At 63.2% G+C, this 115,343-nt stretch carries 101 protein-coding genes and 2 pseudogenes (2 of these 103 only partly in view); 53 read left to right on the top strand and 50 right to left on the bottom strand.

Features of this window, described 5'->3' with window-relative positions:
- The 5 genes from ASE60_RS26710 to ASE60_RS26690 all read right to left on the bottom strand — a co-directional run.
- A protein-coding gene (locus tag ASE60_RS26710; protein WP_057254827.1) for an adenylate/guanylate cyclase domain-containing protein crosses the window boundary here: on the bottom strand, positions 1-386 show its start. Its footprint begins 2,875 nt before the window's first position; the window shows 386 of its 3,261 coding nt (coding positions 1-386); its start codon is at positions 384-386; the stop codon falls past the left edge of the window.
- A 218-nt stretch (positions 387-604) separates the two neighbouring features.
- Positions 605-865 carry a hypothetical protein gene (locus ASE60_RS26705; RefSeq protein ID WP_057254619.1) on the bottom strand — a complete coding sequence of 87 codons (261 nt, stop codon included), beginning with the start codon at positions 863-865 and terminating at the stop codon, positions 605-607.
- A 32-nt stretch (positions 866-897) separates the two neighbouring features.
- Positions 898-1,083, bottom strand: coding sequence for a hypothetical protein (locus ASE60_RS26700; RefSeq protein ID WP_057254618.1), 186 nt, complete (start codon positions 1,081-1,083; stop codon positions 898-900).
- 86 nt (positions 1,084-1,169) lie between these two features.
- Entirely contained in the window at positions 1,170-2,108 is a 939-nt protein-coding gene (dapA, locus tag ASE60_RS26695) for a 4-hydroxy-tetrahydrodipicolinate synthase (RefSeq protein ID WP_057254617.1), read from the bottom strand.
- Positions 2,109-2,119: 11 nt separating this feature from the next.
- Positions 2,120-2,614: a hypothetical protein gene (locus ASE60_RS26690; RefSeq protein ID WP_156414728.1), complete on the bottom strand. Its 495-nt coding sequence runs from the start codon at positions 2,612-2,614 to the stop codon at positions 2,120-2,122.
- 301 nt (positions 2,615-2,915) lie between these two features.
- Here ASE60_RS26690 and ilvD point away from each other — a divergent pair, with 301 nt between their 5' ends.
- Entirely contained in the window at positions 2,916-4,754 is a 1,839-nt protein-coding gene (gene ilvD / locus ASE60_RS26685; protein ID WP_057254615.1) for a dihydroxy-acid dehydratase, read from the top strand.
- A gap of 160 nt (positions 4,755-4,914) precedes the next feature.
- Positions 4,915-5,343, top strand: coding sequence for a lipocalin-like domain-containing protein (locus tag ASE60_RS26680; protein ID WP_057254614.1), 429 nt, complete (start codon positions 4,915-4,917; stop codon positions 5,341-5,343).
- Between the two features lie 20 nt (positions 5,344-5,363).
- On the opposite strand, the gene ASE60_RS26675 is transcribed toward ASE60_RS26680, so the two are convergent.
- Both ASE60_RS26675 and ASE60_RS34165 read right to left on the bottom strand, forming a co-directional pair.
- Positions 5,364-5,768, bottom strand: coding sequence for a GFA family protein (locus tag ASE60_RS26675; protein ID WP_057254613.1), 405 nt, complete (start codon positions 5,766-5,768; stop codon positions 5,364-5,366).
- A 145-nt stretch (positions 5,769-5,913) separates the two neighbouring features.
- Positions 5,914-6,137: pseudogene (locus ASE60_RS34165) on the bottom strand (hypothetical protein).
- Between the two features lie 98 nt (positions 6,138-6,235).
- Between ASE60_RS34165 and ASE60_RS26665 the strand changes: the two are divergent.
- A complete protein-coding gene (locus ASE60_RS26665; RefSeq protein WP_057254611.1) occupies positions 6,236-6,709 on the top strand; it encodes a MarR family transcriptional regulator in 474 nt (157 codons plus the stop codon).
- 113 nt (positions 6,710-6,822) lie between these two features.
- Here ASE60_RS26665 and ASE60_RS26660 read toward each other — a convergent pair whose 3' ends face one another.
- On the bottom strand, positions 6,823-7,269 hold the full coding sequence (locus ASE60_RS26660; RefSeq protein WP_057254610.1) for a MarR family transcriptional regulator: 447 nt from the start codon (positions 7,267-7,269) through the stop codon (positions 6,823-6,825).
- Between the two features lie 61 nt (positions 7,270-7,330).
- Here ASE60_RS26660 and ASE60_RS26655 point away from each other — a divergent pair, with 61 nt between their 5' ends.
- The 4 genes from ASE60_RS26655 to ASE60_RS26640 all read left to right on the top strand — a co-directional run bounded on the left by ASE60_RS26655 (position 7,331) and on the right by ASE60_RS26640 (position 11,653).
- Positions 7,331-8,059, top strand: coding sequence for a thioredoxin family protein (locus tag ASE60_RS26655; protein ID WP_057254609.1), 729 nt, complete (start codon positions 7,331-7,333; stop codon positions 8,057-8,059).
- A gap of 103 nt (positions 8,060-8,162) precedes the next feature.
- Positions 8,163-8,639 carry a DUF1579 domain-containing protein gene (locus tag ASE60_RS26650; RefSeq protein ID WP_057254608.1) on the top strand — a complete coding sequence of 159 codons (477 nt, stop codon included), beginning with the start codon at positions 8,163-8,165 and terminating at the stop codon, positions 8,637-8,639.
- Positions 8,640-8,766: 127 nt separating this feature from the next.
- Positions 8,767-9,534, top strand: a complete 768-nt coding sequence (locus ASE60_RS26645; protein ID WP_057254607.1) for a VOC family protein — start codon at positions 8,767-8,769, stop codon at positions 9,532-9,534.
- Positions 9,535-9,835: 301 nt separating this feature from the next.
- Positions 9,836-11,653 (top strand): GGDEF domain-containing protein, encoded by a 1,818-nt coding sequence (locus ASE60_RS26640; protein ID WP_057254606.1) that lies wholly within the window; start codon positions 9,836-9,838, stop codon positions 11,651-11,653.
- Here ASE60_RS26640 and ASE60_RS26635 read toward each other — a convergent pair.
- Positions 11,625-12,536: a LysR family transcriptional regulator gene (locus tag ASE60_RS26635; RefSeq protein WP_057254605.1), complete on the bottom strand. Its 912-nt coding sequence runs from the start codon at positions 12,534-12,536 to the stop codon at positions 11,625-11,627. The genes ASE60_RS26640 and ASE60_RS26635 overlap by 29 nt on opposite strands.
- A gap of 132 nt (positions 12,537-12,668) precedes the next feature.
- Between ASE60_RS26635 and ASE60_RS26630 the strand changes: the two genes are divergently transcribed.
- The 12 genes from ASE60_RS26630 to ASE60_RS26575 all read left to right on the top strand — a co-directional run bounded on the left by ASE60_RS26630 (position 12,669) and on the right by ASE60_RS26575 (position 33,912).
- Positions 12,669-13,703 (top strand): aldo/keto reductase, encoded by a 1,035-nt coding sequence (locus ASE60_RS26630; RefSeq protein WP_057254604.1) that lies wholly within the window; start codon positions 12,669-12,671, stop codon positions 13,701-13,703.
- Between the two features lie 162 nt (positions 13,704-13,865).
- A complete protein-coding gene (locus tag ASE60_RS26625) occupies positions 13,866-17,192 on the top strand; it encodes a transglutaminase family protein (RefSeq protein WP_057254603.1) in 3,327 nt (1,108 codons plus the stop codon).
- Complete coding sequence (locus ASE60_RS26620) at positions 17,193-19,601, top strand: circularly permuted type 2 ATP-grasp protein (RefSeq protein WP_057254602.1); 2,409 nt, start codon at positions 17,193-17,195, stop codon at positions 19,599-19,601. It begins immediately after the preceding gene.
- A 17-nt stretch (positions 19,602-19,618) separates the two neighbouring features.
- Positions 19,619-20,497, top strand: coding sequence for a transglutaminase family protein (locus ASE60_RS26615; RefSeq protein ID WP_057254601.1), 879 nt, complete (start codon positions 19,619-19,621; stop codon positions 20,495-20,497).
- A 178-nt stretch (positions 20,498-20,675) separates the two neighbouring features.
- Complete coding sequence (locus ASE60_RS26610; RefSeq protein WP_057254600.1) at positions 20,676-21,917, top strand: VWA domain-containing protein; 1,242 nt, start codon at positions 20,676-20,678, stop codon at positions 21,915-21,917.
- A 219-nt stretch (positions 21,918-22,136) separates the two neighbouring features.
- A complete protein-coding gene (locus ASE60_RS26605) occupies positions 22,137-24,602 on the top strand; it encodes a glycogen/starch/alpha-glucan phosphorylase (protein WP_113513263.1) in 2,466 nt (821 codons plus the stop codon).
- Complete coding sequence (gene glgB, locus ASE60_RS26600) at positions 24,599-26,809, top strand: 1,4-alpha-glucan branching protein GlgB (RefSeq protein ID WP_057254599.1); 2,211 nt, start codon at positions 24,599-24,601, stop codon at positions 26,807-26,809. The genes ASE60_RS26605 and glgB overlap by 4 nt, the downstream gene beginning before the upstream one ends.
- Before the next feature lie 120 nt (positions 26,810-26,929).
- Positions 26,930-28,192 carry a glucose-1-phosphate adenylyltransferase gene (glgC, locus tag ASE60_RS26595; protein ID WP_057254598.1) on the top strand — a complete coding sequence of 421 codons (1,263 nt, stop codon included), beginning with the start codon at positions 26,930-26,932 and terminating at the stop codon, positions 28,190-28,192.
- A 7-nt stretch (positions 28,193-28,199) separates the two neighbouring features.
- The gene (glgA, locus tag ASE60_RS26590) at positions 28,200-29,642 is read left to right on the top strand and encodes a glycogen synthase GlgA (protein WP_057254597.1); all 1,443 of its coding nucleotides are present in this window, start codon (positions 28,200-28,202) and stop codon (positions 29,640-29,642) included.
- Between the two features lie 6 nt (positions 29,643-29,648).
- Positions 29,649-31,277: an alpha-D-glucose phosphate-specific phosphoglucomutase gene (locus ASE60_RS26585; protein WP_057254596.1), complete on the top strand. Its 1,629-nt coding sequence runs from the start codon at positions 29,649-29,651 to the stop codon at positions 31,275-31,277.
- Between the two features lie 107 nt (positions 31,278-31,384).
- Entirely contained in the window at positions 31,385-33,349 is a 1,965-nt protein-coding gene (gene glgX / locus ASE60_RS26580) for a glycogen debranching protein GlgX (protein ID WP_057254825.1), read from the top strand.
- 74 nt (positions 33,350-33,423) lie between these two features.
- Positions 33,424-33,912: a MaoC family dehydratase gene (locus ASE60_RS26575; protein WP_057254595.1), complete on the top strand. Its 489-nt coding sequence runs from the start codon at positions 33,424-33,426 to the stop codon at positions 33,910-33,912.
- 102 nt (positions 33,913-34,014) lie between these two features.
- On the opposite strand, the gene ASE60_RS26570 is transcribed toward ASE60_RS26575, so the two are convergent.
- The 4 genes from ASE60_RS26570 to ASE60_RS26555 are packed head-to-tail and all read right to left on the bottom strand — an operon-like array spanning position 34,015 to position 39,133.
- Positions 34,015-34,566 carry a sarcosine oxidase subunit gamma gene (locus ASE60_RS26570; protein WP_057254594.1) on the bottom strand — a complete coding sequence of 184 codons (552 nt, stop codon included), beginning with the start codon at positions 34,564-34,566 and terminating at the stop codon, positions 34,015-34,017.
- On the bottom strand, positions 34,559-37,552 hold the full coding sequence (locus ASE60_RS26565) for a sarcosine oxidase subunit alpha (protein WP_057254593.1): 2,994 nt from the start codon (positions 37,550-37,552) through the stop codon (positions 34,559-34,561). Before ASE60_RS26565 ends, ASE60_RS26570 begins: the two co-directional genes overlap by 8 nt.
- On the bottom strand, positions 37,549-37,869 hold the full coding sequence (locus ASE60_RS26560) for a sarcosine oxidase subunit delta (RefSeq protein ID WP_057254592.1): 321 nt from the start codon (positions 37,867-37,869) through the stop codon (positions 37,549-37,551). Before ASE60_RS26560 ends, ASE60_RS26565 begins: the two co-directional genes overlap by 4 nt.
- A gap of 10 nt (positions 37,870-37,879) precedes the next feature.
- The gene (locus tag ASE60_RS26555; RefSeq protein WP_057254591.1) at positions 37,880-39,133 is read right to left on the bottom strand and encodes a sarcosine oxidase subunit beta family protein; all 1,254 of its coding nucleotides are present in this window, start codon (positions 39,131-39,133) and stop codon (positions 37,880-37,882) included.
- Positions 39,134-39,457: 324 nt separating this feature from the next.
- Between ASE60_RS26555 and rpsU the strand changes: the two genes are divergently transcribed.
- The 3 genes from rpsU (at position 39,458) to ASE60_RS26540 (ending at position 41,645) form a co-directional block, all read left to right on the top strand.
- Positions 39,458-39,670 (top strand): 30S ribosomal protein S21, encoded by a 213-nt coding sequence (gene rpsU, locus ASE60_RS26550; protein ID WP_012709405.1) that lies wholly within the window; start codon positions 39,458-39,460, stop codon positions 39,668-39,670.
- Positions 39,671-40,034: 364 nt separating this feature from the next.
- The gene (locus ASE60_RS26545; RefSeq protein WP_057254590.1) at positions 40,035-40,922 is read left to right on the top strand and encodes a tetratricopeptide repeat protein; all 888 of its coding nucleotides are present in this window, start codon (positions 40,035-40,037) and stop codon (positions 40,920-40,922) included.
- Between the two features lie 246 nt (positions 40,923-41,168).
- On the top strand, positions 41,169-41,645 hold the full coding sequence (locus tag ASE60_RS26540; protein ID WP_057254589.1) for a DUF992 domain-containing protein: 477 nt from the start codon (positions 41,169-41,171) through the stop codon (positions 41,643-41,645).
- 119 nt (positions 41,646-41,764) lie between these two features.
- On the opposite strand, the gene ASE60_RS26535 is transcribed toward ASE60_RS26540, so the two are convergent.
- The 6 genes from ASE60_RS26535 to ASE60_RS26510 form a co-directional block, all read right to left on the bottom strand.
- Positions 41,765-43,165 (bottom strand): NAD(P)(+) transhydrogenase (Re/Si-specific) subunit beta, encoded by a 1,401-nt coding sequence (locus tag ASE60_RS26535; RefSeq protein WP_057254588.1) that lies wholly within the window; start codon positions 43,163-43,165, stop codon positions 41,765-41,767.
- 10 nt (positions 43,166-43,175) lie between these two features.
- The gene (locus ASE60_RS26530) at positions 43,176-43,586 is read right to left on the bottom strand and encodes an NAD(P) transhydrogenase subunit alpha (RefSeq protein ID WP_057254587.1); all 411 of its coding nucleotides are present in this window, start codon (positions 43,584-43,586) and stop codon (positions 43,176-43,178) included.
- Positions 43,586-44,731 (bottom strand): Re/Si-specific NAD(P)(+) transhydrogenase subunit alpha, encoded by a 1,146-nt coding sequence (locus ASE60_RS26525; protein ID WP_057254586.1) that lies wholly within the window; start codon positions 44,729-44,731, stop codon positions 43,586-43,588. The genes ASE60_RS26530 and ASE60_RS26525 overlap by 1 nt, the downstream gene beginning before the upstream one ends.
- 451 nt (positions 44,732-45,182) lie before the next feature.
- The gene (locus ASE60_RS26520; RefSeq protein ID WP_057254585.1) at positions 45,183-45,407 is read right to left on the bottom strand and encodes an aa3-type cytochrome c oxidase subunit IV; all 225 of its coding nucleotides are present in this window, start codon (positions 45,405-45,407) and stop codon (positions 45,183-45,185) included.
- Between the two features lie 236 nt (positions 45,408-45,643).
- The gene (locus ASE60_RS26515; protein ID WP_057254584.1) at positions 45,644-46,417 is read right to left on the bottom strand and encodes a hypothetical protein; all 774 of its coding nucleotides are present in this window, start codon (positions 46,415-46,417) and stop codon (positions 45,644-45,646) included.
- 229 nt (positions 46,418-46,646) lie between these two features.
- Positions 46,647-48,956 carry an EAL domain-containing protein gene (locus ASE60_RS26510; RefSeq protein ID WP_057254583.1) on the bottom strand — a complete coding sequence of 770 codons (2,310 nt, stop codon included), beginning with the start codon at positions 48,954-48,956 and terminating at the stop codon, positions 46,647-46,649.
- Between the two features lie 429 nt (positions 48,957-49,385).
- On the opposite strand from ASE60_RS26510, the gene ASE60_RS26505 reads away from it, so the two are divergent.
- Complete coding sequence (locus tag ASE60_RS26505) at positions 49,386-50,144, top strand: gamma-glutamyl-gamma-aminobutyrate hydrolase family protein (RefSeq protein WP_057254824.1); 759 nt, start codon at positions 49,386-49,388, stop codon at positions 50,142-50,144.
- Between the two features lie 44 nt (positions 50,145-50,188).
- On the opposite strand, the gene ASE60_RS26500 is transcribed toward ASE60_RS26505, so the two are convergent.
- The 3 genes from ASE60_RS26500 to ASE60_RS26490 form a co-directional block, all read right to left on the bottom strand.
- Entirely contained in the window at positions 50,189-51,151 is a 963-nt protein-coding gene (locus ASE60_RS26500) for a 2-hydroxyacid dehydrogenase (RefSeq protein ID WP_057254823.1), read from the bottom strand.
- Positions 51,152-51,183: 32 nt separating this feature from the next.
- Complete coding sequence (locus tag ASE60_RS26495) at positions 51,184-52,206, bottom strand: LacI family DNA-binding transcriptional regulator (protein ID WP_057254582.1); 1,023 nt, start codon at positions 52,204-52,206, stop codon at positions 51,184-51,186.
- A 177-nt stretch (positions 52,207-52,383) separates the two neighbouring features.
- A complete protein-coding gene (locus ASE60_RS26490) occupies positions 52,384-52,881 on the bottom strand; it encodes a MarR family transcriptional regulator (protein WP_057254581.1) in 498 nt (165 codons plus the stop codon).
- Between the two features lie 114 nt (positions 52,882-52,995).
- Between ASE60_RS26490 and ASE60_RS26485 the strand changes: the two genes are divergently transcribed.
- The 3 genes from ASE60_RS26485 to ASE60_RS26475 all read left to right on the top strand — a co-directional run bounded on the left by ASE60_RS26485 (position 52,996) and on the right by ASE60_RS26475 (position 56,209).
- The gene (locus ASE60_RS26485; protein ID WP_057254580.1) at positions 52,996-53,787 is read left to right on the top strand and encodes a creatininase family protein; all 792 of its coding nucleotides are present in this window, start codon (positions 52,996-52,998) and stop codon (positions 53,785-53,787) included.
- Positions 53,788-53,865: 78 nt separating this feature from the next.
- Positions 53,866-55,269, top strand: a complete 1,404-nt coding sequence (locus ASE60_RS26480; RefSeq protein ID WP_057254579.1) for a hypothetical protein — start codon at positions 53,866-53,868, stop codon at positions 55,267-55,269.
- Between the two features lie 61 nt (positions 55,270-55,330).
- The gene (locus tag ASE60_RS26475; RefSeq protein WP_057254578.1) at positions 55,331-56,209 is read left to right on the top strand and encodes a glycosyltransferase; all 879 of its coding nucleotides are present in this window, start codon (positions 55,331-55,333) and stop codon (positions 56,207-56,209) included.
- Positions 56,210-56,233: 24 nt separating this feature from the next.
- Here the strand turns inward: ASE60_RS26475 and ASE60_RS26470 are convergent, their stop codons facing one another.
- Positions 56,234-57,325, bottom strand: a complete 1,092-nt coding sequence (locus tag ASE60_RS26470; RefSeq protein ID WP_057254577.1) for a glycosyltransferase family 1 protein — start codon at positions 57,323-57,325, stop codon at positions 56,234-56,236.
- A gap of 189 nt (positions 57,326-57,514) precedes the next feature.
- On the opposite strand from ASE60_RS26470, the gene ASE60_RS26465 reads away from it, so the two are divergent.
- Genes ASE60_RS26465 through cysE form a run of 3 tightly spaced genes read left to right on the top strand, consistent with a single transcriptional unit; the run spans position 57,515 to position 60,445 of the window.
- Positions 57,515-58,618 carry a GTP-binding protein gene (locus tag ASE60_RS26465; protein ID WP_057254576.1) on the top strand — a complete coding sequence of 368 codons (1,104 nt, stop codon included), beginning with the start codon at positions 57,515-57,517 and terminating at the stop codon, positions 58,616-58,618.
- Positions 58,618-59,607, top strand: a complete 990-nt coding sequence (locus ASE60_RS26460) for a WD40 repeat domain-containing protein (RefSeq protein ID WP_057254575.1) — start codon at positions 58,618-58,620, stop codon at positions 59,605-59,607. The genes ASE60_RS26465 and ASE60_RS26460 overlap by 1 nt, the downstream gene beginning before the upstream one ends.
- 10 nt (positions 59,608-59,617) lie before the next feature.
- Positions 59,618-60,445, top strand: a complete 828-nt coding sequence (gene cysE, locus ASE60_RS26455) for a serine O-acetyltransferase (RefSeq protein WP_057254574.1) — start codon at positions 59,618-59,620, stop codon at positions 60,443-60,445.
- Positions 60,446-60,478: 33 nt separating this feature from the next.
- On the opposite strand, the gene ASE60_RS26450 is transcribed toward cysE, so the two are convergent.
- From ASE60_RS26450 to ASE60_RS26440, 3 genes are all read right to left on the bottom strand, one after another.
- Positions 60,479-61,666: a metal transporter gene (locus ASE60_RS26450; RefSeq protein WP_057254573.1), complete on the bottom strand. Its 1,188-nt coding sequence runs from the start codon at positions 61,664-61,666 to the stop codon at positions 60,479-60,481.
- Positions 61,663-62,790 (bottom strand): multicopper oxidase domain-containing protein, encoded by a 1,128-nt coding sequence (locus tag ASE60_RS26445; RefSeq protein WP_057254572.1) that lies wholly within the window; start codon positions 62,788-62,790, stop codon positions 61,663-61,665. Before ASE60_RS26445 ends, ASE60_RS26450 begins: the two co-directional genes overlap by 4 nt.
- Positions 62,791-63,098: 308 nt before the next feature.
- Positions 63,099-63,545 (bottom strand): glyoxalase superfamily protein, encoded by a 447-nt coding sequence (locus ASE60_RS26440; protein ID WP_057254571.1) that lies wholly within the window; start codon positions 63,543-63,545, stop codon positions 63,099-63,101.
- A 281-nt stretch (positions 63,546-63,826) separates the two neighbouring features.
- Here ASE60_RS26440 and ASE60_RS26435 point away from each other — a divergent pair, with 281 nt between their 5' ends.
- The 3 genes from ASE60_RS26435 (at position 63,827) to ASE60_RS26425 (ending at position 65,639) form a co-directional block, all read left to right on the top strand.
- Complete coding sequence (locus tag ASE60_RS26435; RefSeq protein WP_057254570.1) at positions 63,827-64,462, top strand: LysE family translocator; 636 nt, start codon at positions 63,827-63,829, stop codon at positions 64,460-64,462.
- Between the two features lies 1 nt (position 64,463).
- Complete coding sequence (locus ASE60_RS26430; protein WP_057254569.1) at positions 64,464-65,087, top strand: hypothetical protein; 624 nt, start codon at positions 64,464-64,466, stop codon at positions 65,085-65,087.
- Between the two features lie 144 nt (positions 65,088-65,231).
- Positions 65,232-65,639, top strand: a complete 408-nt coding sequence (locus tag ASE60_RS26425) for a VOC family protein (RefSeq protein WP_057254568.1) — start codon at positions 65,232-65,234, stop codon at positions 65,637-65,639.
- Between the two features lie 20 nt (positions 65,640-65,659).
- Here ASE60_RS26425 and ASE60_RS26420 read toward each other — a convergent pair whose 3' ends face one another.
- The 3 genes from ASE60_RS26420 to odc2 form a co-directional block, all read right to left on the bottom strand.
- Positions 65,660-66,286, bottom strand: coding sequence for a LysE family translocator (locus ASE60_RS26420; protein WP_057254567.1), 627 nt, complete (start codon positions 66,284-66,286; stop codon positions 65,660-65,662).
- A gap of 198 nt (positions 66,287-66,484) precedes the next feature.
- Entirely contained in the window at positions 66,485-67,075 is a 591-nt protein-coding gene (locus ASE60_RS26415) for an N-acetyltransferase (RefSeq protein ID WP_057254566.1), read from the bottom strand.
- 88 nt (positions 67,076-67,163) lie between these two features.
- Positions 67,164-68,303 carry an ornithine/lysine decarboxylase gene (odc2, locus tag ASE60_RS26410; protein ID WP_218373492.1) on the bottom strand — a complete coding sequence of 380 codons (1,140 nt, stop codon included), beginning with the start codon at positions 68,301-68,303 and terminating at the stop codon, positions 67,164-67,166.
- A gap of 694 nt (positions 68,304-68,997) precedes the next feature.
- Here odc2 and ASE60_RS26405 point away from each other — a divergent pair.
- The 3 genes from ASE60_RS26405 (at position 68,998) to ASE60_RS26395 (ending at position 71,708) form a co-directional block, all read left to right on the top strand.
- Positions 68,998-69,891 (top strand): LysR family transcriptional regulator, encoded by an 894-nt coding sequence (locus ASE60_RS26405; RefSeq protein WP_057254565.1) that lies wholly within the window; start codon positions 68,998-69,000, stop codon positions 69,889-69,891.
- Positions 69,892-70,017: 126 nt separating this feature from the next.
- The gene (locus tag ASE60_RS26400) at positions 70,018-70,662 is read left to right on the top strand and encodes a DUF1007 family protein (RefSeq protein ID WP_057254564.1); all 645 of its coding nucleotides are present in this window, start codon (positions 70,018-70,020) and stop codon (positions 70,660-70,662) included.
- Positions 70,656-71,708 (top strand): nickel/cobalt transporter, encoded by a 1,053-nt coding sequence (locus ASE60_RS26395; protein WP_057254563.1) that lies wholly within the window; start codon positions 70,656-70,658, stop codon positions 71,706-71,708. Before ASE60_RS26400 ends, ASE60_RS26395 begins: the two co-directional genes overlap by 7 nt.
- Before the next feature lie 28 nt (positions 71,709-71,736).
- On the opposite strand, the gene ASE60_RS26390 is transcribed toward ASE60_RS26395, so the two are convergent.
- The 4 genes from ASE60_RS26390 to ASE60_RS26375 all read right to left on the bottom strand — a co-directional run bounded on the left by ASE60_RS26390 (position 71,737) and on the right by ASE60_RS26375 (position 74,385).
- A complete protein-coding gene (locus ASE60_RS26390) occupies positions 71,737-71,943 on the bottom strand; it encodes a hypothetical protein (protein WP_034786975.1) in 207 nt (68 codons plus the stop codon).
- Positions 71,944-71,984: 41 nt separating this feature from the next.
- Positions 71,985-72,680: a GNAT family protein gene (locus ASE60_RS26385; RefSeq protein ID WP_057254562.1), complete on the bottom strand. Its 696-nt coding sequence runs from the start codon at positions 72,678-72,680 to the stop codon at positions 71,985-71,987.
- 144 nt (positions 72,681-72,824) lie between these two features.
- Entirely contained in the window at positions 72,825-73,538 is a 714-nt protein-coding gene (locus ASE60_RS26380; RefSeq protein WP_057254561.1) for a tellurite resistance TerB family protein, read from the bottom strand.
- Positions 73,539-73,746: 208 nt separating this feature from the next.
- Positions 73,747-74,385, bottom strand: coding sequence for a 2-dehydro-3-deoxy-phosphogluconate aldolase (locus ASE60_RS26375; RefSeq protein ID WP_057254560.1), 639 nt, complete (start codon positions 74,383-74,385; stop codon positions 73,747-73,749).
- Between the two features lie 202 nt (positions 74,386-74,587).
- On the opposite strand from ASE60_RS26375, the gene ASE60_RS26370 reads away from it, so the two are divergent.
- From ASE60_RS26370 to ASE60_RS26360, 3 genes are all read left to right on the top strand, one after another.
- Positions 74,588-75,061, top strand: coding sequence for a CYTH domain-containing protein (locus ASE60_RS26370; RefSeq protein WP_057254559.1), 474 nt, complete (start codon positions 74,588-74,590; stop codon positions 75,059-75,061).
- Entirely contained in the window at positions 75,058-75,966 is a 909-nt protein-coding gene (locus ASE60_RS26365) for a CHAD domain-containing protein (protein WP_057254558.1), read from the top strand. Before ASE60_RS26370 ends, ASE60_RS26365 begins: the two co-directional genes overlap by 4 nt.
- An 836-nt stretch (positions 75,967-76,802) precedes the next feature.
- On the top strand, positions 76,803-77,759 hold the full coding sequence (locus ASE60_RS26360; protein WP_057254557.1) for a rhodanese-related sulfurtransferase: 957 nt from the start codon (positions 76,803-76,805) through the stop codon (positions 77,757-77,759).
- Positions 77,760-78,011: 252 nt separating this feature from the next.
- On the opposite strand, the gene ASE60_RS26355 is transcribed toward ASE60_RS26360, so the two are convergent.
- The 4 genes from ASE60_RS26355 to ASE60_RS26340 form a co-directional block, all read right to left on the bottom strand.
- The gene (locus tag ASE60_RS26355) at positions 78,012-78,419 is read right to left on the bottom strand and encodes a GFA family protein (protein WP_244495715.1); all 408 of its coding nucleotides are present in this window, start codon (positions 78,417-78,419) and stop codon (positions 78,012-78,014) included.
- Positions 78,420-78,530: 111 nt separating this feature from the next.
- Positions 78,531-79,307: a MetQ/NlpA family ABC transporter substrate-binding protein gene (locus ASE60_RS26350; RefSeq protein WP_057254556.1), complete on the bottom strand. Its 777-nt coding sequence runs from the start codon at positions 79,305-79,307 to the stop codon at positions 78,531-78,533.
- Between the two features lie 38 nt (positions 79,308-79,345).
- On the bottom strand, positions 79,346-80,011 hold the full coding sequence (locus ASE60_RS26345) for a methionine ABC transporter permease (RefSeq protein ID WP_057254555.1): 666 nt from the start codon (positions 80,009-80,011) through the stop codon (positions 79,346-79,348).
- On the bottom strand, positions 80,001-81,083 hold the full coding sequence (locus tag ASE60_RS26340) for a methionine ABC transporter ATP-binding protein (RefSeq protein ID WP_057254554.1): 1,083 nt from the start codon (positions 81,081-81,083) through the stop codon (positions 80,001-80,003). The genes ASE60_RS26345 and ASE60_RS26340 overlap by 11 nt, the downstream gene beginning before the upstream one ends.
- 413 nt (positions 81,084-81,496) lie before the next feature.
- Between ASE60_RS26340 and ASE60_RS26335 the strand changes: the two genes are divergently transcribed.
- Entirely contained in the window at positions 81,497-82,366 is an 870-nt protein-coding gene (locus tag ASE60_RS26335; protein WP_057254553.1) for an NAD(P)-dependent oxidoreductase, read from the top strand.
- A 90-nt stretch (positions 82,367-82,456) separates the two neighbouring features.
- Here ASE60_RS26335 and ASE60_RS26330 read toward each other — a convergent pair whose 3' ends face one another.
- From ASE60_RS26330 to xylA, 5 genes and pseudogenes are all read right to left on the bottom strand, one after another.
- A complete protein-coding gene (locus ASE60_RS26330) occupies positions 82,457-83,824 on the bottom strand; it encodes a GH1 family beta-glucosidase (RefSeq protein ID WP_057254552.1) in 1,368 nt (455 codons plus the stop codon).
- 148 nt (positions 83,825-83,972) lie between these two features.
- Positions 83,973-85,154 (bottom strand): Gfo/Idh/MocA family oxidoreductase, encoded by a 1,182-nt coding sequence (locus tag ASE60_RS26325; RefSeq protein WP_057254551.1) that lies wholly within the window; start codon positions 85,152-85,154, stop codon positions 83,973-83,975.
- 254 nt (positions 85,155-85,408) lie between these two features.
- Positions 85,409-85,710, bottom strand: a pseudogene (locus ASE60_RS34900) (TIM barrel protein); the annotation flags it as partial.
- A gap of 1 nt (position 85,711) precedes the next feature.
- Positions 85,712-86,602, bottom strand: an 891-nt coding sequence (locus ASE60_RS26320) for a sugar phosphate isomerase/epimerase (protein ID WP_082616153.1), incomplete at its 3' end; no start/stop codon positions are given.
- A gap of 291 nt (positions 86,603-86,893) precedes the next feature.
- Positions 86,894-88,204 (bottom strand): xylose isomerase, encoded by a 1,311-nt coding sequence (gene xylA / locus ASE60_RS26315; RefSeq protein ID WP_057254549.1) that lies wholly within the window; start codon positions 88,202-88,204, stop codon positions 86,894-86,896.
- Between the two features lie 155 nt (positions 88,205-88,359).
- On the opposite strand from xylA, the gene ASE60_RS26310 reads away from it, so the two are divergent.
- Positions 88,360-88,722 (top strand): nuclear transport factor 2 family protein, encoded by a 363-nt coding sequence (locus ASE60_RS26310; protein WP_057254820.1) that lies wholly within the window; start codon positions 88,360-88,362, stop codon positions 88,720-88,722.
- 38 nt (positions 88,723-88,760) lie between these two features.
- Here the strand turns inward: ASE60_RS26310 and xylB are convergent, their stop codons facing one another.
- From xylB to ASE60_RS26285, 5 genes are all read right to left on the bottom strand, one after another.
- Complete coding sequence (xylB, locus tag ASE60_RS26305; RefSeq protein ID WP_057254548.1) at positions 88,761-90,215, bottom strand: xylulokinase; 1,455 nt, start codon at positions 90,213-90,215, stop codon at positions 88,761-88,763.
- 62 nt (positions 90,216-90,277) lie between these two features.
- Positions 90,278-91,315: a LacI family DNA-binding transcriptional regulator gene (locus ASE60_RS26300; RefSeq protein WP_057254547.1), complete on the bottom strand. Its 1,038-nt coding sequence runs from the start codon at positions 91,313-91,315 to the stop codon at positions 90,278-90,280.
- Positions 91,316-91,479: 164 nt separating this feature from the next.
- Complete coding sequence (locus ASE60_RS26295; RefSeq protein WP_057254819.1) at positions 91,480-92,553, bottom strand: metallophosphoesterase; 1,074 nt, start codon at positions 92,551-92,553, stop codon at positions 91,480-91,482.
- Positions 92,554-92,761: 208 nt separating this feature from the next.
- Positions 92,762-94,351: a DHA2 family efflux MFS transporter permease subunit gene (locus tag ASE60_RS26290; RefSeq protein WP_057254546.1), complete on the bottom strand. Its 1,590-nt coding sequence runs from the start codon at positions 94,349-94,351 to the stop codon at positions 92,762-92,764.
- A gap of 55 nt (positions 94,352-94,406) precedes the next feature.
- Positions 94,407-95,615, bottom strand: coding sequence for an HlyD family secretion protein (locus tag ASE60_RS26285; RefSeq protein WP_057254545.1), 1,209 nt, complete (start codon positions 95,613-95,615; stop codon positions 94,407-94,409).
- 157 nt (positions 95,616-95,772) lie between these two features.
- Between ASE60_RS26285 and ASE60_RS26280 the strand changes: the two genes are divergently transcribed.
- From ASE60_RS26280 to ASE60_RS26270, 3 genes are all read left to right on the top strand, one after another.
- Entirely contained in the window at positions 95,773-96,471 is a 699-nt protein-coding gene (locus ASE60_RS26280) for a TetR/AcrR family transcriptional regulator (protein WP_057254544.1), read from the top strand.
- A gap of 111 nt (positions 96,472-96,582) precedes the next feature.
- The gene (locus ASE60_RS26275) at positions 96,583-97,422 is read left to right on the top strand and encodes an AraC family transcriptional regulator (protein WP_057254818.1); all 840 of its coding nucleotides are present in this window, start codon (positions 96,583-96,585) and stop codon (positions 97,420-97,422) included.
- Between the two features lie 112 nt (positions 97,423-97,534).
- Positions 97,535-98,284 carry a TerC family protein gene (locus ASE60_RS26270; protein ID WP_057254543.1) on the top strand — a complete coding sequence of 250 codons (750 nt, stop codon included), beginning with the start codon at positions 97,535-97,537 and terminating at the stop codon, positions 98,282-98,284.
- Between the two features lie 236 nt (positions 98,285-98,520).
- Here ASE60_RS26270 and ASE60_RS26265 read toward each other — a convergent pair whose 3' ends face one another.
- Positions 98,521-98,901, bottom strand: coding sequence for a VOC family protein (locus ASE60_RS26265; RefSeq protein WP_057254542.1), 381 nt, complete (start codon positions 98,899-98,901; stop codon positions 98,521-98,523).
- 224 nt (positions 98,902-99,125) lie between these two features.
- Positions 99,126-99,473, bottom strand: coding sequence for a metalloregulator ArsR/SmtB family transcription factor (locus tag ASE60_RS26260; RefSeq protein ID WP_057254541.1), 348 nt, complete (start codon positions 99,471-99,473; stop codon positions 99,126-99,128).
- A 259-nt stretch (positions 99,474-99,732) separates the two neighbouring features.
- Between ASE60_RS26260 and gltX the strand changes: the two genes are divergently transcribed.
- Both gltX and lysS read left to right on the top strand, forming a co-directional pair.
- Positions 99,733-101,190 carry a glutamate--tRNA ligase gene (gene gltX / locus ASE60_RS26255; RefSeq protein WP_057254540.1) on the top strand — a complete coding sequence of 486 codons (1,458 nt, stop codon included), beginning with the start codon at positions 99,733-99,735 and terminating at the stop codon, positions 101,188-101,190.
- Between the two features lie 10 nt (positions 101,191-101,200).
- Positions 101,201-102,697, top strand: coding sequence for a lysine--tRNA ligase (gene lysS / locus ASE60_RS26250; RefSeq protein WP_057254539.1), 1,497 nt, complete (start codon positions 101,201-101,203; stop codon positions 102,695-102,697).
- A 96-nt stretch (positions 102,698-102,793) separates the two neighbouring features.
- On the opposite strand, the gene ASE60_RS26245 is transcribed toward lysS, so the two are convergent.
- On the bottom strand, positions 102,794-103,453 hold the full coding sequence (locus tag ASE60_RS26245; RefSeq protein ID WP_057254817.1) for a hypothetical protein: 660 nt from the start codon (positions 103,451-103,453) through the stop codon (positions 102,794-102,796).
- 261 nt (positions 103,454-103,714) lie between these two features.
- On the opposite strand from ASE60_RS26245, the gene ASE60_RS26240 reads away from it, so the two are divergent.
- The 8 genes from ASE60_RS26240 to ASE60_RS26205 form a co-directional block, all read left to right on the top strand.
- Positions 103,715-104,668, top strand: a complete 954-nt coding sequence (locus ASE60_RS26240; protein WP_057254538.1) for a nucleoside hydrolase — start codon at positions 103,715-103,717, stop codon at positions 104,666-104,668.
- Positions 104,669-104,756: 88 nt separating this feature from the next.
- Positions 104,757-105,767 (top strand): ligase-associated DNA damage response exonuclease, encoded by a 1,011-nt coding sequence (locus ASE60_RS26235; protein WP_057254816.1) that lies wholly within the window; start codon positions 104,757-104,759, stop codon positions 105,765-105,767.
- A gap of 4 nt (positions 105,768-105,771) precedes the next feature.
- Positions 105,772-107,391, top strand: a complete 1,620-nt coding sequence (locus ASE60_RS26230) for a cisplatin damage response ATP-dependent DNA ligase (RefSeq protein WP_057254537.1) — start codon at positions 105,772-105,774, stop codon at positions 107,389-107,391.
- An 83-nt stretch (positions 107,392-107,474) separates the two neighbouring features.
- On the top strand, positions 107,475-107,660 hold the full coding sequence (locus ASE60_RS26225) for a DUF3008 family protein (protein ID WP_057254536.1): 186 nt from the start codon (positions 107,475-107,477) through the stop codon (positions 107,658-107,660).
- A 135-nt stretch (positions 107,661-107,795) separates the two neighbouring features.
- Positions 107,796-110,435, top strand: a complete 2,640-nt coding sequence (locus tag ASE60_RS26220; protein WP_057254535.1) for an EAL domain-containing protein — start codon at positions 107,796-107,798, stop codon at positions 110,433-110,435.
- Between the two features lie 311 nt (positions 110,436-110,746).
- Positions 110,747-113,671 carry a monovalent cation/H+ antiporter subunit A gene (locus ASE60_RS26215; protein WP_348272238.1) on the top strand — a complete coding sequence of 975 codons (2,925 nt, stop codon included), beginning with the start codon at positions 110,747-110,749 and terminating at the stop codon, positions 113,669-113,671.
- Positions 113,671-114,018, top strand: coding sequence for a Na+/H+ antiporter subunit C (locus ASE60_RS26210; RefSeq protein WP_057254533.1), 348 nt, complete (start codon positions 113,671-113,673; stop codon positions 114,016-114,018). The genes ASE60_RS26215 and ASE60_RS26210 overlap by 1 nt, the downstream gene beginning before the upstream one ends.
- Positions 114,011-115,343, top strand: partial view of a monovalent cation/H+ antiporter subunit D gene (locus ASE60_RS26205; protein ID WP_057254532.1) — the 5' portion only. It continues 284 nt past the right edge of the window; 1,333 of the gene's 1,617 nt are visible here — the first part of the coding sequence; it begins with the start codon at positions 114,011-114,013; its stop codon lies beyond the right edge, outside the window. Before ASE60_RS26210 ends, ASE60_RS26205 begins: the two co-directional genes overlap by 8 nt.

The raw sequence follows: 115,343 nt of genomic DNA, 5'->3' as shown, positions 1-115,343 counted from the left end.
ACGAAGCCACCGTAAGCCTCGACCGCCTCGGTCAGTTCTTCGAAGAGTTCGTTCTGGAAAGCCCTGAGGACTTCCGGATCCACCTGCTCGCTGAGACCAGTAAAGCCGCAGAGGTCGGCAAAGAGAATGGTGGCTGTGCGGCGGTCGGCGCCCGCCTCCTCTCCGCCAGAAGGTCGCGCCCGAGGCGTCTGTGCCGTCGCAGGTGGCGAAACCGTCGGCTTTATTGGTGCCGGGCTTCCAAGCCGGGTGCCGCAGGTGGGACAAAAGGAGAAGTGTGGCGGGCAGAGTGCGCCGCAACCGGGACACGGGCTATGCTGCTTGGCACCGCAATTCGGGCAAAACGCAAACCCGCCTTGGATCTCGCAACCGCACTCGTGGCAGTTCATCGACGACGAACCTTCGAACGAACCAGGCTGGCACGGCGAATGCGGAGCCAGCCGGGACATGATGGCTTCGCAAGAATGGACCCGCGTCACCTGCTTTGCAAGCAACAGCAACAATCTCGATGGGAGACCGCGAATGCGGCCTCCTCCAGGGCCTCCCGACGGTTTCCCGATCGAACAGTCCGGCAATGGTTCGTCGGCAATGTCGGCCTCAAGCGCTGTCAGGAGTGGGCACGGCGCGGCTTCGGTGGACGGGAAAACGTATCGAGATCGATGGCTGCACCTTCCGGCGCGCGGCACACCTCCTCCGGATGCCGATCGCTGGCCTCGACGGCGAAGTGGATCGCCGCCGTCTCGTTGGTGAAGAGGCCGCCAACGACGCCCTTGCGGTCGGAAACGACCCACCAGCCGTGCCTATCGCGGCCAACGACGAAACGTGCGCGCGCGCGAAAACCACGCCGAATCTGCTGCGTACTGCCCATGATGGAATGATCCTCGTTGATCGGAAAAAGGCTTAACCGGCAATCCACGGAATGGCGGCCTGGATGCCATAGGCAAGGCCGAGAACGATACCGAGGCGGACGCCGATGCCGAGAAAGGCGTCGCGAACCGCGCTGTCGTTATCGTGGCGGTTCTCGATGTTGCCCTGGGCGCGTCGGCGCTGTTCGGCTTGAGCGGCAAGATGCGGCAAGCGTGACATGATCTGTCTCCTTTTTGGCATAAGGTCCCGCGCGCCGAGCTCAACGAATGAGGGGATGCTGGCAGGACGGGAATTGTTGAGGGAACTCAGCTCGCGAGCGCGATGCGGACGCCGCGGCCGATATGGGTGGAGGACGGAAGTTCGGTGAGCGGCTCGAGTGCCGCACGAATCTCGGCCGCCGTTTCCGCCGCAACCGGCGTCAATGGCAAGCGCAGTTCGGGGCTGAGGGCGCGCGCCAGATGCAGCGCATATTTGATCGGTCCCGGATTGGTCTCGCGCTCGAGCGCCACCAGCAACGGCCTTATCCGTTCATGGATGGCAAGCGCCGCCCCTGTATTGCCGGTCGTGATTGCCTGATGCATCGCCACCACCAGCCGCGGAACGACATTGGACGCCACCGATATGGTGCCGTGTCCACCGCAAAGATTGAACGGCAGCGCCGTCTGGTCATGGCCGGAAAACGGACGAAGGCGGTTCTTCAGCGCAGCCGACATCGAAAGAAGCCGGCCGATGTCGCCGGTCGCATCCTTGATGCCGACGATGCCGGGAAGCTCCGCCAGCCGCTCGAGCGTTCGCGGTGTCAGATCGACGCCGGTGCGGGCGGGCACGTTGTAGAGGATGACCGGCAAATCGACCGCCCTGGTGACCGCCTCGAAGTGCCGATAAAGCCCCTCCTGCGACGGCTTGCTGTAATAGGGCGCGACAATGAGCACCGCATCGGCGCCGAGCGCCTTGGCTTCCGCCGTCAGCTCGATCGTCGTCTCGGTACTGTTGGTGCCGGTTCCGGCGATAACGGGGATCTTCCGCTCGGCGACCTCGACGCAGCGCTCGATCACCATTGTCCGCTCGGTACGCGACAGCGTCGGCGCCTCGCCGGTGGTACCGCAAGCGACGATGCCGGAGATGCCGTGGCGTATCTGCCATTCGACCAGCGACATCAGACCGACGACATCGACCTTGCCGTCGCGAAACGGTGTGACGAGCGCCGTGATCGCCCCGTCGAGGCGCAGCGAGTGCATGTTCATGGAAATATCCTTCAGGTGGGAAACTGGCCGCGGTCGGTGGCCGCGATGGCAAGCTGATAGCCGCGGCAGGAGCGCAGGAAGGCGCCGAGGATCGCGGCGGCCAGATCGGCATGCCGCGCCTTGAACGTGAGCCGACCCGCACCTGGCGGCTGATAGCGCAGCGCACAGGTCCAAAGCCCGAGTTCGTGGCTGAGTGTTCTGAGACAGAGCTTTGCCTCAGTCGTAGACGTCAGGTGGATGACCGCATCGACCAGGGCATCGGCCGCCATCAGATCGCGGAACCGACGCGACGGCCACTCGTCCACGGCGAGACCGGGCAGTTCCCGGATCACGCGGACAGCCTCCCAGACATGATGCTCACGCAGGCGGCGAACCGCGCTCAGCCGAAGCAGTAGCACATCCAGGGGATCTGCATTCGCCTCGACAGTAACGGGCCGCTGGCGCAAACCCATATCGGGCAGAAGGCTCCGGACATGATGACGCAAGCTGAAATCGTGAAGAGACATGGAACTGATCCGTATTCGATGAGGGGAACCTAGCTCCATCAGGCGTCCGGATTCGATTCCGACTTCGCGCGCCCGGCATAAGATTTCCGTAAAGCCTCCCGATTGGTGCTGTCCAAGGCATTCATGCGCGGCTAGATTGACACTCGAAGGGACAGAAAACCCCGCGAAATGCAGGCGCGCGGCGTCGAAATAATCTGACGCAAAAGATGACGTGCACGCAATTTTGCGCTAGGTAGCCCCTTCTGTGGCGATAAGGATCGCCATATTTCGCGCAATGCCCTGTCCGTGAAGGAACATGCCCATGCCTGCCTATCGCTCACGTACCACCACCCATGGCCGTAACATGGCCGGTGCCCGCGGCCTCTGGCGCGCGACGGGCATGAAGGACAGCGATTTTGGCAAGCCGATTATTGCAGTGGTGAACTCATTCACCCAGTTCGTGCCGGGCCACGTGCACCTCAAGGATCTCGGCCAGCTCGTCGCCCGCGAGATCGAGGCGGCCGGCGGCGTCGCCAAGGAATTCAACACCATCGCCGTCGACGACGGCATCGCCATGGGCCATGACGGCATGCTCTATTCGCTGCCGTCGCGCGAGATCATCGCCGACTCGGTCGAGTACATGGTCAATGCCCACTGCGCCGACGCCATGGTCTGCATCTCGAACTGCGACAAGATCACGCCCGGCATGCTGATGGCGGCGCTCCGCCTCAATATCCCCGCCGTCTTCGTCTCCGGCGGCCCGATGGAAGCCGGCAAGGTCGTGCTGCACGGCAAGACGCATGCGCTCGATCTGGTCGACGCCATGGTCGCAGCCGCCGACGACAATGTTTCCGACGAGGACGTCAAGGTCATCGAGCGCTCCGCCTGCCCGACCTGCGGTTCCTGCTCCGGCATGTTCACCGCCAATTCGATGAACTGTCTGACCGAGGCCCTCGGCCTGTCGCTGCCCGGCAACGGCTCGACGCTCGCGACCCACGCCGACCGCAAGCGCCTCTTCGTCGAGGCCGGCCATCTGGTCGTCGATATTGCCCGCCGCTACTACGAGCAGGAGGACGAAAGCGTCCTGCCGCGCAACGTCGCCTCCAAGCAGGCTTTCGAAAACGCCATGGCGCTCGACATCGCCATGGGCGGTTCGACCAACACCGTGCTGCACATTCTCGCCGCCGCCCATGAGGGTGAAGTCGATTTCACCATGGCCGACATCGACCGGCTGTCGCGCAAGGTTCCGTGCCTGTCAAAGGTGGCGCCTGCGAAAAGCGACGTGCACATGGAAGACGTGCACCGCGCCGGCGGTATCATGTCGATCCTCGGCGAACTCGAGAAAGGCGGCCTCATCAACCGCGATTGCCCGACCGTCCACAGCGCCACGATCGGCGACGCCATCGACCGATGGGACATCACTCGCACATCGAGCGAAACGGTGCGCAACTTCTTCCGCGCGGCGCCGGGCGGCATCCCGACGCAAGTTGCCTTCAGCCAGGAGTCGCGCTGGGACGAGCTCGACACCGACCGCGAAAAGGGCGTCATCCGCTCGGTCGAACACCCCTTCTCCAAGGACGGCGGCCTCGCTGTGCTTAAGGGCAACATCGCCATCGACGGCTGCATCGTGAAGACCGCCGGCGTCGACGAGAGCATCCTGAAGTTCTCCGGCCCGGCCCGCGTGTTCGAAAGCCAGGATGCATCGGTCAAGGCGATCCTCGGCAACGAGATCAAGGCCGGCGACGTGGTCGTCATCCGCTATGAAGGCCCGAAGGGCGGCCCGGGCATGCAGGAAATGCTCTATCCGACGAGCTACCTGAAGTCGAAGGGACTCGGCAAAGCTTGCGCGCTGATCACCGACGGCCGCTTCTCCGGCGGCACCTCCGGCCTCTCGATCGGCCACGTTTCTCCAGAAGCGGCCAATGGCGGCACGATCGGTCTCGTGCGCGAAGGCGACATGATCGACATCGACATCCCGAACCGCACGATCAGCCTGCGCGTCGACGAGGCGGAGCTTGCGAGCCGCCGCGCCGAGCAGGACGCCAAGGGCTGGAAGCCGGCCGAGCAGCGCAAGCGCAAGGTGACGACGGCGCTCAAGGCCTATGCCGCATTCGCCACCTCGGCCGACCGCGGAGCAGTGCGCGACCTCGGCGACCGCTGAGACGAAAAAAAACAGAGATAGTCCGAAGGCTCCCGATGTTCGGGGGCCTTTTTTTCTTTGGCCGGATGTCAGGCTCTGGCCCGTTCCGCACCGCTGCCTTCTTTGCCCGGCCGCGTGCATCTGTTATTTTAGGCTACCCTAAGATTAAAACAGGTGGGTCATGGCGAACGCTTCCGAACTGCTCGGCACCTGGAAGATGCTCTCCTGGAAACGCAAGGTTGTCGCCACCGGCGAAACCAGCGATGCCATGGGGGCCGATCCTATCGGCTACCTCTCCTACTATCCCGATGGCCGCGTCAGCGCCGTCGTGGTGAGGCGTGATCGCCCCGCATTGAAAGGCGCCGTACCGACGAGCGACGAAAAGGCGGCGCTCTTCGATTCGATGCTCGCCTATGCCGGATCCTACAGGCTTGAGGATGGCCGGGTAATCCACCAGCTGGATGCGAGCTGGAACCCGGCCTGGGGCATGTCCGATCTGATCCGCCCGTTCTACGTGGAAGGCGACAGGCTGGTGATCTACGGCGCACCAGCCATCGACCCCCGGACTGGAGAAGAGGTCACATACAATCTCGAGTTTCGTCGGATGTGACCAGCCGCCATTTCCAGACGTCAGAGATGACGCGTCTCGGCCGGCGCGTGGAACCAGTTGTTGTTGCGTCCGTCCATATATTGCACCGGCGCGTCGGCGAGCACCGCCGGATCGAGATCGTCGAGGCAGGCGACGTTGACCGAATAATAGGCACCGCCGATCTCCTCGATGTAGCCGTGGCCGAAGGCCGCGACGCCACAGATCTTGCAGAAACGGTGATGCACGCTGTTGCTGCTAAACTGGTAGTCGGCGATGTTGGCTTCGTCACACTGCAAGCGGAAACCGTCGGGCTTTACGATTGCCCCCCAATAGCGCCGCTTCCAGCAGATCGAGCAATTGCACTTGCCGGTGCCGGCATCGAGGTCGACATCGGCCTCATAGCGGATATTTCCGCAATGGCAGCTTCCCTTATAGGTCAGTTTCATAACCGTCACTCCTGCTTTCCGGGCCCAGGCAGACCCCGCTTTGCCGCCCACCAATTTGACAACACGCTGTCAGATTACGGCCCATACAGTTCATTTGCACATTGACAACATATTGTCAACTGAAAGCAGTTACGCGGTGCGTCCGTCAGAGATGACGAACCTCGGCAGGTCTTTCATCCCATCGGTCGTTGCGGCCATCCAGATATTCCACCGACACCTGGGCGAGGACGGACGGATCGACATCATCCAAGCGGCAACATTGATACAGAAGGCGCAATTGCACTTGGCCGTCCCGGCATCGAGATCGAAAGTCGCCTCGTATCGCACCTTGCCGCAATGGCAGCTGCCCTTGTAAGTCCTCTTCGCCATGCTCTCCTCTCCCTTGCTGAAAGGGCTTGCTGAAACGAGAGCATCATGACAACATGATGTCATGCAAAAATTTTCACACAACGGGTGGCACTGTCAACATGAAAGACCCTGAACGCACGCACGCCGGCGACGCCTTTGCGGAATTTGCGATAACCGCGTTGCGGCTTGCCGGTCCGCTGACGCAGGCCGGCGACGCACTCGCCAAACCTTCCGGACAGACGAGCGCCCGCTGGCAGGTACTGGCAGCGGCAAACCACGCCCCCATGTCGGTCGCCGATGCCGCGCGCGCCCTCGGCCTCGCGCGCCAGGGCGTGCAGCGCATCGCCGACCTGTTGGAAGCGGAAGGCCTGATCGCCTACAGAGACAATCCGACCCACCAAAGGGCAAAACTCATGGTCCTGACGGCGGCCGGCGAAACGGCGCTGCACGAAATCAAAGAGCGGCAGGCGGCTTGGGCCGACAGGCTCGGTGCCGAATTGGGTGAAAGACGCCTGCGACAGGCCTCGGCCTTGATGGCGGAGATCATCGAAGTCCTCAAGGAACGATCCTCACCGGAAGATCCCGCCCCCTAGAGCATCCCGCTCTCAAGTGGAATCACTGGAGGCGGAAAGATGCTCTAGATTCAAAGTGCTAGAGCGTCCTTTGTGCGTTCACTTGAACGCACGGCGCTCTAAGCAACCGCCGTTCAAGCCAGTGTCAGGAGATCCGCGCGCAGGCGGTCCGGTCCACCTTCGCCAAGTACCGGATCGAGCGCCTCATGCAATGCCTTCCAGATGGGTATGGCACGCGCCAGCAGCGCTGCGCCCTCCTGCGTCAGCCGCAGCCGCCGCGACCTTCGGTCCTCCGGGTCGGGAAAGCTCTCGATCAGGCCGCGCCGTTCCAAGGGCTTCAGCGCCGCAGTCAGCGTCGTCCGGTCCATGGCGAGCAGCGACGCAACCGATCCCATGTTCGGAGGCGCAGGACGATTGAGCGACATCAGCAGGGAGAACTGCCCATTGGTGATATCGAGGGACCGCAGCGCCTCATCGAACCGGCGGGCTATGGCACGCGCGGCACGCTGCACATGCAGGCAGAGGCAGGTATCCTTCACATGCAGGGTGGTCTCGAACGGAATTAAAGGCATCTTTGACATGGCTGATTAATGTTGATATCAACGTAATTAGTCAAGTGCAACGTTGGAAGGAGGAACGGGCATGAGACAGGACCACGCAGTCGTATCGCCTCAGGAGTGGTTGGAAGCGCGCAAAACTCTGCTCGCGCTGGAAAAGGAACACACCCACGCACGCGACAAGGTCAATGCCGCCCGGCTGGCTCTGCCCTGGGTGAAGATGGAAAAGACCTACGTTTTCGACACGGTGACCGGACGCAAGTCGCTGTCCGAACTGTTCGACGGTCGCAGTCAGCTCATTGTCTACCATTTCATGTTCGGCCCCACCTGGGAGGCCGGCTGCCCCGGCTGCTCCTTCCTGGTCGACCACTTCGCCGGCATGCTGCCACACCTCAACCACCACGACGTGACGCTGATCGCCGCATCGAATGCGCCGCTGGCGAAGATCGAAGCCTACAGGAAGCGCATGGATTGGCACTTCCCCTGGGTCTCTGCGGAGGGCAACGGCTTCAACCATGATTACCACGTCGCCTTTTCTCCTGACGAACTGGCAAGCGGCAAGGTCGCCTACAATTTCACCGAGATCGAAAGCGCCAACGCGCATGAGGAACTGCCAGGACTGAGCGCCTTCCAGAAAGGCGAGGACGGCGCGATCTATCACACCTATTCGTCCTATGCCCGCGGTCTTGAGGAACTGGTCGGCACGCTGATGCTGCTCGACCGCGCGCCGAAGGGCCGCAACAAAGACCACACCATGAGCTTCGTCCGCCGCCACGACGAGTACGAAAAGGTGCGCGGGCGCAAGGCAGGCTGATCCTCCTCGTCCTTCGCGGGCGGAACCTTTCGCCTGCGAAATCGTTTCCAGAACGCTCGCGTGCCGGGTCGATAACCTGCGCCCGGACCAAGAAGGAAATCCCGTGAAAGCAGAACCGGAAGAAGCGCACCGCTGGCTCGAACAAATGCTGGGCGACTGGCACGTTCGCACGACCGGATCCGATGGCGAGGCCGACGGGAGCGGCCCCTGGACCGAACACGTTCGCTCGCTCCAGGGCCTTTGGATCGTCTGCGAAGGTCAGGGAACGATGCCGGGCGGCAGCTTCGGCGAAACGCTCATGACGCTCGGCTACAATCCCGAGACGAAACGCTACATCGGTACCTGGGTCGGCTCCATGCTGACCCATATGTGGGTCTATGACGGCGAACTGGATGCGGAAGGCAGATCCCTATCTCTCTACTGCGATGGACCGGATTTCGAAAACCCCGGCAGAACCGCGCGGTACCGGGACGTCATAACGCTCCTCGATCACTCCCGGCGCTTGCTGACGGCGCAAGTGCAGGCGCCGGACGGAAGCTGGAAAGACATGATGACGGCGGAATACCGGCGCCGGGATTGACCGCGGGATCGGCGATGATGCCCGGTTCCCGGCCGCGTCCCGCTTCAACCCGCTCCGACGTCGGCCCATTCGAACATGCAACCAAGCGGCACGAAATGCGCCGCGCCAAGCAAACTGGAGGAAGGCAATGGCAGATCACGGCAAATTTGTTTGGTATGAACTGATGACGACGGACATGGCCGCGGCGGAGACCTTCTATAAGGACGTCGTCGGCTGGAATGCCCGCGATTCCGGCATGCCCGGCATGAGCTACACGCTGTTCAGTATCGGCGAGCTGCCGGTTGCCGGACTGATGACGATGCCGGAAGGTGCGCTCGAAATGAAGGTACCACCCGCCTGGCTCGGCTATGTCGGCGTCGACGATGTCGATGCGACCGCCGCCAAGATCGCCGCCAAGGGCGGCAAGGTTCATCGGGCGCCGGACGATATTCCGGGCATCGGGCGCTTTGCCGTTGTCACCGACCCGCACGGCGCCGTGTTCGCGATCTTCAAGGGTACGGGCGATCCGCCGCCGGTCACCGATCCGATGTCGCCCGGTCTTGTCGGCTGGCACGAACTCGCGTCCGGCGACCTCGACATCGCCTTCCCCTTCTACGCCGAGCTCTTCGGCTGGACGAAGGACCAGGGCATGGACATGGGCGAGATGGGCACCTACCAGATCTTTGCCCATGGCGGCGCTCCGATCGGCGGGATGATGACCAAGCCGAAGGAAGTGCCCGCGCCCTACTGGCTCTACTACATCAACGTGCCTGCGCTCGACGCATCGATCGAGCGTATCAAGGCCGGTGGCGGCAAGGTCGTGCTCGAGCCGATGGAGGTGCCCGGCGGCGCCTGGATCGTCCAGGCGCTCGACCCGCAAGGCGCCCTTTTCGCGCTGGTCGCGCCGAAGCGCTGAACGGTCGCGTCAACCGACAAGCACGCGCATGAGACAGGGCCCGCCATCAGGAGGCGGGCCTCTTTTCTATCCGATGGGCGCTGTGCGGTGACGGAATGCAAGCCGCTGCCCTGCACCATGCGCATCCCTCGGTTGCGGCGCGACCCCTAGTATTTCAGGGTATTTCAAGGCTATTTAACACCTTATACGATAACAGGGGCAACGAGCACACTGATTTCGGATGGGTTTCTTGTCACACGACAAGAATTGTCGCGACAGCCCAAGCGATGAGCGGCGACATGAGTGGAGCAACTTCGCGTAAATGAAGAACAAAGGCGGCAGCTATACGCCCCCGGAAACGGGCGTTGCAGAAGCGCGCACGGCGAAGGCGCTGCGCCGCAAGCTCCAATGGCTGCTCGCCATCGTCGTTGCCTGCACCGGCGTGCTCGCCACCGAGATCATCGCCGCCTCCTATAGCGATTTCGTCATCGCTCGCCGCAACCTGACCGAAGTCATGGCCTTCTGCCGCGTGCTCGACGCTGCAAACTACCTCTCGGCCGAGCGCGGCCCGTCCAATGGCGTGCTCGGCATCGGCGTGGCACCCGGTTCGCCGGTCCAGGCCCGGCTTGCCGAGTTTCGTACCCGCAGCGACGCGGCGCTCGCCAAGCTCACCGAGGACATCGACGGTGCCAGCCGCACCGAACCTGCCGGCGCCCTCTCCCCCATTCTCGTCGAAGTTCGCCGCCGCCTGATGCTGGCGCGCGCCGAGATCGACCGCATTGCCGCGCTTCCGCCCGAACAGCGGGACCTGACGGAGATCCAGGCTACGATCGAGGCAATGTTCGGCGTCATCGACGCGCTTCGCCCGGCGATCGACTGGAACATCCAACGCCTGACCAACACCGACGCGAACCTTGCCGGCATCGCACTTGCGGCACAGATGCTCGCCAATCTGCGCGAGGACGGCGGTCGCCTCGGCTCGCAGGTCATGGCCCCGGTTGCTGTCGGCCAGCCGCTCGAAGCAAAGAACATCGCCGATAGCGAGCGCACACGCGGCAGGCTGCAGGAAATCTGGTCCATCGTCGGCAAGCCCGGCGCCCTTCCCGGTCTGAAACCGGCCAATATCGCAGATCTCGCCAGGATCGACCGCGAATTCTTCGGCGAAGGATTTGCGATCATCGACAGCATCGTCGCCATCGGCAGACAATCGGGCGCCTATCCAATGACCGCCGAGCAATTGACCGACCGCTTCGTCCCGAAGATGAAGCCGCTCGAGGATCTTCGCCGCGCCTTCATGGATGCGACCGTCGAGCGGCTTGCGGCAAACAAGACGAGGGCCTCGGTCAAGCTAGCGGTCGCCAGCCTTGCGACCTTCGCCCTGTTCCTGGTCTTGCTGGTTTTGATGCGCCGCGCCCGCTCGCTGGTCTTCGAACCGCTGCTCATCGCACGCCACAGCATCATCGAGCTCGCCAACGACCGGCCGATCGCCCGCCTTCAGGGCAAGGGCGGTGAAGGCGAGATGGGGCGCCTGTTCGACGCGATCGACGTGCTGCGCAAACGCCTCGACGAACGCGCGCTGTTGATGCAGCACCTTGAACATCAGGCTGAAACCGATGAGCTGACCGGCCTGCTCAACCGCCGGGCGCTGGAGCTCATCGGCGGCGCGGAAGACACGGCCGACAGCAGCCAGGACGCCTGCCTGATCCTGATGGACATCGACCATTTCAAGCAGATCAACGATACCCACGGCCATCTGGTCGGCGACATCGTGATCAAGGAAATCGCCCGCGTCATCCGCAACTCCGTGCGCAACTCCGATCTCGTCGCCCGTTTCGGCGGCGAGGAGTTCGCGGTCATCACGCCCGGCGACAACATCGAGTCGGCCCTTGCGCTGGCGGAGCGGATCCGGGCCAACCTTGCGCGCGAGCCGATCGTCGTTGCGGATGGACAGCAACTGAAGGTCACCGCCAGCTTCGGCGTGGCGGAGGGCCGAACCGCAAACGGCGGCTGGAAGCACCTGATCGAGTGCGCCGACACGGAGCTCTATCGCGCCAAATCCGAAGGCCGCAACCGCGTCTGCGGCCACCCGGCAGAGGCGACCCTTTCCCGCTTCACAAAGACGAAATCCGCGCGCGCGTAGCCAGAAAATCGAGCACGACCCGCACACGCGACGGCAAGGCTCCGCCTTGGCCGAGAAACACGGCATGAAAAGTCTCGATATCACCGGGATTGAGATGCTCGACCAGCGGCAGCAGCCGGCCGGCCTGGATATCTTCCCTGACCGTGAAGGTCGGAAGCCGGGCAAGGCCCACACCCGCAAGCGCAAGCTGGCGCAAGCCCTCGCCATCGCTGACCCGCACCCGTTCCGTCGGCGGCAGAACGATCTGCTTTTCATTCGACAGCAACGGCCAGCCATCGAACGCCCGTGTGTAGCTATGGCTCAGCCGGTTGTGCACCTCGATATCCTCGATGGTCTGAGGCACGCCAAAACGATCGAGATAGGATGGGGCACCGACGATCGTCATCGATGTGGTGCCGAGCTTGCGTGCGATCAGGCTCGATGTCTTGAGCGGTCCGGCGCGCACGGCGATATCGACCCGCTCCGCCATCAGGTCGACCACGGCATCCGTCTGCAGGATATCGAGGGAGACCGACGGAAACGCCGCCAGGAATTCGGGCAGCACCGGCATCAACGCATGCGTCGCATAGGACGCGCTGACATTGAGGCGCACCCGGCCCTCCGGCGTTTCGCCGGCGCCGGCCAAGCGCTCCGCTTCATCAATGTCGGCGAGGATGCGTACGACCCGCTCATAGAAGACGCAGCCTTCCGCCGTCAGTTGCAGCCGCCGCGTCGACCGGTTGACGAGCCGGACACCAAGCCTTTCCTCCAGTCGCTGGACGAGTTTGCTGACAGCCGAGGGCGTCATGCAGCAGACTTTTGCCGCAGCCGAGAAGCCGCCAAGCTCCACCACCTTGGCAAAAACCGCCATCTCCCCAGAACGATTGATCGTCAAGCGCGACATGTGACTTCAACTCACAAATGATGTTCCTTCATGAGGTCTACATCGCAAATGACCCCAACACCACCTTCTCCTTGAAGCGAGCATCGACGGCCGGTGTCTCGCGCGAACAAAGCCAACGAGGAGATTGAAGACATGGAATACAGACGGCTTGGATCATCGGGACTGAAGGTGCCGGCCTTGAGCTTCGGCGCTGGGACCTTCGGCGGCAAGGGGCCGCTTTTCAGCGCCTGGGGCAACAGCGACGCAGCCGAAGCGCGACGACTGATCGACATTTCGCTGGAAGCCGGCGTCAACCTCTTCGACACGGCCGACGTCTACTCGGACGGCGCCTCCGAGAGCGTGCTCGGCGCCGCGATCAAGGGACGGCGCGATGCCGTGCTGATTTCGACCAAGATCGCGCTGCCGATGGGCGACGGGCCGAATGATGCCGGCACGTCGCGAGCGCGCCTGATCAAAGGCGTCGACGACGCCCTCAAGCGGCTCGGCACCGATTACATCGACCTCCTGCAACTGCACGCCTTCGACGCCGGCACGCCGGTCGATGAGGTGCTATCGACTCTCGATAACCTCGTTACCGCCGGCAAGCTACGCTACATCGGCGCCTCCAACTTCGCCGGCTGGCAGTTGATGAAATCTCTGGCCGTCTCGGAGAAGCACGGCCTCGTGCGCCATGTCGCCCACCAGGTCTACTATTCGCTCGTCGGCCGCGACTACGAATGGGAACTGATGCCGCTCGGCGCCGACCAGGGCGTCGGCGCGCTGGTCTGGAGCCCGCTCGGCTGGGGCCGCCTCACCGGCAAGATCCGCCGCGGCCAGCCCTGGCCGGAAGGAAGCCGCTTGCACGATACGGCCGCTTACGGCCCGCCCGTCGACGACGACAAGCTCTACGATGTCATCGACGTGCTCGACCAGTTGACCGAGGAGACCGGCAAGACGGTTCCGCAGATCGCCATCAACTGGCTCCTGCGGCGCCCGACCGTTTCGAGCGTCATCATCGGCGCCCGCAACGAGGAGCAGCTCCGCCAGAACCTTGGTGCCGTCGGCTGGTCGCTGTCGCCGGAACAGATCGCCCGACTCGATGAAGCGAGCAAGACGACGCCGGCCTATCCCTACTTCCCCTATTACCGCCAGGAAGGATTTGCGCGGATCAACCCGCCGCTCGTCTAACCGCAATGGAGCCAGTCTTTCGCACGCCTGAACGGGCGTGCGAAAGCGCTGCAGCGCCTTGATTTTCCTCAGCCACTTTCGCGCTTGCTTTCTTACTTTGCATTGCACAAACTTCCCGGAGATGGGGGCGCAAGACCTACCACAAAGGGGATCAAATTCGGCATGTCGATCAAGGCCAGTATCTATCACCTGACCCACTACACCTATGACCGTCCCATAAGGCTGTCGCCGCAGATCATTCGCCTAAAGCCCGCGGCGCATTCCAAGACGAAGGTCATCAGCCACTCGCTGAAGGTTTCGCCCGCCAATCATTTCGTCAACCTGCAGCAGGATCCCTACGGCAACTACCTTGCCCGTTTCGTCTTTCCCGATCCGGTCAGCGAGTTGAAGATCGAGGTCGATCTCGTCGCCGACATGACCGTCTACAATCCCTTCGACTTCTTCGTCGAAGAAGAGGCCGAGCACTGGCCCTTCCCCTATCCTGCAGATCTCAGCGATGATCTTGAGATCTATATGACGCCGGAACCGGTCGGCCCGGCGCTTGGTGCTTTCCTCGCGACAGTCGACCGCTCGCGGCAACGCACCATCGACATGGTCGTCGGGCTCAATGCGCGCCTGCAAAACGAAATCGGCTACGTCATCCGCATGGAGCCCGGGGTCCAGACGCCGGAGGACACCTTGACGTCGGCCCGCGGTTCCTGTCGCGATTCGAGCTGGCTGCTGGTCCAGATCCTGCGCAATCTCGGCTTCGCCGCCCGTTTCGTCTCTGGCTATCTCATCCAGCTCACGCCGGATCTCAAGGCGCTCGACGGCCCCTCGGGCACCGACCACGACTTTACCGACCTGCATGCCTGGGCCGAGGTCTACCTGCCCGGCGCCGGCTGGGTCGGGCTCGACCCCACCTCGGGCCTCTTGACCGGCGAAAGCCACATTCCGCTTGCCGCAACGCCCCATTATCGCAACGCCGCGCCGATCTCCGGCGGCTTCTTCGGCGATCCCGACACCCGAACCGATTTCGCCTTCGACATGAAGGTGACACGTGTCGCGGAACATCCGCGCATCACCAAGCCGTTCTCCGACGAAAGCTGGGAAGCCTTGAACGCGCTCGGTGAACAGGTCGATCGCGTGCTCCAGGAAAACGACATACGGCTGACGATGGGCGGCGAGCCGACCTTCGTTTCGATCGACGACTTCGAGTCCGAGGAGTGGAACACTGACGCGGTCGGCCCGACCAAGCGCGAGAAGGCGGACGCGTTGATCCGCCGCCTGCGCGAACGCTTCGCGCCCGGCGGTTTCCTGCACTATGGCCAGGGCAAGTGGTATCCCGGCGAAAGCCTGCCGCGCTGGACCTTCTCGCTCTACTGGCGCAAGGACGGCGTGCCGATCTGGCGCCGCCCCGACCTCATCGCCGAGGAGGCAGGCCATCACGACGTCACCGCGAAGGACGCCGAACGTCTGTTGCATCTGATGGCAGGCGAATTGAGCGTGCCGACCGAGATGGTCCAACCGGCCTTCGAAGATCCCGCCGACTGGCTGCTGAAGGAGGCAAACCTCCCCGAGAACGTCGATCCCTCCAATTCCAAGCTGAAGGACCCCGAAGAGCGCAGCCGCATGGCCCGCGTCTTCGAACGCGGCCTGACGGCACCGACCGGCTACGTGCTGCCTGTGCAGGCCTGGAATGCGCGTGCCACTGGCGTGCGGTGGATGAGCGAGAAATGGCAGACGCGCCGCGGCCGCATCTTCCTCGTTCCCGGCGACAGCCCCGTCGGTTATCGCCTGCCGCTCGGCGCCTTGCCCTATGTCGCGCCCTCCGCCTATCCCTATATCCATCCGGTCGACCCGACCGTTCCCCGGAACGATCTGCCTGATTTCGCCGAAAGCAGCGCCCGCCCGCAGCATTCCCGCTTTCAAGCCGCGGAAGTACCGGAAACCCCGCAGGCACAGCCACGCGACGAAATAGCCGGGCTGGTGCGCACCGCCATCAGCGTCGAGCCGCGCGACGGCAGGCTCTGCGTCTTCATGCCGCCGATGGCCAGCGTCGAGGAATATCTCGACCTGATCGCGTCCGCGGAACGCGCTGCAGCCGCGATCGGACTGCCCGTGCACATCGAGGGCTACGCCCCGCCGCAGGACGAGCGCATCAACGTCATCCGCGTTGCGCCGGATCCGGGCGTGATCGAGGTCAATATCCATCCGGCTGCCAGCTGGCAGGATTGCGTCGATATCACCACGGCGGTCTACGAAGAGGCGCGGCAGAGCCGGCTTGGCGCCGACAAGTTCATGATCGACGGGCGCCACACCGGTACCGGCGGCGGCAACCATGTGGTCGTCGGCGGCGCCAATCCCAATGACAGCCCGTTCCTGCGTCGTCCGGACCTCCTGAAGAGCGTCGTCCTGCACTGGCAGCGCCACCCGTCGCTTTCCTATCTGTTCTCCGGCCTCTTCATCGGCCCGACGTCGCAGGCGCCGCGCATCGACGAGGCCCGGCACGATCAGCTCTATGAGCTTGAAATCGCGCTCGCTCAGGTGCCGATGCCGGGTTCGGCGACTCCGCCACCCCTGCCCTGGCTGATCGACCGGCTGTTCCGCAATCTGCTCGTCGATGTCACCGGCAACACCCACCGTGCCGAGATCTGCATCGACAAGCTGTTCTCGCCGGATGGTCCGACCGGGCGTCTCGGCCTCGTCGAGTTCCGCGGCTTCGAGATGCCGCCGAACGCCCGCATGTCGCTTGCCCAGCAATTGCTGGTGCGCGCGCTCATCGCCCGCTTCTGGAAGCACCCTGTTGATGGCCGCTTCGTGCGCTGGGGGACGACGCTGCATGATCGCTTCATGCTGCCGCATCATGTCTGGCAGGATTTTCTCGAAGTGCTCGCCGATCTTCGCGCCCACGGCTTCGACTTGAAGCCCGAATGGTTCGAGGCCCAGCTCGAGTTCCGTTTCCCCTTCTGCGGCGAGGTCGAATACCAGGACGCCAGGCTCGAAATCCGTCAGGCGCTCGAACCCTGGCACGTGATGGGCGAACAGGGCGCGATCGGCGGCACAGTGCGCTATGTCGACAGCTCGGTCGAGCGCCTCCAGGTCAAGCTCGATACCGCCAACCCCGAGCGTTACGCGGTCGCCTGCAACGGCCGGCCCGTGCCGCTGACGCGCACCGGCTCCAACGGCTCGGCTGTTGCCGGCGTCCGCTACAAGGCCTGGCAGCCGGCCTCGGGCCTGCACCCGGTCCTGCCGGTCAACACTCCCCTTACATTCGATATCTATGATACATGGTCGAATCGGGCGATTGGCGGATGCATCTACCACGTCGCCCATCCGGGTGGGCGCAGCTACGACACGTTTCCGGTCAACGGCAACGAGGCGGAGGCGCGGCGCCTGTCGCGGTTCGAGCCCTGGGGTCATACGCCAGGAGGATATCCGCTACGCCCGGAAAGCCCGTCGATGGAATTCCCGATGACGCTTGATCTCAGGCGTCCGCCAGGAGCGTAAATGGCGAAAAAGCAAACAGCCGCCGAGAGCCATCGGGGCACCGAGGACGATCCGGTCTTCGGTTACCGCGCCCTTCCTGATATCGCCGACGAGATGCTCGACCGGGAAGGCAATGTCCGCCCCGTCTGGCAGCGGCTACTCGCGACCCTGGGGCGGCTCGACGAAACGGAACTTGCCAACCGCTTCGCCCGCGCCGACCGCTACCTGCGCGATGCTGGCGTCTTCTATCGTGTCTACGGTGCCAAGGAGGCTTCTGACCGGAACTGGCCGCTGTCGCATATCCCCGTCCTGATAGACGAGAAGGAATGGGCAACGGTTTCGCAAGGGCTCGTGCAGCGTGCCGAACTCCTGGAGAAGGTGGTCGCCGATGTCTACGGCGAGAACCGGCTGGTGCGCGAGGGCCTCCTGCCGCCGGCACTGGTCGCCTCAAACCCGGAGTTCCTGCGGCCGCTCGTCGGCGTGAAGCCGGCCGATGGTCATTTCCTGCATTTCGTATCCTTCGAGATCGGCCGCGGCCCCGACGGCAATTGGTGGGTGCTTTCGGACCGCACGGAAGCGCCCTCCGGCGCCGGCTTCGCATTGGAGAACCGGGTCGCGACCACGCGCGCCTTCTCCAATCTCTACGCCGAATCCCATGTCCACCGACTGGCGGGCTTCTTCGGTGAGTTCCGAGACGCGCTTCAGAGCCGCAAGCTGCATCCGGATGACCGCATCGCCGTGCTTTCGCCCGGCATCGCCAACGAGACCTATTTCGAACACGCCTATATCGCCCGCTACCTGGGCTTCATGCTGCTTGAAGGTGAAGACCTGACGGTCCTGGGCGGCCGGGTGATGGTGCGAACCGTCGCAGGCCTCAAGCCGGTGGGCGTGCTCTGGCGCCGCCTTGATGCCGCCTTTGCAGATCCCCTCGAGCTCAACCAGTCCTCGCATATCGGCACACCCGGCATCGTCGAGGCGCTTCGCGCCGGCTCCGTCTCGATCGTCAACGCACTCGGCACCGGCATCGTCGAGACACGCGCCTTCCTCGCCTTCCTGCCGGCGATCTGCCACCATTTGCTCGGCGAAGAGCAGAAGCTGCCCTCGATCGCCACCTGGTGGTGCGGACAGCCGGCCGAGCGCGAACAGGTCGCTGCCAACCTCGATCGCATGGTCATCGGCCCGGCCTATGCGACGCGCCCCTTTTTTGATGACAACGGCCAGTCGGTGCTCGGCGCCACGCTCGACGAGAATGCCCGCGCCTCGATCGCCGATTGGCTCGGCGCCGAGGGCGGCAATCTCGTCGGCCAGGAGGTCGTCACGCTCTCGACCACCCCCGCCTGGGTTCGCGGCCGGCTGACGCCACGGCCCATGAGCCTGCGCGTCTTTGCAGCACGCACCCGTGACGGCTGGCAGATCATGCCCGGCGGTTTCGCCCGCATCGGCTCCGGCGACGATGTCGCGGCAATCGCCATGCAGGCAGGCGGCACCGCCGCCGACGTCTGGATCGTCAGCGACCGGCCGGTGGAACGCACTACGCTGCTTCCGGCCGAAGAGAGCTTCACCCGCAACATGCCGGGGAGCCTGCCGAGCCGGGCAGCCGACAATCTCTTCTGGCTCGGCCGCTACATCGAGCGTTCGGAAGGGGCGCTGCGCATCCTGCGCGCCTGGCATGGCCGCTTCGCCGAAACTGCGGACCCGGACCTGCCGCTCCTGAGGGATGTCAGCGACTATCTCGGCGCGCTGGACATCGACACGCGCCAGGCGGTGCCCGACAGCCTGCTTGCCAACATCTCCAGCGCCCTTTTCAGCGCCGGCAACATTCGCGACCGGTTCTCCCCGGACGGGTGGTTGGCGCTCAACGACCTGTCGCAGACGGCGCGCAAGTTTCACGCGACGGTGCAGGCCGGCGACGATGCGACCCGCGCGATGACGGTGCTGCTCCGCAAGCTCGCCGGCTTTGCCGGTCTCGTGCATGAAAACATGTACCGTTTCACCGGGTGGCGCTTTCTGTCGATCGGCCGATACCTGGAGCGCGGCCTTCACATGACGCGGCTGCTCGGCCATATGTCGGGCCCGGATGCGCCCGACGGCGCCTATGACATGCTGCTCGAGATCGGCGACAGCGTCATGACCCACCGCCGGCGCTACAATGTCAGCACCGCCGCCTTGACCGTGACCGACCTTTTGGCGCTCGACCCGCTCAACCCGCGCTCGGTGCTCTACCAGTTGAACGAGATCAAGACCGAGGTGGAACTGCTGCCGAACGCCTTCGTCAACGGGCAAATGTCATCCTTCTACCGCGAGGCGATGCGCCTGCATTCGGGCCTCGCGGTGATGACGCCGGAAGCGATGAACCTCGGTGTCTACAATCGCCTGGAGCGGGATCTCGAAAGCCTGTCCGATCTGCTCGCGCGAACCTATCTCGGCTAGCGGGCGAAGGGACGGACATGCTCTACGATATCAGCCTGAAGATCACCTATGACTATGAAGTACCGGTTTCCGGCGGGCGCCATCTCGTGCGCGTGATGCCTGCAACGCTCCCTGGTCGCCAACGGCTCATCGTCGGTTCGCTGAGCTGCCAGCCAATGCCGGCCGAGCGCGCCGAAAGCATCGACTTCTTCGCCAACCCGTTCACCTCGATCCTGTTTCGGTCCTCTCACGACGACCTGACGATCCGCATGCAAGCGCGGGTACAAGTGGAGTCGCAGCTTTTGACCGCGGATTTTTCGCCTGACCTCGCCGGCCTGCCGGCCGAGCTCTCCGCTTGCTGGTCCGTCGACGCCGACGCACCGCACCACTTCACGGGACCAAGCCCGCTCCTGCCGGAAGCACCTGACATTGCCGCCTATGCGCGGGCAATCGTCACGGACACCATGACGGTCCGACAGATCGCCGCGGCAGTTTGCGAGCGCATCCACCACGATTTCACCTATGACGGCGAGGCCACGACGGTGAACACGACACCGGCCGAGGCGTTCAAACTGAAGCGCGGCGTCTGCCAGGATTTCACCCATGTAATGATCGTGGCGCTGCGAAGCCTCGGCATCCCCGCCGGCTATGTCAGCGGCTTCCTGCGGACAATCCCTCCGCCCGGCAAGGAACGCCTCGAGGGTGCCGACGCCATGCACGCCTGGGTGCGGATCTGGTGCGGCACCACAGGCGGCTGGCTCGAACTCGACCCGACCAACAATATTCCGGCAGGAACCGACCATATCGTCGTCGGTCACGGGCGGGACTATGGCGACGTTGCGCCCGTCATCGGGGTCCTGAAGAGCTATGGCAGCCAGACGACGAAACAGGCCGTCGACGTCATTCCCGTGCCCTGACCCGAATTGACACACCACAATTCTCATTTTCATACACGGCATATGCCGCGGAACCCGCTGTAAGCACTGGTTTTCCTGCATTCCGTTAAAATTGCAGCGATCGCCGGAACGAAATCGTAAGCCATCGACGCTATTGATGCCCGCAAGCTTGCAACGTGTTCCTTTGGGGTGTGCAAAGATGGGAAGACGATACACTGTAGGCCGGTCCTTCGTAGCGATGCTCAAGGACCGGGGTGGCAATTTCGGCATTATGGCCGCACTCGCAGCGCCATTGATATTGGCAGCCGGCGGCGTCGCCATAGATATGGCCGGCATGATGACGGCCAAGAACCAAATGCAGGATGCAGCGGATGCCGCAGCGCTTGCGGCGGCCTCTTCTCTGGTTGCGAAGGATCCACCGACGATTGCGAAAGCAAAGGAAATAGCTGCGGCCTTCCTCAAGAACCAGTCGGGCGGCACCGCCGTCGACGTTCCTGGCGGGCAGGATCCAGGCGGCACGGGATCGCTGGCCAAAACCGCTTCGGCGGAAGCGTCGACGGCCGGCCAGCCGGTCATCGAGATCATTGAAAACAGCAATGGCCCTACCGGTAAGGCCTACAACGTCACGGTCCTGAACAAGCAGACGTTCCAGTTCAACGCGATGACACGCCTGCTCGGGAAGACATCAATCAACATCGAAACCCGTGCCACCGCCGAAAGCGCGACAGAGAGCAAGAATGCGCTCTCGATGTATCTGGTGCTCGACCGCTCCGGCTCCATGGCCTGGAAGACCAATACCAAGGACACGACCAAGACGTCGTGCCCGAACTACACGGAATCGAACTGGAGCAAGTATCCGAACCTGAAGGCAAGCAACCCCTGCTATGTGACGAAGATCGACGCGCTGAAAAGCGCTGTCGGCGATTTGGTCAAGCAGCTGAACACCGCCGACCCGAACACTCTGTATGTCCGCACGGCGGCCGTCTCCTACAATTCCGCGCAGGACACGGCAGGGAACCTCGCATGGGGTACAACGGGCACCTCGACTTATGTGAACGCCCTTGTCGCAACAGGTGGCACGGCATCGGGCAACGCGTTCAAGACAGCCTACAACCGCGTTGCCGCGACGACCGAGGATGACGCCCACAAGGCTAAGAACGGCCAGGTTCCCACAAAGTACATCGTCTTCATGACCGACGGCGACAACAACAACACGAGCGACGACACGACAACCCTGACGTGGTGCGACACCGCACGAAAGAACAAAGTTCAGGTCTATACCGTCGCATTCATGGCGCCGGATCGCGGCAAGGCGTTGCTCAAGGCCTGCGCTACGACCGAAGCGAATTACTTCCAGGCGGAAGAAGCCGCCGATCTGATCGCAGCCTTCAAGGCGATCGGCGAAAAAGCCTCGGCCATGGCTACGCGCCTGACGAAATAAAACACCAAAACTGTGCCCTTCTTGCCGCCCGGTCCTGCCGGGCGGCATTTGCTTTCGGTATCGCCGGCCTGCTCCACCAACGACTTCCCACCGTTTGAGACAGTTCTAATCCATTTAAAAACATCTGTTGCAAGCGCTTCGGATCGATGCATAAATTGCCTTTATCCCCGGTCGGGTCCGGCCTGCGACCTCCCAACGCAAAAGGGTAAAGACAGTTTCATGATGAACAGGCTCTCCACCAACGACGTGCCGCAGCCCGCCCTGAGGTCGTCCGAACCCGGCCAGCTCGCCGTCGAAATCCTCGAACGCCTGAAGTATCGCATCGGCAAGGATCCGAAGGTTGCCAAGCCGCACGACTGGCTGACGGCCGCGATCCTGGTCGCCCGCGACCGCATCACCGACAAGTGGATGGATTCCACCCGCAAGACCTATGCGACCGGTGCCAAGCGCGTTTACTACCTCTCGCTCGAATTTCTCATCGGCCGGCTGATGCGCGACGCCATGACCAATATCGGCCTGATGGACGAGATGCGTGATGCGCTCGCTTCGCTCGGTGTCGATATCGATGTCGTTGCCGAACTCGAGCCGGATGCGGCGCTCGGCAATGGCGGTCTCGGCCGTCTCGCCGCCTGTTTCATGGAATCGATGGCGACCGTCGACGTGCCCGCCTACGGCTACGGCATCCGCTACATGCACGGCCTCTTCCGCCAGCAGATGGCCGATGGCTGGCAGGTGGAACTGCCGGAAACCTGGCTTGCCCACGGCAATCCCTGGGAGTTCGAGCGGCGCGAAAGCTCCTACGAAATCGGCTTCGGCGGCGTCGTCGAAACCGCCAATGTCGATGAGGAAATCCAACGTTTCGTCTGGAAGCCGGCCGAACGCGTCATCGCCACGGCCTTCGATACGCCCGCCGTCGGCTGGCGGGCAAAGCGTGTCAACACGCTTCGCCTCTGGACGGCGCAGCCGATCGACCCGATCCTGCTTGCCGCCTTCAACGCCGGCGACCACATCGGCGCGCTGCGGGAGAGCAACAAGGCGGAAAGCCTGACCCGCGTTCTCTACCCCGCCGACGCGACGCCTGCCGGCCAGGAACTGCGGCTGCGCCAGGAATATTTCTTCTCCTCCGCCTCTCTGCAGGACATCCTGCGCCGGCATCTGCAGCAATATCCGGACTTCACCTCGCTGCCGGACGCCGTCGCCATTCAGTTGAACGACACCCACCCGGCCATCTCCGTTGCCGAACTGGTGCGCCTCCTGACGGATCTGCACGGCCTCGATTTCGAGCAGGCCTGGGACATCACCCGCCGCACGATCTCCTACACCAACCACACGCTTCTGCCGGAGGCGCTCGAAAGCTGGCCGGTGCCGCTCATCGAGCGGCTGCTGCCACGCCACATGCAGATCGTCTACGCGATCAACGCCAAGATCCTGATCGAGGCTCGCCGGCAGAAGGGCGCAACGGACGACGAGATCCGCAACATCTCGCTGATCGACGAGAGCGGCGAACGTCGCGTGCGCATGGGCAACCTTGCCTTCGTCGGTTCGCATTCGATCAATGGCGTTTCGGCACTGCATACGGAGCTGATGAAGGAAACGGTCTTTGCCAACCTGCACAGGCTCTATCCCGATCGCATCAACAACAAGACCAACGGCATCACCCCGCGCCGCTGGCTTATGCAGTGCAATCCCGGTCTTTTCGGCCTGATCCGCGACGCGATCGGCGACGAGTTCATGGACAATACCGAGGCGCTGCAGGCACTCGATGCCTTTGCGGACAAGGCGGATTTCCAGGAGCATTTCGCCGCCGTCAAGCGCGCCAACAAGGTCCGCCTCGCCCAGCTCGTTCAGAGCCGGCTCGGCATCAGGCTCGATCCGTCGGCGATGTTCGACATCCAGATCAAGCGCATCCACGAATACAAGCGCCAGCTTCTGAATATCATCGAGGCGGTGGCGCTCTACGACCAGATCCGCTCGCATCCGGAACTCGATTGGGTCCCGCGCGTCAAGCTCTTCGCCGGCAAGGCGGCGCCCAGCTATCACAATGCCAAGCTGATCATCAAACTCGCCAACGACGTCGCTCGCGTCGTCAACAACGACCCGGCGGTGCGCGGCCTCCTGAAGATCGTCTTCGTGCCGAACTACAACGTCTCGCTCGCCGAGATCATGGTTCCGGCCGCCGACCTCTCCGAGCAGATCTCGACCGCCGGCATGGAAGCGTCCGGCACTGGCAACATGAAGTTCGCGCTGAACGGCGCGCTGACGATCGGCACGCTTGACGGCGCCAATGTCGAGATGCGCGACTGGATCGGCGAGGAAAACATCAAGATCTTCGGCATGACCGCCGAAGAGGTGACGAAGGCCCGCGCCGAGGGCCACAATCCGCGCGCCATCATCGAAGGATCGCGCGAGCTGTCGCAGGCACTGCAGGCGATCGCCTCCGGCGTCTTCTCGCCGGACGACCGCAACCGCTTCTCCGGTCTTATCGACGGCATCTACAATCACGACTGGTTCATGGTTGCGGCCGATTTCGAGGCCTATGCCAAGGCGCAGCGCGAGATCGACCAGCTCTGGACGACACCGTCCGACTGGTATGCGCAAGCGATCCGCAACACCGCACGGATGGGCTGGTTCTCATCCGATCGCACCATCCGGCAATATGCCGGGGAAATCTGGAGAGCTGGATGACGCCTTCGGCCGGCAAGGACCCGGAACCCGCAGCTTCAGGTCTGCTGTCAGCGCCGGATATCGCGGCCATTCTTTCGGGCACGCACGAAGACCCCTTCGCAGTCCTCGGCGTGCACCCCGCCGGCAAGGCCGTCCTTGCCCGCTGCTTCATCCCCGATGCCGAGACCGTGACGGTTGAAACGCTCTCGGGCAAGGAACTCGGAGCGCTCGAGCGGCGTCACGACTCCGGCTTCTTCGAAGGGTCCGTGTCGCTGAAGAAACCCCAGCCGGTGCGCTACCGCGCCCGCAATGAGGGCGGCGAATGGATCGTCGTCGATCCCTATAGCTTCGGTCCGGTGCTCGGCCCGATGGACGACTACTACATCCGCGAAGGTTCGCACCTCCGGCTCTTTGACAAGATGGGCGCGCACCCGATCCACCATGACGGCGCCGACGGCTACCACTTCGCCGTCTGGGCACCCAATGCCAAGCGCGTTTCCGTCGTCGGCCAGTTCAACGACTGGGACGGCCGGCGACACGTCATGCGGCTGCGCACCGACACCGGCATCTGGGAAATCTTCATTCCCGGCGTCGAGAGCGGCCTTGCCTATAAATACGAGATCCTCGATCGCAACGGCACGCGGCTGCCGCTGAAAGCCGATCCCTTTGCCCGGCGCTCCGAGCTTCGCCCCAATACCGCTTCCGTGACGACGCCGGAGATTGCGCAAACCTGGGACGACGAGGCACATCGCAAGCATTGGGCAACGGTCGATGCCCGTCGCCAGCCGATCTCGATCTACGAGGTCCATGCCGGATCCTGGCAGCGCCGCGACAATGGCGAGATGCTCTCCTGGGACGAACTGGCGGACCGGCTGATTCCCTATTGCGTCGACATGGGCTTCACCCATATCGAGTTCCTGCCGATCTCCGAATTTCCCTTCGATCCGTCCTGGGGCTACCAGACGACCGGGCTCTATGCGCCCACCGCCCGCTTCGGCGAGCCGGAAGGTTTTGCCCGTTTCGTCAACGGCTGCCACAAGGTGGGCATCGGCGTCATCCTCGATTGGGTGCCGGCACATTTCCCGACCGACGAGCACGGGCTGCGCTGGTTCGACGGCACGGCACTTTACGAGCACGAGGACCCGCGCCAGGGCTTTCACCCGGACTGGAACACAGCAATCTACAATTTCGGCCGCCAGGAAGTCCTGTCGTTCCTCGTCAACAACGCGCTCTATTGGGCGGAGAAGTTCCACGTCGACGGCTTGCGCGTCGATGCGGTCGCCTCGATGCTCTACCTCGACTACTCGCGCAAGCACGGCGAGTGGGTGCCGAACGAGTATGGCGGCAACGAGAACCTCGAGGCGGTTCGCTTCCTGCAGACGCTGAACACGGAAATCTACGGATCCCATAAGGGCATCCTGACGATCGCCGAGGAATCGACCTCCTGGCCGAATGTATCGCATCCGGTCCATGCCGGGGGTCTCGGCTTCGGCTTCAAGTGGAACATGGGCTTCATGCACGACACGCTGCAATATCTGTCGCGCGAGCCGGTGCACCGCAAGTTCCACCACAATGACCTGACCTTCGGCCTGCTCTACGCCTTCAGCGAAAACTTCGTTTTGCCGCTGTCCCATGACGAAGTCGTGCACGGCAAGGGATCGCTGATCGCCAAGATGGCCGGCGACGACTGGCAGAAGTTTGCCAATCTCAGGGCCTATTACGCCTTCATGTGGGGTTATCCCGGCAAGAAGCTCCTGTTCATGGGACAGGAATTCGCGCAATGGCGCGAATGGTCCGAGGAGCGCGCGCTCGACTGGAACCTGCTCGAATATCACCTGCACGAGGGCATGCGGCGCCTCGTGCGTGACCTCAACGGCACCTACCGCGCCAAGCCCGCCCTTCATGCCCGCGACTGCGAAGGCGACGGCTTTGAGTGGCTGCTTGCCGACGACCGCGACAATTCGGTCTTTGCCTGGCTGCGCAAGGCGCCCGGTGAAAAACTCGTCGCCGTCATCACCAATTTCACGCCCGTGTACCGGGAGAGCTACGCCATCCCGCTGCCGGTTGAAGGTCGCTGGAAGGAGATCCTCAACTCTGACGCGGAAATCTACGGAGGAAGCGGCAAGGGCAACGGCGGCGCCGTCTATGCCGGGAAGAGCACCACGGGAGCGATCATGGCCAACATCACGCTGCCGCCGCTGGCGACACTGATGCTGGAGCAGGAGTAAACTTCATCCGGTCCGCCCGCCGAAATCGGCAGGCGGAACGAGACTGTAAAATTCGAGGGCCGCAAGGCGTCGCCAAAAGCCGCCGTGACGACCCCGGAAGTCAATGATTGGGGAGGACAAATGGTGGAAAAGCGTTCGCAACCTCTGGCACGTGATGCCATGGCCTATGTTCTCGCTGGCGGTCGCGGCAGTCGTCTGAAAGAACTGACGGACCGACGGGCGAAGCCGGCGGTCTATTTCGGCGGCAAGGCCCGCATCATCGACTTCGCGCTATCGAATGCGCTGAACTCCGGTATCCGCCGCATCGGCGTCGCCACCCAGTACAAGGCGCATTCCCTGATCCGACACCTGCAGCGCGGCTGGAACTTCTTCCGCCCCGAGCGAAACGAAAGCTTCGACATCCTGCCCGCCAGCCAACGCGTTTCCGAAACGCAGTGGTACGAGGGCACCGCCGATGCCGTCTATCAGAACATTGACATCATCGAGGACCACGGCGTCGAGTACATGGTGATCCTTGCCGGCGACCATATTTACAAGATGGACTACGAATTGATGCTGCAGCAGCACGTCGATTCCGGCGCCGACGTCACCATCGGCTGCCTCGAAGTGCCACGCATGGAAGCGACCGGCTTCGGCGTCATGCATGTCGACGACAAGGACCGCATCATCGCCTTCGTCGAGAAGCCGGCCGATCCGCCGGGAATCCCCGGCAATCCGGACATGGCGCTTGCCTCGATGGGCATCTATGTTTTCCACACGAAGTTCCTGATGGATCTTCTGCGCCGCGACGCCGCCGATCCGAAATCGAGCCGCGACTTCGGCAAGGACATCATTCCCTACATCGTCGACAACGGCAAAGCCGTCGCCCACCGCTTTGCTCAGTCCTGCGTGCGGTCCGATTTCGAGCGCGAGGCCTATTGGCGCGACGTCGGCACGATCGATGCCTACTGGCAGGCCAATATCGACCTGACCCATGTGACGCCCGAGCTCGACATCTACGACAGCACCTGGCCGATCTGGACTTTTGCCGAGATCAAGCCGCCGGCGAAATTCGTGCATGACGACGAGAACCGGCGCGGCTCGGCGACGTCGTCGCTTATATCAGGCGACTGCATCATCTCCGGTGCTGCGCTCAACCGCAGCCTGTTATTCACAGGCGTCAGAGTTAATTCATATTCCCGTCTGGAGAATGCCGTAGTTCTTCCCGATGTGAAGATCGGTCGCCATGCGCTCTTGAGCAACGTGGTCATCGACAGCCGTGTCGTGATCCCGGAGGGGCTCGTTGTCGGTGACGATCCGGAGCTCGATGCCAAGCGTTTCCGGCGTTCGGAGAACGGCGTCTGCCTGATCACGCAAACGATGATCGACAAGCTGGGAATGTAGGCACTCCATGAACGTCCTGTCCGTTGCGTCCGAAGTCTATCCGCTGATCAAGACCGGGGGGCTCGCCGATGTCGTCGGCGCGCTCCCGGCAGCGCTTGTGCCGCACGGCGTCAAGACCCGCACCCTGGTGCCCGGCTATCCTGCCGTGCTGCAGAAGCTGAAGAAGAAAAAGAAGGTCGGCAGTTTCGCCAACCTGTTCGGCAATCCGGCGACAATTCTCGCCGCCGAGGTCGACGGGCTCGACCTGCTGGTCCTTGATCAGGCCGCACTCTACGCGCGCGACGGCGGGCCTTACGTCGATGCGACCGGCCGCGACTATGTCGATAATTTCCGCCGCTTCGCAGCACTCTCGCTTGCGGCGGCCGAGATCGCCGGCGGCGATGTCGCTTCCGGCTGGAAGCCCGATATCGTCCACGCTCATGACTGGCAGACGGCGTTGACGCCGGTTTACATGCATTTCGGCTCCGCTGCCGCGACCCCGACGGTCATGACGATCCACAACATCGCCTTCCAGGGCCAGTTCGGCGCCTCGGTCTTCCCCGAGCTTGCGCTGCCGCCGGAAGCCTTCTCGATGCAGTTCGTCGAATACTACGGCGATGTCGGCTTCCTGAAGGGCGGTCTGCAGACCGCAAACGCGGTCACCACGGTCAGCCCGTCCTATGCACAGGAGATCCTGACGCCGGAATTCGGCATGGGCCTCGAAGGCCTGTTGAAGAGCCGCGTCGCCGATCTCTCGGGCATCGTCAACGGCATCGACGCCGATATCTGGGATCCGCAGACCGACCCGCACATCGCCCAGCATTTCAGCGCGACGACCTTGAAGCAGCGCGCCGGCAACCGCCGAGCGCTCGAAGAACGCTTCGGCCTCGAAAAGGGCAACGGTCCGATCTTCTGCGTCGTCAGCCGGCTCACCTGGCAGAAAGGCATGGACCTCGTCGCGGAAGTCGCGGACGAAATCGTCGCCATGGGTGGAAAGCTCATCGTGCTCGGTTCCGGCGATGCGGCGCTCGAAGGCGCGCTGCTGGCCGCCGCCTCCCGCCATCGTGGCCATATCGGCATGGTCACCGGCTACAACGAGCCGCTGTCGCATCTGATGCAGGCGGGGTCCGACGCGATCCTCATCCCGTCGCGATTTGAGCCCTGCGGGCTGACCCAACTCTATGGCCTGCGCTACGGTTGCGTGCCGGTTGTCGCCCGGACCGGCGGGCTTGCCGATACCATCATCGACGCGAACGAAGCCGGGCTTGCGGCCAAGGTCGCCACAGGCTTCCAGTTCACGCCAGTGAACGCCGACGGGCTGCGTCTTGCGATCCGGCGCGTACTGCGTGCATACAGCGAACCCAAGGTCTGGGCGAAAATTCAGACCCAGGGCATGAAATCGGACGTTTCCTGGGCCACAAGTGCCGATCGTTACGTCTCTCTATATTCCGGTCTTCTCGGGAAAGGTTAAGTCAGCATGATAAGAACGGTTACCACAACCCCCTATGGCGACCAGAAGCCTGGCACGTCGGGGCTGCGCAAGAAGGTCCCGGTCTTCCAGCAGAAGAACTATGCCGAGAACTTCATCCAGTCGATCTTCGATTCGCTCGAGGGCTTTCAGGGCGAAACACTGGTGATCGGCGGCGACGGCCGCTACTACAACCGCGAAGTCATCCAGATCGCCATCAAGATGGCGGCGGCGAACGGCTTCGGCCGCGTACTCGTCGGCCGTGGCGGCATTCTGTCGACGCCGGCCGCCTCCAACGTCATCCGCAAATACAAGGCCTTTGGCGGTATTGTGCTCTCGGCCAGCCACAATCCCGGCGGCCCAACGGAAGATTTCGGCATCAAATACAATATCGGCAATGGCGGCCCGGCACCGGAAAAGGTCACCGACGCGATCTATGCCCGCAGCAAGGTGATCGACAGCTACAAGACGTCTGACGTCGCCGACATCAACCTCGATGCCGAAGGTACGCAAGAGATCGACGGCATGACGGTGACCGTCATCGATCCGGTGGCCGACTACGCCGAGCTGATGGAAAGCCTGTTCGACTTCGCAGCCATCCGCAAGCTGATCTCGGGCGGCTTCCGCGTCGTCTTCGACGCCATGAGCGCCGTCACCGGGCCTTACGCCAAGGAGATCATCGAGAAACGCTTGGGCGCACCCAAGGGCTCGGTGATGAACTTCATTCCGCTGCCGGACTTCGGCGGCCACCACCCGGACCCGAACCTGGTGCACGCCCGCGCGCTCTACGAGACGATGATGGCGCCCGACGCGCCGGATTTCGGCGCCGCCTCCGACGGTGACGGCGACCGCAACCTCGTCATCGGCCGCGGCATCTTTATCACGCCCTCCGACAGCCTCGCGATGCTTGCCGCCAACGCGCATCTGGCGCCCGGCTACGCCAAGGGCCTTGCCGGCATTGCCCGTTCGATGCCGACCAGCGGCGCGGCCGACCGCGTCGCCGAGAAGCTCGGCATCGGCATCTACGAGACGCCGACCGGCTGGAAGTTCTTCGGCAACCTGCTCGACGAGGGCATGGCGACGATCTGCGGCGAGGAAAGCGCCGGCACCGGCTCAAACCATGTGCGCGAAAAGGACGGCCTCTGGGCCGTCTTGCTCTGGCTCAACATTCTCGCCGTGCGCAAGGAAAGTGCCCTCGACATCGCTCAGAAGCACTGGGCGACCTACGGCCGCAACTACTACTCGCGCCACGACTACGAGGAAGTGGATAGCGACGCCGCCAACGGCCTGATCGCCAACCTGCGCGACCAGCTTGCCACGCTTCCCGGCATGTCCTTCGGCGCGCTCAAGGTGGCGACATCAGACGACTTCGCCTACAACGACCCAGTCGATCATTCCATCAGCAAGAACCAGGGCATCCGCATCCTGTTCGAGGGCGGCTCGCGCGTCGTCTTCCGCCTGTCAGGCACCGGCACCTCGGGCGCGACTTTGCGCGTCTACATCGAGCGCTTCGAGCCCGATGCGGCGCGCCACGACATCGAAACGCAGACAGCGCTTGCCGATCTCATCGCCGTTGCCGACGAGATCGCCGGCATCAAGACCCGCACCGGCCGCACCGAGCCGAGCGTCATCACCTGAGATACTGGGCCGCTTTATGCGGCCCTTTTTCTGTCGACCGAACACCCCCTTTGCCCGGAAGGGCAGAGGGGGTGTTCGGGCACATCTGGAACAAGAGGGCCGCCTTCATGCCGACCACCGGAAATCCACCCCTCGGCGCCACCGTCACGCCTGAGGGCACCGCGTTTTCGGTCTGGTCGCGCAACTCCGCCCGCATCGATCTCTGCCTCTTCGACAAGACCGGCTCCAAGCAATTGCGGCAGCTACCGATGGTCCGCAACGGCGACCTGCACAGCCTGACGGTCGCCGACGCCCCGAAGGGCACGCGCTACGGCTTTCGCGCCGATGGCGTCTATTCCCCCGACCACGGGCTCTGGTTCGACCCCTCCAAGCTCCTGGTCGATCCCTATGCCGTCGAACTCGACCGACCATTCCAGCATGATCCGCGCCTGATGATTTTTGGCGAAGACACCGCTGATCTGGTGCCAAAAGCCATTGTCACCGAGGCGAAGATCGTCAAGCCGAAGGCGCCACTCTTCCGTGCTGGCGGCCTTATCTACGAGATCGCCGTCAAGCCCTTCACGATCCTCCATCCGGATATCCCGGAAGCCAAGCGTGGCACCGTGGCGGCCCTGGCCGAGCCCGTGATCATCGAGCATCTCAAGCGCCTCGGCGTCTCGGCCGTCGAGCTGATGCCGATCGTCGCCTGGATCGACGAACGCCACCTGCCGTCCCTCGGCCTGAAGAACGGCTGGGGCTACAATCCGATCGCGCCGATGGCGCTCGACCCGCGGCTGGTGCCGGGCGGCATCAAGGAACTGCGCAAGACGGTCGAGGCGCTGCGCAAGGCCGGCATCGGCGTCATCCTCGATCTCGTCTTCAACCATTCCGGCGAAAGCGACCGCTTCGGCACCACGTTGTCGATGCGCGGCCTCGACAACCTGACCTATTATCGTCATGTCACCGATCGCCCAGGCGAACTCATCAACGACACCGGCTGCGGCAATACCATTGCCTGCGACCACCCGGTGGTCGAAGCGCTGATCCTCGACAGCCTGCGCCATTTCGTGCATGCCGCCGGTGTCGACGGCTTCCGCTTCGACCTCGCCTCGATCCTCGGCCGCGACATGGGTGGTTTCCATCGCGAGGCGCGGCTCTTCCAGGCGATCTCGGCCGATCCGCTGCTTGCCGACCGCGTGCTGATCGCCGAACCCTGGGACATCGGCCCGGGCGGCTACCAACTCGGCAACTTCCCCTCCCCCTTCCTTGAATGGAACGACCGCGCTCGCGACGACATCCGCATCTACTGGCGCGGCGACCGCCACGCGATCGGCGCTCTGGCGACGGCGCTCGCCGGCTCGTCTGGCAGTTTTGCCCGCTGGGGCGAGTGCGGGACACGGACCGTCAACTTCATCGCCGCCCATGACGGCTTCACGCTCGCCGACATCGTCTCCTACGCCGGCAAACACAACGAGGCGAACGGCGAAGAGAACCGCGACGGCCACAACGAAAACCACTCCTGGAACAACGGCGCGGAAGGCGCCACCGGAGATCCGGAAATCCTGACGGCCCGACGTCATGACGTGATGGCGCTCATCGGCACGCTGTTTTCCTCCCGCGGGACGATCATGCTGACGGCCGGCGACGAAGGCGGGCGCAGCCAGAACGGCAACAACAACGCCTATTGTCAGGACAACGCGATTACCTGGCTCGACTGGACCGCGATGGACGACGATATCGTCGCCCACACAGCGGCCTTGTCGGCGATGCGCCGACGCTTCGACGTATTTGACCAAACGGCGTTCCTGACCGGAAACGGCGATGTCGATTGGCGGCGGCTGGACGGACAGCCCATGGCCGTCGGCGACTGGGAGCATCCGGCGACGGACAATCTGATGATGGTGCTCGCCACCCGTGACCGCACGCAGAAGCGGGCGACGCGCCTTGCCGTCGTCATCAACCGCAGCCACGCGCCCCACCCCGTCAGGCTCCCCGACAGCATCGACGGAAAGTGGCAGAACGTGCTGGCAAGACCTGCCATTCCAGACCATGTCGCGCCGCGGTCCGTCACCTTCCTTGTCGAAGTTTTCTAAAGCTTTTCCACCGCTTGCAGGTTGCACCGGGCGGGCCTATAGATCGTTCGGGGGGCTTGTTTCGGGGCGTTTACATGCTGCAGGACATATCACTTTCTGAGATCAAGGTACTGGTCGGCAAGGAGGTCGGCGTTTCCGACTGGATCACGGTCACTCAGGAAACGATCGACAAGTTCGCCGAAGCGACCAGCGACTACCAGTATATCCACGTCGATCCGGTCCGCGCCGCCGCCGAAACACCCTTTGGCGGCACGATTGCACACGGCTTCCTGTCGCTCTCGCTGCTTTCGGCCATGAACTACAATTGCCTGCCGAAGATCCGCGAACAGACCATGGGCATCAATTACGGCTTCGAAAAAGTGCGCTTCATCGCTCCGGTGAAGAGCGGCGCCAAGGTGCGCGGCCACTTCGTGATGGCCGATGCCCGCTTCCGCGGCGCCAGCATGCTGATGATCACCTACGACGTCAGCGTCGAAATCGAGGGCGAGCGCAAGCCGGCGTTGACGGCCACCTGGCAGACGATCATCCAGTTCGATCCGAAGGACCGGCCAGCGGATGCGTGAGGCGGCATGGCCCACGCGTCCTGCCAGCACAATGAGAGCGGACAATTTCAGACGGTCTGAGAAAGCCGGGAAGCGCTTGCAGGCACTTCCCGGCTCTTCTATTCAATGCCCCGCGTCGGCAGCACCTTCGGACAGCAGACCGAAGACGAAGGGCGAGAACGACCGCCAGCACTCGACCCGGAACTGGTCCTCACCGGTGCGGAGGAGAATGATCTCCGCCTTGCCGAAGATGGTGCGCGAGCAGGCGCCGACAGGGAAGATCGGCAGCGACAGATCCTGCGGGCAGCCGCTGTTAACAGCCACGTCCGCGCCCGCACCGCTGACGATGACGGCAACGTTGCGATGCGAAATGTCGACCGCCGAATGTAGTGTCCCGCTCGAAGCAGCCGCCGCCATCAGGTCGGCTTCGCCTTCATCGAACACCAGCCACTCGTCCGGCCCGATCCACAGGGCATGACGCTGGCCTGATGAGGCCGAGGTCTTCGGCCGCGTCGGCAGGGTGACGCCGAGCGCTGCCGAGAGCGCCGGCAGTGCATCGGCACCGGCGCGCAACGAGATGCGTGTCGCCGCCGGTGCCGGCGTCAGGATCGCTTCGGCCGAGCCGCCGCGCGAGGTGAGCGCCGCCTTGCGGCTTGCAATTGCCTGATCAACCATGGAGGCGACCCCCTTCCTTGTCAAAGAACACCATGTCGCTCACCTCGACGGCGATCGTGCGATCGGCCATCGGCACGTAGAGTGTCTGGCCGAGGCGCTCGCGCCCGCCGGCAACCATCGCCAGCGCGATCGAACGACCGCAGTTTTCCGACCAGTAGGACGACGTCACATGGCCAAGCATGGTCATCGGCTTCGGCTGGTTCGGATCGGCCACGATCTGCGCGCCCTCCTCCAGCACCACCTTCGGATCCTTGGTGAGCAGGCCGACGAGCTGTTTGCGGCCATCCTTGACGAGATCCGGGCGCTTGAGGCCGCGGATACCGACGAAGTCGGGCTTCTTCTTCGACACCGCCCAGGAGAGGCCGGCATCGTCGGGCGTCAGCGTACCGTCGGTATCCTGGCCGACGATGATGTAACCCTTCTCGGCGCGCAGCACGTGCATGGTTTCCGTGCCGTAGGCGCAGGCGCCCATTGGCTCGGCCCGCGCCCAGATCGCTTCCCAGACCGCCTGGCCATAGTCAGCCGGAACGTTGACTTCGAAGCCGAGCTCGCCAGTGAACGACATGCGGAAGAGCCGGGTCGGGACGCCGCAGATCTTGCCTTCGGCAACGCTCATATGCGGGAAGGCCTCGTTGGAAAGGTCGATGCCTTCAACCAGCGGCGCGATGATCTCGCGTGCCTTCGGCCCCTGGACGGCGATGACGGCCCACTGTTCCGTCGTCGAGGTCAGCCACACCTTCAGATGCGGGAACTCGGTCTGCAGATAGTCTTCCATGTGGTTCATGACGCGCGGCGCACCGCCGGTCGTCGTCGTCACGTGGAAGCGGTCCTCTGCCAGGCGGCCGACCACGCCGTCGTCATAGACGAAGCCGTCGTCGCGCAGCATGATCCCGTAGCGGCAGCGGCCCGGCTTCAGGTTGTCCCAGGCATTGGTGTACATGAGATTGAGGAACTGCGCGGCATCCGGGCCGACGACCTCGATCTTGCCGAGCGTCGAGGCGTCGAAGACACCGGCGACGTCACGCACGGTCTTGCATTCGCGCCCGACCGCCTCGTGCATGTCTTCGCCGGCGCGCGGATAGAACCAGGCGCGCTTCCAGTTGCCAACGTCCTCGAACTCGGCGCCATGCGCCTCCTCCCAGGCATGCATGGGCGTCTTGCGCGCCGGATCGAAGAGGGGCCCACGCGAATGGTTGACGATCGCGCCGAAGGTTATCGGCGTATAGGGCTGGCGGAAGGTGGTGAGGCCCACCTGAGGGATGTCCTTGCCAAGCGCTTCGGCGGCGATCGCCAGACCGTGCATGTTGGACAGCTTGCCCTGGTCGGACGCCATGCCGTTGGTGGTGAAGCGCTTGATATGCTCGATCGAGTGCATGCCTTCGCGCACCGCCAGACGGATGTCCTTGGCGCAGACGTCGTGCTGGAAGTCGATGAAGGCCTTGACCGTCGTGTCCGGCCCGGCGCCTTCTGCAGCGCCGATCATGCCGCCGGTCCAGCCGAAGCGATTTTCACCCGAAAGCGCCACCTGCGCTCCGCCTTCGGCACCGGCCGCACGCGCGGTCAGTTCGCCGGCGGCAAGCGCCTCGTCGATCGTTGCCTGAAGATCGTCGGTGCCGTTGCAGGCGCCGATCGACAGGCAATCCTGCAGATAGGTGCCGGGCAGGAAGCGCTGCGTTGCCGCATCGAACTTCACCTTGCCGCGCGACTGCGAGAAGAGGTGCACCGACGGCGTCCAGCCGGCCGAGACCAGCAGCGCGTCGACGGTGATCTTGCGGGCCGCACCGCCACCGTTGCGGGCGACGCTGATCGAGTTCACACGTAGCTTGCCGCCGGCCTTGATCACCGAATGCCCGGTCAGCACTTCGATGCCGAGACGGCGTGCCTCGGCGAGAACCGCCTCGCCGGGATTCTCGCGGCAATCGACGATGGCCGCCACGGTAACACCGGCGCGCTTCAGGTCGAAGGCCGCTTCATAGGCCGAGTCATGGGCGGTGTAGACGCCGACCTTCGAGCCGACGGCGACGCCGAAATGGTTGAGATAGGTGCGGCCGGCCGAAGCGAGCATGATGCCCGGCCGGTCGTTGTTGGCAAACACCATGTGCCGTTCGATCTGGCCGTTGGCGAGGATCACTTTCTTGGCGCGCACCTGCCACAGCCGCTCGCGCGGCAGCGACTTGTCGAGCGCCGCCAGATGATCGGTCACCCGTTCGACCAGGCCGACGAAATTGTGGTTGTAGTAACCGAACCCGGTGGTGCGGGTCAAAAGCGTGACGTTGTCCATGGCGGCAAGCGCCTTGGCAGTCTCCTGCGCCCAGTCCCAGCCGTCCTTGCCGTCGATCGTCGTGCCGCTTTCATAGCGCAGCGCACCGCCCACTTCCGGCTGCTCGTCGCAGATGATTACCTTGGCGCCCGCCTTGGCGGCGGCAAGTGCTGCCGAAAGTCCGGCAACCCCGGCCCCGATGACGAGCACGTCGCAATGGGCGTAGCGGCTCGCATAGTGATCCGGATCGGCTTCCGTCGGGGCGACGCCGAGACCGGCCGCGCGGCGGATGAAGGGTTCATAGATCGCGTGCCAGGCGGCCTTCGGCCACATGAAGGTCTTGTAGTAGAAGCCGGCGGCGAAGAACGGCGACATGAGATCGTTGAGACCGCCGACGTCGAAGGCGAGCGACGGCCAGCGGTTCTGTGATTCCACCTTCATGCCGTCGAAGACTTCCTGCACCGTGGCGCGCACGTTCGGCTGCCGTCGGGCGGCATCACGCGAGACATCAAGCAGCGCGTTCGGCTCTTCCGCACCGGCCGACAGAATGCCGCGCGGGCGGTGATACTTGAACGAACGGCCGACAAGGTGAATGCCGTTGGCAAGCAACGCCGAGGCGACCGTATCGCCCTCGAGCGCCGTCAGCGTGCGGCCGTCGAAGGTGAAGCGTGCGGTGCGCGCCGGTGTCAGGCGGCCCACGCCTGGAATGCGATTGGCCCCCATCATTTCGCAGCTCCCTTATCCTGCTCGCTCTGAAGAATGGCGGCGATGTCAGGCTTCGGCTCGCCAGCCTTGTAAGTGGTGTAGAAGCGGTCGCTGACCGTGTCGCGCGCGGCGTTGAAGAAACGGCCGCAGCCATGGATATGGCGCCAGCGTTCGAAGATCAGACCCTTCGGGTTCTGACGCAGGAAGAAATATTCCTCGAATTCCTCGTCGGTGATGTCGGCGATGTTGGTCGGACGGGCGATATGGGCGTCGCCGGCGCCGCGGAATTCGAGCTCGGAGCGCTCTTCTTCGCAATAGGGGCAGTAGATCAGAAGCATCTCGAAATCCTCAGTGCGCAACGGCAGCGGCAGCCGCCTCGTCGATGAGCCGGCCGGTGCGGAAGCGATCCAGCGTCAGCCCGGCGGAGAGACGATGCGGCTCGCCCTTGGCGATCAGATGGGCGAAGAGATTGGCCGAGCCCGGCGTCGCCTTGAAGCCGCCCGTCCCCCAGCCGGCATTCAGGAACAGGCCCGGAACCGGCGTGACCCCCTGGATCGGCGAGCGGTCCTGGGTGACGTCGACGATGCCGCCCCACTGCCGCATCATCTTGACGCGGCGGAACATCGGAAAGAGCTCGCAGATCGCATCCAGCGTGTGGGTGATGATCTGCAGGCCGCCGGTCTGCGAATAGGAATTGTACTGGTCGGTGCCGGCGCCGATGACGAACTCGCCCTTGTCGGACTGCGAGATGTAGGCATGCACCGAGTTCGACATGACGACGCAGGGGAAGATCGGTTTCAGCGGCTCGGAGACCAATGCCTGCAGCGGCTGGCTCTGCAGCGGCACACGCACGTCGGCCATCTGCATCAGCACCGAGGAATGGCCGGCGGCGGAGACGCCGACCTTCTTGGCGCCGATGTAACCGCGGTTGGTGTCGACGCCGACGACCCGGCCGGTCTCGTCACGGCGGATGCCGGTCACTTCGCAGTTCTGGATGATGTGCACGCCGCGGTCAGAGGCGGCGCGTGCGTACCCCCAGGCAACCGCATCGTGGCGGGCGGTGCCGCCGCGGCGCTGAAGGGCCGCGCCGTTGATCGGGTAACGCGCCGTCTTGGCGATATCGAGCGGCGGACAATAGGCCTTGGCCTGTTCCGGCGTCAGCCATTCATTGTCGATGCCGTAGAGGCGGTTGGCATTGATATGGCGCTTGAACGACTGCTGGTCGTGGATGTTGTGCGACAGCATCATGACGCCGCGCGGCGAATACATGACGTTGTAGTTCAGATCCTGCGACAGGTTTTCCCAGAGCTTCAGCGAATGCTCGTAGATGTCCATGCTCTCTTCATAGAGATAGTTGGACCGGATGATCGTGGTGTTGCGGCCGGTATTGCCGCCGCCGATCCAACCCTTTTCGAGCACCGCGACATTGGTGATGCCGTGCTCCTTGGCGAGGTAATAGGCCGCACCGAGGCCATGGCCACCGCCGCCGATGATGATCGCATCATACTCTTTGCGCGGCTCCGGCGACGCCCATTGCGGGGCCCACCCCTTGTGGCCGCGCAACGCCTCGCGCGCCACGGCGAAAACTGAATATTTGCGCATCGGCCTCACTCCATGAACCCCGTTCTCATTGGCGTTAGAGATCGCAAATCCGACGCCCGCGCAACGTTTCTTTTGCGACGCAATTGCGTGGACTTGCGCGCAGTTGCGACATGGTCGCCGATCAGCTACTTCCGGGGCGGGAACAGGTGCCTCCCCGCATCCCAGGATTTTTCAGCGCTTGCTCATGTCGTCGCTGGACTTTCGCCTGATGATCTGGTATCCGCTCCTCTAATCGTAAAGCTTCCAGCTTAGCGAATGTCATTCTTTTGCCTCCGGCACCTGACGGAGTCACAAACAACTCGAACCAAAGGAACGGGATTTCACGTGCAGGTACTTGTCCGCGATAACAATGTCGATCAGGCGCTCCGCGCTCTCAAGAAGAAGATGCAGCGCGAAGGCATTTTCCGCGAAATGAAGATGCGCGATTTCTATGAAAAGCCGTCCCAGAAGCGCGCCCGCGAAAAGGCTGAAGCCGTTCGCCGCGTCCGCAAGCTGGCACGCAAGCGTGCACAGCGCGAAGGCCTCCTGGCCCGCTGATTTGTCGTTTTTTCGACGCTTTCCGATGTAAGTCGTGGCGGGGGCGAAATATCGCCACCGCCTTTTTTTGGTATGGACATCTTTTCCGCCGACAGGCTAGCGTGATCGACGCTGCCGGTGACGGATGGCCGGCCGGAGCGTTTAACCGGACGGCTTGCCGAGGCACGATGAAGCCCGGCTGCGGAGCCCGCGGGGAGTTTCAGCGGCTCTACTGCATAGTTCCTTAAATCGGGTTCGATTTAAGGGCAGAATTATGCAGAAACTCAACGTGTTACAGCGATCTTGGCGCGTCATGACGACACGCGGCGCTGTAGGAACGGAAGCCGATAGCTTTCGAGACCTTGTCGATTTGAGGGATCAACCTTTGACACTTGCTGCCATGACTGCGGACGTCTCCGGTTTTACTGTCCATGAGGCGTCTCGCCGCCACCAGCGCAAGCCGAGGCTTGCCGCGATGCTGCTCCTTGGTTCGGCCCTTCTTCTCGCAGGCTGCACGACCGACGGCCCGGACTCGATGACCAACAAGGTCGAGCGCGAACAGGGCTCGCAGGAAAACATCGCCTCGCTCTCGAGCGTCATCGCCTCGAACCCGAGCGATCCCGAAGGCTACAATGTCCGCGGCTCGTCCTATGGCCGCGCCGGCGAATACCGCCGCGCCATTGCCGATTTCGACCAGGCGATCCAGCTGAACCCACGCTTCTACCAGGCCTATGCCAACCGGGCGCTGGTTCACCGCAACATGGGCAACACCCAGGCCGCACTTGCCGACTACAACATGGCGCTGCAGCTCAACGCCAACTACGACGTCGCCTATATCGGCCGCGGCAACCTCTATCGCCAGGCCGGCCAGCTCGATTCCGCCTTCAACGATTTCAACAAGGCGATCCAGCTCGACACGACCGATCCCCGCGCCTATCACAATCGCGGCCTGATCTACCAGGCACGCAACCAGCACGGTCAGGCGATCGAAGACTTCTCGACCGCGATCTCGCTGTCGCCGAGCTCGCCGGAGCCCTACAACGGCCGCGGCATTTCCTATGTCGCCCAGGGCGACGACGACAACGCCTTCTCGGATTTCAACACCGCGATCAATCTCAACGGCAAGGTCGCCGAATCCTGGGCCAACCAGGCGCTGATCTACGAGCGCAAGGGCGACAAGGCCAAGGCATCGAAGTCCTATTCGCACGCATTGCAGCTCGACCCGAAATACGAGCCGGCGCGCGCCGGCCTTGCCCGCGTCAAGGCATCGTAAGTCCTTCCCCGAGCATGTTCCTCGAAACGCCCGCGACAGTTCGCGGGCGTTTTCGTTTGTGCCGCTTGCCACCCTGCCCTCTCCGCCAAGGCGGAACCTTCCCGGCCATCGTTCGTTTGCCAAAGGCGTCACTGCCTGTTTCCTCGGATCGGCTCCGATTCAAAGGAAGACATGCAGCTATTCGAAGTACTACCGCGACCAAGCGCCCCAAGGGACGCGCGGCGCAGTAAGAACGGAGACCAAGCCATGATCAAACGAACCCTCGTCACTGCGCTGGCACTGGCCGCGCTTGCCACCGGTCCGGCCGCCGCGCAGAACTATGTCGCACTCGGCCGTCTCGTCTGCGGTTCGGAAGGCGGCACCGGCATGATCGTGACCTCGACGAAGAACCTGATGTGCACGTTCACGCCCACCAATGGCGGACCGAAGGCCGTTTATGCCGGCACGATTCGCAAGATCGGCATCGACATCGGCAAGACGGGCAAGAGCACGATGGTCTGGGACGTCTTTGCCAAGACCGGAACGCCGGTTAGCGCGTTCGCGCTTGCCGGCGAATACTACGGCGTCGGCGCCGATGCGAGCCTCGCGGTCGGCGGCGGCGCCAAGGTGATCGGCGGCGGCACGAACAAGGCCTTCATGCTGCAGCCGGTCAACGTTCAGGTCCAGGAGGGGCTGAACGTCGCGGTCGGCATCGACCAACTGACGCTGGCACCGGCCGGTTAGATCGGCCTCGAAGACGCATGACGCCTTGTTGCGGAATGCGTCGCATGCCCCACAATGCCTTCCAACGCAAAACGCCCGCCGAAAGGCGGGCGTTTCATTGTCGATCGATGCGAACAGCGTTAAGCGTGCAGCGCCTTGACGATATCTTCCGTCACCTTCTTGGCGTCGCCGAGCAGCATCATCGTGCCGTCCTTGTAGAACAGCGTGTTGTCGATGCCGGCATAGCCGGAGCCGAGCGAACGCTTGACGAAAAGGCAGGTCTTGGCCTTGTCGACGTCGAGGATCGGCATGCCGTAGATCGGCGAGGACTTGTCGTCACGCGCGGCCGGATTGGTGACGTCATTGGCGCCGATGACATAGGCGACATCGGCCTGAGCGAACTCGGAGTTGATGTCCTCGAGCTCGAACACTTCGTCATAGGGCACGTTCGCTTCCGCGAGCAGCACGTTCATGTGGCCGGGCATGCGGCCCGCGACCGGATGGATCGCGTACTTGACCTCAACGCCCGCGGCCTTCAGCTGGTCGCCCATTTCGCGCAGCGCATGCTGTGCCTGGGCAACGGCCATGCCGTAGCCCGGCACGATAATCACCTTGGAGGCGTTCGCCATCAGGAAGGCCGCATCGTCGGCAGAGCCCTGCTTGACCGTGCGCTGAATGCCATCGTCGCTGACGGCCGCCGCGGTCTCGCCGCCGAAGCCGCCGAGGATGACCGAGATGAACGAGCGGTTCATGCCCTTGCACATGATGTAGGAGAGGATCGCACCGGAGGAGCCGACGAGCGCACCGGTGATGATCAGCGCCAGGTTACCGAGCGTGAAGCCGATGCCGGCTGCGGCCCAACCCGAGTAGGAGTTGAGCATCGACACCACCACCGGCATGTCGGCGCCGCCGATCGGGATGATGATCAGCACGCCGAGTACGAGCGACAGCGCGACGATCAGCCAGAACACCGTCGTGCTCTGCGTCAGCACGAGCATGACCACCAGCACGACCAGCGCGATTGCCAGACCTGCATTGATGGCGTGACGTCCCGCAAGCATGATCGGCTTGCCGGACATGCGCCCGTCGAGCTTCAGGAAGGCGATGACCGAACCGGTAAAGGTGATGGCGCCGATGGCGACGCCAAGCGACATTTCGACCAGCGCCTGGGCGTGGATGTCGCCGAGGGTGCCGATGCCGAAGCTTTCCGGCGCGTACATGGCGGCAGCCGCCACCATGACGGCGGCAAGACCGACCAGCGAGTGGAAAGCGGCAACGAGCTGCGGCATCGAGGTCATGGCGATGCGACGGGCAATGACAGCACCGGCGCCGCCGCCGATGGCGAGGCCGAGCACGATCAGCATCAGGCCACCGAAGCTGGGCTTTGCCAAAAACAACGTCGTGACGATGGCAATGCCCATGCCGACCATGCCGTAGGTATTGCCCTTGCGGCTGGTGGTCGGATGCGAAAGTCCACGCAGCGCCATGACGAACAGGACGCCGGAGACGAGGTAGAGGAAGGCTGCGAAGTTAGCGTTCATCGGGCCGGCCTCACTTGTCTTTTTTCTTGTACATGGCGAGCATGCGCTGGGTGACGAGGAAGCCGCCGAAGATGTTGACGGCGGCAAGCACCAGCGCCACAAAACCGAAGCCGGTGGCAAGCCCAGAGGCGGAGATGCCGACGGCAAGCAGAGCACCGACGACGATGACCGAGGAAATCGCGTTGGTGACCGCCATCAGCGGCGTGTGCAGCGCCGGCGTCACCGACCAGACGACGTAATAGCCGACGAAGATCGCCAGCACGAAGATCGCCAGGCGGAAGACGAAAGGATCGATCGCGCCGCCGGTCGCGCCATGGGCGACAGCACCAGCCGCGTCCGGCACGTATTCTGCAGCGGTGCGGACCGCTTCCACCGCCCGGTCGAGATCGGCGAGCGCCTTGTCGAGAAGTTCATTCGCCATCACTTGTCCCCCTTGCTGGCGCCGAAGTTCGGATGCACGACCTCACCGCCATGGGTGAGCGCCGTCGCCTTGACGAGCTCGTCCTCCATGTTGAGCGCGAGCGCCTTGGTTTCCTTGGACACCATCGTTTCCAGGAAGGTGACGAGGTTCTTGGCGTAGAGACCGGACGCGGAGGCCGCGATGCGGCCCGGCACGTTGAGATGGCCGATGACCTTGACGCCTTCGACCTCGGCGACCTTGCCGGGCTCAGCACCCTCGACGTTGCCGCCGCGTTCGACCGCAAGATCGACCGCGATCGAGCCGGGTTTCATGCTTTTCAGCATGTCACGGGTGACGAGCCGCGGCGCCGGACGGCCGGGGATGAGTGCAGTGGTGATGACGATGTCCTGCTTGGCGATATGCTCGGCAACGAGTGCGGCCTGCTTGGCCTGATACTCCTTGGACATCTCCTTGGCGTAGCCGCCGGCCGTTTCGGCCGCCTTGAATTCCTCGTCCTCGACGGCGATGAACTTGGCGCCGAGCGAGGCGACCTGCTCCTTGGCTGCCGGACGCACGTCCGTCGCCGAGACCACGGCACCGAGACGGCGGGCCGTCGCGATTGCCTGCAGGCCGGCAACGCCCGCGCCCATGACGAAGACCTTGGCGGCAGGAACCGTCCCGGCCGCCGTCATCATCATCGGCAACGCCCGATCATATTCGCAGGCGGCGTCGATCACGGCCTGATAACCGGCGAGGTTCGCCTGGCTCGACAGCACGTCCATCGACTGCGCACGGGTGATGCGCGGCATCAGTTCCATCGCAAAGGCAGTAAGCCCGGCCTTGGCCATCTCGGCGATCGCCGCCTCGTTGCCATAGGGATCCATGATGGCGAGCACGATAGCGCCCGACTTGTAGCCGCCAATTTCGGCGGTCGTCGGCCGGCGCACTTTCAACACGACATCGGCCGTCTTGGCGTCGGCGATCGTCCCGATCCGGGCCCCGACCTTTTCGAACTCAGCGTCCGGAATGCGCGACAAAAACCCGGCGCCCGCCTCGATGACGACGTCGAAGCCGAGGCTTTTCAGTTTCTTCACGGTGTCCGGTGATGCGGCAACGCGACCCTCGTTCGGGTCCGTTTCCTTGGCGACAAAGACAATCTCGCTCACAAATCCCCCTCCTTGGCCGCAATCGAGCCAAGGCCGGAATGCGGGCATTCTCTCCGACTGCAAAGCGTGCGGCCAATCGAGCCTGCACGCCCCCATATGCCAGGCACTGGGGTGCCAGGCACATATATTCTGGAAACAGACACCTCAGGTGTTCGAACCGCAGGCGGTCCGGCGCCGATCGACGCCGAACCGTGCTCGGCATCGCGGGTCTGCATTCCACTCCCCCCTCACGCAGTGAGGAAACACGTCCCATTGCAGTGAATGCCCGGGCGTGGAGATCTCTAGGCTCTACAGCACTGCACACCCTATTGGCTGCACAAAGGTCGCTGTAGCATTTTGAAGTGCTGCGCAGCGTCGACGCCTCCAGTCGACGGCATGCACCTTCGTCCGGGCTCGCGCCCGGTTGCCGAGGAAACGTCAAGCCCCTCGGCAATCGGTCCGATGACGCTGATTAGCGCAGGAAGAAGAAACCTGCGACGTTGAGCAGAATGAAGAGCACGAGCGAGGAGAAGAAGCCCATCGTCGTGAAGAATGCGGCAGCCATGGCAATCAACAGGGCCACGCAAAACAGCGTGCCGTACTTCGATGCGCTCAGGAACATGAGATAGGTCTTCTCGTGCTCCGGATAATCCATCGAAGCGCCCACATCGACCGGTCCAGAATGATGCTCAGCCATCGTTCAAATTCTCCCTGAATGCCACGGCGCGACCCTTGATCGCCGCCGCTCCTAATCGAAGCATGGCTCCCGCGAAAAGTCGCGAAAACCCTTATAGCTGCCCTTACACAATGCTTAGGCCGGGTGCAACGAAAACCCGTCCTTTAGCAGTACCTGATGGGGCGATATGTCGCGGCCGGCAGCAAGGGTGGCGCGCACGGGCGCGCCTCACCATCTGATGTCGACATCGAAGACTGCTAGCGGAAGACGGAGGTTCGATAAGAACGTCCATAACCGGTTTGCGCCATGCGCGCGGTCGGCAGGATCGTCAGCGGGGCGAACGGCACCTCGCTGCGATCGGCAAACATCATGCGGCGTTCGAAAGGCTCCGAATCGAAAATCGGGTAGCGGTCGAGGATCGAGGGCCGCTGCCCCCTCACCTGCGCCACGAGCAGGGCGCCATCGGCATTGTAGACCCCCAGGTTATCGCGCTTGGCGACCACGGTCTCGGAGGCGAAAATGCGCTTGTAGAAGGCGGTGTGGCGCGGCCGGCAGGCCGTCAGGCAACGGTCGGCGGAAAAGTATTCGCAGGCCATGGCGACCGGGCGGAGCGTGAGGTAGGGAAGCGCCCGCATATCGTCACCGATGACATCAGGGTCGACGGCCAATCGGCCCGGATCGACGAGCACCATGCCGGCATCGAGGAACGCGTCGATCTCGGAGCCGAAGATCAGGCCCGATGTACTGGCGCGGTGCTCCGGCGTTACGTGATGTACGCGCACGGTGCTGACGAGGCTCTCATCGAGATAGATGCCGAAGACATAGGCGTGGCTGTCGAAGTCGAGATCGTCGATCAGCGTGGAGCCCGTCAATTCCATCAGATTGACGGACTTGTAGGACTTGTAACGCAGCCGCGCGATGTCCTCCATGTCCTCGCCGGTTTCGACCCGCCGATATTCGACACGATCGAGCAATTGCATCAGCTTTTCAGAAAAACGCCCAGGCTCCGCCTGGTGAATCGTCTCACCCATATTCCAGACCTCATGGTTAACAAATCGTTAACCTATTGACGGAAAATGGGGCGGCAACCGCAAAACGGAACAGTTCACTGTTAACTTTTTGTTAACCCTAAAAATTCGTAAATTAATTCGGTTGATTTGGAGCAAAACGCACCAAATCTGGATGAATTTACCCCAACTAATCAAGGGCTTGCTGCCGAATGCGCAGCATCAAAACGGAACGAAATTTGGGGTCGCAGCGTCAGGCGATGCGCTTGCTGCTGGGTTTAGTGCCTCGTTTTGGCACACCGTTCTTGCAAAGCGTTGCAATAGCAGAAGCTGGCATGGGGGCGGCGAAGACGAAGCCCTGTATCAAATCGGCACAATTATGCTCGGTGATGAGCTGCAACTGATCCGTCGTCTCGACGCCTTCGACGACGATGCGCAGGCCGAGGGCACGGGCAAGATTTGCCGTCCCGCGCAGGAGCTTGAAGCGGCGCGAATCCTCACGGATGTTGCGCACGAAGGACCGATCGATCTTGATGATGTCTACCGGCAGGGCATCGAGATAACTGAGGCTGGAGTATCCGGTGCCGAAATCGTCGATGGCAATGGTGATGCCGAGACCCCGCAGCTCGCGCAGGATCGCCTGCACCTTGAGCGGCTCGTCCATCAGGCAGCTTTCGGTGACCTCCAGATGCAGCCGCGAAGCATCGAGGCCGGTTGCCTGAAGCGCATCCGTGACCATCGTGACGATTTCGCTGCTGCGTAGATCGAGCACCGAGAGGTTGACGGAGACGGACACATCGCTCGGCCAGTCCATGCAATCCCGGCATGCATGGTCGAGCACGAAACGCGTGATCTCCGTGACCAGCCCCAGTTCCTCGGCGAGCTGAATGAACACGTTCGGCGGCACCGGCCCGCGCTCCGGATGCGTCCAGCGGGCCAGCGCTTCGCAGCATTCGACCCGGCCGCCGCTCGGCGCGAACATCGGCTGGTAGGAAAGCGTCAGGCTGCGCGCATTGATCGCCTCGCGCAAATCCGCCTTGAGCTTCTGGCGGTCGACATAGCGGGCGTCCATCTCGACTTCGAACGCAGTGCAGCCGCCGCGGTTGCGCAGCTTGGTTTCCGAAAGCGCGAGATCCGCCTTGATCTGCAGGTCTTCGAGTTTTAGATCCACGTTCGACGCGATGACGAAGCCCGCGCTCATGGTCATGTTGAAGGTGAAGCCGCTGGCAACATAGGTGCCGCGCAGTTCCGTGTGCAGCCCCCGCATCCGCTCTTCCAGATCGGCCACGTCAGCCCTGTTCGGAAAGAACACGACAAACTCGTCGCCCATCAGCCGCGCCGCGATCGCATCATCACCGGCGAGCGCCTTCAACCGGCCGGCGATCGCCTGCAGCAGCTTGTCGCCGACGATGTGGCCGCGCATGTCGTTGACATGCTTGAACTCGGTGACGTCGAGGACCATCAGGCCGACGAGCCGGTCCTCCTTCTCGTCGCCGCTTGCGGCGGCCACAACCAGCTCTCCGAAGTAGTCGCGGCTCGGCAGCTCGGTCAGCTTGTCGAAGCGCACCATGTGCAGAATCTGCTTGTCCGCCTGTACGCGTGCCGTCACGTCCTCGAAGATCAGCACGATATCGCCATTGTCGCGGCGGCTGGCGGAAAACTCGAGGTGCAGTTCCTCGCTGACCGGGATCAATACCTGCGGGCGCTTGCCCTTGAGCAGAAGATCGAGCTGACGCGAGATCGCCTTGGTCTTTTCGGCATCGAGCCGCATGCGCCGCGCGCCGCGCCGGATCACGTCATCGAGCAGCCAATCCTTGAGTTCGGTCCTGTCGCCAAGCGCCAGCAACTCGCTGGCACGCTCATTGGCCACCACCACGCGGCCGTCGCCATCCAGCATGAACAAGCCATGCGTCATATTGTTGAGCGCCGCGTCGAACTGGCCGGCAATCGTCGCGATCTCGCGCGCCGCCAAAACATTCTCATAGAGAAAGGCGCGCACATTGTTGGCCATCATCCAGGTGGAAAGGATGAACGGCAGGATGAGGAAGGCAAGCGCCAGCATGAACACGTCCTGCAGCGTCATCAGGCCGATCACGATCGGCAGGCATGCGGACGAGGACAGGAGAAGCACGGCCCGCTCCGAGCCGTAGTTGCGCCCAACGAGCGAGATCATCGAGGCCAGCGTCACCGATATGGTCGCAAGCTCTGAAAAGGAATCCTGACTGACGGCAATGGCATAACCGCAAGCGATGCCGCAGGTGAGCGTGACGCTGACACCGCCGACGATATAGCGGTTCTCCCATTTGCGGACCATCGCCCGGTCGGCATTGGAGAAATCCTGCCGGTCGAACCGCGCCATATCGACATTGCGCAGCGCCCAGAGCACGAAGATCACGCCGGAGCAGGCGAGATAAAGCGGATCACTGGTCTTGAGATAGACGAGCAGAAACGTCACGACATGCGACAACATGCCGATCAGCAACGTCTTGCGATGTTCGTAGAGCGAGCTCACGGATGACAGATACACGTCAGTCGGAAGAGCGCTCTGTCCAAGTCGCATCATGAACCAAGCTCCGGTTTACCGGATTGTTAGGGGTGATGACTTAACGAATGATTTCGTCTAACGCCCCGAAAAAAGTACCGAATCCCAGAATAACCACAGGGCCGTGCCGGCAAGACCCAAGAGTTCAACTCAATAGTGCGAACCGCGCTGAACAGTACTCGGTTTCTGCAACCAAACATAGGTATCCACGACACAAAAGGCCCGACTGCAACTTCGACAATTCAGCTATGCTGGCGGACGATCCAGAATTTGCGTGCGCGATGGTTACTCGATCTTAAAGAATTACCTGCGATTTCCTGCCGTTTTTAGTTCGTGTTCGCTACCGATCCGCCTTGGATCAGCGCGGTGATCACGCTCACTACGTTCTCAGTTGACTTTCATCAGCATCTGAAGGCAAGGCTTTTCTTAAGCGTATTACGGAGCCTGATGATGTCGAAACCTGTCGTTGCCATCCCCTGCGATTTCCGCGAATTCGACGGCAATGTCTGGCATGTCGTTGCCCATCAATATGTGCGCGCCGCCGTCGAAGGCGCCGGCGTTATGCCCTTCCTCATCCCGGCGCTCGAAACCGGCAACGACATTGACGAAATCCTCGACCGCGTCGACGGCGTGCTTGCAAGCGGCGCCCGCTCCAATGTTCATCCCTCGCTCTATGGCCGCGAGGCCAAGGACAGTGACGGACCTTTCGATCCCGGCCGCGATGCGACCAGCCTGCCCCTGATCCGGCGCGCGATCGAGCGCGGTGTGCCGTTGTTTGCCATCTGCCGTGGCATCCAGGAACTGAACGTCGCACTCGGCGGCACGCTGGCGAGCGAAATCCAGGATCAGCCGGGGATCTGGGATCACCGCAAGCCTGACGTGAAGGAACTCGACGTTGCCTATGGCATCCGCCAGGACGTCATCGTCAAGGAAGGGAGCTGCCTCGCGCCCGTGCTTGGCGCCGGCCGCATCCGCGTCAACTCGTTGCACCGACAGGCGATCGGCGCCGCTGCTCCGCGCCTGGCTGTCGAAGCGGTGGCTGACGACGGCACGATCGAAGCGGTTTCGGTGATCGGCGCCAAGGCCTTTGCCGTCGGCGTACAATGGCATCCGGAATACTGGGTGCGCACCGACACCCCCTCCGCCAGCCTGTTTAGGGCCTTCGGCGACGCGGTGCGGACTTACGCCGCCGGCCGTTTGGCCGCCTGACATCACGGCTTCCGCATCGCCGCCTGAGGCAACGACGCCGGGTGTCAAATCGCGCGTCGGCTGAACGGCGTTTCCGGCACCGGCGTCAAAGCCCTTCCGGTCGCAAACCAGGCTGCGATATTGTCGACGACGAGATCGGCCATGGCGTTGCGTGTGACCACCGAGGCCGAGGCCACATGCGGCAGGAGCGACACGTTCGGCAAAGCCATCAGCGCGTCCGGCACCTGCGGCTCGTTTTCGAAAACATCGAGCCCGGCGCCGGCGATCACGCCCTTCTGAAGCGCCGCGATCAGCGCCGCCTCATCGACCGTCGAACCACGCCCGACATTGATCAGCACGCCGTTTCCGCCGAGCGCCACGAGAACCTCCGCATTCACCGTATGCCGCGTCGCCTCGGTGCCGGGCACGATGACAATGAGCGTATCGACCGCCGCCGCGAGGCCGACGAGCGTCGGATGGTAGGCATAGGGCAGGCCCTCGCGCGGGCTGCGCGTGTGATAGGCGATCGACACCCCGAAGGCTTCCAGCCGCCTGGCGATCGAAAGCCCGATGCGACCGAGGCCGTAAAGACCGACGCTTCGGCCGCGCAGGGACAGCGGCGACAGAGAAAACGCGCCCTCGCGGCTCCAGCGTCCCTGGCGCAGCCATTGTTCTGCCTGAGGCAATTGCCGGAGTGTATTCAGCAGAAGACCAACCGCCGTGTCGGCCACCTCTTCGGTCAGAACATCCGGTGTATTGCTGACGGCAACGCCCTTGGCGGCGGCATGTGCGACCTCGACGCCGTCATAGCCGACGCCGAAATTGGCGATGATCTCGAGCTGCGGCAGGACATCCATCAGGGCACCGGGCAGCCGGCCGGCTACTGCAACCGCTTTCACGTCCTGCATATCCGGCGTCACCAATGCTGGATCGGCACTCTCGATCCTGACGACTTCGAATTGCCCGACCAGTCGATCGATGACCCGTTGATTGATCTTTCCGGGCACGAGAACGCGCGTGCGGTTCACAGACATGGGCAGCTCCTGTCGGGAGGGAGATCTCAGGCGATGACGCGCAACGGGCCCGTTGATTGGCGGATGCGCATTTCCGGCTTGATCAGATGGATACCGTCGGGTTCGTGGCTGCCGGAAAGCTTGTCGAGGAGCGCGCGGGCAGCACTGCGGCCGACATCGGCCTGGCCATTCCAGACGGTGGTCAATGCCGGCGTGGCGATCGACGCCTCTTCGAGGTCGTCGTAGCCGGTGACAGAGATATCGACGCCGGGCACCAGACCGGCGCGGGCGATGCCGTTCATCATGCCGATCGCCACCAGGTCGTTCCAGCAGACGACTGCCGTCGGCTTCTGCGGCAGGGAGAGCAGATGCACCGCCGCCTCGAAGCCGCCCTGCTTCGTGCGGGGACCGGGGATGCGCAGCTCCGGATCGACCTCGATATTGGCCTTGCGCAACGCGTTGACATAGCCCTGATAGCGGTCGCGCCCGGTCGACGTCTGGTCGGTGCCGCCGACCATGGCGATGCAGCGATGGCCAAGGCCGATCAGGTGGTTGGTGGCAAGCGAGATGCCGTAGGCGTCGTCGCCGCGGAAGATCGGCACGTCCACGCCCTCGATCGAACGGGCGATTAGGATCGCCGGCATGCCGTTGTCCTCGGCAAGCTGGATGTCCTCCAGCGGCGTACCGATCGCCGGCGACATGATCACGCCATCACCGCCGAGCTGCAGCAGCGTCTCGATGAAATCGCGCTGCTTGTCGACCGAATCGTAGTGGTTGGAGAGAATGAAGGTCTGCTTGTCGCGGTCGAGCTCCGCTTCGATCGCCTTCAGGATTTCCCCGTAGAACGGGTTCATGATGTCGTGCACGACGACGCCGATGATGCCGGAGCGGGATGTTCTGAGACTGGCAGCGCGGCGGTTGTAGATATAGCCGAGCGCGCGGGCCTGCTCCTTGATTTTATCGCGGGTGACGGTCGCCACCAAAGGACTGTCGCGTAGAGCCAGGGATACCGTTGCCGTCGAAAGACCGAGTGTTTCCGCAATCGTCGAAAGCTTGACCTTTTGCGCCACGATGCCCCCTGTAGCCTTGTTCCGCCCTCGGCCGCAGCCCCACAATCCAATCCGAGTGAGGTTCTTGCAGCATGCCTCACGGCACTTTTCGTACATCCCAACGGACGTACGCGTGCCATAAATTTAAATCCCTTTTAAACTGTTTAAATCGCCACGGCAATATGCGGCGAACAAGGCTCAGTCGGCGGCCCGTGCGGCCTGGAGATTACTGTCGACGGCGCGCAGCAGTTTCATCAGAGTGCGCACCTGCTTGTCGGTCAGGCCGCGTGTCGCGAGCTTTTCCGAATGCTGCCCCGCCTCGGCGATGATCTGCAGCCGGTTGCGGCCGGGCTCAGTAAGATAGACCTTGGTGAGCCGCGCATCGTCCTCGTCCGGACGGCGCTCGAGGAAGCCCTGCGCTTCCATCCGCCCGATCGTGCGGGTCATGGTCGGCGCCTTGACCCCAAGCCTGGCGGCAAGCCCACCCGCGGTCATGCCGTCGGCTTCGGCCAGCGCCAGCATTACGCCGTCTTGCCCGGCGTAAAGACCACTTTCAAGAAGATTGCGGGAGAGTACGGTGCGCATGGAACGCGCTGCCTGGACAAGGATAGCGGCAAGATCGTGCGGCTCATTCAGGAACTCGTCCTTCTTCTTGCCGTTCTTGCCTTTCTTTTCGGCCTTGTTCTTCTTGCCCATTGGACCTCCTGCCGAATCCCCGAGTCGAACACTTATAACAATACAGCTTGCGATTACGAACTGTATGACTCAAATAACAATTTTACGACAATTGACGTGGAGGATCGAAGAGAAATGTCGATGCCTGAGCCGCGATGGCAGGACAATCGGACCGACCTTCCGGCCGACGCTCGCCGTGACTGGATCGCCGTGCTGCCGCTCGGCGCCCATGAACAGCACGGTCCGCATCTGCCCTTCGAAACCGACACGCTGATCGCCGAGGGCATCGTCTCCCGCACGATCGCCGCCATGCCCGCCGGCCTGCCGGTAACCTTCCTGCCGGCCGAGCCGGTCGGTTACTCCATCGAGCACATGGATGTCGCCGGCAGCCGAACCCTTGCCTATGGCGAGGCGGTCGAGCGCTGGCTCGGCATTGCCGGTGATCTTCACAACCAAGGTATCCGCAAGTTCGTGATGCTGAACGCCCACGGCGGCAACTCGCCGTTGATGACGATCATCGCGACCGAAGCGCGCGTACGCTTCAACATGCTGGCCGTCGCGACGAGTTGGACCCGCTTCGGCCAACCGGACGGCTGGATCAAGCCGGAGGATAAAGCCTTGGACATCCACGGCGGCGACATCGAGACATCGGTGATGCTGGCGCTCCATCCGGACAGGGTCGACATGGCCAAGGCCGAAAATTTCACCTCCCGCCAAGGCGAATTTTCTGAACGCTTCAAGCATCTGCGCGCTTACGGTCCCCACGCCTTCGGCTGGAAGATGCACGACCTGAATGGCGAAGGTGTCGCCGGCAATGCCTCGGTTGCCACGGCGGCACGGGGTGAGATTTTGATCGCCCATGCCGTCCGAGGGTTTATCGAACTCCTTGAAGATGTCAGGGATTTCGATCCCGACGATCTGACCTGAAGCGGGGCGGCAAACACTTTCTTTGCGCTTTTGCGCTATCAGATGCGCAGTTCCCCGCGGGCGTAGGGCAGAAAAACCATGGCGAAGATCATTGCGCTCGGCGCCTATTTCTACCAGGCCGTCATCGCCTTTGGCCTGCTGATCGTCGTCGCCCACTGGCTGGCGCCGGCCGACTATGCCAGCTATTCACTGTTCATCTCCATCTGCCAGTTCGCTGCGATCGCCGCCTTCGAATGGGTGCGTTTCGCCTGCATGCGTTTCTACCCTGGGGCGGATGCGGACAGTGAAGCGGCGGAGCGGCGGGCGATCCTGACCGAAGCCCTCGCCTGCGCCGTGCTGTGCCTGATCGCGGCGGGCGTGTCCTTGATCTTCGGCGTGCCGCCGGTCGTGGCGCTTGTCGGCGGCCTGGTGTCGATTGCACAAGGCGGCAGCGACCTGCATCTGACGATGCTGCGTTTCCGCCAGGATTTTCGCGCCTTCTCGGTGCTGCAGGGCTCCCGCGCCACCATTCTCGCCGCGGGCACGCTCCTCGGTGCGCTCATTTCGCCAAGCTTTCTGTCGACCGTCACGGGCCTGCTCGCCGGTTACGTTGCCTATGGCCTGCTTGCATTCCTTCTTTCCCGCCGCGCCGACACGCGCCCAGCCGCCGCGCTCGACAATGTCCGTATCCGCAAGCATCTCATCTATGGCAGCGTCTCGGCCGGGGCCGCCACTGCCGCCATGTTCGCGCCCTTGGCACTGAAGGCGATCTTCACCTCGGCGCTCGGCGCGACGGGTGCTGCCGGCGCCCTGCTTGCGCTCGACCTGCTGCAACGCCCGTTCGTGCTCATCGTTTCGGCCCTTCAGGCGATCCAATATCCGGAGATCGTTGCCGCGCATGACCGGACCGGCGATCGCGCCGCTCTTCCCCGCCAACTCGGGCAATACTACGCGCTGCTGACGAGCTTTGCGCTGATGATGGCCGCCGGTATCTTCGCTGCACTTCTCCCGGCCACCTGGCTCGTCATCAGCCCGGACCTGCAGCAAGGTTTCCTCGCAACCGCGCCTGCCATCATCGTCCTCTCGCTCGTTCGCACGCTGACACAGATCATGCTGCCGACGCCGCTGCACCTGAGGCAACGCCTTGCGTTGATCCTGCTGCTCGCCGTGGCCGACTGCGTGCTTCTAAGCCTTGGAGCATTGGCAGTCCTGGCCTTGGCTGGGGCGAACGATGCGGCGTTAGCCTGGGGCAGCGCCATCGGCGCGATCCTCGCCGCCCTCATCGGCCTTCGCCTGATGTCCTCGCTCGCCTTCGATTTCTCCTGGCCGCCCGTGCTCTTCGCCGCCGCCGGACTTGGCGCGGCCGTGCTGGCCTTCTCCCTCTCCGGTGAAACCAGCTACGTTACGATCGGTACCGGTATTGTTGTCGGTGGTCTGTTCTGCTTGCTCTCGCTCAACCAGTTGCGGCTGATGATGCGGTCGCCGAGACCCAGCACGGCCTAGGCGCTAAGAAAAACTGCACGAATTTCCGGTTAGATCGCGCCGAAAGAGCGGAGAGCGCCCCATGAACATCGTCGTCGGCATAGCGACCGCGGGCCGCCGCGAGGTCCTCTCCGAAACCCTGCTGCATCTGACGCGGCAGACGCGACTACCGGACGCCGTCGTCATCTGCCCAAGCACGCCGGAGGACGTCGACGAAGCCAGAATCGGCTCGCTTCCCTTGAAGGCCCGTATCGTCGCGGGCAACAAGGGTTCCAGCGCACAGCGCAACGCCATCCTCGACCAGGCGACAACCGCCGATCTGATCGTCTTTTTCGACGACGATTTCCTGCCGCGCAGCGATTTTCTTACCGAGGCTGAAAGGCTGTTCGATCGCGAGGCTGATCTCGTCGTGGCAACCGGCCTGGTTCTGGCCGACGGCATTCATGGCCCGGGCATATCGATTGCCGATGCCAAGGCGATCCTCGAGACGGATCCCGGCGCTCAGCCGCACGATGTCACACAGCCGGCCTTCAACGCCTATGGCTGCAACATGGCCTTCCGCGTATCGGCGATTGCCGCCGAACGCACCCGTTTCGACGAGCGGCTGCCGCTCTATGGCTGGCAGGAGGATGTCGATTTCTGCCGGCGTCTGGCCGCGCACGGGCGCATCGTGAAATCGCCGGCGCTGCGCGGCGTCCACCTCGGCAACAAGCGCGGCCGCACCTCGGGCCTGCGCTTCGGTTACTCGCAGGTCGCAAATCCGCTCTATCTGCGCAACAAGGGCACGGTCGGACTGAAATGGGCACTTCGCCTCATGGGCGGCAACTTCGCCGCCAACATCCTCGGCAGCCTCAAACCGCAAGGCCTCGTCGATCGACGCGGTCGGCTCAAGGGCAATCTGATTGCATTTGGTGATTTTGTCCGGGGTCGACTGGACCCGATGCGGGTTCTCGACCTTTGACGCTCCAAAATCGCGCAGAATGGATCAGATGTGCTGCGCCGCCAGCATGTTGAGCAGCACGACCGCACTCCCGTCCCAGGAAAAGCGCTTCGCATTGTCAAAGCCGGAACGCCGCAAATCTCGGCGAACGGCCTCGTCGGCGGAGATCGTCCGCATCGCGTCGACCAAAGCCTCCGTCTTCAACGGATCGAAGTAGCAAACGGCATCGCCGCAGGCCTCGCGAACCGGCGGAATATCGGCGGCGAGCACCGGGCACCCCTGCGTCATCGCTTCCAGCGGCGGGATGCCGAAACCTTCATAGAGGCTGGGAAAGACGAAGGCGACAGCGCGCCGCTGCAGCCCGGCGATCTCGTCATCGGTCAGGCGGCCCGGAAAGATCAGGTTGCCCTTCGACGTGGGCGCGATATCGCGGAACACGGTCGGGTCGGTGCCACCCACGACCACGAGCTTGTGGTCGCCGGCACCAAGTGCCTCGAAGGCGCGCACCGCAAACTCGACATTCTTGTTGGGCTTCAGCGTGCCGACCAGCAGGAAGAAGGGCGTATCGGCAAGCCCGAGCCGCTGGATGACGCCCTCGTCCGGCTGAAGTCGCGCGAAGTGATCCGTCGCGTTGTAGATGACGTCGATGCCAGCAGCCGGCACGCGGAAGACATCGGCAAGCTCCTGGCGCGAAAAGTTCGAGACGGTGCCGAGCTTTGCCCGCCTTGCAAGGATGAAACCGAGCGCCCCATGAAACAGCCGGTAGCCGCGCCCGAACGAGGCCGGATGGCGAAACAGGGTGACGTCGTGGATCACCACCACCTGGTCGCCGTGCAGCACCGGGCCGCTGCCGCCGAAGCCGATCAGCGTATCGCGGCGCGCGCGCCAATAGAGCGCGCCCTGCTCCCAGACATGGCCCGGTCCGGAGCCGAACCGCTCGACCGAAATCGCCTTGAGCCCGAGATCGTCGACAGCCTTGCCCGGAGTAAGCAGCCGCCAGCGCGCGTCCTTCAGCGCATGCGGCACCTGCCCGGAAGCGATGCGCACATCCAGCGCTCGGGTCATCTCACGGGCGAAGCGCTGCACGCCGGTGAGCGGCTGGGTCAGGAACCGGCCGTTGATGGAAATCGTCTTCACGCGCGCACCCCTAGGATCTGCCGCGCACTCTCTCCGATTTTGATGAAAGGAGGGTTATCGCAGACCGCTGAGGCGATCCGCCCGCGCCCGCCAAAATCGCCCGCGCCATTTGCGCATCGCCGCCGCATCTCCTATATGAAACCCGACTTGGATGCCTGCCCGCCGCATCCGGAAATCCTAGAGGTTCCCATGACCGAAACATCCCCGCAGAAGCCGATCCCCGTCACTGTGCTCACCGGCTATCTCGGCGCCGGCAAGACGACGCTTTTGAACCGCATCCTCAGCGAGAACCATGGTCGCAAATACGCGGTCATCGTCAACGAGTTCGGCGAGATCGGCATCGACAACGACCTGATCGTGGAATCCGACGAGGAAATCTACGAGATGAACAACGGCTGCGTCTGCTGCACCGTGCGCGGCGACCTGATCCGCGTGGTCGAGGGCCTAATGCGCCGCCCCGGCCGCTTCGACGCGATCATCGTCGAGACGACCGGCCTTGCCGATCCGGTGCCGGTCGCCCAGACCTTCTTCATGGACGATGACGTGCGCGCCAAGACCGAGCTCGACGCGGTCGTCGCACTGGTCGATGCCAAGCACCTGCCGCTGCGGCTGAAGGACAGCCGCGAGGCCGAAGACCAGATCGCCTTTGCCGACGTCGTGCTTCTCAACAAGACCGACTTGGTCACGCCTGAGGAACTGGAGCGCATCGAAGCGACCGTGCGCGTCATCAATCCGTCGGCCCGCATCTACCGCACCCAGCGCTCCGACATCGATCTTGCCAAGGTCCTCGATCAGGGCGCCTTCAACCTGGAAAGGGCGCTGGAAAACGATCCGCATTTCCTCGACCAGGACGATCACGAACACGATCACACCTGCGGCCCGGACTGCGGCCACGACCACCATCACCACCATGATCACGATCATCATGATCACGACCACGATCACGACCATCACCACCACCACGATCACGCGCCCTCGCCGATCCATGACGTGACGGTGCAGTCGATCTCGCTGCGCGGCGGCGAGATGAACCCGGATCGCTTCTTCCCCTGGATCCAGAAGATCACCCAGACGGACGGCCCGAACATCCTGCGCCTGAAGGGCATCATCGCCTTTGCCGGTGACGCCGAGCGTTACGTCGTCCAGGGCGTGCACATGATCATCGAGGGCGACCACCAGCGCCCCTGGAAGGATGGCGAGAAGCGCGAAAGCCGCCTCGTCTTCATCGGCCGTGATCTCGACCGCGAGAAGCTCGAGCGCACGTTCAAAGCCTGCGAGGCGCAGCCGAACTGATGCCGACTGTCGCTCCCCTCGATCTCGAAGGTCACGTCGTCGGCGTGGCCTTTCTCAAAGGCGTCCCCTTCTTCGCCGAAGCCACTGGTGCGATCCATCGCCTCGACCTCGGCCGCAAGACGACGGAGGTCCACGAGGGCCTGCTGTCGCTCGTGGTGGACGACGCCAACGACACGCTGCTGACCGGCGGCGAGGACGGCAAGGTCATGCGTACGGCCGCCGACGGCACCACCTCGCTGGTCGCCGAAGCGCCACGCAAGTGGATCGCGCAAGTTGCAGCAGGCCCGCAAGGCGCCGTCGCCTATGCCTATGGCAAGACCACCCATGTGCGGCTCGCCGCCGGCACGACGAAGGAATTTACCGAGGAACGCACCGTCGAGGGCCTCGCCTTTGCACCGAAAGGCCTTCGCGTCGCCGCAGCGCGCTACAACGGCGTGTCGTTGCACTGGGTCGGCACATCGGGCCAGCCGATCGACCTCGAATGGAAGGGCGCCCACACCGGCGTCACCTTCTCGCCCGACGGCCGCTTCCTCGTCACCACGATGCAGGAAAACGCGCTGCACGGCTGGAAACTCGACGCCAAGCCCGGCGCCGAAGCCCGCCACATGCGCATGACCGGCTATCCCGCCAAGGTGAAGTCGGTCTCCTGGTCGGCCAAGGGCAAATGGCTCGCCTCCTCAGGCGCCCCGGCCGCCATCGTCTGGCCCTTCCAGGGCAAGGACGGCCCGATGGGCAAGGCGCCGCTGGAACTCGGCACCCGCGCCGACATCATGGTGACCTCGGTCTGCTGCCATCCGGCCGAAGACATCGTCGCGATCGGCTATCAGGACGGCATGATCCTCGGCGCGCGCTTTGCCGACAGCAAGGAAGTGCTGCTGCGCCGCCCCGGCAAGGGCGCCATCACCGCCATGGCCTGGAACAAGGACGGCCGGCAGCTCGTCTTCGGCTCCGCCGAGGGCGACTGCGGTGTCGTCGATATCGCGGGATAACAGGCAAACAATGACCGCAGGCGCAGAAGCTCCACTCTATGCTGGCTCGGCCGTTGTGCCTCTGGTGGACGGCGAAGTCTGGAACCGCATCCGTGCGGAAGCCCGGGCGCTCGCCATGCGCGAGCCGGTCATGGAGCAAACGCTGCAGCTGATCACCGAGGTGCGGCCGGATGCGGCGGTGCTCGCAGGTGTTCTCGCCTCCCGCCTTTCCGTTGCCCGCGTCGACGAACGATCGCTGGCGCAGCTGCTTTCGGACATCTTCGACGCCGATGCAGAAGCTCTGCGCGCTGCCGAGGCGGACCTCCAGGCGGTGATGGAACGTGACCCCGCCTGCCCGGGCCTCTTGCATGTCCTCCTCAATCTCAAGGGCTTCCAGGCGCTGCAGACCTATCGCGCGGCTCACCGGCTGTGGACCGATGGCCGCGAGGACATCGCCAACTGGCTCTCGAACCTCGCCTCGCTTGTCTTCGGTCCCGATATCCACCCGGCCGCCTGCATCGGCAAGGCCGTGATGCTCGACCATGGCTCCGGCATCGTCATCGGCGAGACCTCCGTCATCGAAGACCAGGTTTCGATCCTGCAGGATGTCACGCTCGGTGGCACCGGTAAGGAAACCGGCAATCGGCATCCAAAAATTCGCCAAGGCGTCATGATCGGCGCCGGCGCCAAGATCCTCGGCAATATCGAGGTCGGAGCCTACAGCAAGGTCGCGGCCGGCAGCGTGGTGCTGAAACCCGTGCCGCCGCGCACCACGGTAGCGGGCGTGCCGGCAACGGTGGTGCGCATTCACCGTGTCGACGAGGTGCCAGCGGCAGAGATGGACCAGACGATCGTCTGATCCATCTGCGCCCGCGTCAGGCCCGCTCCCGCTTCAGATCTTCACCAGCGCGGCGGTAACATACATGAAGGCGGCGCCGGTCGCGAGACCGGCCAGAACAGGCGGCGTCAGGAACACGTCGCGCCCGCGCTCGCTTTGCCGCATCAGATAGGCACCGACTTCGATGATCACCTGCAGGATCGCCCCTGCACCAACCGCTAGCGCCAACGCCGACCACTGCGCCGAGGTCGCAAGGCTTCCGAGCCACATGCCGATGACAGCCGGACCGCCGGCAAGCAGCGTCAGCCCGATGAACACCCAGATGGACGGCCGCTTTTTCAGGATCGGAGCGGCAATGCCGATGCCCTCGGTGACGTTGTGGAGCGCAAATCCCAGCACCAGGAAGGTACCGAGCCCAGCCGACCCGGCGGCAAAGGCGGCACCAATCGCCAGCCCCTCGCCGAGATTGTGCAGGCCGATCCCGAGCGCGATGTAAGTGGAAAGCGCAAGCCCGGCCGGCGCACCGCTTCGCCGCCCGATCGCCATCAACAGGAGGAAACTGCTTAGGGCCGCCAGCACCACCATGACCGGCCCTTGGAAGATCGCGGCCGCCTCGCCGGCAAGTTCGAGCGCTTCTGCACTCGCATCGACAAGCAGGAAGCCTAGCAGGCCGATCGTCAGCGACAGCAGGAAGGCCATGCCGTCGCGACCGACGCCGCGCAGCACCGGGTAGAACATCAGGCCGACGGCCACCGGCACGATACCGACGATGATGCCGACCAGCGCCTGCAGTCGCAGTTGGCCTGTCGTTGCCTGCGGCGTCGGCACGGCGACGGCAATGTCGTGAGCAAACGTGGCCCCGGTATTGCTCACCACCTTCACGGCATGCGCCTCGCCCAGCATCCATGGGAACGGCAGGTTCAGCCACGCTGCCCTGCCCCGCGCGATCGGCCCCGACGGATCCTGGGTGAATTGCCAATAGGCGTCATCCACCTGAACCTGCGCCACTGTCATCGGTTCCGATCCACCGGCGCGAACAAGGAGACGAAGGCCGCTGTCGTCGAGCACGGTCCTTTCGAAGGTCAGGTTTTCGATAGGCGGCGCACCGTTGCGGAATCCCGACAACGGATCGGTCGATAGAATCCAGGCAACGGCAATGGCAAAGGCGATGAGAGGCAGCGCCAGCCACACCAGGTTGGTCTTTGCCGCGCGGATCGCAGCTCTCGGCAGGGTCTCGTTCATGCCAGCGCCTCCACCACATCGAACATGCCGACCCAGCCGAGTTCGGTAAACTCGGTCTGATGCGGGTGGAACATGTAAAGACCGGGCTCATGCTCGGCGAAGGTGAATTCGAGAATGCCGCGCTGTGCCTGGCACTGGGTGATGAGATCGACGGTTTTCAATGTCGGCGTCAGCGTCGTGCCCTGATCGTAATAGTCGAAGAAATTGGCGTGCAGGTGGAACGAGTTGATTGGGTCGAACTCGATGACATTGACCAGATAGATGCGCACCGGTTTGCCCTTCACGATCCGGATCGGCCGCTTCATGTAGGCGTGAGCGACGGTGTTGACCGCGTAGAACTCGTTTTCGGCATCGAAATTGGTGTCGAAGGCGTTCATCACCATCACCAGTTCCTGCCAGCCGGCATTCTCCGGCGTGCCGAGCAGTCGGGAGCGGGCGACGTCCACATGTTCCGGCCGGCGCTCGGGATCGGGGTCGATGACGAAGGCGCCATACATGCCCTTGTGGATATGTCGGCGCAGCGGCATCGCATGGCAATGATAGAGGTGGCAGCCAAACGGCTTGGCGTCGAACTCGTAAATGAACTCATCGCCGGGATCGACCATGCCGGCACCCGGCACGCCATCCATGCGCGCGGCATGAATGCCATGAAAGTGGATCGAGTGGGGATGAGATGCGTAGTTGCGAAAGACGATCCGCAGACGCTCGCCCTCCTTTGCCCGAAGTGCTGGCCCCGGCACGCGGCCATTATAGGTCCAGGCCGGAAAGGTGATGCCGGGCGCGATTTCGATGTCGCGATCCTGCGCGGTCATCTCGAAGGTCCTGAGCGTTCGTCCATCCGGCAGCATCGAGACCGTACCGGTCTCCCAATCGGTCAGCATGTCGGTCGGGTCGAAACCGTTGACGGTGCTGTCGACATCGCCGATCGTCATCATCGCCCCATGCCCCATGGCGGGCATCGGATCCTGGGCGGCCGCCCCCGCCGGCGCAGCATGACCGGCATGGCTCGCCTGCTGTTGGCCCAAGGTGGCGCTGGTGCAGATCGCGGTCCCGCCCGCCGCCGCCAGCCCGCCCATCAGAAGGCTCCGCCTTCGGAGCAGGTCTGGTCTCGTCGGCTTGTCCATTTTTGGCCCCTCTCTCGATTGGATAAGCCACGCGCCGCGCTGCGATGGCATAGGTCAGCAATGCGCCACATGCTTTTGCAAATCATTTGCAGCTACATCAATAATGCAAATGCAACTCATTCGCAACTAACCTCGAATCGAGCGCTCTTGCGCAGGGACCCAAGGGACCGATCGCTTAACGCCGCAACTCCCATCTGCCCTGGAACGAAAACGTCCCCGGAAGCAGCGCTTCGGGGACGTTGATCGGAAGCCGTTGCACGGACCGGAAGCGGGCTCATCCGCATCGCAAAGCCCGACCGGCGCCAGTTTCACCATTCGAGTTCGAGTTGAGGAAGCCCGTTCGAGGTTTTTTCGATCGTCCGACCCGTCTCATCCACCGTCGCAGTGACCCGTTGACGGAAGGCCGAGAAGCTTTCGAAGGTGACGACGTCGATCGGTTCGTCGAATTTCATCGTCAGGCGATAGCGCCCCGGCTGCGCCGTCAGCGCCTGCACCGACAGGATCTCGCCTTCGAAAGCCTGGCCGAGATAGCGCCCCTTCACCCGCGAGCCCAGCATCCAGGGATTGAAGGGCGGCCGGTTGCCGACGGAGGCATGCAGCGTGTTCCAGTCGCGAAAGCCGTATTGCGCGGCGATCAATTCAAGCGAGCGGGAATGGCCGATGGTTTCGCCTTCGGCAGCAAGGCGGGTACGCAGGCGCCTGGCCTGATCTTTCAGGGCATCGAGTGAGGGAAGCGTGGTTGTTCCGCGCGTCATGAGAGGGTCTCCTGCAGCGGCATGCATTCCTTGGAGATGGGAGCCCGCATTGCCACCGGTTCGCATGCCGTTTCGGCTGACCGTGTCTCGAAGAAGGACTTCACCAAAGCATGACGCTCGCGGACGGCAGGGACCTTCACCCTGCCGTTTCCATAGGGGATGCCGTCTCGACTGTCAAACTTGGCCCGGAAGAGCGGCGATCGTGCAGGCGCAAAAGACGATTGCGCACGCGCAAAAGCTGTGGGACGACTACGGCGCGGGAGACGACGAGGGAGGACATCATGACCGACATGACGATACTCGCATTCGCGCTGGTTGCCTTCATCGGCATCGCGACACCGGGCCCGACGGTTCTGCTCGCGCTCACCAACGGCTCGCGTTATGGCGTGAAGCGCGCAATCGCCGGCATGCTCGGCGCCGTGCTCTCCGATTTCGTGCTGATCGGCGCCGTCGCACTCGGTCTCGGCGCCCTGCTCGCCGCCTCCGAATTCTGGTTTACCGTCGTCAAATGGCTGGGCGCCGCCTACCTCGCCTTTCTCGGCATCATGCTGTTGCGGTCGAAAGGAACGATCCAGGTCGCAACCGAGGCAAGCGGCTCCGGTCATCCCGTTTCCGCTGTCGCCATCTTCGTCAAGAGCTTCCTCGTCGCCGTCACCAACCCGAAGGGCTACCTGTTCTTCACCGCCTTCCTGCCGCAGTTCATCGACGCCGCGGCGCCGCAAGCACAACAATATGCCACCCTGACATTCGTCTTCGCCTCGGTCGATCTTGCCGTGATGTTCGGTTACGCGCTGCTCGGTGCACAGGCCGCGGCCTTCCTCAAGCACTCCGGCGCCGTCTGGCTCGATAGACTCTGTGGCGGCGCGCTACTGGCGCTCGCCGGCTCGCTCGCCCTCTATCGCCGCGCCACCGCCTGAAATGCTGTTTCGTCAGCACGTGCTCGCAGCCATCGCCAGCGGCGACGTGACCTTGGCCTTCCGACGCTGGACGAAGCCGACGGTCAGGGCCGGTGGTACGCTGCGCACCGCAGTCGGCGTTCTCGCCATCGATGCCATCGACGAGATCGAGGAAGGCGCAATCACCGACGGCGACGCGCGCAAGGCCGGCTTTGCCGACCTCGGCGCTCTCTTGAAAGAGCTTGCCGCTCGCCGCGAGGGCCGCTGCTATCGCATCGCCTTCCACCGAGCCGGCGACGATCCGCGCATCACGCTGCGGGAAATGTCCGACTTCGGCAGCGAAGAACGGGCAGAGATCGGCCGCAAGCTCGATGACTTCGACCGCAGCGCGGGCATGGCCTGGACGATACCGGTGCTCACGCTGATCGCTGCCTGCGACGGAACCACCGCCACGGAATTGAGCGCCGCCATCGGCATGGAAAAACTGAAACTCAAGACGCGCATCCGCAAACTGAAGGAACTCGGCCTCACCGAAAGCCTAGCCGTCGGCTATCGCCTGTCCGAACGCGGCCGCGCCTTTCTCAAGGGGGCAGTAACGCACAAAAAGGCGGACGGCGCCGAGGACACCATCCGCTTCTCGTCTTGAGGCACATGCGATCCACGGCAACACAGCGCGAACACCATCGTTGCGCGTATCGGTGGCTCCTTCTAATCCCGATTGCCACTGTTGCGTGCCTGGAGCAGGTGTGAGACGACTTGCCACCGAGACGGGCAAGGCGAGGAGACAGGCATGATCGGCTACACCATGGTCGGGACGACGGACCTGAAACGCGCAGAGCGTTTCTATGATCCGCTGATGACGCTGATCGGCCAGGAACGCTGCTATTGCGACGAGCAGGTTTCCTCATGGGGCCGAAAGGACGACGACAAGGCGCCGCGCTTCTTCGCCTGCTACCCCTTCGACACGCGCCCCGCCTCGGTCGGCAACGGCGCGATGACGGCCTTCCTGGTGGAAAGCGCCGAGCTGATCGACCGGTTGTTCGAAACCGCTATGGAGCGCGGCGGTAGCGAAGAGGGAAAGCCGGGCTTCCGCCCGCAATACGGAGAAGGCTTCTACGCAGCCTATGTGCGCTGCCCGGACGGCAACAAGCTTGCCTTTGTCTGCTACGACGCCCGCACGGAAAAAAACGCCGCCTAGTCGGTCCTTTTGCCGGGCACCTAGCGTCGCGTCGACCAGCCGAACCAGAGCGCCACGGCCGCGAGCATCAGTGCGAGCACGCGCCGCACCAGGCGTTCGCGTGACGGCGAGTTGAGGACCGGCTCCAATGCACCTGCCAGAAGCACGATCGCGGCATGCACCGCAGTCGCAACGCCCACATAGATCGCAGCAAGCGTCAGGTTCTGTGGCAACAGCGGCCGCGCGTCGTCAACGAAGGTCGGCAGGACGGTGACGAAGAACAGGGCCGCCTTCGGATTGAGCAGATTGGTGATCAGGCCACGTTGAAAATAGAAGGATGCCGGCTTGCCGCTCGGACCGGCCTCCTCGCCGTCGCCGTTCCAGGCGTCGAAGGCAAGATAGAGCAGGAAGCCGACCCCAGCCCAGCGAAGTGCGCCGTAGAGCATGTCCGACTGACCGACAAACTCGGCAACCCCGAAGGAGGCGGCGAAGCCCACGAGTGCCAGGCCGAGCGCGACGCCGGCAACGGTCGCCATGCCGGGCCGACGCCCCTCCGAAGCCGCAACCATGGCGAGGTAGGCCATGTTCGGCCCGGGCGTCAGTTCGATGATGAAGGATGTCAGCAGAAAGGGCAGCAGGGTCGCTGCCCCGAGAATGAACGGATCCATGCGGGAGATTTCCATGTACTTGCAACGAGTCCTTGTCCGCAAGGACAGGTCAGCGACACCGCGTTGTCAAGGAAGATCAGGAAATCATCGGGAGAGAGCGCGCGGCCCATGAGGCGTCTGCCCCCTCACCGGTCGCATCGGACCAGCGAGGGAGCAGCGAAAAATCCGCCTCCGCAGGGTTGGAGGCGGAAAGGGGTCTCAAGCCACGCGGCGGACCGGCGGCATCGTCAGCTTACGGCCGCTGGCGACGATCAGGCCGGCAGCGCCCTCAAGCCAGTTGTCCCGAAGCTCGAGCGCCAGGAACCGGCTGCGCTCAAACGGGCCGGGCATGACGAGGTGCTGCGTGCGGCTCGCGAAGAAGCCGAAGCGCTCGTAATAGGCGGCGTCGCCCACGAGCAGGATCGCGCCATGGCCGCGGTTCTTGGCCTCTTCGATCGCCGCCCGCATCAGCATGGCGCCGATGCCCTTGCCCTCATGATCAGGATCGACCGCGAGCGGACCGAGCAGCAATGCCGGCAGGGCATGGCCTTCGCGGTTGACACCGGCTTCGACGTTCCACAGGCGAACGGTACCAATCACATGACCGTCGATATCACGCGCGACGAAGGCGAGGCCCTCGGCCGGCAGCCGGCCACTGCGCAGCTTTTCCGACGACTTGCGGCGCCGCTCCGGCCCCATGGCACGGTCGAGCAGGTTCTCGCGCGCGACGACGTCGCCCGGATTTTCGGCATCGATTACAAATGTAGTGGGCGCAAAGAATGCGCGCAGGGCGTCAACAACAGCGGCCATCGGGGCCTCCCGTCATCAAAACCGCTTCAGGCGGACCGAACAAAAATTGTGAAATGGCGCTCCCGCCCGAAGACGGGAGCAAACCGGATCAGATCACGTAGGCCTTCAGCGGCTCGAAGCCGTTGAAGGCGACGGCCGAGTAGGTCGTCGTGTAGGCGCCGGTGCCCTCGATCAGAACCTCGTCACCGATCGAAAGCGTGATCGGCAGCGGGTACATGTTCTTCTCATAGAGCACGTCGGCCGAATCGCAGGTCGGGCCGGCGAGAACGCAAGGCTCCATTTCGTCGGCATCGCGCGCCGTGCGGATCGGGTAGCGGATCGCCTCGTCCATGGTTTCGGCTAGACCGCCGAACTTGCCGATGTCGAGGAACACCCAGCGATGGGCGTCGTTGTCCGACTTTTTCGACACGAGAACGACTTCCGCCTTGATCACGCCGGCGTTGCCGACCATGCCGCGACCCGGCTCGATGATGGTCTCCGGGATGTTGTTGCCGAAGTGCTTCTTCAGCGCACCGAAGATCGCCTGGCCGTAGGCTTCCGCCGTCGGGACGTCCTTCAGGTACTTCGTCGGGAAGCCACCACCCATGTTGACCATCTTCAGCTCGATGCCGCGCTTGGCCAGCTGCACGAAGACGCGCTTGGCATCCGAGAGAGCCGCATCCCAGGCATCGAGCTTCGTCATCTGCGAACCGACATGGAACGAGACGCCGTAGGAGACGAGGCCGTGCTGATGGGCGTAGACGAGCACGTCGACGGCCATCTGCGGGACGCAGCCGAACTTGCGCGACAGCGGCCATTCGGCACCTTCGCCATCGGTCAGCACGCGGCAGAACACGCGGGCGCCGGGGGCCGCACGGGCGACCTTCTCGACTTCCTCGTGGCTGTCGACCGCAAACAAGTTGATTCCAAGCGCATGGGCGCGGGCAATGTCGCGCTCCTTCTTGATGGTGTTGCCATAGGAAATGCGGCTCGGGGTCGCACCGGCATCGAGCGCCATTTCGATTTCAGCGACGGACGCGCAATCGAAGGAGGAGCCGAGACCGGCGAGAAGGCGCAGGATTTCCGGCGCCGGGTTGGCCTTGACGGCGTAATAGATCGAGCTGTCGGGCAGCGCGTGGCGGAAGGCCTTGAAGTTGTCGCGCACGACGTCGAGGTCGACAACGAGGCATGGGCCTTCGGGTCGTCGGGTGTTGATGAAGTCGATGATGCGTGCCGTGGTCATGGCCATATTCCCCTGATCCAAAATGCTCCGCTTTCGCGGAGGACAAAGGGCATACGCGCACATGCGCTGGAACCAGCCGGTGGAGACCCCGGAACCATGCATGCGCTCGATGCGCGAACGGTGAATCAAAGCCCGCCTAGGCTTCAATTCGGCTTTGTCTGCCATGGATTGGAGGGGATAACCCAACCGCACTTCCGGCAATGAAGGTGTGCCTCTTCAGTAACCCCGGCTGTTGGAAAGCCGGCAGACACCAGAAAGGCCCGCACCGTCGTTGCTTCAAGATGTCCTCGCATTTCCCGGTTGGCCGGAATAGCGACTGGAGGGGTTAGTTCCAGGTACCTTACCGATACCCTCACCTAATCGAGGGTCGGCGGACACCCACAGGCACGTGCGACTTTGGGCAAGGGCGTAGGTAAGAAAAAAGCCTGTCGCAATCAAGAGTTTTTTCGCACTGGCAGTTGAATTTTTTTCCAAGCAGGCAAAACTGGCGGTGTTCACAAACATTGAACGAACTGCGCCGGATCGATCACTGCTGTAAATTATTGAAAAGGGTCATTATTTTCAGCATGCGCCGGTATCCGCCGAAACCGGTGCATCAGGCGCAAGCGACGGACAATCTGCCGTCGGCATCCTCGGCGCGAAAAGAGGCGTTCGCATCGAATCGGCGCAACGCGATTGAGAGCACGAAAGAAAGATTGCCATGGACACACTCACCCGCATCCGCGCCTTCATCGACGTCGTGGACGCCGAGGGGTTCTCGGCCGCCGCCAGGCGCGTCGGCAAGTCGAAGGCGCTACTTTCGAAATATGTGCGCGAACTCGAGGACGAGCTCGGCGCGCTGCTGCTCAACCGCACCACCCGGCAATTCTCGCTGACCGAAGCCGGCCATACCTACTACCGCACCGCCTCGGAAATCCTGAAGGAGATCGACAACCTTGCCGATCTCGTGCGCGCCAACAACTCCGACCTGAAGGGACGGCTGCGCATCACGGCGCCGCGCACTTTCGTCGATGCCGAGATCGGCCAGTCGCTCATCGACTTCGGCAAGCAGCATCCTGAGCTCTCGCTGGAGATCGTCTCGGACGACCGCTTCGTCGATCTCGTCGAGGAAGGCTTCGACGCTGCCATCCGCATAACGCGACTGGAGGATTCCACGCTTATCGCCCGCAAGCTCGACGATTTCCAGGTGCTGATCTGCGCCGCGCCGGAGTTTCTTGAGAAATCCGGCCCGATCGAACACCCGACCGATCTTTCCAAGCTCCCCTGTATTCTCGACACCAATGGCCGCTCCTATTCCAACTGGCGCTTCGTCGAGCCCGACGGCTCGGCCTTCACCGTTCCGGTCAGCGGCCCGATCGAGGTCAACAGTCCGCTTGCCGCTCTGAGGGCCGCCGTCTCCGGCATGGGCGTCGCGGTCATTCCCGATTTCATTGCCCGGCCGAAGATCGCGGCGGGCGAACTCGTGACGATGTTTGACGATTTCCTGCCGCGCGACCGCGGCATCTATGCGATCTATCCGCATCGCCGCTATTTGCCGGCCAAGGTCAGGACGCTGGTCGATTTCCTGCATGCCTGGTTCCGCAAGCCACGCTGACCGCCTCTGCACCACCGAAGCTGCCGCCGGCGCATGTGATCGGCCAAGTCCCAATTCCGTCCCATTTCCGGTACATTCCCGGAAACGAATCGCGGGAGATCGCCCCGCCGAAAGGATTGCCGTTTCATGAGAACCAAACGCCTCATCATGGCCGGCCTTGCCACCCTGCTTGCGCCGTCGCTGGCCCTTACCCATCCGCACATCTTCGCGGAAGCGCGCCTCGAGGTGGTCTCCGACGACAAGGCCGAAGTCAGTGAACTGCGAAACGTCTGGCGTTTCGACGAGCTGTTTTCGTCGAGCGTGGTGCTCGATTTCGACAAGAACTCGAATGCGATGCTCGATCCGGACGAACTGGCGGAAGTCGGCCAGACCGTGCTGGAGTCGCTGTCTGAGTACAATTACTACACGACGATCCTCGACAACGGCAAAACCATCAAGGTCAACAAGCCGGACAGCATCACCGTCGACTACAAGGACGGGCAGCTCATGATGATGTTCGCCGTCAAGCCGGCCGAGCCGATGCCGCTCAAGGGCAAACTTTCCTTCGGCGTCTATGATCCGACCATGTATACCGCGATGGATTTCGCGACCGACAACGACCTGACCGTCGTCGGCGACAAGATCAACGCCTGCGAACACAAGGTCGTCCGCCCTGATCCCGACGAGGTTCTCGCCGAGAACAAGGACACGCTGACCGATGCCTTTTGGAGTGATCCGACCGGCACGGACATGTCGAAGCTCTTTGCAACCAGGATAGAGATCACATGCTGAACACCCGCAGGATCGGACGTCTGGTCACGGCAGCGCTCATCGTCACGGCGCTGTCCGCAACGCTTGCGGCGGCCCAGTCGCCGCTCGGCATCGGCACGGCCGAGCCTGCATTCAAAACGACCGGTTTCCTCGGCGGTTTCTTCGCCTGGGTGAATATGGAGCAGCAGGGCTTCTACCGGTTGATGACCAACGCGTTGAAGGGCATGCGGGAAAACCCCTGGCAGCTCTGGTCGCTGGTCGGGCTCTCCTTCACCTATGGTGTCCTTCATGCCGCCGGCCCCGGCCACGGCAAGGCGGTGATCTCCTCCTACATGATCGCCAACGAGACCGAGCTGAAGCGCGGCGTAATGCTGTCGTTCCTTTCCTCGATCCTGCAGGGGATCGTCGCGATCCTTTTGATCGGCGCCGTCTATCTGCTGCTGCGCGGTTCGTCGATCAACATGACCACGGCGACGCGGTGGCTGGAAATCGCCAGCTACGCGCTCATTGCCGCTTTCGGCGGATGGCTGCTTCTGCGCAAGCTGCGGTCGATGCTGCGTCCGGTCGCCGTGGCCTCAATCGCCGGCGGCGGGCATATCCATCTCGCGCACGATCACGACCATCATCACCACGATCACCATCATCACGAACACGGCGGTCACCATGGGCACAGCCATGGCCCTGGCGAAGTCTGCGCGAGCTGCGGGCATGCGCACGCCCCCGATCCGTCGATGCTGAAGGGCGATCGTTTTGCGCTCCGGGAAGCCTGGTCGGCCGTTATCGCCGTCGGGCTGCGGCCCTGCTCCGGCGCGCTGATCGTGCTGTCGTTCGCGCTCCTGAACGGGCTCTATCTCGGCGGCGTGCTCTCGGTCTTCGCCATGTCGATCGGCACCGCGATCACCGTCTCGATCCTCGCGACCATGGCCGTCACGGCCAAGGGCGTTGCGCTGCGCTACGCCTCAAGCAGCTCTGCCGCAGCCCGGATCTCGAACGGCATCGAGATCGCCGGTGCAGCCTTGGTTCTGTTGCTTGGATTGGTTCTTCTCGGCGCGGCACTGCAGAGCTGACGCTCTGCGGCTTAAGCAGAAGCGATCGTCAAAGCCCGCGCTTGCGCTGGTAGCGGGCTCTCAACCAGAACAGCAGGAAGAAGCCGAGCACGAAGATCACGCCGAAGGCAGCGGCAAGCCAGGGCGAGATGTCGCCAAGCTTCAGCATGATCGACGGCAGCACGAAGAAGCCGAGGCCGGCGACGACGAGAATGATCGCAGCGGCGATCGCCGGTGACTTTTCCTTGTTCTGCATGACTTCCCTGCTGTTGTCTGATGCGACCGAGCGTCAGGCGCCTACTTGGACGCCTTCCGCTCCAAGTCCGCACGTATATCTTCAAGCCGCCGCTTCTGGCGACCATCCTCATCGAAATTATCAGCTGCGAGCCAGGTTTCGAATGCGGCATTGAGCAGCGGCCATTCGCTGTCGATCATCGAGAACCAGGCCGTGTCGCGGTTTTCGCCCTTGGAGATCATGTGCTGGCGGAAGATGCCCTCGAACGTAAAGCCGAGGCGCGCCGCCGTGTTGCGGCTTGCCATGTTCTCGCTGTGGCATTTCCATTCGTAACGGCGATAGCCGAGATCCTCGAAGACGTGCTTCGCCATCAGGTAATGGACTTCGGTCGAGAGCGGTGAGCGGGCCATGGGCGCGCCATGGGCGACAGAGCCGACTTCAACGACGCCGTTGGCGGGATCGGCGCGCATGTAGTTGGCCATGCCGACGACGATACCCGTCGCCTTGTCGCGAAACACTTCGGTGACCCAGCCGGATTTCTCCTGCGCCGCCGTCAGCCAGGCGTCGAAACCCTCGATATCCCTGAAATCCGGCTGCGTGAAATACTTGAGCAGCGGATTGATCGCCATGCCGCCGAGACCGTCCCAGAGGTCCTGAATATGCCGGTCACGCTCATAGGGCTCGAGCTTGACAAAGCGCCCTTCGAGCGCGACGCCCTTCGGCGCCGGGCATCCTTTCCAGTTCTTGAGATCACGCATCGGCCGCTCCTCCGTTACCCCTTGCACTTCGCAATAGGCCAGAGTGGCGACCGATACAAATTCAAACTGGTTATGAACTCTGTTCAAACTGGTTATGAACCCTGTTCAAACTGGTGATGCACCCATGCGGGACAGCCCAGAATGCTAGGCCGTAGCCGGCACCTTGGCGGCCGATACGGTCGCCTCGATGTGATCGACCAGCGCATCCGGAAGGCCGAGGCGGCCGGCCAGGAGGTCGAGATAGCCACGCTCCGCACGCGTCTCCGGCTCGATCGTCAGGCGCGATGCGGTATAGACCTCGACGCGCTCTTCTTCCGTCTTGGCCGCACCGACGATCGCGTCGATATCGACAGGGTTGGCAAGCTCGTTGTCGAGGAAGGCGGCGGCATCGGCCGAAAGGCCGGAGACCGACAGTTTGTCCATGATGTGCTGACGCTCGGCCTCGTCGATGTGCCCGTCAGCGCGCGAGGCCGCGATCATCGCCCGCACCAGGGTCAGCGCGAAATCGTGGCTGACGGCCTCCGGCGCAGAAGGGAAGCCGGAATCGGCCGGCGGCGGCAGGAGTTCCGGTTCCCCCTTGGCAACGTTTGCGCCTCCCGGCGTGTTGCCGGCCTGATAGTTTTTGTAGGCCTGGTAACCGAGACCCGCGATGGCCGCGAGGCCGCCGAGCACGGCGGCATTGCCGGCCAGCTGGCGACCCGACTTGGTGCCGAGCAGGACCGCGGCGATGGCGCCCGTCGCCAGCGGATTGTCCTTGGCAAGCTGCGTCGCCTGGGTCGCGCGATCGCGCACCGTGCCGCCGGCACCGGGCACCTGCGATCCCAGAAACTGATCCAGCAATTTCTTCGCGTCGAACATCGGGTTTCGCTCCTTGTCGGTTCCGGGCGGTTAAGGTCAACCGAAACGGAGCGCCGCCCGCGCTCGCGCCGTCGAATGGATTGAGACATAGGAACGTTGCAGGGGAAATACAAATTCGCGCCAGGCGCGTGTGACGAAGAACACCGCGACCAACGAAAAAGGCCGGGCTTTCGCCCGGCCTGCAAATGTAGAACGCAGTGCTTCCCGCTCAGCCCTTGAGGGCGAAGGCTTCGGCCGCAAGCTTGGTGATTCCGGCCCAATCGCCCTTGGCGACCAGATCCTTCGGTGCAACCCAGGAGCCGCCAACGCAGACGACGTTCGGAAGCGTCAGATAGTCGCGCGCGTTGGAAAGCGAGATCCCGCCGGTCGGGCAGAACATCGTGCCGGCCAGCGGCGAAGACAGCGACTTGAGATAGGCGGCACCACCGGCCTGTTCCGCCGGGAAGAACTTCATGACGTCGTAGCCTTCTTCACGCAGGCCCATGACTTCGCTCGCCGTCGCGGCACCCGGCAGCAGTGGCACGTCGTGGTCGTTCGCGACATCGATCAGTTCCTGCGTCGTGCCGGGGCTGACGATGAACTTGGAGCCGGCTTCGACCGCCGCTTCGAATTGCGCGGCATTGAGGATCGTGCCGGCGCCGGCAACAGCACCTTCCACTTCGTTGGCAACCGCGCTGATCGCTTCGAGCGCTGCCGGCGTGCGCAGCGTGATCTCGATCGCCCTCAACCCGCCGGCAACCAGAGCGCGCGCCAGCGGCACGGCGGTCGCGACGTCGTCGATCACGAGGACCGGAACGACCGGCTGCAATTTGAGGATGGAAAGAAGCCTGTCGGTTTTCGCGCTCATGCCGATCGTCCTTTTTAAAACGATTGAATATGCCCTCCGCATACTCCGCCGGCCACCGGTTGTCGAGACCTAAGGGCGCAAGTGTGCGGCATTCTCATGTAAGCTGAAGATAAAATATTACCTACAACAAAGAGATGACTTGAGCCTTCGCACGAAAGCGATAGTTTGATGACGGCGAGCCTATCGAAATGGCGGATTATCCATGGCGAAGGAAATAGAACGCAAGTTTCTGGTCGCGTCCGACGGGTGGCGAGAGCATGCGGACAAGGGCATCGACCTCAGGCAAGCCTATGTCGTCACCATGGACGACCGCTCGCTGCGCGTGCGCATCCACGGCAACAAGTGGGCGCGCCTCACCATCAAGATCGGCAAGTCGGCGCTGGTCAGAAACGAATATGAATACGATGTACCTATGGACGACGCCCGTGAGATGCTGACGCAGGCGGTCGGCATCGTCATTGAGAAACGACGATATCGCATCCCGTACAAGGGCTTCATCTGGGAAGTGGATGTCTACGAAGGCGCGCTCAAGGGCCTGGTCGTCGCCGAAGTGGAGATGAAGCGCGAGACCGACTTGCCGGCGCTGCCCAATTGGATCGGCCGCGAAGTCACCGGCGACCGCCGTTATTCCAACCAGGCGCTTGCCACAGAGGGGCTGATGGAACCCCAATCATGACCTACGCCTTCCGGCCCGGACGGCCGTTCACCGACGATTTCCGCGCCATTGCCGCCGAGCAATTCACGCAGGCGGTCATGACCCTCGAAGACCGCCCTGATGGCCTCCACGAAGCCATCCATGAGGCCCGCAAGAACTTCAAGCGTCTGCGTTCGCTCTATCGGCTCGTCGCCGCCGACGCGCCGCAATTCCAGAAGCACGAAAACGCGCGCATACGCGACATGGCCCGCAATCTCTCAACCGTCCGCGATGCGGCAGCGCTGGTGGAAAACGCTCAATACCTGAGGGCATCGGCTGCCAGCGTCGAACAGGAGAAGGCTCTCACCCACATTTGCAAGCGGCTGGAGAAACGTCGCGACCGCATCGCTGCCTGCGAGACCGACATCGAGGACCGCGTTGCCGCAACCATCGTCACTTGTGAACACGCCCTGCAAGCACTGGCCCATGTCTCTTTTGACGATCGTCGCCGTAGAACCGCCGCCCGACTGACGAAAGGCTGGCAGCAGACGCTCAAGCGCGCCGCCCGCGCCAAGGAAGCCTGCGGCTCGAGCACCGATGCCGGCGCCTTCCACGAGTTGCGCAAGCGGGCGCAGGACTACCGCATGCATCTGGGACTTATGCGCGACACCTGGCCGTCTGCTATCCAGGCCAAGCGCAGCGAGGCCAAGATGCTGGTCGACACGCTCGGCCACCTCAACGATCTCTCCGTCATGATCCAGTTGATTAACGAAGATCCGGCGCTGGCCGGCAACAGCCAGGACCAGGCCCATCTCATCGCCGCCGTCATTGCCCGGCAGGAAACCTTGCGAGACGACGCGTTGACACTGGCAGCAACGGTCTTCCAGGAGCAGCCCGACGAAGAGAGCCGGACGATCCGTCTGCTCTGGCTCGACGCCGCGCGCTAGCTGGGGCTCCCCGCTGTATTCGGCCGTCGAGCACCACCGCCAGGAAGACAAAACCCGCGGCGACGATCAGAGACACCACGTACAGCAACATGCGCCTTAGGGGTCTGCCGGCGAGATGGGCACGCCCTGGGGTCTGAGGGTCATAGCGTACGTCGACGCTTGTCCCGACGGGCTCGCCTGAATGAGGAAGCTCGGAGTCGAATTCGTGTGTGCGTCCCGCCCCGTCTGTGAACCGAATGATGGCGGTGTCGTAGTCCTCCCCACTCGACACTTGGACGATCCGTCCCTTGGTCGATGTTCCACGACGCCGAAGCAGCGCGTCACGCCGCAGCTTCCATGCGATATCCAACGCAAGTCCCACGCCGACGACCGAGAAAAGCAGACGGACCAAGCGAAAGTCCTCGGCTAACCACACATAGAGCGTGCTAAGGACGGCGCTCAGGTCCATGCCAGCGGCATTCGGATAGGATCGGGGGATCTGCCTGCGTGTACCCTGGCGCAGGAGTCTTCATTGTTACGCACCTTAGGTTTGCATGGCTCAGGGCCCCAAGTGATCTGCGTCTCCTCCCAGCTGGCGGTCCCGCTCTCTCGCGCATTGATCTCGCAAACAGCAGCGGCGCTCGCGCAATTCCTAAATCGCGCCTCCACCCTTTTGAGTTGCATATTAGCATCCAATTGTTTCTTGAACATGATGCGGAACCAAGACGCGATGCGATCCCGCCTGCGGTTTCCCGCCGGTTCATTCAACTCGTTTCATCGTGACCTGCAGCGACAGAGTGCCCCCTCTCGCCCGCCACGATTGCGCTTGCGGCGCGAAAGCTGTATTTGCACCGGCCATGACCGACATTTCCACCACCCCGCGCCCTGAGACCCATGGTGAGACCCACGGCCAGTTTCTGGTCGCCGCGCTCTATCATTTCGCAAGCTTCCCGCGCTTCGCCGAATTCCGCGAACCGCTGCAGGCCGTCTGCGACGAGAACGGCGTCAAGGGCACATTGCTCATCGCCCATGAGGGCATCAACGGCACGATCGCCGGCACGGATGCCGGCATCGCCACGGTGCTTGCCTTCCTGCGCGCGCAGCCGGAGCTTGTCGCATTGGAGCACAAGGAAAGCCGCGCGTCCTCGATGCCGTTTCTGCGCATGAAGGTGCGGCTGAAAAAGGAAATCGTCACCATGGGTGTCGAGAACATCGACCCCAACAAGATCGTTGGTACCTACGTCGATGCGAAAGACTGGAACGCGCTGATCTCCGATCCCGAGACGATCGTCATCGACACGCGAAACGACTACGAGACGGCGATCGGCATCTTCAAGGGCGCGGTCGATCCGCAGACCAAGACCTTCCGCGAGTTCCCGGACTGGGTGCGCAACCACACCGGCCTGCACAACAAGCCGAAGATCGCCATGTACTGCACCGGCGGCATCCGCTGCGAGAAGGCGACCGCCTTCATGAAGGAACAGGGCTTCGACGAGGTCTACCACCTCAAGGGCGGCATCCTGAAGTATCTCGAGGAAGTGCCGCAGGAAGAGAGCCTCTGGGAGGGCGCCTGCTTCGTCTTCGACGATCGCGTCTCCGTTACCCATGGTCTGGAAGAAGGCGAGCACACGCTCTGCCATGCCTGCCGCCAGCCGCTGACCAAGGCCGATCTCCTCTCGCCGCACCACGAGGACGGCGTTTCCTGCATTCATTGCTACGAGGTCCGCACAGACGAGGACCGCGAACGCTACCGCCAGCGCCAGAAGCAGATCGAGCTTGCGAAGAAGCGCGGCGAACGCCACCTCGGAAGCTGAACGGCGGTTTCGCCCCTCATCCGCGCGGTGAGGGAGGCCCCTCATCCGCCTGCCGGCACCTTCTCCCCGCAAGCGGGCGAAGGGAGATCTGGCGCCGTCTCATCACAGATCAGGCTCCGGCATTTGGGCCGCCGCTTTCAAGCAGGTCCCGACCGGCAGCGAAGGTTCCAGCACGACGGCCGCTGTCGGGCACGTCCCCTCGCCCCGCCTGCGGGGAGAGGGCTAGGGTGAGGGGCAAACCTGCTGCTGCAGCTACCCCGGCAGCGCCTCGCATTCATCCAGCGCCAACGCGCTGCGGTCCCATTCATGCCGGCTGCGGGTGAATATCGCATCGGTCGGCTGGAACACTGAGGGATCGTCGAGCGTGCCGGCATAGATCGACACGCGTGGATCCCCTGGCGGGCCTGAGCCGAAGACCTGGCTGCCGCAGGTTTCGCAGAAATAGCGGACCGACACATTGCCGTTTTCGGCGCGTGTCTCGTAACCGCGGCAGGTGCCTGACATTACCACGTTCGCGCGATCGAAGATCATGTAGCAGCAATGGCCGGTTCCGGTGGTGCGCTGGCAATCGCGGCAATGGCAGAACCCGGAATAGAGGGGTTGCCCCTTCGCCTCGTAGCGGATTGCGCCGCAGAGACAGCCGCCTTTCATCACACTCATGTCGTCTCCTCCTCGAAGCGTCGGGAGGATAACCGCGCGGAACGCACGATCAAAGCAAAACCGCGCGCCGGAATGCGGCGCGCGGTTGCTGTTTCGATCAGATAGAGAAGCTTACCAGCTCGGGATCAGCGCGCCCTTGAAGGTGTCGTTGATGAAGGCCTTCACCTTTTCGTCGTGGTAGGATTCGACCAGCGTCTTCACCCACGGCGCATCCTTGTCGGCCTTGCGCACGGCGATGACGTTGGCATAGGGCGACTTCTCGCCTTCGATCGCGATCGCGTCTTTCTTCGGGTGCAGGCCGGCTTCCATCGCGTAGTTGGTGTTGATGACGGCCGCATCGACGTCCTGCAGCGAGCGCGGCAGCTGGGCGGCATCAAGCTCGGCGAAGGTGATGTTCTTCGGGTTCTCGGTGATGTCGGCAGGCGTGACCTTCAGGCCGGCCTCTTCCTTGACCTTGATCAGGCCCTTGGAGGCGAGAACCAGCAGCGCGCGGCCGCCATTGGTCGGGTCGTTCGGGATGGCGATCGTCGCGCCGTCCTGGAGTTCGTCGAGGCTCTTCACCTTCTGCGAATAGACACCCATCGGCGTGGTAATCGTGGTGCCGACGCTGACGATCTCGAAGCCGCGATCGGCGATCTGGTTGTCGAGATAGGGCTGGTGCTGGAACGAGTTGGCGTTGAGATCGCCATCGGCCAGAGCCTGGTTCGGAACGACGTAGTCGGAGAATTCGAGAATCTCGATGTCGAGGCCCTTGGGTGCCGCGACTTCCTTCACCTTCTCCATGATCTGGGCATGTTCGCCCGGCGTGACGCCGACCTTGATGGTTTCGGCAAGCGCCGTGCCGGCGGTGAGAACGGCAATCGCTGCCGCGATGATGAGCTTCTTCATGGATGTCTCCTTGTTCACGTTCAAGTCTTGGGAGGAAATCAGGTCTTGCGGTTTTTCTTGTCGAAGCGCCGCGCCAGGCCGTCGCCGGCGCTCTGGACGAGCTGCACCAGCACGATCAGCACGATGACGACGACCAGCATCACGTCGGGCATGAAGCGCTGGTAGCCGTAGCGAATGCCGAGGTCGCCGAGCCCGCCACCGCCGACGGCGCCGACCATCGCCGAATAGCCGATGAGACTGACGGCGGTCATCGTCAGTGCCAAGGTCAGCGCCGGCCGCGCCTCCGCCAGCAGCACCTTGAAGACGATCTGCATCGGGGTCGCGCCCATGGCGCGCGCCGCCTCGATCAGACCCTTGTCGATCTCGCGGATCGCCGCCTCCACCAGACGCGCGACGAAGGGGATCGTCGCAATGGTCAAGGGCACGATCGCCGCCTTGGTACCGATCGAAGTGCCTGTGAGAAGCCGAGTGAAGGGAATGATGGCGACGACCAGGATGATGAACGGCGTCGAGCGCGTGGCGTTGACGATCAGCCCGACGATGCGGTTCAGCGTCGGCGCCGGGAAGAGTTCGCCCTTGCCGCTGGTCGCGAGAAAGATGCCGATCGGCAGGCCGATCAGCGAGCCGATCAGGCCGGCGACGGCGACCATGTAGATGGTGTCGACGGTGGCGCCGCCAATGCGCAGGAGAATATCAGGCGACATAACCGAGCACCTCCGTGACCAGACCGTTTTCGGCAAAGAAGCGTTCGGCGCGCCCGGACGTCTCGGCATCCGCGCCATAGGCGACGACCAGCGAGCCATAGGGCGCGCCGCCGATTTCGTCGATCGTTCCGGCGATGATGTTGACCTCGGCGCCGACAGACTTGATCAGCTGTGAGATCAGCGGCCTTTCGGCCGCCGCACCAAAGAAGGTGAGCCGCACGACGGCACGGTCTCCAGGTGCGGGCTGGGCTTTGAGCGCCCGGGCCACCGCGTCCGGAAGCTTGGAGCCCGGCAGGCCCGAAAGCAGCGCCCGCGTCGTCTCGTGCTTCGGATGGGTGAAGACGTCGAAGGTATGACCGCGCTCGACGATGCGGCCGTGGTCGATGACGGCGACGTCCGAGGTCACCGCCTTCACCACTTCCATCTCATGGGTGATGAGCAGCACGGTCAGGCCAAGCTCGGCGTTGATGCGCTTCAACAATTCGAGGATCGACTGTGTCGTCTCCGGGTCGAGGGCGGAGGTCGCCTCGTCGGAAAGTAGCAGCTTCGGCTCCGTCGCAAGCGCGCGGGCGATGCCGATGCGCTGCTTCTGCCCGCCGGAAAGTTCGGCCGGGTAACGCCCGTGTTTGTCGGCAAGGCCGACGAGATCGAGCAGCGGCCGGACGCGCTGTTCAATGGCGCGTTTGTCCATGCCTGATATCTCGAGCGGCAGCGCGATATTGCCGAACACGGTGCGCGAGGAGAGCAGGTTGAAGTGCTGGAAAATCATGCCGACGTTGCGGCGAAGCGTGCGCAGCGCCGCCTCGTCGAGCCCGCCGACATCGACGCCGTCGACCAGCACCTTGCCGCTGCTCGGCTTCTCCAACCCGTTGACCAGCCGGATCAGCGTCGATTTGCCGGCGCCGGAACGACCGATAATGCCGGTGATTGAACCGCGATCGACCGTCAGCGAGACGTTGTCGAGCGCGGTGAAGGCGCCGCTTTGGCCGGAGGCGGGGAAATGCTTGGAAACGCCGTCGAAGACGACGGCTGCGTCAGCCGGTGACGTGGCTTTCAAGGCGGAAACGCTCATCGTTCGGAGATCCCCGAAAGAGGCGCAGTCGGAATGTGCGGATACATTAGGTGCTCTCGGATGTTCAAAACTCGTGATCCCGGCAAAGTCGGGATGGAAGGCGCGTCCGGTCAGGCCGACATTCGACAACGCATTCGGAACAGGGAGCACTTCTCTAGCATCAAGAAACCAGTCAGTTCAACTTTGGCGCCGCATGGCCCGCATGCGACATAATCTACCGCTCTTATGGAGAACTGCCGCTGGATTTCACAGACATGATTTTCCGCAATAGGAATGAGATCGGCAAAACCATGCTCTTTTGCTGCACTGGGTGCCGCATCCCGCAGATCGCCATCTTGGAAATCCTTGTTTGAACGGACTGCACCCGACCGCATTTCATGCTAACGGGCAGGAACAGGGTTACGAGGTAAGAAATGCGCATCGTCTTGACCGGAAGCTCGGGCCGCATCGGCCGGGCGATCTATAACGCGCTCGCCGCAGACCATGATGTCATCGGCATCGACCGCACGCCTTTCGGCACGACCGCGATAGTTGGCGATCTCGTCGACGGCGAATTGCTGGAGCGGGCCATGGAGGGGGCGGATGCCGTGATCCATACGGCAGCACTGCATGCGCCGCATGTGGACATGCTCGCCGACCAGGAATTCGAACGCGTCAATGTGATGGGCACGCATCTGGTGATCGCTGCCGCCCAGGCGACGGGTGTCGGCCGTATCGTCTTTACCAGCACGACGGCTCTTTACGGCCACGCGGTCACCGCCGGAGGCTGCGCCTGGATCACCGAGGAGACACCGCCAAAGCCGCACACCATTTATCACCACACCAAGCTTGCGGCCGAAGCCCTACTTGAAAATGCCGCCGACCGTGCCCTGCATGTGCGGGTATTGCGCATGTCGCGCTGTTTCCCGGAGGCGGCCGACCGCGTCGCGAGCTATCGCTTGCACCGTGGCATCGATGTGCGCGACGTTGCGGCGGCGCATGCGGCGGCACTCGACAACGGCGGCCCTTTCTTCCAGCGTTACATCATCTCTGGCGAAACGCCGCTGCTTCCGACCGATTGCCGCCGTCTGGCAGAGGACGCCGCAAGCCTGTTGCGCGAACGCGCGCCAAAACTGTCGCAGGCTTTTGCGGATCGCGGCTGGCCGCTGCCCGCCACGATCGACCGGGTCTACGACCCGAGCGCCGCAATCGAGAAGCTCGATTGGAAGCCGCGCTACGGTTTCAAGGAAGTGCTGGCCCAGCTCGACCGGCAGAGCCTCGAGGTCCTGCCGGTCCGGTGGTGATCTTGGGGTAACGCAAATCCGGGAGAACCGTTTCGCGTTCGTCCCGGAGTTATGCTTGATGCGGGTCGGCTGAAACCACGCGCCCAATTGTCAGGCGTGGTTGCCCTTCGGGAACTCTTCGGCGAGCGCCTGGTACCAGTGACCGCTCTTCTTGATGGTGCGCACCTGGGTATCGTAGTCGACATGGACGATGCCGAAACGCATCTTGTAGCCTTCGGCCCATTCGAAATTGTCCATCAGGCTCCAGGCGAAGTAGCCGCGCATCGGGTAACCCTCGGCAATCAGGTCGGCCGTGACAGACAGATGGTCGGCGATGTAGTCGAGTCGCGGCTGGTCGTCGACGATGCCGTTTTCGACACCCATGTTGTAGCAGGCGCCGCTCTCGGTGATGTAGCAGTCGGGCAGCTGGTAGGTCGCGTTGAGCGTCCTGACCAGGCTACCGAGCGCCGGTGCGTAGACCTCCCAGCCGATATCCGTCTTGGTCTCGCTCACCGCCTTGGCGTTGATCGTCGCCGGGTACTCCGCACTCTTCGCCGGGTCGGCGCTGACCCGCATCGGCGTGTAGTAGTTGAGCCCCCACCAGTCGAGCGGCCGGGAGATCGTCTCCATGTCGCCGTCTTCGATCGTGGGCATGCGGTGGCCGAGCGCGCTCATGAAGCTCTCGGGGTATTCGCCTCTAAAGATGGGGCCGAAGAAGACACCATTGTGGAAGTCGAAGGCCCGTTCGGCCGCTGCCATGTCGGCCTTGCGGTCGCTGCCGGGATACACGGAGTGCGCATTGATGACGATGCCGGCAGGCAGGTTCGGCCGCTCCGAGCGGATGGCATCGACGCCGAGCCCGTGCGCCAGATTGGTGAAGTGCAGCGCGTGAAGGGCTGCATCCATGTTGCGCTCGCCCGGCGCATGGATGCCGTAGAGATGGCTCAGCCACACCGAACACCACGGCTCGTTGAAGGTCGCAACCGCGTCGAGACGATCGCCGAGACGGGCGATCACCGTCTTGGCGTAACGCTGGAAGGCGTAGGCCGTCGTGCGCGCCGTCCAGCCTCCCTCGCCCATCAGCGCCAGCGGCAGATCCCAATGGTAGAGCGTGGCGAATGCCCTAATGTTGCGGGCCTTAAGCCCGTCGACGAGACGGTCGTAGAAATCGAGCCCCTTTTCGTTGATCGGGCCGGTGCCTTCCGGAATGATGCGCGGCCAGGCGATCGAGAAGCGGTAAGCCTCGACGCCGAGGCTCTTGATCAGGTCCAGATCCTCGTCCAGCCGGTTGTAGTGGTCGCAGGCGACATCGCCATTGTGCCGCCCGAAGACACGGCCCGGCATGTTGGAAAACGCGTCCCAGATCGACGGCTTCCGCCCATCGGCCTTGGTGGCACCTTCGATCTGGAAGGAGGCGGTCGCCACCCCGAATACGAAGTCGCCCGGGAAGCGCTGGGCCAGGATCTTGGGATCGGTCATCTCTCTGCCTCGTCTTGTTCCGGCCCCGCCGGAAACGGGACCATGTTGCTTTCTTTTGTTTCGCGGCCGACCTAAAGCCGTGTTGGCAAATGTCAACTCGCGAAAAAGGGCGGGAATGCCCCGCCCTTTCGCCGGTTCTTGTGCTCCGCTACACCTTTACCCACGCACCATTTCGTTTGGATGACTGGACGCAAGCGTCGACGAAGACCATGCCCTTCATGCCGTCATCGATGGTCGGGTAGGTGACGGCGGCATCGACCTTCTCGCCCTTGCGCTTGGCGAAGATGGCGCGCGCCGCTTCCGTGTAGATATTGGCAAAGCCTTCGAGGTAACCTTCCGGATGACCGGACGGAATCCGGCTGACGCGGTTTGCCGCAGCACCCGCCCCGGCACCCGCCCGGGTGAGCAGTCGCTTCGGCTCGCCGAACGGCGTGTGCCAGAGATAGTTCGGGTCCTTCTGCGTCCATTCGAGCCCGCCCTTGGTGCCGTAGACGCGCACCATCAGGCCGTTCTCGTGGCCGGGCGCGACCTGGCTGCACCAGAGCAGCCCCTTGGCCCGCTCACCGTCCTTCGCCTTGAAGCGCATCATCACATGCGCATTGTCGTCGAGCTGACGACCAGGAACGAAGCTGTCGAGATCGGCCGAAAGCTCCTCCAGTTCGAGACCGGAGACGAAGGCGCCGAGATTATAGGCGTGCGTGCCGATATCGCCGGTCGAGCCGCCGGCGCCCGAGCGCGCCGGATCGGTGCGCCAGGCCGCCTGCTTCTGGCCGGACTGCTCGATATTTTCGGTCAGCCAGTCCTGCGGATATTCCATCTGCACCAGCCGCACCGCGCCGATCTCGCCATTGGCGACCATCTCGCGCGCCTGGCGGACCATCGGATAGCCGGTGTAGTTGTGCGTCAGCACGAACAAGGCATCGCTGTCCTCGGCCGCCTTCTTCAGCTTCTTGGCGTCGGCAAGCGTCGAGGTCAGCGGCTTGTCGCAGATCACGTGGATGCCGCGCTTCAGAAACTCCTTGGCAGCGGCGTAGTGAACGTGGTTCGGCGTGACGATCGCCACCGCCTCGATGCCGTCCTTCAGCTTGGCTTCGCGGATCGCCATCTGCTTGAAGTCGGAATAGACGCGCGACGGGTCGAGCCCGAGCTCGCGGCCCGAGCTTTCCGCCTTTTCCGGCGTCGACGACAAGGCGCCTGCCACCAGTTCAAAGTGATCGTCGAGCCGTGCCGCCATGCGATGCACCGCGCCGATAAAGGCGCCGGAGCCGCCACCCACCATGCCGAGCCGGATGCGGCGCTCGCGCTTCTCGCTCGTTCCTTCGATTGCCATTTGGATTCTCCCCTGTTTCCGTTCGTGTGTTGTGTTGTTTGTCGCGGCTTTCGCCCCCCGTCCGCGCGGTGAGGGAAGCGCCCCTCATCCGCCTGCCGGCACCTTCTCCCCGCAGGCGGGGAGAAGGGACTGGATGCGCCCGCCAGGCCCCAAGCAACTCTCTCTGAGAGCGCTGCAGGCTCAACCGCGGCCACAGTCCGCGTCCCCTCTCCCTGCAAGCGGGGAGAGGGTTAGGGTGAGGGGCAAACGCTACCTCAGATCCCCAGCATGCGCCGGTTGGCGGCCTCGTCCGTGCCCGCTCCGGCGAAATCGTCGAAGGCTTTTTCGGTGACGCGGATGATGTGGTGCTTGACGAAGTCGGCACCCTCGCGCGCACCATCCTCGGGATGCTTCAGCGCGCATTCCCATTCGACCACGGCCCAGCCGGAGAAATCATTGGCCGCCATCCTGGAAAACACCGCGCCGAAATCCACCTGGCCGTCGCCGAGCGAGCGGAACCGTCCGGCCCGGTTGACCCAGCCCTGATAGCCGCCATAGACGCCCTGGCGTCCGGTCGNCGCCCAGCCGGAGAAATCATTGGCCGCCATCCTGGAAAACACCGCGCCGAAATCCACCTGGCCGTCGCCGAGCGAGCGGAACCGTCCGGCCCGGTTGACCCAGCCCTGATAGCCGCCATAGACGCCCTGGCGTCCGGTCGGATTGAACTCCGCATCCTTGACGTGGAACATCCGGATGCGGTCCTTGTAGATGTCGATGTTGTCGAGATAATCGAGGCACTGCAGCACATAGTGCGAGGGGTCATAGAGCATGCAGGCGCGGGCGTGGTTGCCGGTGCGCTCCAGAAACATCTCGTAGGTGATGCCGTCGTGCAGGTCCTCGCCCGGATGGATCTCATAGCAGATGTCGACGCCGTTTTCCTCGGCATGGTCGAGGATCGGTTTCCAGCGCTTCGCCAGTTCGTCAAACGCGGTTTCGACGAGGCCGGCCGGGCGCTGCGGCCAAGGATACACGAAGGGCCAGGCGAGCGCACCGGAAAAGCTCGCCATCGCATTCAGCCCGAGGTTCTTCGAGGCGGTCAGCGCCAGCTTCACCTGTTCCACCGCCCAGGCCTGCCGCGCTTTCGCATTGCCGCGCACCTCGGGTGCGGCAAAGCCGTCGAAGGCCTCGTCATAGGCCGGGTGCACGGCGACGAGCTGGCCCTGCAGATGGGTCGAAAGCTCGGTCACCTCGACACCGTTGTCGCGGGCCGTGCCGGCGAATTCGTCGCAATAGGTCTTCGAGGTCGCTGCCTTCTGAAGATCGATCAGCCGCGCGTCCCAGCTCGGGACCTGCACGCCTTTGTAGCCGCAATCGGCCGCCCATTTGGTGATCGCGTCCCAGGAATTGAACGGTGCCGCATCGCCGGCAAATTGCGCAAGAAAGAGCCCTGGCCCCTTGATGGTCTTCATCCCGATTTTCCTCCCGATGAAACGGCCATTGATGATGTCGGCCTGTCCGGTCAGTCGGCGACAAGGAGGTACAATGGCACCTTGTTTTCGCCACAACTGGCGGACCTGAAACGTTGCAGGCGCCAAAGCTAGCAGATTTTCAACCGGGGGCAACTGGCGAGGGCACAGATTCCCGAGAGATTTGTAATCGATTTCATATTGCAGCCCACCTGCGTCGCCGACACCCGCAGTCGCCGCAAACCGGCGGCCCGGAGAGACCGGGCCGCCGCGTGCGCAAACTCGCGAGAGTGCTTAGACGTAGCGGTTGACGACGTTTTCGAGCAGTTCCTGCTTGCCGGACTTCGGCTGCGGGTTGAGATCCGATTTCAGCACCCAGGCCTCGATCTCCTCCAGCGAGAAGCCGCCGTCGAGCATCTTCTTGGCTTCCGGCACCTGCCAGCCGGCATAGCGCTGATTAAGCGGTGCCGAGAGCGCCTTGTCCTCGATCATCTTTGCTGCCGCCTTCAGACCACGGGCGCAGCAATCCATGCCGCCGATGTGACCGATCAGCAGGTCCTCGGGATCGATCGACTGCCGGCGCAGCTTAGCATCGAAATTGGTACCGCCGGTCACGAACCCGCCGCCGGCGAGAACCTGGTAATAGGCAAGCGCCATTTCCGGCACATTGTTCGGGAACTGATCGGTGTCCCAGCCGGACTGGTAGTCGTTGCGGTTCATGTCGATCGAACCGAAGATGCCAAGCGCATTGGCAAGCGCCAGCTCGTGCTCGAAGGAGTGGCCGGCGAGGATCGCGTGGCCCTGTTCGATATTGACCTTGACCTCGTTTTCCAGACCGTAGTTCTTCAGGAAGCCGTAGACGGTCGCGACGTCGTAGTCGTACTGGTGCTTTGTTGGCTCCTGCGGCTTCGGCTCGATCAGGATCGCGCCCTTGAAGCCGATCTTGTGCTTGTACTCGACGACGAGATTGACGAAGCGGCCGAGCTGGTCGAGTTCGCGCTTCATGTCGGTGTTGAGCAGCGTCTCGTAGCCTTCGCGCCCGCCCCACAGCACATAGTTCTGGCCGCCGAGGCGCTTGGTTGCGTCGAGGCAGGTCTTCACCGTTGCCGCGCCAAAGGCAAAGACATCCGGGTCCGGATTTGTCGCGGCACCCGACATGTAGCGCCGGTTGGAGAAAAGGTTGGCGGTGCCCCAGAGCAGATTGACGCCGGTCTCGGCCTGCTTCTTCTCGAAGTGATCGACGATATCGTTGAGGTTCTTCGTGTTCTCCGCAAAGCTCCTGCCTTCCGGGCGCACGTCGGCGTCATGGAAGCAGTAGAAGGGCACGCCGAGCAGGTCGAAGAATTCGAAGGCGACGTCGGCCTTCAGCTTCGCCGCGTCCATGGTGTCCTTGAACCAGGGGCGCTCGAAGGTCTGGCCGCCGAAGGGATCGCCGCCCGGCCAGACGAAGGTGTGCCAGTAGGCGACGGCAAAGCGCAGGTGATCTTCCATGCGCTTGCCGAGAACAACCTCGTCCTTGTTGTAATGACGGAAGGCAAGCGGGTTGGCGCTATCAGGGCCTTCATACTTGATCTTGGCGATATCGCCGAAAAATCCTGTGCTCATGGGTTTGGCTCCTCTCAAGGATGATGCGAATGGGATGGATTTCGGCCGGCGTCGCCCGTTCGATAGGCGCGGCCATTACGTGGAAGGTAATTGGTTTCATTCCCTCGTCCGGCGATAGCTGGGGCATCGAAACGCCAAACGAAAGGAACACTTCGATGCACGACTTCAACGCCATCGCCGAAGCCTACATTGCCGCCTGGAACACAACCGACGCCGCCGCCCGCTCTGCGCTGATCGAGAAGGCGTTCACCGCCGATGTCGCCTACCGCGACCCGATCATGCAAGGCGACGGCCACGCCGGCATCGATGCGCTGATCGCCGGCGTCCACGGCCAGTTCCCCGGCTTCCGCTTCACGCTGAAGGGGGCTGCGGACGGTTATGCCGACACGATCCGCTTTTCCTGGGCGCTCGGCCCGGAGGGCGTTGCCTCGGTTATCGAAGGCACGGATGTCTGCCAGATCGAGAACGGCCGCCTGAAGACGATCACCGGCTTTCTCGACAAGGTCCCCGCCCGCTGAGCGGCCGGCACCCGAACCGGATCTGCGGTGCAGCGTCGTCACGACGCCGCACCCCTGATCGCCGGATAGAGCTCGCGGTAGCGCTGGTAGCTCGCCTCATAGACTGAGACCAGCGACGCTTCCGGCGCGATGGTTTCGGCAGTGAGCGGCGCATAGCAGGTGGCGACGGGATCTGCACCCGTAGCGGCAATCAGGCCCAGGCGGGCTGCCCCGAAGGCGGCACCGAAATCGCCGTCGGCAGGCAGATCGACCGGCAGGTCGAGTGCCGTGGCGATCGACTTCAGCCAGTAGCGTGAGCGCGAGCCGCCGCCGATCGCGGTTACCCGCGACAGCGTCGTGCCGGCGGCGCGAAGGGCCTCCAGGCTATCGCGAATGGCGAAGGACACGCCTTCCATCACCGCCTGGGCCAGCACCACGCGGCTGCTTTCATGCCCTAGCCCGACGAAGGCGCCGCGGATCGCCGCATCGTTGTGCGGCGTGCGCTCGCCCGAGAGATAGGGAAGGAAGGTGACGCCGGTCGGCGCCTTCAGGTCATCACCAAGCTCGGCGCTCAAATCGACAGCACTGCGCCCGGCGATGCCCGAGTACCAGTTGAGCGCATCGGTCGCCGACAGGATGACGCCCATCTGGTGCCAGGTGTTCGGCAGCGCATGGCAAAAGGCGTGTACGGCGCTTTCCGGATTGGGCAGGTAGCTCGCATTGGCGGCAAAGAGCACCCCCGAGGTGCCGAGCGAGACGAAGGCATGTCCTTCGCCGACCGTGCCCATGCCGCAGGCAGACGCCGCATTGTCACCGGCGCCGCCGGCAACCACGACATTGCCCGAGATACCCCAGCGCCCAGCGAGTTCCGGGCGTAACGTTCCGGCCGGATCGGTCCCTTCGACCAGGCTGGGCATCTGCTTCTCATCCATCGCGGTGGCGGCAAGCAGGCTCTCCGACCACCGCCGCTTGCCGGTATCGAGCCAGGAGGTGCCGGCGGAATCGGACATTTCCGACACATGTTCGCCGGTCAGCCATAGGCGCAGATAATCCTTCGGCAGCAACACCCAGCGCACTTTGGCGAAGATGTCGGGTTCGTTGGCGCGCACCCAGGCGAGCTTCGGCGCCGTAAAGCCAGGAAAGACGATGTTGCCGGTGATCGCCCGGAACTGCGGGTCGGCGTCGAGCGCTGCCGCCTCGCGAAAACTGCGGGTGTCGTTCCAGAGGATGCAGGGCCGAAGCACCCGGTCGTCGGCATCCAGCAGTGTCGCGCCGTGCATCTGGCCGGAGAGGCCAATGCCGCGCACCGCCGCAAGCTCCGCCGGGTGGGTCGCTTTCAGCCCGGCAATCGCCTCCTCGGTCGCCCGCACCCACTCGGCCGGGTCCTGCTCCGACCAGCCGGGATGCGGCCGCGAGACGTCGAGCGCGCCGGAGGCAGAACCGATGATGCGCTGGTCGCCATCGATGAGCATTGCCTTGACGCCCGAGGTGCCGAGATCCAGTCCGAGATACATGCTTGCCTCCATTGAACAATTCCAGACCGGTTTGCCGTCCGGAACCGCGCAGTTCCAAATCGTTACGCCGGCTCGACCGGCAGGTTATCCCTAAGGAAAATCTCGATGCGGATGCGCTCCTGCGCCCCGATCACCGCGAGTCCATCCGCACGAGCCTTGAGCACGCGGATGGCGCTGCGCACCTCATGCCCGGCATCCTGATTGAGGAGCGCGTCCAAGGTGCCGGAGGCGAGTGCCGCACGGCTATGCGGTGTCAGTTCGTGCGCGATGGCGCAAATATCAGCCTGACGACCGGCCTTTTCGAGTGCCGCGATCAGGCCGCGATTGCCGGCGCCGAGACTGTAGATGCCGGCGAGATCCGCATGATCGGCGACAAGTCCCGACACAAGGTTCTCGACTTCGGCGGGATCGTCATGGCCCTCGATGACGGGCAGAAGCCGGCGGCCCGGCGCACTTTCGGCCATCGCCGCGCTGAAACCTTCGAGGCGATCACGATGGTCGCGCACCAGCATCGAGCCGGCGACGATCGCGACCGGTCCTTCGCGACCGCTGAGGAAACGCCCCATCAAGGTGCCCGCGGTCCGGCCGGCGGCGATGTTGTCGACGCCGGCAAAGTGATCACGCGACGATCCCGGCAGATCGGAAACCAGCGTCACCACAGCGATGCCGTCTTCGCGCAGCCGATCGACAGCTGCAACGACCTCGAGCGCATCGATCGCAACCACCGCGACACCGGCAGGGGCGAGTGCCCGCGCCTTTTCCAGTGCCGTGGCAAGAGCCGCTCTGTCGAAGGCCGGGACGGAGAGCACGGTGATCGCGGTGCGCTCGACCGCAGACCGCACTTTCGCCGCCTCCACCTCGACCGCAAGGCCGCGCATGAAGGTGTTGTCGCCCTCGGGCAGGATGAAGATCAGCGGGTAGATACGGCTCTTGGCGAGATTGGCGGCGGCGACGTCGCGCACATAGCCGAGCGTCGTTATGGCGCGCTCGACCTTGTCGCGGGTGACACCACGCACGCCGGGACGATTGTTCAAAACCCGGTCGACGGTGGCGAGACTGACCCCGGCTTTAGCAGCGATATCGTGAACTGTCGGACGCATGTTTTCCTCCGGGTTCTGCCTTTAGAGGAATTTCTGATGTACGTAAATCAGAAATCTTCAAAACGGCGAAAACAGGCGTCCGTGCGCCGGCGGAAGGACGGCACGCGTCACTTTAAACGATTGATTCTGATCGATTTAACGAATGTTGTGACACTTACCAGATATTAGGCGAGCCGCTTGCTGAAAGCGGTAGTAAACGCGACCTCTCCGTGCGCGGAACCGGCCTCGGCCAACACTACGTCCATGAAGCCGTCGGTGACGCGCACAACCGCAAAGCCGCCCATATAGGCAGCCTTCGGCTTAATGAGGTCGAGCCCGCCCTGCCGGTAGATCATTGCGGTTTCGTGCTGGTGTCCGTGGAACAGGCCGATGACGTTGTAGCCCTTGAGCGAGTCGAGCAGCGCCTGGCGCTGATCGACACTCCACCAATGCGGCGCGCCATCGCCTTCATCATCGAAGGTCTTGGCCTTCACATCCCAGACCTCGGTCGAAAACGCGTCCCAGCCATAGTGCTGGAACAGTATGACGGGCCGGCCGTCGCCCGCATAGGCCGCCAGATCCTGCTTCAGCCAGGGCAGCGCATTCACCGCGCCCTTCGTCTCATCGCCGCCGAAGCGCTGCAGCTGCACAAGGTGCAACCCGCCCCAATCCCAGGAGTAGCAGTCCGAAAGCGGGTCGTAGTTGGTCACCGGCACCGGCGGCTTGTAGAAGACCGTCTGGCGATGATTGAGCTCGACATAGTCGCGCAGCTCGCGGCGATACCAGTCGACATGCGGCGGCGGGCCGTCCTGGTCGAGGTCATGATTGCCGAGCCCGACGAAGACGGGCATGTGGACCCGATCGCTGCCCGCCCCTTCCTGATAGCGGCTGGAGAACTGCTGCAGCTGCCGCCCTTCGCGCGGCTGGCGCACCTGCCCGCCGCCGTCGTCGGTGATGTCGCCGCCAAGCACCAGACCGAGTGGCTTGCCGATCTGCCGTCCGGCACTTGCGAGACCGCTCGGCTTGCCCGCGACCGTTTCCGGCCAGCGCACGGCATACACGGCGTTGAGCGCCGCCACATGGCGCAGCAGGTTGGCGTCGGTCTTGCCTTCCGCCGCGCAGTTCGGCGCAAGCCCCTCGATCGAGACGAGGCAGGCATGGATGTCGTTGGAGAATAGGAACGTCGCATCGATGGCCGGAGGGGCAGCGCGACTGCGGGAGGCGGCAAGCCCCAGCCCGAGGCCGGCAATGCCCGTCATGAAAGACCGCCGTGAGATAGCCGCCGAAACCCGTTCCTTCATCCCGCCGCCCTCGCCATCAGTCGACGGGAGTGTGCAGCAAGGCTCGGCTCGCGTAAACCGTGCGGACTTGTCTGAGGATGGAAACGAGGAAAGACGGGCGCTCGCCCGCCTACCTACCTCTCATGGGAAAGTATGATGGGCCGCCTCGACCCATCATCCTCTTGTTCTAGTGACCGCCGCCGCTGGGGCCGGCGCCCTGCGGCTTCTTGATCATCATCACACCGAGGATCAGCGACAGGAACAGCACCGTCAAAAGCACGAAGATATCGCCGAAGGACAGGATGACCGCCTGCTTCTGCGCCATGGCGGCAAGCTGCTTGACGGCGATCGTCGTGCCGTCGAGACCATGGGCGTTGAAGTTGGCGGCCATGTTGTTGAACCGCTCCATCGCCTCCGGATTGCCCCACTGCACATGCTCGGCGAGGCGCGCATAGTGGAAGTCCTGGCGCTGGGTCAGGATCGTGTTGATGACCGCGAGCCCGACTGCACCGCCGAGGTTTCGCGTGAGGTTGAACAGGCCGGACGCGCCGCGCATGCGCGCCGGCGGCATGGTGCCGAGCGCGATGTTGTTGATCGGCACCATGCAGAGCATCAGCCCGACGCCGCGCAGAATCTGCGGGATGAACAGCTCGTAGAAGTCCCAGTCGGCGGTGAGATGGCCCATGATCCAGGTGCCGGCGGCAAAGCTGGTAAAACCAATCGTCATCAGCACACGCGGATCGAGCTTTCCCGAAAGGATGCCGGCGACCGGCGCCGTGAAGAACATCGCAAGGCCCGAGACGAACATGGTCTCGCCGATCATCAGCGAATCGTAGCCGCGGATGCGACCGAGATAGAGCGGATAGAGATAGGTGAGGCCATAGAGCCCGATGCCCATGACGAAGGAGAACATCGAGCCGAAGGCGAAGTTGCGGTTGGCAAAGGCCCTGAGGTCGACGACCGGGAACTCCACCTTGAAGGCCCGATAGAAGAACACGATGGCGGCGATTGCCGAAGCGACTGCGCCCATCACGATGTGCTCGTCATTGAACCAGTCGTTGGTGTTGCCTTCTTCCAGCACGTACTCCAGCGCGCCGAGGAAAATCGCCATCGAGGCCAGGCCCCACCAGTCGAACTTCTTGAACAGGCCGAGCTCCGGCTTGTCGAAATCGATGAAGGTCCAGGTGAGCGTGGCGACGATGATGCCGGGAATGACGTTGACGAGGAACAACCAGTGCCAGGAGAAGGCGTGGCTGAGATAGCCGCCGACGGTCGGGCCGATCGTCGGCGCCAGCGTCGCGATCAGGCCGATGATCGGCGAGACGATGTTGCGCTTGGACGGCGGGAAGATGGTGAAGGCGGCCGCAAAAACCGATGGGATCATGCCGCCGCCGATGAAGCCCTGGATGGCGCGATAGACGATCATCTGGTCGATGTTCGTCGCCGTTGCCGCAAGCGCGCTCGCCGCGGTGAAGCCGGCGGCCGAAACCGAGAACAGCACGCGCGTCGAGACGATGCGCGCCAGCGTTCCCGACAGCGGGATCATGATGACTTCGGCGATGAGATAGGAGGTCTGCACCCAGCCGATCTCGTCCGAGCCGGCCGACAGGCCCGCCTGGATTTCGGCAAGCGAGGCCGAGACGATCTGGATGTCGAGGATGGCCATGAACATGCCGACGACCATGGCGAAGAAGGCGATCAGCCTCTTCGGATCCATATGTTCCTCGACCTTCGGTGCGGCGGCCGCCACCGAACCTGCTGTTGCCGTTGCGGCCATCTCAGCCACTCCTTGCAAGGGCGCGCCCTCAAGGCGCGCCGGCGTTTGGGCCTGATTACTTGGTGGCGGCGACCTTGGTCTGATCCGGCGCCGTGCGCGTGTCGACGTCGACGACGACGCTCAGGCCGGCACGCAGGTGTCCTTCGGCCAGCACGTCGGCCGGGAGCGTGATGCGCACCGGCACGCGCTGGATCACCTTGGTGAAGTTGCCGGTGGCGTTTTCGGCCGGCAGCAACGAGAAGACCGAACCGGAGGCTGGCGAAATCGAGGCAACGGTGCCTTCGATCGCGTGATCCTCATAGGCATCGACATGGACCTTGACCTTGGAGCCCGGCACCAGATGGGCGATCTGGGTCTCCTTGAAATTGGCGTCGATGTAGAGCTGGTCGACCGGAACGAGGGCAGCGAGCCGCTGGCCGGCTGAAACGAGATCGCCAACCTGAACCGCCACGTTGCCGACGATGCCGTCATAGGGCGCCTTCAAGACGGTGAAGCCGAGGTCGCGATTGGCCTTGTCGTGCACAAGCTCGAGCGAGCGGATCTCGCTTTCGGCTTCGGTGCGCTGGGCTTCGAGAACCGTGATGCTCGCATTGGCGGCGGCGATATTGGCATCGGCGCCGGCAAGGTTCGCGCGTGCCTGGTCGAGCGCCACATCGGCGTTGTCAAGCGAAGCGACGGTGCCAACGGCCTTGGACTGGAGGTCGCTTGCGCGCTTCTGCGCAAGCTCGGCGCCGCGCACCGTCGCTTCGAGAGCCTTCTTCTGCGCTTCGGTCTGGGCCAGGCTCGCCTTGGCACCGGCAATCTGCGCATCGAAACGGCTGAGTGCAAGTTTCTGGGTGGCAATCTTTGCCTCGGCCTGCTCGGCAGCGATACGATAATCGCCATCGTCGAGGGTAACGAGAGGATCGCCGGCCTTCACCTTCTGGTTGGCGACGGCATCGACCTTGGCGACGTATCCCGAAACCTTCGGCGAAATCGTCGCGATGTCGCCTTCGATATAGGCGTCATCGGTCGAGACCATGAAGCGGCCATTGGTCCACCAGTCGTAGCCGAACCAGGCGCCGGCGGCGAGAAGCGCCAGACCGAGCACCGGAACGATGGGCTTGCGCGCCTTCTTCGGCGGCTGCGCCGCTTCTGCGGGAGCCTGGACAGCGGCCTGCTCCGCCGCAGGCGCCTTTGCCTCAAGCGCGGTTTCCTGCTGCACTTCAAAATTCTCGTCGACTGGACGGACGCGAGCAGCGCTGGATGTGTTGGATGCGGACATTGGGCACCGGCCTGGTTAAAGATTGCTGAACGAACTGAACCGTTCGGTTCGATCGAGCTTGACATAGGCCCTTTCTGGTCGCATATCAAGAGGAAATCGAACCACGCGGTTCGATGACTGAAATTTAATGCAAGCAGGACGGAAACAAGCGACCACCATGAGCACGGTGAAGACCGGAACCCAGGACATGATCCAGCCGAATGTCGGCCAGGACGAAGATCTCTTTTCGATGGGCGGCCGCCACGCCGCCGGCGAGGACCCCGCCAAGCGCGAGCAGATCCTCGAAGGTGCCCGGCGCGCCTTTCTGAGCCAGGGTTTCGACGCTGCCAGCATGAACGACATCACCCGCGAGGCCGGCGTCTCCAAGGGTACGCTCTACGTCTATTTCGAGAACAAGGAAGACCTGTTCAAGGCTCTGATCATCAAGGGCAAGACCCGGGTGGTCCAGACCGCCAAGCACGCGCTCAACGATCACGACGACGTCGAGGAATCGCTCTACGATTTCGGCGTGACGCTGACGACCAGCATGACGGCCGAAGAAACGATCCGCTCCATGCGCATGGTGATCGGCGTGATCGATCGCATGCCGCATCTGGCCGAGCGCTTCTTCAGCGAGGCGCCGGAAAACGGTTATACCGTGCTCAAGGCCTATCTCGACCGGCAGGTTCCTGCCGGTACTCTGGATATCGACAACACCGAGATGGCCGCCCGCCAGTTCATCGAAATGGCGCAGGCCGGGCTCTTCAAGCACCGCCTGTTCGGCGGCATGTGCACCGCACCGCCGAAGGAACAGATCGAGGCGACGGTGACCGCCGCCGTCCGCGTCTTCATGTCCGCCTACGGACCGAAGAAATAGGACGGCTGGCGCCGAACTCTTCCGACCCCTCCGGCGTTACAATCCAGCAATTGCGATCAAGCGCGCCTTCCGGCAAGACCCTATCACCAGGGCGCTGCCAAAGGAGTGATGATGAGTGCCATCGGACGCGCGGTCTGGTTCATCGAGAGCCATTTCGCAAGGGACATATCGCTGGATGAGATCGCCGGGGCCGCTGGCCTCTCGCGCTTCCATCTCTCGCGCGTTTTCGGGCTGGTCACGGGCCGTTCGATCAGCGCCTATATTCGCGGCCGGCGCCTCAGCGATGCCGCTTACGCCCTGGCCGATGGTTCCCTCAGCATTCTTTCGGTAGCCCTCGAAGCGGGCTACGGCTCGCACGAGGCTTTCACCCGCGCCTTTCGCGACCAGTTCGGCGTGACGCCCGAGACGGTGCGCAAGCAAAGGCATGTTCGAAACATCGAACTGATGGAGCCTTTAAGAATGGACGATACCCGCCTTCTCAAGATCGACCCGCCGCGCTTCGAAGACAGCCCGCCCCTGCTTCTGGCGGGCCTAGCGGAAACCTATGCCTACAGCCGCACCGAGGGCATCCCGTCGCTCTGGCAGCGGTTCAACCGCCATTTCGGCAACATAGCCGGCCAGAAGGGCGACATCGCCTATGGTGTCTGCACCCATAGCAATGGCGAGGCCGGAACCTTCCGTTACATGGCAGCCGCGGAAGTCAGCGAAACCGACGACCTGCCGGAGGGCTTTTCGACGCTGAAGCTGCCGAAGCAGCGTTATGCCGTCTTCCTGCACCGCGGCCACATCTCCGCGATCGCCAAGACCGCGGACCATGTCTTCGGCACTTGGTTGCCCGAGTCCGGACTTCAGCACGGCGAAACGCCTGATCTCATCGAACGCTACGACGAGCGCTTCGACCCGCATTCGGGCATGGGCGTCGTCGAACTGTGGATTCCGATCAAATCGTAAACGGTAAAGCGCCGCCGCAAATAGCGGCGGCGCTTGTCACCTCCGCGATGTTTCTTAAATACTTTCGGCGATTCTTGCGCGACGACGCGCCACCCACAAAGGAAGATCGCCGATGCAGGATATCCTGTTGCTTGCCCAAGACCCCGCCGCCTGGGTCGCCCTCGTCACGCTTGTGGTCATGGAGGTGGTTCTCGGCATCGACAACCTGATCTTCATCTCGATCCTCACCAACAAGCTACCACTGGAGCATCGCGAAAGGGCCCGCCGCATCGGCATCGGCCTCGCCCTCGTCATGCGCCTTGCCCTGCTCGGCACCGTTGCCTGGATCGTCAAGCTGACGACGCCGGTGTTCGAGGCCTTCGGCCACGGCTTCTCCTGGAAGGACATGATCCTGATTGCCGGTGGCCTGTTCCTCGTCTGGAAGGCGACCAAGGAAATCCACCACAATGTCGATCCGGCCGATCATGGCGAGGACTTCATCGCGTCTTCGGCGATCAACAGCTTCGGCGCTGCGATCGCTCAGATCCTGTTGCTCGACCTTGTCTTCTCCGTCGACAGCATCATCACCGCCGTTGGCATGACGCCGCACCTGCCGATCATGGTCATCGCCGTGATTGCCGCCGTGACCGTTATGCTCGTCGCCGCCAATCCGCTCGCCAACTTCATCGAGAAGAACCCGACGATCGTCATGCTGGCGCTCGCCTTCCTCTTGATGATCGGCACGACGCTGATTGCCGAAGGCATGGGCCTGCATGTGCCGAAGGGTTACATCTACGCCGCCATGGCTTTCTCGGCCCTTGTCGAAATCCTCAACATGGTCGCGCGCAATGCGCGGCTCCGGAACGCAGGCAAGCTCAACTGACGAGCTGAGCCACGACGGTCTCATCGCGAAAAGGCCCGCATCGCCGATGCGGGCCTTCTTGTTTGCGGGAGTTCACGAAGACGCGGGACCGAACCGACCGGCCGTCAACCGCGAGCCTTCAGCGAAATACAGGATCACTCCTCCTCTTTCGCTGAGCCATGCCGGTGGCTGGCTCCACGCCTTCTGATTGGACAACGCCTCTCCCGAGGAAACGTTCCGCTGACCTCCGGTCCGGTTCAGACGTCTGCGCGATGACCGACTTCGACCAGAATGTTGCCGGGAATGACCACATAGAAGACGTAGGCGCCGTGCCGGTCCTCCGGTGCGATCACCTGGGCGCCGGATCCACGCACCCGCCGGTAGGCGTCGTCGACCTCGGCCCGCGCCGGCAGCAGGAAGCCGATGTGGTAGGTCTGGGCACCGAGGTTCAACTGGTCGCCGCCGCCAAGTGCCGTGATCGGCGGGCTGACGACGAGCACGAGGCCGAAACCATCCGTCAAGCGATAGAAGGCGTCCTTGCCGCGCTTTTCGACCAGCGTCAGGCCGAAATGGTCGATGAGGAAGGAAGCCGTTTCGGCAACGACGGGGCTATAGAGGTCGATATGATTCAGTCGCATGTTCACAGTCTCCGTGTTCGAGAAACGCGGCGGACTGCGTCGATATGCATACCCCGCCGCGGACCGATGCGATTGCATCGGAACCACGTCGTGGGTTCGAACGGGACGTTCGAGCAGAGCTTCGTTAGAAAACCGAAGGGACCGGGCTTACCATATCCGGTCCTGCCTTTTTCGACGCGTCCTGCTTACAGCAGAACGGCCGGACACGGAAGATGGAATGACGATCAGTTCTTTCCGGCGTCCGGATCGATGTGCTGGAGTTCCTGCAAATAGGTGTCGAGACGATCGAACTTCTGCTCCCAGAAGCGGCGGTAACTGTCGAGCCAGCTGTTGACGTCCTTCAGCGGCGCGGCCTCGAGCCGGCACGGGCGCCATTGCGCTTCGCGGCCGCGGCTGATCAGCCCGGCGCGCTCGAGAACCTTGAGATGCTTGGACACTGCCGGCAGGCTCATTGCGAAGGGCTCCGCCAGTTCGCCGACCGAGGCCTCTCCGAGGGCGAGACGGGCAAGGATCGCCCTTCGCGTTGGGTCGGCCAGGGCGGAGAGCGTCGTCGACAAGCGATCTTCCGGCATTTTCTAAAAAACCTTTCAGTTAAATAACCATTCGGTTCATTATCGTCCAGGGCCGGCAGTGTCAACAAAAACCGACGTGGTCCACTTTCCGTTGACATGATCGGTGTTCTATGGTCTCACGCGAGCCGACTGGAATAGCCTGCCGATACCGCTGTTGCGGCACCCTTGCGGGCCTTTCCTTCCCATAAAATGCGCGCCCCGGCGGTCGGATTTCTTTTCCGGCAAGGGGCGAAAAGCACGTCAGACGGGCAAAAAGACCATGGCAAATTCAGCAGTCCGGGTACGCATCGCACCCTCCCCCACCGGCGAGCCGCATGTCGGCACGGCCTATATCGCTCTGTTCAACTACCTCTTTGCGAAGAAACACGGCGGCGAGTTCATCCTGCGCATCGAAGACACCGATGCGACCCGCTCGACGCCGGAGTTCGAACAGAAGGTGCTGGACGCGCTGAAATGGTGCGGGCTCGAATGGTCTGAAGGTCCTGATGTCGGTGGTCCCTATGGCCCCTATCGCCAGAGCGACCGCAAGGACATGTACCGTCCCTATGTCGAGAAGATCGTCGAGAACGGTCACGGCTTCCGCTGCTTCTGCACGCCCGAGCGGCTCGAACAGATGCGCGAGAGCCAGCGCGCCGCCGGCAAGCCGTCGAAGTATGACGGCCTTTGCCTCAACCTTACAGCCGAAGAAGTGACGTCGCGCGTTGCCGCCGGCGAGCCGCATGTCGTGCGCATGAAGATCCCGACCGAGGGTTCGTGCAAGTTTAACGACGGCGTCTATGGCGACGTCGAAATCCCGTGGGATGCCGTCGACATGCAGGTGCTCTTGAAGGCCGACGGCATGCCGACCTACCACATGGCAAACGTCGTCGACGACCATCTGATGAAGATCACCCACGTCGCCCGCGGCGAGGAGTGGCTGGCTTCCGTGCCGAAGCACATCCTGATCTACCAGTACCTCGGCCTCGAACCGCCAAAATTCATGCACCTGTCGCTGATGCGCAATGCCGACAAGTCGAAGCTGTCGAAGCGCAAGAACCCGACGTCGATCTCCTACTACACCGCCCTCGGCTATCTGCCGGAAGCGCTGATGAACTTCCTCGGCCTGTTCTTCATCCAGATCGCCGAAGGCGAGGAGTTGCTCACGATCGACGAGCTCGCGGCAAAGTTCGATCCGGAAAACCTGTCCAAGGCCGGCGCGATCTTCGATATCCAGAAGCTCGACTGGCTGAACGCGCGCTGGATCCGCGAGAAGCTCTCGGAAGACGAGTTCGCTGCCCGTGTGCTTGCCTGGGCGATGGAAAACGACCGCCTGAAGCAGGGCCTGAAGCTCAGCCAGTCGCGCATCTCGAAGCTCGGCGAACTGCCGGATCTCGCAAGCTTCCTGTTCAAGTCCGATCTCGGCCTGCAGCCGGCTGCCTTCGCCGGTGTCAAGTCGACGCCCGAAGAACTGCTCGAGGTCCTCAACGCCGTTCAGCCGGATCTCGAAAAGATCCTCGAATGGAACAAGGAGTCGATCGAAGCGGAACTGCGCGCGGTCGCCGAACGCATGGGCAAGAAGCTGAAGGTCATCGTGGCGCCGCTCTTTGTGGCGGTTTCCGGCTCGCAGCGCTCGTTGCCGCTGTTCGACAGCATGGAAATCCTGGGCCGCGCCGTGGTACGCCAGCGCCTGAAGGTCGCTTCCCAGGTGGTCGCCTCCATGGTCGGCAGCGGAAAGTAAGGAGAGCACGATGAACGACAAGACCGAGACCACTGGCCTCTCCTCCGACGCAACGGAAGTCCGCGCACAGAAGCTGAAGCTGCTGCGCGAACAGATCGGCGACGTCTATCCGGCGCATTTCCACCGGACGATGAGCAATGCCGAACTCACCGCCAAGTACGAAGGCCTGGAACCGGACACCGAGACGCAGGATGTCGTGACCGTTGCCGGCCGCGTCTACTCCTCGCGCAACTCCGGCATGTTCATGGACATCCATGACGCCTCCGGCAAGATTCAGATCTTCAGCCACAAGGACGTGACGAGCGAAGAGGCCCGCGGCCTGCTGCCGATGATCGACATCGGCGACATCATCGGCGTCACCGGCGTCGTGCGCCGTACCAAGCGCGGCGAGCTGACGATCAACGCCCAGGCGATCACCATGCTGACGAAGTCGCTGCTGCCGATGCCCGAGAAGTGGCACGGCCTCTCCGACATCGAAATTCGCTACCGCAAGCGTCACCTCGACATCATGACCAACGAGGAATCGAAGCTGCGCTTTCAGAGCCGCAGCCGCATCGTTTCCGGCATCCGCCGCTTCATGGAAAACGACGGCTTCATGGAAGTCGAAACGCCGATGCTGCATTCGGTCTACGGCGGCGCTACCGCCGAGCCGTTCAAGACGCATCACAACACGCTGAAGCTCGACATGTTCCTGCGCATCGCGCCGGAACTGTACCTGAAGCGCACGCTGGTTTCGGGCCTCACCGACAAGGTCTTCGAGATCAACCGCAACTTCCGCAACGAAGGCGTCTCCACCCGGCACAATCCGGAATTCACCATGATGGAGTGCTACTGGGCCTATGCCGACTACGAGGACATCATGGACCTCGTCGAGCGGCTGTTCGCCGAGCTGGCGATGGCGATCCACGGTTCGACCGAATTTGCCTACGGCGACAAGGAAATCTCCTTCAAGGGTCCGTTCCGCCGCGTGCCGATGCCCGACGCCGTCAAGGAAGCGACAGGCATCGACTTCCTGGCGATGAAGACCGACGAGGAAGCCCGCGCGGCCGCCAAGGCTGCCGGCTTCGAAGTCGAGAAGGACTGGACCTGGGGCGAGTGCCTCGCCTTCATCTTTGAAGAAAAGGTTGAAGGAACGCTGATCCAGCCGGCCCACGTCACGCATTTCCCGAAGGACATCTCGCCCTTCGCCAAGGAAGTGCCGGGCGAACCGCGCCTGGTCGAGCGTTTCGAGACCTATTGCAACGCCTGGGAACTCGGCAACGCCTTCTCGGAACTCAACGACCCGGAAGAGCAGCGCGCCCGCATGGTCGAGCAGCTCGAACAGGCGCATGCTCGCGGCGAAAAGGCCAAGCAGCTCGACGACGAGTTCCTCGATGCCATCGACCAGGGCATGCCGCCGGCCGGTGGCCTCGGCATCGGCGTCGACCGCCTGATCATGCTTCTGACCAATGCGCCGTCGATCCGCGACGTCATCCTCTTCCCGGCACGCCGCCAGAAGGCCGACTGATCAAGGTCGCATTGCCACGAACACGAAGGCCCGCCGCACCAGCGTCGGGCCTTTTATTTTCTGATGATGATCCGACGTCTCGGACGCAGCGTGGTCTCAGTGACCGGCCGGCGCCTCGGCCGTCTCCTCCGGTTCGGCCGCATGTTCGGCACCGCCTGCTTCGGCGGTCTTGGCTTCGGCCGGATCCGCGGACGGATCGATGCACGACGAGTGGTCGTCCATCGCTGCCATCATCATGCGGATATCATCCATCGAGAGATCGACCGTCTTGCCATGAAAGACGCCGACGGAATTCGCCGTACCGGCATTATAGGAAGCGCGGAACGTTTCGCTCATTCCAGGCACGCTCTGCGGGCCCGGAGCGAAAAGCACTTCCGCCCCGATTGCGGCTCCGCGAACCTGCGCCCGATCCTCCGGGCCGGCCGCGTCGAGCACGACGACCTGATAGAGATCGGCGCTCTCGGCCTTCGCCAGCGCGCCGACCACACGCAGGGCCGTGCGCATGCGTGCCTCGCCATCGGCGCGATCGGTCTTGACGTGCATGCGGATCCAGCGCTGGCCGTTATGGCTGAGCTTGAGGGTCCGCAGCATCGTGCATTCGAGACCCGATGTATTCGGCTTGGAAAGCCCCGCCATCAGTGCGTCCCGGCTGACATAGACAGCGGCCCCGCCGGATGCGGCCGACACGCCGAAGGCGGCCGCGAGGATGACGAGCAGCCTCTTCGATGGCCGAAACTTGCCGAGGATAGCCTTCACGAGGGTGACTCCGCCGTCATATCCAGGAATTGCAGAAAAGCCCGAAAGGGCGCGCCTCAACATTAGGCGCGCCACCCTTTCGGAAAGTTTAAGCTGCTGCGAGGGAGCCCGCCATGTCTGCCGGTGCAGCGATGTTCCAACGGAAACCGGCCAGGAAGGCGCTCAGTCTCGGCCCAGGCGCCCGCGAGGGAGATTGACTTTCACAGCCATCTTGCCTCCATTGCGGGCCGTCAAACACAAGAACAAGAAAAGAAGAACGCAATGCACAAAGTCATCTTTGATACGGACCCGGGCATCGACGATGCGATGGCGCTGCTTTTCCTGCATCGTCATCCGGCTATCAACCTGATCGGCATCACCACTGTCTTCGGTAATGCCTCGGTCGAAACCACCACCCGCAATGCGCTGTTCCTGAAGCAGCAATGGGGCATCGATGCACCGGTTGCCAAGGGCCTCGACAAGACCTTCGACCCCGACCGTCCGCATGTCGGCTGGCCGACCTTCATCCACGGCGACGACGGCCTCGGCAACATCGATGTCCCGGAGACTGTCGACCTGCCGATCGACCCGCGCCCGGCGCACCGCTTCATCATCGATACGGTCCGCGCCCATCCGGGCGAAGTGACGCTGATCGCCGTCGGCCGCATGACCAACCTGGCGCTGGCGCTGCGCGAGGATCCGGATTTTGCCGCACTCGTGCGCGAAGTCGTCATCATGGGCGGCGCCTTCGACGTCAACGGCAACATCACACCCGCTGCCGAAGCCAATATCCACGGCGACCCGGAAGCCGCTGACGTGGTGATGACGGCCGCGTGGCCGGTCACCGTCGTCGGCCTCGACGTCACCACCCAGACCGTGATGACCAAGGCGATGATCGCCGACATAGCCGAGCGCGGCGGCGAGGCCGGCAAGCTGCTTGCTGACATCTCGAAGTTCTACGTCACCTTCTACGAGCAGCATGTTCCCGATGGCATGGTCGTGCATGACAGCTGCGCCTGCGCCTATGTCGTGGCGCCCGATCTCTTCACCGTCAGAAGCGGATCGATCCGTGTCGTCTGCGGCGGCATTGCCGACGGCCAGACGATCCAGAGCCCCGACAACAGGCTCTTCCCGCCGAGCCCGTGGGACAATCTGCCAAGCCAGAAGGCCTGCATCGACATCGATGCGGCCCGCACGCTGAAGCTGATCAGCGACACGCTTGTCTTGAACGACTGAACCTGATCGAGGCGCGACCGATGTTGCGCCTTGAAAAACTTGAACAAGATGGCTGGCGGACGCGCGTTCGCCGGCTATCTTTATGTCCATGAAACCGGACGCCCTGCTCTATCCCGCCCCCAAGGGTCTCTACTGCCAGATTGGCGATTTCTACATCGACCCGGTGCAGCCGGTCGAAAGGGCGCTCATTACCCATGGCCATTCCGACCATGCCCGCGCCGGCCACGGCCAGGTGCTCGCCACCCGCGAAACCCTCGACATCATGCGCATTCGTTACGGAGATGGATTCTGCGGCACGAGCCAGGCGGTCGAACTCGGGGAAAGGCTGACGCTGAACGGTGTCGAGGTGGGCTTCCATCCCGCCGGCCACGTGCTTGGCTCGGCACAGATCTCAGTGCATGCCAACGGTATCCGCATCGTCGTCTCCGGCGACTACAAACGGCGACGGGATCCGACCTGCACGGGTTTCGAACCGGTTGCCTGCGACGTGTTCATCACCGAGGCCACCTTCGGTCTGCCGGTCTTCCACCACCCGGACGACCGGGCCGAGACGCGCAAGCTGCTCACCTCGCTTACCCAGTTTCCCGAACGGACCCACGTGGTCGGCGCCTATGCGCTCGGCAAGGCTCAGCGCGTCATCGCGCTCCTGCGCGAAGAGGGCTACCACCAACCGATCTTCATCCACGGCGCCCTGCAGCGGCTCTGCGACTACTACCAGAGCCAGGGCATCGATCTCGGCGAACTTCGTCCGGCAACACTTGCCGCCGACGAAAAGCAGGATTTCAGAGGGACCATCGTGATCGGCCCGCCCGCCGCCTTCGCCGACCGCTGGTCGCGGCGCTTCACCGATCCGATCGCCATCTTCGCCTCCGGCTGGATGCTGATCCGCCAAAGAGCGAAACAGCGCGGCGTCGAACTGCCCTTGGTCATTTCCGACCATTGCGACTGGGCTGAGCTGACTGAGACGATCACCGAGATCGCTCCCGGCGAAGTCTGGGTCACGCACGGCCGCGAGGAAGCACTGGTGCGCTGGTGCGAGCTGCAAGGCATCGCCGCCCGCCCGCTGCACCTCGTCGGTTACGACGACGAGGGAGAGTGACGGGATGCACGCCTTCGCCGAACTGCTCGATCGCCTCGTCCTGAGCCCGCAGCGCAACGCCAAGATCCGCCTGCTTGCCGATTACTTCCGGACGGCGCCGGATCCGAGCCGCGGCTACGCGCTCGCGGCGATCGCCGGTACGCTGTCGCTGAACACGGTCAAGCCGGCGATGATCCGGGACCTGCTCCTCGAACGCATGGACGCGGTGCTCTTCCAGTACTCCTACGACTATGTCGGCGACCTCGCCGAAACGGTCTCGCTCGTCTGGGAACCCCCGGTTGGTACGGTTCAATCGGACATCCCGCTGGGTGCCGCCATCGAGCGCCTGCAGATGACCGGGCGCGCCGACGTGCGCAGCGTCGTGCGCGACATGCTCGACCACCTGGACACCTCGGCGCGCTTCGCCTTCCTCAAGCTGGTGACCGGAGGCCTGCGCATCGGTGTATCGGCGAAGCTCGCCAAACAGGCGCTTGCCGACATGGGCGGCAAGGATGTCGCCGAAATCGAGACGCTCTGGCACGGCCTGTCACCGCCCTATCTGCCGCTCTTCCGCTGGCTCTTGGGCGAGGCGGAGAAGCCCGAGCTTTCGACGCCGGCGGTCTTCCACTCGGTCATGCTCGCCAATCCCGTCGGTGAGGGCGATCTCGACGCGCTCGACCCCAGGGATTTCGCGGCCGAATGGAAGTGGGACGGGATCCGCGTACAGCTTGCCAATATAGGCGGCGTCAAACGTCTTTACTCCCGCAGCGGCGACGAGATTTCCGGCGCCTTTCCCGATGTACTCGAAGCCGCCGACTTCACCGGCGTCATCGACGGCGAACTGCTCGTCGGCGGCACGGCACGCACCAATCGCGCAACCCGAAGCTTCGCCGACCTGCAACAGCGCCTGAACCGCAAGACCGTCAGCCACAAGCTTCTCGATGCCTACCCCGCCTTCATCCGCGCCTATGACATTCTCTTTTCGGGCGAAGAGGACGTTCGCCCGCAAGGCTTTGTCACAAGAAGGGCAATGCTTGCCGATCTCGTGGAAAGCGCTGCACCACAGCATTTCGACCTGTCGCCGCTGGTGCCGTTCTCGTCCTGGGAAGAGCTTGACCGGCTGCGCGCCGACCCGCCCGACCCGGTCATCGAAGGCATCATGCTGAAACGGCTCGATTCGCCCTATACGCCCGGCCGTGTCAAAGGGCCCTGGTTCAAGTGGAAGCGTGCGCCCTTTAATATCGACGCGGTGCTGATGTATGCACAGCGCGGTCACGGCAAGCGATCGAGCTACTACTCCGATTACACCTTCGGCGTCTGGACTGTCATCGACGGGAAGGAAACGCTGGTACCGGTCGGCAAGGCCTATTTCGGCTTCACCGACGCCGAGCTGGAGCTTCTCGACCGTTTCGTCAGGGACAACACAACCGACCGTTTCGGACCCGTCCGTGCCGTCAGGGCCGAACCCGATTTCGGTTTCGTCGTCGAGGTCGCCTTCGAAGGCATCAACCGCTCGACCCGGCACAAATCCGGCGTCGCGATGCGTTTCCCCCGCATTGCCCGCCTGCGACAGGACAAGCTGCCGCGCGACGCCGATCGCCTGGAGACACTGCAAGCCATGATCGAAGCCCGGGAAGGCGCGTAGCATCGCGCTATTCATCCGGAAATCTCGGAACACCGGCGACCGCTGAGCGTTGGGAGGGGCTATCAACCGAAAGGTGGTGTTCCATGCCAGCCAAATCGAAGGCTCAGCAGAAGGCAGCCGGTGCGGCCCTGGCCGCAAAACGCGGAGAGACCAAGAAGTCCAGTCTCAAGGGCGCCTCCCGCGAGATGGAAAAATCCATGACGGAAGGCGAACTCAAGGAACTCGCCGAGACCAAGCGCAAGAAGCTACCCGAGCGCAAGGGTGGCTGAATGCGAAACCTCGTATAAAAGAGCCGACTAAAACAAGAATTATTAAGACCCTTTTGGGATCATCCCGGTCGATACACAGCCATTCGCGTGCCGCCGGGGTGATTTGTGCCTGCCAGACATGCTTTCAACCTCGGAATGAAGAGGCTCTCCAGGGTTTTAACGCCAAGCTACCTTCCGGCGGTCATCGCGGCTTTCGTGGTCCTGGTGGCCGGCATCCTGGCGGACAATCAGAACCAGGTGGTGGCCGAGGCGCGCTTGCGCGCACGGGTCGCCGAAGAGCTCAATCCCATCCGCTCCAAGCTCGAAGCCAACGTCAACGGCAATATCCAGCTCGTGCGCGGCTTGATCGGCACGCTCGTCACCGAGCCGGGCATGGATCAGAAGCGCTTCGCCGCCCTTTCGCGCAGCATCTTTACCGAACGCTCGCAACTGCGCAGCATCGCTGCCGCGCCGAACCTCGTCGTCTCGCTCGTCTACCCGCTCAAAGGAAATGAGAAGGCGCTGGGGCTCGATTACCGCAAGAACGAGTTGCAGCGCGCTGCCGTCATGCGCGTCAAGAACACCAGGCAGATGGTGCTTGCCGGCCCGGTGGATCTCGTCCAGGGCGGGCGTGGGCTGATCGGCCGCTTCCCGGTAATGATCGACGCCGGCGGCGGCAGCAATCGCTTCTGGGGCATCGTCTCCGCCATCATCGACATCGACCGCCTCTATCGTGACAGCGGCCTCCTTTCCGAACAGCCCGGCATAGATATCGCCATAGCCGGGCGCGACGGCACCGGCGCGGAAGGGCAGGTCTTCTTTGGCGACCCCGCGATCTTCAAGCATTCGCCGGTCGGGATGACCGTGCTGTTGCCGGGCGGCTCCTGGCGCATCGCAGCCGTTCCCAGGGGCGGCTGGCCGACGACGGCCGGCAATGCCTGGTTCATCCGCGGATTGATCGTTCTCGGCGGCTTGATGATCATCCTGCCGATGGTGCTGACCGGTCGCCTGATGAGCGAGCGGCAGATGAACATCCGCGCGCTGAGGCACAGCAAGGCGCAGCTGCAAGAGCTCTCCCATCGGCTGAAGATCGCGCTGGACTCCTCGCAGATCGGCATTTGGGAGCTGGATATTGCGAGCGGCAAGCTGCTTTGGGACGACCGGATGCGCGAACTCTACGGTCGCGCCGGCTCCACCCGCGAGACCTATGAGGACTGGAGGAGCGCCCTTTATTCCGACGATCTCCAGCGCGCCGAGGCCGAGTTCGTAGAAGCGCTCGAGACGGGCGACGCCTACAACTCGGACTTCTGCATCTGCCTCCCAGACGGCAGTTTGCGTCACATTCGCGCGATCGGCTCTGCCTATATCGGCGCCGATGGCATGCGGAAGGTCGTCGGGGTCAACTGGGACGTCACCGCCGACTTCGAGACCCGCGAAACCCTGTTCGAAGCCAAGCGCATGGCCGAGGCGCACAGCGTCGAGCTCGAGGCGGCGCGCCATCGCATGGAATTCAATGCCCTGCACGATCCGCTGACCGGCCTGCCGAACCGCCGGTTCCTCGATCAGGTCCTGGCCGAGCGCAACAGGCATTTCGCGCCGGAAGCCCGGCTCAGCATATTCCACATGGACCTCGACCGGTTCAAGCAGATCAACGATACGCTCGGCCACGCCGCCGGCGACGAAATCCTGCGCCATGCCGCCGAGCTGCTCCGGGGCAATGCGGATGCCAGGGACTTCGTTGCTCGCATCGGCGGCGATGAGTTCGTCATCGTTCGCCAGGATGGCGGGATGGAACCGGACGCCACACTCGCGTCCCGCATCATTGAGGCGATGAGCGTGCCCGTCCGCTACAAGGACCAGGAGTGCCGCATCGGCGTCAGCATCGGCATTGCTGCCCAGGCCAAGGCAACGGATGATCTGTCGCACGTGCTGGTCAATGCCGATATTGCGCTCTACGAAGCCAAGCGCCGCGGCCGCAACCGGCACGAGACCTTTACCGGTGAGCTGAAGACGGCCGTTTTCAAGACCAAGCAAACGGCCGACGAGATCCTTCGCGGGCTGGAGCACAACGAGTTCATCGCCCATTTCCAGCCGCAGTTCTGCCCGCGATCCCTCGACATAACAGGTGTCGAGGCACTGGCGCGCTGGGATCATCCATCCAAGGGACTGCTCGGCCCGCATACCTTCCTGAAGACGGCGGAAGACATCAACGTGGTCGCGTCGATCGACCAGGCAATCCTGGAACAGGCGCTGTTCCAGATCTACCGCTGGGAGGCGGGCGGCATCCATATTCCCAAGGTCTCGGTCAATCTGTCCTATGCACGGCTTCACGATGAAAACCTGATCGATCGCCTCGAACAATTGCAAATTCCGGCGGGCCGCCTGTCCTTCGAACTACTGGAATCGATCTCCTTCGACGAGGGCGACGTGACGGTGCTTTCCAACATCCGCAGGATCAAGGAGCTCGGCATCGACATCGAGATCGACGATTTCGGCACCGGCTATGCCTCGATCCTGAGCCTTCTGAAGCTGACCCCGCGGCGGCTGAAGATCGATCGCCAGCTCGTCCTGCCGATCCTCGACTCGCCCGCCGAAAAGCGCCTCGTCGAATCGATCATCGATATCGGCACGTCGCTCGGCATCGAAGTGATCGCCGAAGGCGTCGAGACGCTGGAACACGCCCATATCCTGAAGGAACTCGGCTGCCACGGGCTGCAAGGCTATGCCTTCGCGCGGCCGATGAACGCCAACGACCTCGCGACCTTCGCCTTCGAGCGCCGCTGGCTTGCGGCCTGAGAAGCACGCCGGCCTGCTGCAAAAAACACGGTGCGTGCATTTTTCGCACCGGTAAGGCTTGGCAGCTTTGCCGCGAATCGCCATAAAAACAATTGCCTGCCTCCACGTCTTGGGATCGGCGGCATCACCTGCGGCAGTCGCTGATGCGACCGCCCTTTCGGGCCTCTAGGGCGTCCCGCTTCAAGGGCAACCCACTGAAGCGGAAAAGATGCTCTAGATTCAACATCCTGGTGCGTCCCCTGTGCGTTCTTTTGAAAGCACGGCGCTCTGGTGCCCGCTCTCCATGAAACCCGAACGAAGGGAACGGTACGATCGAATACGCGGGAAAATTGCTTTCTGTCTTCATTCTCGCCCCATTTGCGGGAAGCCTCCTTGCAATCTTCTTTCCGCCCGATCAACGCGGTGCGACAGCCTGGTTCGCAGGAACGATCGCGCTCCTGTGTTTCCTCGTCGCCGCCAGCCTCTATCCCTTCGTCACCTCGGGCGGCGTGCTGCGCTACGACATCGCCTGGCTCCCTGAACTCGGCCTCAATTTCACGCTCAGGATGGACGGCTTCGCCTGGCTCTTCACGGTGCTGGTGACAGCGATCGGCGTACTCGTCGTGATTTACGCCCGCTATTACATGGCCGCGGAAGACCCGGTGCCGCGCTTCCTGGCGCTGTTTCTTGCCTTCATGGGCTCGATGCTCGGCGTCGTGCTTTCAGGCAATCTCATCCTGCTTGCGGTCTTCTGGGAACTGACGAGCATCGTTTCGTTCCTCCTGATCGGCTACTGGCACCACAATGCCCATGCCCGCGACGGCGCCCGCATGGCGTTGACCGTGACCGGCACGGGCGGCCTCTGCATGCTCGTCGGCCTCCTGCTGATGGGCCGCATCGTCGGCAGCTACGACCTCGACGTCGTGCTGGCGTCGGGCGATCTGATCCGCAACTCGCCGCTCTATATGCCTGTCCTGATCCTGGTCCTGCTCGGCGCATTGACGAAAAGCGCGCAGTTCCCGTTCCACTTCTGGCTGCCGCACGCGATGTCGGCACCGACGCCGGTCTCCGCCTACCTGCACTCCGCAACCATGGTGAAGGCAGGCGTCTTCCTGCTTGTGCGCCTGTGGCCTGTGATGGCCGGTACCGAGGCCTGGTTCTGGATCGTCGGCCTTGCCGGGCTCTCCACCCTGCTGCTCGGCGCCTATTTCGCCATCTTCCAGCAGGACCTCAAAGGCCTGCTGGCCTATTCCACCATCAGCCATCTCGGCCTGATCACGGTGCTGTTGAGCCTCGGCAGCCCGCTTGCAGCCGTCGCCGCGGTCTTCCACATCGTCAACCACGCCACCTTCAAAGCGTCGCTGTTCATGGCGGCGGGCATCATCGACCACGAGACCGGCACGCGTGACATGCGCAAGCTCGGCGGGCTGATCCGCTACATGCCGGGAACGGCGGTGCTCGCCATGGTGGCGAGCGCTGCCATGGCTGGTGTTCCGCTTCTGAACGGCTTCATCTCGAAGGAAATGTTCTTCGCCGAGGCGATCGAAACGCACCAGGCCAACATCCTCGACACGATGACGCCCTACGTCGCGACGCTCGCCGGCATGTTCGCGGTCACCTATTCGCTACGCTTCATCCATAGCGTCTTCTTCGGCAACACGCCGGAGGATCTGCCAAAGGTGCCGCACGAGCCGCCGCGCTGGATGCGCGTACCGATCGAATTTTTGGTGCTCGCCTGCCTGGTCGTCGGCATCATTCCGGCGATCACCATTGGTCCGTTCCTGCACACGGCGGTCGTATCGATCCTGGGTGCCAGCACGCCACACTACAGCCTCTCCGTCTGGCATGGCTGGAACCTGCCGCTGATCATGAGCTTCGTGGCGCTGGCGGGCGGCGTCGGCCTCTATTTCCTGATGCGCAATTATCTTGCGACCAGCATCGAGGGGCCGCCGATCTTCCGCGTGCTGCACGGCCAGCGCATCTTCGAGCGCGTGCTCGTGACGCTCTCCTGGAAATGGGCGCGTTCGCTCGAACAACGGCTCGGCACCCGGCGGCTGCAGCCGCAGATGCGCTTCCTCGTCTTCATCGCCGTCGCCGCCGGTGCGCTGCCGCTGCTTCTGAGCAAATACGAGCTGCCGCCGCTTCTGGTTCGCAGCATCGATCCGGCCTTCGCGCTGCTCTGGGCGGTCGGCATCGCCTGCGCGATCGGCGCGGCGCTGCTGGCAAAATTCCACCGGCTCGCCGCGCTCGTGCTGCTTGGCGGCGCCGGTCTCACCACTTGCCTGACCTTCGTTTGGCTTTCGGCGCCGGACCTTGCCGTGACTCAGCTGCTCGTCGAGATCGTCACGACGGTCCTGATCCTGCTTGGTCTTCGCTGGCTGCCGAAGCGCATCGAGGATACGCAGGAATCGGAGCTGCTTTCGCTCAGGGTCCGCTTCCGCCGCCTGCGCGACTTCCTGCTGGCTATCGCCGCCGGCGGCGGCGTGGCGCTCATCGCCTATACGATGATGACCCGGCCGATGCCCGAGACGATCGCCAGCTACTTCCTCGAGCGCGCCTACAAGGAGGGCGGCGGCACCAACGTCGTCAACGTCATCCTCGTCGACTTCCGCGGCTTCGACACGCTCGGCGAAATCGCCGTTCTGGCAATCGTCGCGCTCACGGTCTTCGCTCTGCTCCTGCGCTTCCGCCCGCAGGCCGACAGTCTGGAGGCACCGGAACAGCAGCGCGTCCAGAACGCCTTCGACGACGACCACCCGGATCGCAGCAAGGGCGACAGCGTCGCCGAGTATCTGTTCGTGCCTTCTGTGATCATGCGCTGGATGTTCCCGGTCATCGGCATGCTCGCCGCCTATCTGTTCCTGCGCGGCCATGACCTGCCGGGCGGCGGCTTTGCGGCAGGCATCGCCATGTCGATCGGCTTTATCCTGCAATACATGTCCGGCGGCACCCGCTGGGTCGAGGAACGGCTGCGCATCCATCCGCTGCGCTGGATGAGCATCGGTCTGCTGGTTGCCGCGACCACCGGCATCGGCTCCTGGCTCTTCGGTTATCCGTTCCTCACCTCGCACGCGCAATACGTGACGCTGCCGATCGTCGGGAAGTTCCCGCTCGCCAGCGCGCTGTTCTTCGATCTCGGCGTCTTCTCGCTGGTGCTCGGCGCAACGGTGCTGATCCTCATCGCCCTTGCCCACCAGTCGATCCGTGCGCCGCGTGCCCATGCCCGCGCCACGCGGAGCGGAAAGGAGGCCCGCTAATGGAGATCATCCTCTCTGTCGCGATCGGCGTGCTGACCGCATCGGGCGTCTACCTGCTGCTGCGTCCGCGCACCTACCAGGTGATCATCGGCCTCTCGCTGCTTTCCTATGCGGTCAACCTCTTCATCTTCGGCATGGGGCGTCTTCGCGTGAACGCGCCGCCGGTGCTGGAACCCGGCGGCGTCGGCGACCTCAGCCGCTATACCGATCCGGTGCCGCAGGCGCTCGTCCTGACCGCGATCGTCATCGGCTTCGCGATGACCGCGCTCTTCCTCGTCGTGCTGCTCGCCTCGCGCGGCTTCACGGGCACCGACCACGTCGACGGCCGGGAGCAGCGCCATGACTAACTGGGTGCACCACCTGCTGATTCTGCCGATCCTGCTGCCGCTGATGGTCGGTGCCGCGATGATCCCGATCGACGAGCGCAACCGCATGCTGAAGGGCGTGATGGGCTTCGTCTCGACGCTCGCGCTTTTCATCCTCTCGATGGTGCTGATGCGCATCGCCTCGTTAGACGGCGCCCCCGCCGGCAGCGGCGTCTATCAACTCGGCAACTGGCCGGCGCCCTTCGGGATCGTGCTGGTGCTCGACCGCCTGTCGGCGCTGATGCTGTGCCTGACGAGCGGACTGGCGCTTGCCGCCCAGGCCTATTCGATCGCGCGCTGGCACACGGCCGGCCACCACTTCCATTCGCTGGTCCAGCTGCTGATCGCCGGTCTCAACGGCTCGTTCCTGACCGGCGACCTCTTCAACCTCTTCGTCTTCTTCGAGATGATGCTGGCGGCATCCTACGGCCTGCTGCTGCACGGCTCCGGGCCGCTCCGCGTCAAGGCGGGCCTGCATTACGTTGCTATCAACCTCGCTGCCTCATCGCTCTTCCTGATCGGCGTCAGCCTGATCTATGGCGCGACCGGCACGCTCAACATGGCCGATCTGTCGATGAAACTGGCGACGCTCTCGCCGGATGACCGCCAGATGGTTGAGGTCGGAGCGGGCGTGCTCGGCGTCGCCTTCCTGGTGAAGGCCGGCATGTGGCCCTTGAGCTTCTGGCTGCCGACAGCCTATTCGGCCGCGACACCGCCGGTGGCCGCCGTCTTCGCGATCCTGACCAAGGTCGGCATTTACGTCATCCTCAGGCTTTCGCTGCTGGTCTTCGGCGCCAGCGCCGGCGCTTCCGCAGGCTTCGGCCAACCGATCCTGCTTCTGGGTGGCCTGCTGACAATCGCCTTCGGCGCGATCGGCGTGCTGGCCTCCCAGGCAATGGGCCGTCTGGCCGCCTATTCGGTGCTCGTTTCTTCCGGCACCCTGCTCGCCGCAATCGGCCTCGGCCATCCGAGCATGATTGCCGGCGCGCTGTTCTATCTCGTCAGCTCGACACTGACGATCTCCGCCTTTTTCCTCTTGATCGAACTGGTCGAGCGTGGCCGTGACGCCGGCGCCGACGTTCTGGCGGTGACGATGGAAGCCTACGGCGATGCCGACGAGGACGAGGAGGAAGAAGTGGTCGGCGCCGCGATCCCCGGCACCATGGCGATCCTCGGCCTCTGCTTCTGCCTTTGCGCCCTGCTGCTCGCCGGCCTGCCGCCGCTCTCCGGCTTCGTCGCCAAATTCGCGATCCTCGGCGGTCTTTTCGGCCTGTCGGGAGCCGAAGCCACTCCGGCGATTTCCGCAG

It is taken from the genome of Ensifer sp. Root278 (genome assembly GCF_001429285.1).
Classification (GTDB): domain Bacteria; phylum Pseudomonadota; class Alphaproteobacteria; order Rhizobiales; family Rhizobiaceae; genus Ensifer.
This window is presented reverse-complemented; position numbering and strand designations above follow the sequence as displayed.

Bases quoted from the DNA above. Each gene is read 5' to 3' on its own strand.
- ilvD (WP_057254615.1), top strand. From the start codon at position 2,916: ATGCCTGCCTATCGCTCACGTACCACCACCCATGGCCGTAACATGGCC.
- ASE60_RS26640 (WP_057254606.1), top strand. From the start codon at position 9,836: ATGAAGAACAAAGGCGGCAGCTATACGCCCCCGGAAACGGGCGTTGCA.
- ASE60_RS26360 (WP_057254557.1), top strand. From the start codon at position 76,803: ATGACCGACATTTCCACCACCCCGCGCCCTGAGACCCATGGTGAGACC.
- ASE60_RS26280 (WP_057254544.1), top strand. From the start codon at position 95,773: ATGAGCACGGTGAAGACCGGAACCCAGGACATGATCCAGCCGAATGTC.
- glgA (WP_057254597.1), top strand. From the start codon at position 28,200: ATGAACGTCCTGTCCGTTGCGTCCGAAGTCTATCCGCTGATCAAGACC.
- xylB (WP_057254548.1), bottom strand. From the start codon at position 90,215: ATGTATCTCGGACTGGATCTCGGCACCTCGGGCGTCAAGGCAATGCTC.
- ASE60_RS26290 (WP_057254546.1), bottom strand. From the start codon at position 94,351: ATGGCCGCAACGGCAACAGCAGGTTCGGTGGCGGCCGCCGCACCGAAG.
- ASE60_RS26630 (WP_057254604.1), top strand. From the start codon at position 12,669: ATGGAATACAGACGGCTTGGATCATCGGGACTGAAGGTGCCGGCCTTG.
- ASE60_RS26540 (WP_057254589.1), top strand. From the start codon at position 41,169: ATGATCAAACGAACCCTCGTCACTGCGCTGGCACTGGCCGCGCTTGCC.
- ASE60_RS26270 (WP_057254543.1), top strand. From the start codon at position 97,535: ATGCAGGATATCCTGTTGCTTGCCCAAGACCCCGCCGCCTGGGTCGCC.
- ASE60_RS26645 (WP_057254607.1), top strand. From the start codon at position 8,767: ATGGCAGATCACGGCAAATTTGTTTGGTATGAACTGATGACGACGGAC.
- ASE60_RS26625 (WP_057254603.1), top strand. From the start codon at position 13,866: ATGTCGATCAAGGCCAGTATCTATCACCTGACCCACTACACCTATGAC.
- ASE60_RS26560 (WP_057254592.1), bottom strand. From the start codon at position 37,869: ATGCTTCTGATCTACTGCCCCTATTGCGAAGAAGAGCGCTCCGAGCTC.
- gltX (WP_057254540.1), top strand. From the start codon at position 99,733: ATGGCAAATTCAGCAGTCCGGGTACGCATCGCACCCTCCCCCACCGGC.
- ASE60_RS26330 (WP_057254552.1), bottom strand. From the start codon at position 83,824: ATGACCGATCCCAAGATCCTGGCCCAGCGCTTCCCGGGCGACTTCGTA.
- ASE60_RS26385 (WP_057254562.1), bottom strand. From the start codon at position 72,680: ATGCGTGATCTCAAGAACTGGAAAGGATGCCCGGCGCCGAAGGGCGTC.
- ASE60_RS26220 (WP_057254535.1), top strand. From the start codon at position 107,796: ATGAAGAGGCTCTCCAGGGTTTTAACGCCAAGCTACCTTCCGGCGGTC.
- ASE60_RS26435 (WP_057254570.1), top strand. From the start codon at position 63,827: ATGACCGACATGACGATACTCGCATTCGCGCTGGTTGCCTTCATCGGC.
- ASE60_RS26510 (WP_057254583.1), bottom strand. From the start codon at position 48,956: ATGATGCGACTTGGACAGAGCGCTCTTCCGACTGACGTGTATCTGTCA.
- ASE60_RS26575 (WP_057254595.1), top strand. From the start codon at position 33,424: ATGCTGCAGGACATATCACTTTCTGAGATCAAGGTACTGGTCGGCAAG.
- ASE60_RS26610 (WP_057254600.1), top strand. From the start codon at position 20,676: ATGGGAAGACGATACACTGTAGGCCGGTCCTTCGTAGCGATGCTCAAG.
- ASE60_RS26445 (WP_057254572.1), bottom strand. From the start codon at position 62,790: ATGGACAAGCCGACGAGACCAGACCTGCTCCGAAGGCGGAGCCTTCTG.
- ASE60_RS26690 (WP_156414728.1), bottom strand. From the start codon at position 2,614: ATGTCTCTTCACGATTTCAGCTTGCGTCATCATGTCCGGAGCCTTCTG.
- ASE60_RS26705 (WP_057254619.1), bottom strand. From the start codon at position 865: ATGGGCAGTACGCAGCAGATTCGGCGTGGTTTTCGCGCGCGCGCACGT.
- ASE60_RS26605 (WP_113513263.1), top strand. From the start codon at position 22,137: ATGATGAACAGGCTCTCCACCAACGACGTGCCGCAGCCCGCCCTGAGG.
- ASE60_RS26370 (WP_057254559.1), top strand. From the start codon at position 74,588: ATGGCGAAGGAAATAGAACGCAAGTTTCTGGTCGCGTCCGACGGGTGG.
- ASE60_RS26365 (WP_057254558.1), top strand. From the start codon at position 75,058: ATGACCTACGCCTTCCGGCCCGGACGGCCGTTCACCGACGATTTCCGC.
- ASE60_RS26585 (WP_057254596.1), top strand. From the start codon at position 29,649: ATGATAAGAACGGTTACCACAACCCCCTATGGCGACCAGAAGCCTGGC.
- ASE60_RS26310 (WP_057254820.1), top strand. From the start codon at position 88,360: ATGCACGACTTCAACGCCATCGCCGAAGCCTACATTGCCGCCTGGAAC.
- ASE60_RS26300 (WP_057254547.1), bottom strand. From the start codon at position 91,315: ATGCGTCCGACAGTTCACGATATCGCTGCTAAAGCCGGGGTCAGTCTC.
- ASE60_RS26475 (WP_057254578.1), top strand. From the start codon at position 55,331: ATGAACATCGTCGTCGGCATAGCGACCGCGGGCCGCCGCGAGGTCCTC.
- ASE60_RS26680 (WP_057254614.1), top strand. From the start codon at position 4,915: ATGGCGAACGCTTCCGAACTGCTCGGCACCTGGAAGATGCTCTCCTGG.
- ASE60_RS26480 (WP_057254579.1), top strand. From the start codon at position 53,866: ATGGCGAAGATCATTGCGCTCGGCGCCTATTTCTACCAGGCCGTCATC.
- ASE60_RS26655 (WP_057254609.1), top strand. From the start codon at position 7,331: ATGAGACAGGACCACGCAGTCGTATCGCCTCAGGAGTGGTTGGAAGCG.
- ASE60_RS26285 (WP_057254545.1), bottom strand. From the start codon at position 95,615: ATGTCCGCATCCAACACATCCAGCGCTGCTCGCGTCCGTCCAGTCGAC.
- ASE60_RS26505 (WP_057254824.1), top strand. From the start codon at position 49,386: ATGTCGAAACCTGTCGTTGCCATCCCCTGCGATTTCCGCGAATTCGAC.
- ASE60_RS26405 (WP_057254565.1), top strand. From the start codon at position 68,998: ATGGACACACTCACCCGCATCCGCGCCTTCATCGACGTCGTGGACGCC.
- ASE60_RS26345 (WP_057254555.1), bottom strand. From the start codon at position 80,011: ATGTCGCCTGATATTCTCCTGCGCATTGGCGGCGCCACCGTCGACACC.
- ASE60_RS26665 (WP_057254611.1), top strand. From the start codon at position 6,236: ATGAAAGACCCTGAACGCACGCACGCCGGCGACGCCTTTGCGGAATTT.
- ASE60_RS26335 (WP_057254553.1), top strand. From the start codon at position 81,497: ATGCGCATCGTCTTGACCGGAAGCTCGGGCCGCATCGGCCGGGCGATC.
- ASE60_RS26620 (WP_057254602.1), top strand. From the start codon at position 17,193: ATGGCGAAAAAGCAAACAGCCGCCGAGAGCCATCGGGGCACCGAGGAC.
- ASE60_RS26700 (WP_057254618.1), bottom strand. From the start codon at position 1,083: ATGTCACGCTTGCCGCATCTTGCCGCTCAAGCCGAACAGCGCCGACGC.
- ASE60_RS26535 (WP_057254588.1), bottom strand. From the start codon at position 43,165: ATGAACGCTAACTTCGCAGCCTTCCTCTACCTCGTCTCCGGCGTCCTG.
- ASE60_RS26415 (WP_057254566.1), bottom strand. From the start codon at position 67,075: ATGGCCGCTGTTGTTGACGCCCTGCGCGCATTCTTTGCGCCCACTACA.
- ASE60_RS26450 (WP_057254573.1), bottom strand. From the start codon at position 61,666: ATGAACGAGACCCTGCCGAGAGCTGCGATCCGCGCGGCAAAGACCAAC.
- ASE60_RS26485 (WP_057254580.1), top strand. From the start codon at position 52,996: ATGTCGATGCCTGAGCCGCGATGGCAGGACAATCGGACCGACCTTCCG.
- ASE60_RS26235 (WP_057254816.1), top strand. From the start codon at position 104,757: ATGAAACCGGACGCCCTGCTCTATCCCGCCCCCAAGGGTCTCTACTGC.
- ASE60_RS26390 (WP_034786975.1), bottom strand. From the start codon at position 71,943: ATGCAGAACAAGGAAAAGTCACCGGCGATCGCCGCTGCGATCATTCTC.
- ASE60_RS26565 (WP_057254593.1), bottom strand. From the start codon at position 37,552: ATGATGGGGGCCAATCGCATTCCAGGCGTGGGCCGCCTGACACCGGCG.
- ASE60_RS26425 (WP_057254568.1), top strand. From the start codon at position 65,232: ATGATCGGCTACACCATGGTCGGGACGACGGACCTGAAACGCGCAGAG.
- ASE60_RS26240 (WP_057254538.1), top strand. From the start codon at position 103,715: ATGCACAAAGTCATCTTTGATACGGACCCGGGCATCGACGATGCGATG.
- ASE60_RS26460 (WP_057254575.1), top strand. From the start codon at position 58,618: ATGCCGACTGTCGCTCCCCTCGATCTCGAAGGTCACGTCGTCGGCGTG.
- glgB (WP_057254599.1), top strand. From the start codon at position 24,599: ATGACGCCTTCGGCCGGCAAGGACCCGGAACCCGCAGCTTCAGGTCTG.
- ASE60_RS26615 (WP_057254601.1), top strand. From the start codon at position 19,619: ATGCTCTACGATATCAGCCTGAAGATCACCTATGACTATGAAGTACCG.
- xylA (WP_057254549.1), bottom strand. From the start codon at position 88,204: ATGAGCACAGGATTTTTCGGCGATATCGCCAAGATCAAGTATGAAGGC.
- ASE60_RS26340 (WP_057254554.1), bottom strand. From the start codon at position 81,083: ATGAGCGTTTCCGCCTTGAAAGCCACGTCACCGGCTGACGCAGCCGTC.
- ASE60_RS26225 (WP_057254536.1), top strand. From the start codon at position 107,475: ATGCCAGCCAAATCGAAGGCTCAGCAGAAGGCAGCCGGTGCGGCCCTG.
- ASE60_RS26355 (WP_244495715.1), bottom strand. From the start codon at position 78,419: ATGAGTGTGATGAAAGGCGGCTGTCTCTGCGGCGCAATCCGCTACGAG.
- ASE60_RS26570 (WP_057254594.1), bottom strand. From the start codon at position 34,566: ATGGTTGATCAGGCAATTGCAAGCCGCAAGGCGGCGCTCACCTCGCGC.
- ASE60_RS26210 (WP_057254533.1), top strand. From the start codon at position 113,671: ATGGAGATCATCCTCTCTGTCGCGATCGGCGTGCTGACCGCATCGGGC.
- glgC (WP_057254598.1), top strand. From the start codon at position 26,930: ATGGTGGAAAAGCGTTCGCAACCTCTGGCACGTGATGCCATGGCCTAT.
- ASE60_RS26440 (WP_057254571.1), bottom strand. From the start codon at position 63,545: ATGACGCGCGGAACAACCACGCTTCCCTCACTCGATGCCCTGAAAGAT.
- ASE60_RS26490 (WP_057254581.1), bottom strand. From the start codon at position 52,881: ATGGGCAAGAAGAACAAGGCCGAAAAGAAAGGCAAGAACGGCAAGAAG.
- ASE60_RS26375 (WP_057254560.1), bottom strand. From the start codon at position 74,385: ATGAGCGCGAAAACCGACAGGCTTCTTTCCATCCTCAAATTGCAGCCG.
- ASE60_RS26675 (WP_057254613.1), bottom strand. From the start codon at position 5,768: ATGAAACTGACCTATAAGGGAAGCTGCCATTGCGGAAATATCCGCTAT.
- glgX (WP_057254825.1), top strand. From the start codon at position 31,385: ATGCCGACCACCGGAAATCCACCCCTCGGCGCCACCGTCACGCCTGAG.
- lysS (WP_057254539.1), top strand. From the start codon at position 101,201: ATGAACGACAAGACCGAGACCACTGGCCTCTCCTCCGACGCAACGGAA.
- ASE60_RS26400 (WP_057254564.1), top strand. From the start codon at position 70,018: ATGAGAACCAAACGCCTCATCATGGCCGGCCTTGCCACCCTGCTTGCG.
- ASE60_RS26260 (WP_057254541.1), bottom strand. From the start codon at position 99,473: ATGCCGGAAGATCGCTTGTCGACGACGCTCTCCGCCCTGGCCGACCCA.
- ASE60_RS26430 (WP_057254569.1), top strand. From the start codon at position 64,464: ATGCTGTTTCGTCAGCACGTGCTCGCAGCCATCGCCAGCGGCGACGTG.
- ASE60_RS26555 (WP_057254591.1), bottom strand. From the start codon at position 39,133: ATGCGCAAATATTCAGTTTTCGCCGTGGCGCGCGAGGCGTTGCGCGGC.
- cysE (WP_057254574.1), top strand. From the start codon at position 59,618: ATGACCGCAGGCGCAGAAGCTCCACTCTATGCTGGCTCGGCCGTTGTG.
- ASE60_RS26230 (WP_057254537.1), top strand. From the start codon at position 105,772: ATGCACGCCTTCGCCGAACTGCTCGATCGCCTCGTCCTGAGCCCGCAG.
- odc2 (WP_218373492.1), bottom strand. From the start codon at position 68,303: ATGGCCATGACCACGGCACGCATCATCGACTTCATCAACACCCGACGA.
- ASE60_RS26395 (WP_057254563.1), top strand. From the start codon at position 70,656: ATGCTGAACACCCGCAGGATCGGACGTCTGGTCACGGCAGCGCTCATC.
- ASE60_RS26295 (WP_057254819.1), bottom strand. From the start codon at position 92,553: ATGACGGGCATTGCCGGCCTCGGGCTGGGGCTTGCCGCCTCCCGCAGT.
- ASE60_RS26660 (WP_057254610.1), bottom strand. From the start codon at position 7,269: ATGTCAAAGATGCCTTTAATTCCGTTCGAGACCACCCTGCATGTGAAG.
- ASE60_RS26515 (WP_057254584.1), bottom strand. From the start codon at position 46,417: ATGGGTGAGACGATTCACCAGGCGGAGCCTGGGCGTTTTTCTGAAAAG.
- ASE60_RS26325 (WP_057254551.1), bottom strand. From the start codon at position 85,154: ATGGCAATCGAAGGAACGAGCGAGAAGCGCGAGCGCCGCATCCGGCTC.
- ASE60_RS26275 (WP_057254818.1), top strand. From the start codon at position 96,583: ATGAGTGCCATCGGACGCGCGGTCTGGTTCATCGAGAGCCATTTCGCA.
- ASE60_RS26530 (WP_057254587.1), bottom strand. From the start codon at position 43,586: ATGGCGAATGAACTTCTCGACAAGGCGCTCGCCGATCTCGACCGGGCG.
- ASE60_RS26635 (WP_057254605.1), bottom strand. From the start codon at position 12,536: ATGTCGCGCTTGACGATCAATCGTTCTGGGGAGATGGCGGTTTTTGCC.
- ASE60_RS26465 (WP_057254576.1), top strand. From the start codon at position 57,515: ATGACCGAAACATCCCCGCAGAAGCCGATCCCCGTCACTGTGCTCACC.
- dapA (WP_057254617.1), bottom strand. From the start codon at position 2,108: ATGAACATGCACTCGCTGCGCCTCGACGGGGCGATCACGGCGCTCGTC.
- ASE60_RS26420 (WP_057254567.1), bottom strand. From the start codon at position 66,286: ATGGATCCGTTCATTCTCGGGGCAGCGACCCTGCTGCCCTTTCTGCTG.
- ASE60_RS26350 (WP_057254556.1), bottom strand. From the start codon at position 79,307: ATGAAGAAGCTCATCATCGCGGCAGCGATTGCCGTTCTCACCGCCGGC.
- ASE60_RS26380 (WP_057254561.1), bottom strand. From the start codon at position 73,538: ATGTTCGACGCGAAGAAATTGCTGGATCAGTTTCTGGGATCGCAGGTG.
- ASE60_RS26265 (WP_057254542.1), bottom strand. From the start codon at position 98,901: ATGCGACTGAATCATATCGACCTCTATAGCCCCGTCGTTGCCGAAACG.
- ASE60_RS26520 (WP_057254585.1), bottom strand. From the start codon at position 45,407: ATGGCTGAGCATCATTCTGGACCGGTCGATGTGGGCGCTTCGATGGAT.